The sequence below is a fragment of the Streptomyces sp. NPDC051020 genome, assembly GCF_040683105.1.
Classification (GTDB): Bacteria; Actinomycetota; Actinomycetes; order Streptomycetales; family Streptomycetaceae; genus Streptomyces.
Window position 1 is genome coordinate 1 of the sequence record NZ_JBFBCG010000030.1, and the last position, 91,844, is coordinate 91,844.

At 68.9% G+C, this 91,844-nt stretch carries 87 protein-coding genes, 1 tRNA gene, 4 pseudogenes and 1 riboswitch; of the genes and pseudogenes, 40 read left to right on the forward strand and 52 right to left on the reverse strand.

Annotated features, from left to right (window positions below; translation table 11 throughout):
- The 5 genes and pseudogenes from AB0N06_RS18055 to AB0N06_RS18075 all read left to right on the forward strand — a co-directional run.
- Positions 1-152: pseudogene (locus tag AB0N06_RS18055) on the forward strand (type I restriction endonuclease subunit M); the annotation flags it as partial.
- Between the two features lie 100 nt (positions 153-252).
- Entirely contained in the window at positions 253-1,095 is an 843-nt protein-coding gene (locus AB0N06_RS18060; RefSeq protein WP_366135664.1) for an IS5 family transposase, read from the forward strand.
- Positions 1,096-1,312: 217 nt separating this feature from the next.
- On the forward strand, positions 1,313-2,254 hold the full coding sequence (locus AB0N06_RS18065) for an ABC transporter ATP-binding protein (protein ID WP_366135665.1): 942 nt from the start codon (positions 1,313-1,315) through the stop codon (positions 2,252-2,254).
- Positions 2,251-3,609, forward strand: a complete 1,359-nt coding sequence (locus tag AB0N06_RS18070) for an ABC transporter permease (protein ID WP_366135666.1) — start codon at positions 2,251-2,253, stop codon at positions 3,607-3,609. The genes AB0N06_RS18065 and AB0N06_RS18070 overlap by 4 nt, the downstream gene beginning before the upstream one ends.
- A 3-nt stretch (positions 3,610-3,612) precedes the next feature.
- On the forward strand, positions 3,613-6,801 hold the full coding sequence (locus tag AB0N06_RS18075) for an alkaline phosphatase family protein (protein ID WP_366135667.1): 3,189 nt from the start codon (positions 3,613-3,615) through the stop codon (positions 6,799-6,801).
- A gap of 75 nt (positions 6,802-6,876) precedes the next feature.
- Here AB0N06_RS18075 and AB0N06_RS18080 read toward each other — a convergent pair.
- Positions 6,877-7,281 (reverse strand): annotated as a pseudogene (locus AB0N06_RS18080) (transposase); the annotation flags it as partial.
- 98 nt (positions 7,282-7,379) lie between these two features.
- Positions 7,380-7,913 carry a hypothetical protein gene (locus AB0N06_RS18085; protein WP_366135668.1) on the reverse strand — a complete coding sequence of 178 codons (534 nt, stop codon included), beginning with the start codon at positions 7,911-7,913 and terminating at the stop codon, positions 7,380-7,382.
- Positions 7,914-8,506: 593 nt separating this feature from the next.
- Between AB0N06_RS18085 and AB0N06_RS18090 the strand changes: the two genes are divergently transcribed.
- On the forward strand, positions 8,507-9,247 hold the full coding sequence (locus AB0N06_RS18090; RefSeq protein WP_366135669.1) for a hypothetical protein: 741 nt from the start codon (positions 8,507-8,509) through the stop codon (positions 9,245-9,247).
- Between the two features lie 132 nt (positions 9,248-9,379).
- Here AB0N06_RS18090 and AB0N06_RS18095 read toward each other — a convergent pair whose 3' ends face one another.
- From AB0N06_RS18095 to AB0N06_RS18115, 5 genes are all read right to left on the reverse strand, one after another.
- The gene (locus AB0N06_RS18095) at positions 9,380-10,282 is read right to left on the reverse strand and encodes a DUF998 domain-containing protein (protein ID WP_366135670.1); all 903 of its coding nucleotides are present in this window, start codon (positions 10,280-10,282) and stop codon (positions 9,380-9,382) included.
- Between the two features lie 29 nt (positions 10,283-10,311).
- The gene (locus AB0N06_RS18100; protein ID WP_366135671.1) at positions 10,312-11,523 is read right to left on the reverse strand and encodes a histidine kinase; all 1,212 of its coding nucleotides are present in this window, start codon (positions 11,521-11,523) and stop codon (positions 10,312-10,314) included.
- An 81-nt stretch (positions 11,524-11,604) separates the two neighbouring features.
- A complete protein-coding gene (locus AB0N06_RS18105) occupies positions 11,605-12,273 on the reverse strand; it encodes a response regulator transcription factor (RefSeq protein ID WP_366135672.1) in 669 nt (222 codons plus the stop codon).
- Positions 12,274-12,324: 51 nt separating this feature from the next.
- On the reverse strand, positions 12,325-13,032 hold the full coding sequence (locus AB0N06_RS18110; RefSeq protein WP_366135673.1) for a zf-HC2 domain-containing protein: 708 nt from the start codon (positions 13,030-13,032) through the stop codon (positions 12,325-12,327).
- Positions 13,029-13,538 carry a sigma-70 family RNA polymerase sigma factor gene (locus AB0N06_RS18115; RefSeq protein WP_366135674.1) on the reverse strand — a complete coding sequence of 170 codons (510 nt, stop codon included), beginning with the start codon at positions 13,536-13,538 and terminating at the stop codon, positions 13,029-13,031. Before AB0N06_RS18115 ends, AB0N06_RS18110 begins: the two co-directional genes overlap by 4 nt.
- A gap of 415 nt (positions 13,539-13,953) precedes the next feature.
- On the opposite strand from AB0N06_RS18115, the gene AB0N06_RS18120 reads away from it, so the two are divergent.
- Together AB0N06_RS18120 and AB0N06_RS18125 are read left to right on the forward strand one after the other, a co-directional pair.
- Entirely contained in the window at positions 13,954-14,649 is a 696-nt protein-coding gene (locus AB0N06_RS18120) for a hypothetical protein (RefSeq protein WP_366135675.1), read from the forward strand.
- Positions 14,650-14,881: 232 nt separating this feature from the next.
- Positions 14,882-16,144: a vanadium-dependent haloperoxidase gene (locus tag AB0N06_RS18125; protein WP_366135676.1), complete on the forward strand. Its 1,263-nt coding sequence runs from the start codon at positions 14,882-14,884 to the stop codon at positions 16,142-16,144.
- Between the two features lie 378 nt (positions 16,145-16,522).
- On the opposite strand, the gene AB0N06_RS18130 is transcribed toward AB0N06_RS18125, so the two are convergent.
- Entirely contained in the window at positions 16,523-17,902 is a 1,380-nt protein-coding gene (locus AB0N06_RS18130) for a YhgE/Pip family protein (protein ID WP_366135677.1), read from the reverse strand.
- Positions 17,903-18,168: 266 nt separating this feature from the next.
- Between AB0N06_RS18130 and AB0N06_RS18135 the strand changes: the two genes are divergently transcribed.
- The 3 genes from AB0N06_RS18135 to AB0N06_RS18145 all read left to right on the forward strand — a co-directional run bounded on the left by AB0N06_RS18135 (position 18,169) and on the right by AB0N06_RS18145 (position 24,151).
- Positions 18,169-18,825 carry a MerR family transcriptional regulator gene (locus tag AB0N06_RS18135; RefSeq protein ID WP_366135678.1) on the forward strand — a complete coding sequence of 219 codons (657 nt, stop codon included), beginning with the start codon at positions 18,169-18,171 and terminating at the stop codon, positions 18,823-18,825.
- 405 nt (positions 18,826-19,230) lie between these two features.
- Complete coding sequence (locus AB0N06_RS18140; protein ID WP_366135679.1) at positions 19,231-20,505, forward strand: cytochrome P450; 1,275 nt, start codon at positions 19,231-19,233, stop codon at positions 20,503-20,505.
- Between the two features lie 442 nt (positions 20,506-20,947).
- Positions 20,948-24,151, forward strand: coding sequence for a glycoside hydrolase N-terminal domain-containing protein (locus tag AB0N06_RS18145; protein WP_366135680.1), 3,204 nt, complete (start codon positions 20,948-20,950; stop codon positions 24,149-24,151).
- A gap of 273 nt (positions 24,152-24,424) precedes the next feature.
- On the opposite strand, the gene AB0N06_RS18150 is transcribed toward AB0N06_RS18145, so the two are convergent.
- Positions 24,425-25,186, reverse strand: coding sequence for a GNAT family N-acetyltransferase (locus AB0N06_RS18150; protein ID WP_366135681.1), 762 nt, complete (start codon positions 25,184-25,186; stop codon positions 24,425-24,427).
- A gap of 247 nt (positions 25,187-25,433) precedes the next feature.
- Between AB0N06_RS18150 and AB0N06_RS18155 the strand changes: the two genes are divergently transcribed.
- Positions 25,434-25,781, forward strand: coding sequence for a hypothetical protein (locus tag AB0N06_RS18155; RefSeq protein WP_366135682.1), 348 nt, complete (start codon positions 25,434-25,436; stop codon positions 25,779-25,781).
- Positions 25,782-25,922: 141 nt separating this feature from the next.
- Here the strand turns inward: AB0N06_RS18155 and AB0N06_RS18160 are convergent, their stop codons facing one another.
- The 6 genes from AB0N06_RS18160 to AB0N06_RS18185 all read right to left on the reverse strand — a co-directional run bounded on the left by AB0N06_RS18160 (position 25,923) and on the right by AB0N06_RS18185 (position 31,812).
- Positions 25,923-26,714, reverse strand: a complete 792-nt coding sequence (locus tag AB0N06_RS18160) for an ABC transporter permease (RefSeq protein ID WP_366135683.1) — start codon at positions 26,712-26,714, stop codon at positions 25,923-25,925.
- On the reverse strand, positions 26,711-27,718 hold the full coding sequence (locus AB0N06_RS18165) for an ATP-binding cassette domain-containing protein (RefSeq protein WP_366135684.1): 1,008 nt from the start codon (positions 27,716-27,718) through the stop codon (positions 26,711-26,713). Before AB0N06_RS18165 ends, AB0N06_RS18160 begins: the two co-directional genes overlap by 4 nt.
- A 66-nt stretch (positions 27,719-27,784) precedes the next feature.
- Positions 27,785-28,630 carry a DUF4097 family beta strand repeat-containing protein gene (locus AB0N06_RS18170; RefSeq protein ID WP_366135685.1) on the reverse strand — a complete coding sequence of 282 codons (846 nt, stop codon included), beginning with the start codon at positions 28,628-28,630 and terminating at the stop codon, positions 27,785-27,787.
- Positions 28,631-28,712: 82 nt separating this feature from the next.
- The gene (locus tag AB0N06_RS18175) at positions 28,713-29,243 is read right to left on the reverse strand and encodes a hypothetical protein (RefSeq protein WP_366135686.1); all 531 of its coding nucleotides are present in this window, start codon (positions 29,241-29,243) and stop codon (positions 28,713-28,715) included.
- A 491-nt stretch (positions 29,244-29,734) separates the two neighbouring features.
- Positions 29,735-30,313 (reverse strand): TetR family transcriptional regulator, encoded by a 579-nt coding sequence (locus tag AB0N06_RS18180; protein WP_366135687.1) that lies wholly within the window; start codon positions 30,311-30,313, stop codon positions 29,735-29,737.
- Positions 30,310-31,812, reverse strand: coding sequence for an MFS transporter (locus tag AB0N06_RS18185; RefSeq protein ID WP_366135688.1), 1,503 nt, complete (start codon positions 31,810-31,812; stop codon positions 30,310-30,312). The genes AB0N06_RS18180 and AB0N06_RS18185 overlap by 4 nt, the downstream gene beginning before the upstream one ends.
- 169 nt (positions 31,813-31,981) lie before the next feature.
- Between AB0N06_RS18185 and AB0N06_RS18190 the strand changes: the two genes are divergently transcribed.
- A complete protein-coding gene (locus tag AB0N06_RS18190; protein ID WP_266985198.1) occupies positions 31,982-32,284 on the forward strand; it encodes a hypothetical protein in 303 nt (100 codons plus the stop codon).
- Between the two features lie 100 nt (positions 32,285-32,384).
- Here AB0N06_RS18190 and AB0N06_RS18195 read toward each other — a convergent pair whose 3' ends face one another.
- The gene (locus tag AB0N06_RS18195; RefSeq protein WP_366135689.1) at positions 32,385-33,779 is read right to left on the reverse strand and encodes a DUF445 domain-containing protein; all 1,395 of its coding nucleotides are present in this window, start codon (positions 33,777-33,779) and stop codon (positions 32,385-32,387) included.
- Between the two features lie 152 nt (positions 33,780-33,931).
- Here AB0N06_RS18195 and AB0N06_RS18200 point away from each other — a divergent pair, with 152 nt between their 5' ends.
- Complete coding sequence (locus AB0N06_RS18200; RefSeq protein WP_366135690.1) at positions 33,932-34,753, forward strand: hypothetical protein; 822 nt, start codon at positions 33,932-33,934, stop codon at positions 34,751-34,753.
- Between the two features lie 53 nt (positions 34,754-34,806).
- Here the strand turns inward: AB0N06_RS18200 and AB0N06_RS18205 are convergent, their stop codons facing one another.
- The 4 genes from AB0N06_RS18205 to AB0N06_RS18220 form a co-directional block, all read right to left on the reverse strand.
- Positions 34,807-35,460, reverse strand: a complete 654-nt coding sequence (locus AB0N06_RS18205) for a DUF1707 domain-containing protein (protein ID WP_366135738.1) — start codon at positions 35,458-35,460, stop codon at positions 34,807-34,809.
- A gap of 205 nt (positions 35,461-35,665) precedes the next feature.
- A complete protein-coding gene (locus AB0N06_RS18210) occupies positions 35,666-36,652 on the reverse strand; it encodes an ABC transporter ATP-binding protein (RefSeq protein WP_366135691.1) in 987 nt (328 codons plus the stop codon).
- 24 nt (positions 36,653-36,676) lie between these two features.
- Positions 36,677-37,549, reverse strand: coding sequence for an ABC transporter permease (locus tag AB0N06_RS18215; RefSeq protein ID WP_366135692.1), 873 nt, complete (start codon positions 37,547-37,549; stop codon positions 36,677-36,679).
- Positions 37,542-38,342, reverse strand: coding sequence for an ABC-2 family transporter protein (locus AB0N06_RS18220; RefSeq protein ID WP_366135693.1), 801 nt, complete (start codon positions 38,340-38,342; stop codon positions 37,542-37,544). Before AB0N06_RS18220 ends, AB0N06_RS18215 begins: the two co-directional genes overlap by 8 nt.
- Before the next feature lie 213 nt (positions 38,343-38,555).
- On the opposite strand from AB0N06_RS18220, the gene AB0N06_RS18225 reads away from it, so the two are divergent.
- Positions 38,556-40,871, forward strand: a complete 2,316-nt coding sequence (locus AB0N06_RS18225; RefSeq protein ID WP_366135694.1) for a transglycosylase domain-containing protein — start codon at positions 38,556-38,558, stop codon at positions 40,869-40,871.
- A 175-nt stretch (positions 40,872-41,046) separates the two neighbouring features.
- Here AB0N06_RS18225 and AB0N06_RS18230 read toward each other — a convergent pair whose 3' ends face one another.
- From AB0N06_RS18230 to AB0N06_RS18240, 3 genes are all read right to left on the reverse strand, one after another.
- A complete protein-coding gene (locus AB0N06_RS18230; protein WP_358857714.1) occupies positions 41,047-41,367 on the reverse strand; it encodes a multidrug efflux SMR transporter in 321 nt (106 codons plus the stop codon).
- Between the two features lie 40 nt (positions 41,368-41,407).
- Positions 41,408-41,479: riboswitch (guanidine-III (ykkC-III) riboswitch) on the reverse strand.
- A gap of 59 nt (positions 41,480-41,538) precedes the next feature.
- Positions 41,539-41,877, reverse strand: a complete 339-nt coding sequence (locus AB0N06_RS18235; protein WP_030923137.1) for a co-chaperone GroES — start codon at positions 41,875-41,877, stop codon at positions 41,539-41,541.
- A gap of 54 nt (positions 41,878-41,931) precedes the next feature.
- Positions 41,932-42,249, reverse strand: coding sequence for a DUF3618 domain-containing protein (locus AB0N06_RS18240; RefSeq protein WP_366135695.1), 318 nt, complete (start codon positions 42,247-42,249; stop codon positions 41,932-41,934).
- Positions 42,250-42,376: 127 nt separating this feature from the next.
- On the opposite strand from AB0N06_RS18240, the gene bcp reads away from it, so the two are divergent.
- The 5 genes and pseudogenes from bcp (at position 42,377) to AB0N06_RS18265 (ending at position 44,884) form a co-directional block, all read left to right on the forward strand.
- Positions 42,377-42,844 carry a thioredoxin-dependent thiol peroxidase gene (gene bcp / locus AB0N06_RS18245; protein ID WP_366135696.1) on the forward strand — a complete coding sequence of 156 codons (468 nt, stop codon included), beginning with the start codon at positions 42,377-42,379 and terminating at the stop codon, positions 42,842-42,844.
- A gap of 117 nt (positions 42,845-42,961) precedes the next feature.
- Positions 42,962-43,129: pseudogene (locus AB0N06_RS18250) on the forward strand (MFS transporter); the annotation flags it as partial.
- A 304-nt stretch (positions 43,130-43,433) separates the two neighbouring features.
- Complete coding sequence (locus tag AB0N06_RS18255; RefSeq protein ID WP_366135697.1) at positions 43,434-44,090, forward strand: HNH endonuclease signature motif containing protein; 657 nt, start codon at positions 43,434-43,436, stop codon at positions 44,088-44,090.
- Positions 44,087-44,791: an HNH endonuclease signature motif containing protein gene (locus AB0N06_RS18260; RefSeq protein WP_366135698.1), complete on the forward strand. Its 705-nt coding sequence runs from the start codon at positions 44,087-44,089 to the stop codon at positions 44,789-44,791. Before AB0N06_RS18255 ends, AB0N06_RS18260 begins: the two co-directional genes overlap by 4 nt.
- A 10-nt stretch (positions 44,792-44,801) precedes the next feature.
- A tRNA-Leu gene (locus AB0N06_RS18265) sits at positions 44,802-44,884 on the forward strand.
- Positions 44,885-44,927: 43 nt separating this feature from the next.
- Here the strand turns inward: AB0N06_RS18265 and rdgB are convergent.
- The 4 genes from rdgB to AB0N06_RS18285 all read right to left on the reverse strand — a co-directional run bounded on the left by rdgB (position 44,928) and on the right by AB0N06_RS18285 (position 47,188).
- On the reverse strand, positions 44,928-45,530 hold the full coding sequence (gene rdgB, locus AB0N06_RS18270) for an RdgB/HAM1 family non-canonical purine NTP pyrophosphatase (RefSeq protein ID WP_366135699.1): 603 nt from the start codon (positions 45,528-45,530) through the stop codon (positions 44,928-44,930).
- Between the two features lie 34 nt (positions 45,531-45,564).
- On the reverse strand, positions 45,565-45,957 hold the full coding sequence (locus tag AB0N06_RS18275; protein ID WP_366135700.1) for a hypothetical protein: 393 nt from the start codon (positions 45,955-45,957) through the stop codon (positions 45,565-45,567).
- Positions 45,958-46,059: 102 nt separating this feature from the next.
- Positions 46,060-46,797 carry a ribonuclease PH gene (gene rph, locus AB0N06_RS18280; RefSeq protein ID WP_366135701.1) on the reverse strand — a complete coding sequence of 246 codons (738 nt, stop codon included), beginning with the start codon at positions 46,795-46,797 and terminating at the stop codon, positions 46,060-46,062.
- Between the two features lie 157 nt (positions 46,798-46,954).
- The gene (locus tag AB0N06_RS18285; RefSeq protein ID WP_142217368.1) at positions 46,955-47,188 is read right to left on the reverse strand and encodes a glucose PTS transporter subunit EIIB; all 234 of its coding nucleotides are present in this window, start codon (positions 47,186-47,188) and stop codon (positions 46,955-46,957) included.
- 221 nt (positions 47,189-47,409) lie between these two features.
- On the opposite strand from AB0N06_RS18285, the gene AB0N06_RS18290 reads away from it, so the two are divergent.
- Positions 47,410-48,720, forward strand: a complete 1,311-nt coding sequence (locus AB0N06_RS18290) for a PTS transporter subunit EIIC (protein ID WP_366135702.1) — start codon at positions 47,410-47,412, stop codon at positions 48,718-48,720.
- A gap of 79 nt (positions 48,721-48,799) precedes the next feature.
- On the opposite strand, the gene AB0N06_RS18295 is transcribed toward AB0N06_RS18290, so the two are convergent.
- Positions 48,800-49,552: an MBL fold metallo-hydrolase gene (locus AB0N06_RS18295; RefSeq protein ID WP_366135703.1), complete on the reverse strand. Its 753-nt coding sequence runs from the start codon at positions 49,550-49,552 to the stop codon at positions 48,800-48,802.
- A 190-nt stretch (positions 49,553-49,742) separates the two neighbouring features.
- Here AB0N06_RS18295 and AB0N06_RS18300 point away from each other — a divergent pair, with 190 nt between their 5' ends.
- Positions 49,743-50,225, forward strand: a complete 483-nt coding sequence (locus tag AB0N06_RS18300; protein WP_366135704.1) for a type II toxin-antitoxin system PemK/MazF family toxin — start codon at positions 49,743-49,745, stop codon at positions 50,223-50,225.
- Positions 50,226-50,451: 226 nt separating this feature from the next.
- Here the strand turns inward: AB0N06_RS18300 and AB0N06_RS18305 are convergent, their stop codons facing one another.
- The 7 genes from AB0N06_RS18305 to clpS all read right to left on the reverse strand — a co-directional run bounded on the left by AB0N06_RS18305 (position 50,452) and on the right by clpS (position 55,452).
- Positions 50,452-51,402, reverse strand: a complete 951-nt coding sequence (locus AB0N06_RS18305; RefSeq protein ID WP_358857703.1) for a cysteine synthase — start codon at positions 51,400-51,402, stop codon at positions 50,452-50,454.
- Positions 51,402-51,680 (reverse strand): MoaD/ThiS family protein, encoded by a 279-nt coding sequence (locus AB0N06_RS18310; RefSeq protein WP_358857702.1) that lies wholly within the window; start codon positions 51,678-51,680, stop codon positions 51,402-51,404. Before AB0N06_RS18310 ends, AB0N06_RS18305 begins: the two co-directional genes overlap by 1 nt.
- A gap of 95 nt (positions 51,681-51,775) precedes the next feature.
- Positions 51,776-51,901, reverse strand: a complete 126-nt coding sequence (locus AB0N06_RS18315) for a putative leader peptide (protein WP_366135705.1) — start codon at positions 51,899-51,901, stop codon at positions 51,776-51,778.
- Positions 51,902-52,046: 145 nt separating this feature from the next.
- Complete coding sequence (locus tag AB0N06_RS18320) at positions 52,047-52,478, reverse strand: M67 family metallopeptidase (RefSeq protein WP_358857700.1); 432 nt, start codon at positions 52,476-52,478, stop codon at positions 52,047-52,049.
- Positions 52,479-52,556: 78 nt separating this feature from the next.
- Positions 52,557-53,999, reverse strand: coding sequence for an amino acid permease (locus tag AB0N06_RS18325; protein WP_366135706.1), 1,443 nt, complete (start codon positions 53,997-53,999; stop codon positions 52,557-52,559).
- 523 nt (positions 54,000-54,522) lie between these two features.
- Positions 54,523-55,104, reverse strand: coding sequence for a DUF2017 domain-containing protein (locus tag AB0N06_RS18330; RefSeq protein ID WP_366135707.1), 582 nt, complete (start codon positions 55,102-55,104; stop codon positions 54,523-54,525).
- Positions 55,105-55,146: 42 nt separating this feature from the next.
- Entirely contained in the window at positions 55,147-55,452 is a 306-nt protein-coding gene (gene clpS, locus AB0N06_RS18335) for an ATP-dependent Clp protease adapter ClpS (protein WP_366135708.1), read from the reverse strand.
- Between the two features lie 86 nt (positions 55,453-55,538).
- Between clpS and AB0N06_RS18340 the strand changes: the two genes are divergently transcribed.
- Entirely contained in the window at positions 55,539-56,867 is a 1,329-nt protein-coding gene (locus AB0N06_RS18340; RefSeq protein WP_366135709.1) for a nicotinate phosphoribosyltransferase, read from the forward strand.
- A 158-nt stretch (positions 56,868-57,025) separates the two neighbouring features.
- The gene (locus AB0N06_RS18345) at positions 57,026-57,610 is read left to right on the forward strand and encodes an isochorismatase family protein (RefSeq protein ID WP_366135710.1); all 585 of its coding nucleotides are present in this window, start codon (positions 57,026-57,028) and stop codon (positions 57,608-57,610) included.
- Between the two features lie 109 nt (positions 57,611-57,719).
- On the opposite strand, the gene AB0N06_RS18350 is transcribed toward AB0N06_RS18345, so the two are convergent.
- The gene (locus AB0N06_RS18350; protein ID WP_366135711.1) at positions 57,720-58,052 is read right to left on the reverse strand and encodes a hypothetical protein; all 333 of its coding nucleotides are present in this window, start codon (positions 58,050-58,052) and stop codon (positions 57,720-57,722) included.
- Positions 58,053-58,176: 124 nt separating this feature from the next.
- Positions 58,177-60,576 (reverse strand): immune inhibitor A domain-containing protein, encoded by a 2,400-nt coding sequence (locus AB0N06_RS18355; RefSeq protein ID WP_366135712.1) that lies wholly within the window; start codon positions 60,574-60,576, stop codon positions 58,177-58,179.
- A 372-nt stretch (positions 60,577-60,948) separates the two neighbouring features.
- On the opposite strand from AB0N06_RS18355, the gene AB0N06_RS18360 reads away from it, so the two are divergent.
- A complete protein-coding gene (locus AB0N06_RS18360; protein ID WP_366135713.1) occupies positions 60,949-61,290 on the forward strand; it encodes a hypothetical protein in 342 nt (113 codons plus the stop codon).
- 45 nt (positions 61,291-61,335) lie between these two features.
- On the opposite strand, the gene AB0N06_RS18365 is transcribed toward AB0N06_RS18360, so the two are convergent.
- Positions 61,336-62,007, reverse strand: coding sequence for an RDD family protein (locus tag AB0N06_RS18365; protein WP_366135714.1), 672 nt, complete (start codon positions 62,005-62,007; stop codon positions 61,336-61,338).
- 137 nt (positions 62,008-62,144) lie between these two features.
- A complete protein-coding gene (locus AB0N06_RS18370; protein ID WP_366135715.1) occupies positions 62,145-63,716 on the reverse strand; it encodes an RDD family protein in 1,572 nt (523 codons plus the stop codon).
- A gap of 211 nt (positions 63,717-63,927) precedes the next feature.
- Between AB0N06_RS18370 and AB0N06_RS18375 the strand changes: the two genes are divergently transcribed.
- Complete coding sequence (locus AB0N06_RS18375) at positions 63,928-64,419, forward strand: SsgA family sporulation/cell division regulator (protein WP_366135716.1); 492 nt, start codon at positions 63,928-63,930, stop codon at positions 64,417-64,419.
- Between the two features lie 20 nt (positions 64,420-64,439).
- On the opposite strand, the gene AB0N06_RS18380 is transcribed toward AB0N06_RS18375, so the two are convergent.
- The gene (locus AB0N06_RS18380) at positions 64,440-65,807 is read right to left on the reverse strand and encodes an FAD-linked oxidase C-terminal domain-containing protein (protein WP_366135717.1); all 1,368 of its coding nucleotides are present in this window, start codon (positions 65,805-65,807) and stop codon (positions 64,440-64,442) included.
- A 97-nt stretch (positions 65,808-65,904) separates the two neighbouring features.
- On the opposite strand from AB0N06_RS18380, the gene AB0N06_RS18385 reads away from it, so the two are divergent.
- Positions 65,905-67,584 carry a tetratricopeptide repeat protein gene (locus AB0N06_RS18385; RefSeq protein ID WP_366135718.1) on the forward strand — a complete coding sequence of 560 codons (1,680 nt, stop codon included), beginning with the start codon at positions 65,905-65,907 and terminating at the stop codon, positions 67,582-67,584.
- A gap of 13 nt (positions 67,585-67,597) precedes the next feature.
- On the opposite strand, the gene hppD is transcribed toward AB0N06_RS18385, so the two are convergent.
- Positions 67,598-68,743: a 4-hydroxyphenylpyruvate dioxygenase gene (hppD, locus tag AB0N06_RS18390; RefSeq protein WP_366135719.1), complete on the reverse strand. Its 1,146-nt coding sequence runs from the start codon at positions 68,741-68,743 to the stop codon at positions 67,598-67,600.
- Positions 68,744-68,864: 121 nt separating this feature from the next.
- Here hppD and AB0N06_RS18395 point away from each other — a divergent pair, with 121 nt between their 5' ends.
- The 7 genes from AB0N06_RS18395 (at position 68,865) to AB0N06_RS18425 (ending at position 75,046) form a co-directional block, all read left to right on the forward strand.
- Complete coding sequence (locus tag AB0N06_RS18395; RefSeq protein WP_266985129.1) at positions 68,865-69,338, forward strand: Lrp/AsnC family transcriptional regulator; 474 nt, start codon at positions 68,865-68,867, stop codon at positions 69,336-69,338.
- A 15-nt stretch (positions 69,339-69,353) separates the two neighbouring features.
- A complete protein-coding gene (locus AB0N06_RS18400; protein ID WP_366135720.1) occupies positions 69,354-70,001 on the forward strand; it encodes an ABC transporter permease in 648 nt (215 codons plus the stop codon).
- Positions 69,994-71,250 (forward strand): betaine/proline/choline family ABC transporter ATP-binding protein, encoded by a 1,257-nt coding sequence (locus tag AB0N06_RS18405; RefSeq protein WP_366135721.1) that lies wholly within the window; start codon positions 69,994-69,996, stop codon positions 71,248-71,250. Before AB0N06_RS18400 ends, AB0N06_RS18405 begins: the two co-directional genes overlap by 8 nt.
- An 11-nt stretch (positions 71,251-71,261) precedes the next feature.
- Complete coding sequence (locus tag AB0N06_RS18410; protein WP_366135739.1) at positions 71,262-72,134, forward strand: ABC transporter permease; 873 nt, start codon at positions 71,262-71,264, stop codon at positions 72,132-72,134.
- A gap of 53 nt (positions 72,135-72,187) precedes the next feature.
- Positions 72,188-73,132, forward strand: a complete 945-nt coding sequence (locus AB0N06_RS18415) for a glycine betaine ABC transporter substrate-binding protein (protein ID WP_366135740.1) — start codon at positions 72,188-72,190, stop codon at positions 73,130-73,132.
- Between the two features lie 92 nt (positions 73,133-73,224).
- The gene (locus AB0N06_RS18420; RefSeq protein WP_366135722.1) at positions 73,225-73,833 is read left to right on the forward strand and encodes a helix-turn-helix domain-containing protein; all 609 of its coding nucleotides are present in this window, start codon (positions 73,225-73,227) and stop codon (positions 73,831-73,833) included.
- Positions 73,834-73,909: 76 nt separating this feature from the next.
- Positions 73,910-75,046, forward strand: a complete 1,137-nt coding sequence (locus tag AB0N06_RS18425; RefSeq protein WP_366135723.1) for an MFS transporter — start codon at positions 73,910-73,912, stop codon at positions 75,044-75,046.
- Positions 75,047-75,068: 22 nt separating this feature from the next.
- Here AB0N06_RS18425 and AB0N06_RS18430 read toward each other — a convergent pair whose 3' ends face one another.
- The 4 genes from AB0N06_RS18430 to AB0N06_RS18445 form a co-directional block, all read right to left on the reverse strand.
- A complete protein-coding gene (locus tag AB0N06_RS18430; RefSeq protein WP_366135724.1) occupies positions 75,069-75,857 on the reverse strand; it encodes a S16 family serine protease in 789 nt (262 codons plus the stop codon).
- A gap of 213 nt (positions 75,858-76,070) precedes the next feature.
- Positions 76,071-76,712, reverse strand: a complete 642-nt coding sequence (locus tag AB0N06_RS18435) for a helix-turn-helix domain-containing protein (RefSeq protein WP_366135725.1) — start codon at positions 76,710-76,712, stop codon at positions 76,071-76,073.
- A gap of 301 nt (positions 76,713-77,013) precedes the next feature.
- The gene (locus AB0N06_RS18440) at positions 77,014-77,937 is read right to left on the reverse strand and encodes an RNA polymerase sigma-70 factor (protein ID WP_366135726.1); all 924 of its coding nucleotides are present in this window, start codon (positions 77,935-77,937) and stop codon (positions 77,014-77,016) included.
- The gene (locus AB0N06_RS18445; RefSeq protein ID WP_366135727.1) at positions 77,934-78,860 is read right to left on the reverse strand and encodes an NAD(P)-dependent oxidoreductase; all 927 of its coding nucleotides are present in this window, start codon (positions 78,858-78,860) and stop codon (positions 77,934-77,936) included. Before AB0N06_RS18445 ends, AB0N06_RS18440 begins: the two co-directional genes overlap by 4 nt.
- 353 nt (positions 78,861-79,213) lie before the next feature.
- Here AB0N06_RS18445 and AB0N06_RS18450 point away from each other — a divergent pair, with 353 nt between their 5' ends.
- From AB0N06_RS18450 to AB0N06_RS18460, 3 genes are all read left to right on the forward strand, one after another.
- Complete coding sequence (locus AB0N06_RS18450) at positions 79,214-79,402, forward strand: hypothetical protein (RefSeq protein ID WP_366135728.1); 189 nt, start codon at positions 79,214-79,216, stop codon at positions 79,400-79,402.
- A gap of 265 nt (positions 79,403-79,667) precedes the next feature.
- Positions 79,668-80,204, forward strand: a complete 537-nt coding sequence (locus AB0N06_RS18455; RefSeq protein WP_366135729.1) for a YceI family protein — start codon at positions 79,668-79,670, stop codon at positions 80,202-80,204.
- A 416-nt stretch (positions 80,205-80,620) separates the two neighbouring features.
- Complete coding sequence (locus tag AB0N06_RS18460) at positions 80,621-81,448, forward strand: SDR family NAD(P)-dependent oxidoreductase (protein ID WP_366135730.1); 828 nt, start codon at positions 80,621-80,623, stop codon at positions 81,446-81,448.
- 76 nt (positions 81,449-81,524) lie between these two features.
- Here AB0N06_RS18460 and AB0N06_RS18465 read toward each other — a convergent pair whose 3' ends face one another.
- From AB0N06_RS18465 to AB0N06_RS18495, 7 genes are all read right to left on the reverse strand, one after another.
- On the reverse strand, positions 81,525-83,306 hold the full coding sequence (locus AB0N06_RS18465) for a DEAD/DEAH box helicase (protein ID WP_366135731.1): 1,782 nt from the start codon (positions 83,304-83,306) through the stop codon (positions 81,525-81,527).
- Between the two features lie 164 nt (positions 83,307-83,470).
- Positions 83,471-83,839 carry a type II toxin-antitoxin system death-on-curing family toxin gene (locus AB0N06_RS18470; protein ID WP_114244769.1) on the reverse strand — a complete coding sequence of 123 codons (369 nt, stop codon included), beginning with the start codon at positions 83,837-83,839 and terminating at the stop codon, positions 83,471-83,473.
- Positions 83,839-84,036 carry an Arc family DNA-binding protein gene (locus tag AB0N06_RS18475; protein ID WP_114249050.1) on the reverse strand — a complete coding sequence of 66 codons (198 nt, stop codon included), beginning with the start codon at positions 84,034-84,036 and terminating at the stop codon, positions 83,839-83,841. Before AB0N06_RS18475 ends, AB0N06_RS18470 begins: the two co-directional genes overlap by 1 nt.
- A gap of 32 nt (positions 84,037-84,068) precedes the next feature.
- Positions 84,069-85,532 carry an MFS transporter gene (locus AB0N06_RS18480; RefSeq protein WP_366135732.1) on the reverse strand — a complete coding sequence of 488 codons (1,464 nt, stop codon included), beginning with the start codon at positions 85,530-85,532 and terminating at the stop codon, positions 84,069-84,071.
- Positions 85,533-85,878: 346 nt separating this feature from the next.
- Positions 85,879-86,544, reverse strand: coding sequence for a hypothetical protein (locus AB0N06_RS18485; protein WP_366135733.1), 666 nt, complete (start codon positions 86,542-86,544; stop codon positions 85,879-85,881).
- Positions 86,545-86,580: 36 nt separating this feature from the next.
- Positions 86,581-88,917 carry a DUF6571 family protein gene (locus AB0N06_RS18490; RefSeq protein WP_366135734.1) on the reverse strand — a complete coding sequence of 779 codons (2,337 nt, stop codon included), beginning with the start codon at positions 88,915-88,917 and terminating at the stop codon, positions 86,581-86,583.
- A 20-nt stretch (positions 88,918-88,937) separates the two neighbouring features.
- Entirely contained in the window at positions 88,938-89,372 is a 435-nt protein-coding gene (locus AB0N06_RS18495) for a hypothetical protein (protein ID WP_366135735.1), read from the reverse strand.
- A gap of 401 nt (positions 89,373-89,773) precedes the next feature.
- Between AB0N06_RS18495 and AB0N06_RS18500 the strand changes: the two genes are divergently transcribed.
- From AB0N06_RS18500 to AB0N06_RS18510, 3 genes and pseudogenes are all read left to right on the forward strand, one after another.
- Positions 89,774-90,601: a hypothetical protein gene (locus tag AB0N06_RS18500; protein WP_366135736.1), complete on the forward strand. Its 828-nt coding sequence runs from the start codon at positions 89,774-89,776 to the stop codon at positions 90,599-90,601.
- A 12-nt stretch (positions 90,602-90,613) separates the two neighbouring features.
- Positions 90,614-91,234: a hypothetical protein gene (locus tag AB0N06_RS18505; protein ID WP_366135737.1), complete on the forward strand. Its 621-nt coding sequence runs from the start codon at positions 90,614-90,616 to the stop codon at positions 91,232-91,234.
- Positions 91,204-91,749 (forward strand): annotated as a pseudogene (locus AB0N06_RS18510) (reverse transcriptase N-terminal domain-containing protein); the annotation flags it as partial. The gene AB0N06_RS18505 and the pseudogene AB0N06_RS18510, both read left to right, overlap by 31 nt.
- Between the last annotated feature and the right edge of the window lie 95 nt (positions 91,750-91,844).

Sequence of the window (91,844 nt, forward strand, 5' to 3'; positions counted from 1 at the left end):
ATGCCGGGCACGCCGATATCCTGCGCGAGGGCCTCGACGGCCGGACCGGGTTGCGCGCCGAACACGAGAAGCAGATCGACGAGGAAGCCCGTGCAGCCTACTGCGCGAAGATCGAGCAGGCCGCCAGGTCGGCCGCACCAATCAAGGCTTAGAGGTCGCGCGGATAGGCCCGGTTGGGGAGGTCGGCAACAGAACGGGCACAGGTCCCGGTGATCATGGAGTTGCGACGCTCTGTGATCACTGGGGAGACCTGTGCCCGCGCTTCCATCTTGGCTGACCGAACCGCTCTGGGACCAATTCGCGGTCCTCCTGCCCGAGCGGCCGGAGTACCACCCGGACCATCCACTGGGCTGCCACCGCCGACGTATCAGCGATCGGATCATCTTCGACAAGATGCTGCAACTGCTGCGCTTCGGCTGTTCTTACGAGGCGATCGCCGACACAACCTGCTCGGCCACCACGATCCGCAGCCGCCGCGACGAATGGATACGACAGGGCGTCTTCGCCCGGCTCAAGCAGATCGCGCTCGACTCCTACGACCGGATCGTCGGTCTCGTCCTGGACCAGATCGTCGTAGACGGCTCCATCACCAAGGCTCCCGGAGGCGGCGAGGTGGCCGGGCGTTCCCCGGTCGACCGCGGCAAACAGGGCCTGAAACGCTCGGGCATGACGGACGGATACGGCATTCCACTGGATCGTGTCCTGGCCGGCGCCAACCGCCACGACTCCCCGCTGCTCGCCCCGACGCTGGACCGCTTGGACGACCTGGGTCCGTTGCCCGACGACGTCACCGTGCACCTGGACGTCGGCTACGACTCGGACAAGACCCGCACTCTGCTCAACGAACGCGGCCTGCACGGCCGCATCGCGCACAAAGGCGAGAAGGCGCCCATCCAGGCCAGCCAGCGCTGGCACGTCGAACGCACCCACGCCTGGCAGAACGCCTTCCACCGGCTCGCCCGCTGCTACGAGCGGCGCGCCACCGTCGTCGACGCCTTCTTCGACCTCACCGACGCGATCATCACCGTGCGCAGCCTGATCCGGCGGGCATGGATGACTCACCGCTGGGACGAACGCCCGAACCGCCGACCATGACCGCACCCCTATCCCCGCCACCTCTTACAGTCCCGTCGACGGCTGCATAGCGGGGGTTTCGTTCGCAGGGACGGGTCACGTCGCACTCCAAAGGCCGGAGTTCGTTTGCGTTAACGATAACAAGTTCACACGCGCGCCAATTTCTTTTCAACCGGCGTTCCCTGCCTGGGCTGTGTGTCGTCCCTACGGTCCGTGTGTCTTCGAAGGGAAAGGACTCATGGACGCACTACTCGCGGTCAAGGCTCGCGGGATGACGCAACGTTTCGGTGACGTCGTCGCACTCGACGGCATCGATCTGGATGTGGCGCAGGGTCAGATCCATGGCTTGGTCGGACCGAACGGTGCCGGCAAGACGACATTGCTCGGTCTCCTGCTGGGTCTGGCCGTTGCTGACAGCGGCCGCCTAGAGATCCTGGGTACGCCGGTCGGGCGGGGGCTCGCCGCTCCCGATGGTGTCGCCGGGTTCGTGGACGGGCCCGGTCTCTACCCCTCGCTCACCGCCCGGCAGAACCTCGCCGCGCTGGCGGCTCTGCGCGGTCTCGACGCGCGGTCGGCGGGGATCGACGACGTGCTCGAGCAGGTCGGGCTCACCGATGTCGCCGACGACCGGGCACGCGGCTTCTCCCTCGGGATGCGTCAGCGGCTCGGGCTCGCCGCGGCCCTGCTCACCAAGCCCCGGCTGCTCGTGCTCGACGAACCCTCCAACGGCCTCGACCCGGCCGGCAAAAGACACGTCCACGGTGTCCTCACCCGGCTCGCTTCGGACGGAACCAGCGTCGTGCTCTCCAGCCACCGCATGGACGACCTCGAAGCACTGTGCTCCGAGGTCACCATCCTCGCCACCGGACGGATCGTCTTCTCCGGTCCGCTGAGCAAGCTGGCCGCCGAGAACCGAGAACTCGACTACCGGCTGCGCACCTCCGACCCGCAGGCCGCCCGCCGACTGGCTGCCGACACGGCCGGGGTCCAGGTGGTCGACGACGCCGGCGCACGGCACGACGCCGAAGTGCTCGTCGTACGCGCGCTGGTGCCCGCTCTCGACGAACTGGTGGTGCGGCTCGTGGACGCGGGCATCGCGGTGCGCGAGCTCGCCCCCGTGGTGTCGCCGCTCGAAGCCGCGTTCCTCGCCCTCACCGAACAGCAGGAGGCCGGCCGATGACCGCGACCATCGCCGACAACACCGTTGCCAGCGCCCACCGCGTCCCGGTTCCGCGCGTCTACCGCTTCGAGCTGGTCAAGCTGGTCTCGCAAGGACGGATCCGCTTGCTGGTCCTCGCCTGCTGGATCGCGCCAGGGCTCTTCGTCGCCGCGGTGAGCCAGCAGAGCACGCTCCCCTCCGACACCCTCTTCGGCCGCTGGATGCTCGCCACGGGGTGGGCCGGACCGCTGGTGGTGCTCGGTTTCGCGGGCACCTGGGCGCTCCCGCTGCTGACCTCGGTGGTCGCCGGTGATGTGTTCGCCTGCGAGGACCGGCTCGGCACCTGGCGCCACCTGCTCGTGGCGGTCCGGTCGCCCCGGCGGATCTTCGCAGCGAAGGCACTGGCCAGCCTCACCGTCATCGGGCTGCTCGTGGCCGGGCTGGCCTGTTCCAGCGCGGTCGGCGGCGTGGTGGCGGTCGGCAACCAGCCGCTGGTCGGCCTCGACGGCCACCTGCTGACGCCGTCGGACGCCGCCGTCAAGGTCCTGCTCGCCTGGGTCTGCGTACTCGCCCCGACCCTGGCCCTCGCCGCGATCGGACTGCTCGGGTCCATCGCGCTGGGACGGTCCCCGATGGGGCTGCTGCTGCCCGCGCTCGTCGCGCTCGCGATGCAGCTCGCCCAGATGCTGCCGCTGCCCGTCGCCGTACGCCTGGCCCTGCCCGGCTACGCCTTCATCGCCTGGAACGGCCTGTTCACCAGCCCGGCACAGCTCGGCCCGCTCCTGATCGGCATTGTGGTCAGCCTGGTGTGGGCGGTGGCCGCCACAGCCCTGGCGTACGCGCTCTTCCTGCGGCGCGACTTCACCAACCTGACCTACGACGGCTCCGGGCGCCGCGCGATCACCACCGGACTCCTGCCGCTGGCCGGACTGACCGCCCTCACGGTCGGGGTCGTCGCCGTGGCGACACCCTCAATGGGCTCCGGAATCGAGCAGGACAAGGTCCAGCGGTCGGTCGCCACGGCGTTCGCGCACCTCTATCGCATGCAGACCCAGCAGCTCAACCGCCCCGACGTCACCGAAGAGCAGCTGAAGGTCACGGCGGCGTGCAACAAGGGCGGCGGCCATGCTGCCGCCCAGGGGCCGGGCAACGACTGGCGCTGCGTCGTCTCCTGGCATCTGCCCGGCGTCGAGGCCACAGGGTCAGCCATCTACCAGCTCGACGTCACCGCTGACGGGCGGTTCGTGGCCGATGGCGACGGACCGAAGGAAGTGAACGGCTACTTCCTGGTGCGGACCCCGACCGGGGACGCACCGAACCCGCTCTGGCAGTTCGACGGCAACGTCGAACTTCTTACCACCACCCCGAAGGGATAACCCATGCAGGTCACACGGCAGCGTCGGATCAACGAGAAGAAGCAGATCAGCCTTTTCGGTAGGCGCGTCGGCCGCCGGACCACCCTGGTAACGACGGGCATCGCTGTCGCCCTCGCCGTCACGGGCACCGCTGTTGCCCAGACGCACCAGTTCGGCACCGACCAGGTCGGCCAGGTCACCGCCAACGGCCAGGTCGTCTCCGCCGACCAGTACATCGACCCGATCGGTGAGCGCCTCGTCGTCAACAACGGCAAGATCATGTCGTCCTCGGTCAGCCCGGACGGCACCCACGTCGCGGCCTCGCTCGCCGACGGTGGAATGGCGCTGGCCATCGTGGACCTGAAGACCTGGAAGGTGCAGCAGCGCGTCGGCAACAACGCGTCGGCGGATCTGCGTATCAGCGGCAACGACGTGGGCCAGGAAGGCCCCACGTACTCGCCCGATGGCAAGCAGCTGTGGCTGGGCCAGGTCGGCGGCTACACCAGGTTCACCGTGAACCCGGACGGCACCCTCGCCAACCCGACGTCCGTCAAGATCCCGGCGGACGGGTCCAAGCAAGCACTGGCGAGTGCGGCGGTGTTCTCGGCCGACGGCTCCACCGTGTACTCCGCGGTCAACGGCCAGAACCGCGTGGTCGCCATCAACGCGGCGACCGGGGCCATCGAGCAGAGCTGGGCCGTGGGCAACGCCCCGCGCGGCATGGTCCAGGTCGGCAGCAAGCTCTACGTCAGCAACGAGGGCGGCCGCCCGGCGAAGCCCATGCCCGGCAGCCTGCTCGACCAGGTCAGCACGGTCACCGCGAGCGGTGAGTACCCGCCGAACCAAGTCGCTGTGAAGCTCAAGGACCACGATCCGTCGACCAAGTGGCTGGCGAGGAACCCGACCGGCTGGGTGACCTATCAGCTGGCCAAGCCCAAGGCGGTGGTGCAGTACTCGCTCACCTCGGCAGACGACTATCCGGGACGCGACCCCAAGGACTTCACCCTGCAGGGGTCGAACGACGGCAGCACCTGGACCGATCTGGACAAGCACACGGGGCAGCGCTTCAACTCGCGGTACCTCACCAAGAGCTACACCTTCACCAATACCACCGCGTACAGCTACTACCGGCTGAACGTCACTGCGAACTATGGCGAGCCCTTCCTGCAGCTCAGCGGCTGGGACATCAGCGACTCGACCGCCCCGGCCGAGCCCACGCAGAATTCCTACGGCACCGCGGTGCCGGCCGATCCGAACGCGGGCACCACTACCGGCACGGTCAGCGTGATCGACCTGGCGAACCCGACCGCCGCTCCCTCGAGCATCGACGTCGGTCTGCACCCGACCACCATGTACGCCAAGGAGGGGGCGGTGTTCGTCACCAACACCGCCACCAACGACGTGTCGGTCATCGACGCCGCCAAGGACAAGGTCGTGCAGACCATCGCGACGCAGCCGTGGCCTGAGGCGTCGGTGGGCTACCACCCCAACGCGGTGACGCTCACCGACGACGGTCACCTGCTGGTGACGCTCGGCGGCGCCAACGCGGTCGCCGTCTACCGGTACACGTCCCCGCAGGAGCCGGTCAGCTATGTCGGCCTGCTCCCGACGGACTACTTCCCCGCGGAGATCGCCACCGTCGGCAACGACGTGGTGGTCTCCAACACCCGCGGTATCGACGCCCTCCGCCCCAACAACCCCGCCGGACACAACTCCCACGACACCACCTCGAGCCTGCAGCGGTTCACGCTGCCGGACGACAGCGTCATCAAGAAGTCCTACACATCCAAGGTCTTCAGCCAGAACGGCTGGACCAAGAACTCGGTCAAGCTGGCCCAGGGCAAGGGCCTGGGCCGGACGCCGGTGCCGGTCCCGGTGAAGCTCGGCGACCCCTCGACGATCAAGCACGTCTTCCTGCTCATCAAGGAGAACCGGACCTACGACCAGGTCTTCGGTGACATGCCCCAGGGCAACGGCGACCCGAAGCTGGCGCAGTTCGGCGAGAACGTGACGCCGAACCAGCACGCGTTGGCCGAGCAGTTCGGGCTGTACGACAACACGTACGACATCGGCACGAACTCCGCCGAGGGTCACAACTGGATGATGCAGGCCGACGACCCGGAGTACACCGAGTCCATGGCCGGTCAGTACGTTCGCACCTACGACACCTACAACGACGCTCTCGGCCACCAGAAGTCCGGCTTCATCTTTACCGGTGCGCAGGCGGCGGGCAAGACCGTCAAGAACTTCGGTGAATACACGCTGCAGTCCAACAACAAGCCGTCCGGCGCGAGCTGGCAGAACTTGTACTGCGACACCAAGAACATGAAGGCGAACCCCGAGCAGGACACCGCCTACCCCATGCACTCGAACGTGGCGATCCCGTCGCTCGACGAGGTCACAGTGCACAGCTTCCCGGGGGGCGACCTCAATATCCCGGAAATCTACCGGTACGAGATCTGGAAGCGTGACTTCGAGAAGAACGGGCCGGCGAACCTGAACATGTTCTCGCTCCCCAACAACCACACCGGTGGCGCGCCGAGCGGAGCTGCTCAGGTCGCGGACAACGACCTCGCGGTCGGCAAGATGGTCGACACGATCTCGCACAGCAAGTACTGGAAGGACTCGGCGATCTTCGTTGTCGAGGACGACACCCAGGCCGGCATCGACCACGTCGACGGGCACCGTGGCCCGATCCAGATCATCAGCCCCTGGGCGCAGCACGGCAAGGTCGACAGCCGCTACTACACGCAGATCACGATGATCCGGACCATCGAGCAGATCCTCGGGATCCAGCCGATGAACCAGAGGGACAGCGCGGCCAGCCCGATGCGTGGGGCGTTCACCCAGAACCCGGACTTCACGCCGTTCACCGCGCTGCCCAACCGGGTCCCGCTGACCGATGGTCTGAAGACCCCGCCGTCCTGCGGCCTGGACACCCCGGCGGCGCAGAACCCCAAGGCAGAGGTCGTGCCGGCGGCGACGGTGCCGGCGGACAAGCAGGAGCTCGCGGCGAAGTGGGAGAACTGGAAGTCGAAGCAGCCGCTGACCGGGCCCAAGGCCAAGGTCGACTCCGTGAACCCCGCGCAGATGAACCACTTCACGTGGTACGAGACGCACGGGTGGAGCAAGCCGTACCCCGGCGAGAAGAAGATCTTCGAGCCGCAGGACGTGCCGGGCGCCTACATCCCGGCGCCGGACTCCGACGGCTGACGCAGGCGGATCGCGTCAAGAGCCCCTGAACGGCATGGCGCATTCTAGGGGGCGTGCAACACGTGGTCGTGTTGATCAGGCCGCGAGCAGTTCAGGCAGGCGCTCGGCTGGGGTTTCCCAGCCGAGCGTCAGGCTGCGCATGGTGATGATCGTGTCGGTGAGGTCGAAGAAGGCGTCGACGACGGTGGCGCGCCGCTCGTAGCAGCGGGCGAGCCGGTGGAAGGCGTTCTGCCAGGCGTGGGTGCGTTCGACGTGCCAGCGCTGGCTGGCCTGGACGGGCGCCTTCTCGCCTTTGTGCGCGATGCGGCCGTGCAGGCCGCATTCGTCGAGCAGAGTGCGGGTCTTGTCCGAGTCGTAGCCGACGTCCAGGTGCACGGTGACGTCGTCGGGCAACGGACCCAGGTCGTTCAGGCGGTCCAGGGTCGGGGCGAGCAGCGGGGGGTCGTGGCGGTTGGCGCCGGCCAGGACACGACCCAGTGGGAAAGGTTGCAGGTCGGCCTCGGTCCATACCGCGTACTTCTCCGCCGAACACCTGGCCTGGCTGCGCGAGTGGCGGACGCGGCAAAACCCCCGGGTGCCTACGCGCCGCACAGGCCCGCAGGGGAGTTCGGGCCGCAGAAGCTGTTGCCGGCGACGGAGAGGCTGTCGGTGGCGGGATTCAGCGTCATGGTGATCGGGCCAGTGGGAAACCAGTTGTCCCGACCACCGTTGCTGTCGGTCACCACGCCGGTGGCCGAGGTACCGTTTACAGCGGTCAGCCGGCCCGAGGCGTGATAGCCGTCGATGACGATGCCGCCGATCCCCTTGTCACAGGGTGGCGAGGCCTGATCGCAGGAGACGTAGACGCGCGCGCTGGCTTCGAACGAGCCATCCTTACTGATCGTGACCGACCTGCCGTGGCCAAGCCAATCCTCGACGAACGGAGAGAAGCCCGCCGGGCTCGGCTGGGAGTCCGCGGGCCCGGTGGCGGTGTGCGTGGGCGCCTTGGCCGCTGCGACCGATGCGCCGGCCGACGGCCCAGTGTATGCAGTTGCTGCTGCTAGCAGGATTCCCATCATCCCTGCGGCCACCGCTCGCGCTGTGCGGCGGCTCTCTCTCCGTATTTCCGTCATGACTACCTCCTGTCGGCCACGGCTCAATCGCCCCCGAACATGAGGTTGAATGGTGAAGATCCACTCCCTTCACCCTTGTCGGGAGCCCCAGGCTTCGCGACGGCTCCGGAGAAACCGCCCATTGGGCGGATGAAATCCAACGTACGGAGTACGCCAGAATGGGGCACGTGTTCGCACCCAAATGGGTGACGTGCGCCGTGCGTCAGCAGCCCGGGAATCGTCGTACATTCGCCATCCTGGCCTGGTGCGCCAACGACGTACCGGCACCCACGTCTGCAGCCACCCGCTGCGATGTGACGAAGTGCACCGGCGCCTTCCGGTTGCCGTCCTCGACCGGCCGGGCCGCCATCGGCTCCACCGACTTGCGCCGCCGCACAACAGCAGCCCGCGCAACCGAAGGGCGTTCCGTCGCGCCGAGTTGACGGACAACTGTTGTCTACGGTTTCCTGCACCCCCCAAAGACCGATGACCAGTTTGACGGCGCCTGTTGCCAGTGCGCACCGAAGGGGCGATTTCAGGCCACAACACAATGCCCCTTACGCTGCGACATGTCGGTCAGCAACGGTCGGCCGGAAACAACGAAGGGCGACACCATGACCTCAGAAGCCAACACACAGGGCACCATCGATGCCACAACTGCCTTGCTGCAGGCGGAACTTCCGCGCCTGGAAGAGCGCCAGCAGGCACTGGAGAAGGAACTCGCGACTGTCACCGAACGCCTGGAGTCGGTGCGCACCGCTCTGACTGCTCTGCAGGCGTTGTCCACCGCTCCCCCGGCACCGGCAACTGCGGTGGCCGACAGTGAGCCCAGCGCTGTCCCCGGTCCGTCGGCAAACGCTGACACCGTGACGGAGACGGAGAACGTCGCCGTTCCCAAGATTCCGCGGCAGGCGCAAGGGCGCACCGACTCTGCCGTCGAGGAAGCCCCGCAGGAGAAGGCAGCAGCCCCTGCACGCCGCACCCGGAAGGCGCCCGTCACCAAGGGCCGCAAGCAGGCGCCCGCCAAGCAGAAGAGCGAGCCGGTCAAGAAGGCCGTTGCTGCCAAGGCCGCCAAGCCCGCGAAGACCGTCAAGCCTTCGAAGGCCAGGGCGTCGAAGAAGGCTGCGCCCGCCGCACCGGCAGTCGACGACAGCGGCAGCCTCACCGAGATGGCCATGAAGGTCCTGGCCGCCTTCGGTGACACCCCCGTCCGTGCGCGTGACGTCACGAAGGCCCTGGGACGCGAGCTCACCCCCGGCAGCATCAACACCGTACGCAGCACACTCGACCGGCTTGTCGGCACCTCCCGCGCCCACCGCGCCGGCCGCGGCCTCTACCAGGCCCCCGGCAACTGACGCCTCCCTCCGGGAGGAGCCGCGCGCCCGCCCTCGTTACGGCCCGGAAGCCGTAACGGGGGCGAGGGGTGTTTCTCAGTGGGCAGTTCGTGTTTCACCGGACCGCGAACAAGTCGGCCACAGAGAGCCTCATCAGGCGCGGGTGGCCTGCGCGGCATGTCTTCTCGGCGGCGCATCCTGCATGCGAATCCCCTGGTGGAACAGGCCGCGGACACCGATGAACAGCGCCCACGCCAAGAGGGGGAACGCCGCTGCCCGCTCCATGCCTCCCATGCCGAGGCCGAGATAGCGCTGGGAGAGGAAGAGCCCGAAGGACGTGATCGCCGTCGCTCCCAGCAGACTGGTCACCCAGCGCAGCGGACCCGGCTCATCGTCCGCCAGACCGACTCCCGCCAGCACAAGGCCGATGTTGCCCATGGCCATGATGAGCAGCGCACCCAGGACATGCTGATTCTCGTGGACGTCCGCAGGCGCCAGCCCGGCCAACACGAATCCCACGCCGGCACAGGCCAACAAGCACCGGGCCACGATCGCGGTCGCACCTCTGCGCCAAAGAGCCCCGGCGAGGACGACACCGACGACGAGGAGCGCTCCCAGAACGACGAACGACGCGTTCATCAGGCCGTGTTCGGGCGAGCAGATATAGCGTGGTTCAGGTTCCGACTGCATGGCGCAGTGGGCATTGCCCAAGTCACTGATGTTGTTGTGTGCCCAACTGTAGGGTCTCGACCAGGAGGCCTCGACGACGATGTGCGTCCCGAAGAACTGCATGACGCCTACAGCCCACGCAAGACAGCCGATCCGGTGTCTCAATGCCCTTCCTCTTCCTTTCGATATCCGGACGGCGTGCGGCCCGGTGGATGGTCGTGTGCCGACGCCGGTACCGGGCGAGCGAGTCGCCCAGGCGGTTACGACGTGGCGCAGCGTGCCGCGCCCGACAAGAAGACAGCGCTGAGCATCACGACGAGAACACACACGCCTCCGGACAGCTCGGTAGACCGCTTCAAGCATGGTTTTTCTGAGCCCGGCAGACATCTGCCGTTCGGCAGATATCCGGCGACCGGTCAGTGGTCGGTGAGGGTCCCGGCAGGCGAAGGCACTGACAGCGTCCCCATGACCCGCCAGCCGTCGGCGGAAGGCCCGGCCGTAAGCGCCCCACCGAGGAACCTGAACCTTTCGTCCAGGCCGACCAGCCCCGTACCGCCACCCTTGCGGTCCGGGAGCAGCGGCTTGTCGCTACTCCCGTCGTTCGTGACAGAGACCTGCAGCACGGCCCCGCTCACCTGCTCGACGGTGACCGTGACCAGGTGGGCCGAGGCAGCATGGCGCCGGACGTTGGTCAAGGACTCCAGCACCAGGGCGTGCGCAGTCTCGTCGATCTCCCGAGGCAGTGCCCCGACCAGTTCTTCGTCAAGGTTCAGCTCGGTAGTGACCGAACCGGACTCAGCGAACCTGCGGACCAGGTCGGGAAGGTCCGCCAAGCCGTACACGCGGGTCGACGGCTGAGTCGGTTCCTGACCGTGCGCGTCCTCGCGCACATCCTCCGCCTCGCGCAGGCTCTGCAGAGTGCGGTCCATGGAGTCGAGCGCGCGGATGCCGGCCTCCTCCACCCGGGCCAGCATTGCCTGGTGCTGTTCCGGGTCATAGGCCGACTCCTGGGCAGCCTGCACCTCCAACACCATGCCCGTTATCTCGTGGGCGACGAAGTCGTGCAGGACTCTCGCCATGTGGAGTCGTTGCTCCCGGCGGGCCTGCAACACCGCCTGTTGCCGACGGCTGTCCGTGGACCGCAGGTAGCTGCCGACGCCGACAGCGCAAGCCACCGGTACCAGCGTGACGAGCACCATGATCACCGAACCTGCGGTCCCGGACTCCGGGTTGCGCAGGGTGAAACGCAGAGGCAGGGCAAGCGTGGTGAGGGTGGCCGCCAGCCCCGCGGGAAGCAGATGGCGAGGCTGCGACCGCCGGATGAGACGCCCGGTGAGGATCAGCAGCCCGCCGAATTCGAAGGGCATCCACAAGAGGGTCAGGCCCTGCTTGCCGATGTACGCGATGTCCACGAGGAGGGAGACCGCCATGACGACCAGCGCGGCCGTGTTCTCAGTGATCCTTCCCCACGGCCATCGGAGCAGCGGCACCGATACGGCAAGCAAGGCCGATGCGGCAAGGAGCAGCGCGACGGCCGGGCCGAGCAAGGCCGGCGATCCCAGGCAGACGACCGCCGCCCCGATGCCCAGGCTCCGCCGAAGTCCCGGTGCCGCGCTGCTCGTTGTCATGGCCGTCAGCCTACGCAGAGGCCTGGGCCGCGGCGGTCGTCGGCGTTCGACGCCGGGCCGGACCGCCTCGCGGGCCGTCCGTCATTTCGTTGCGTATCCCATCTCCCAGGCCCGCACGGCGATTCCGACCCTGTTCCGCACGCCGAGTTTCCGCTGAATGCTGGCGACATGCGTCTTCACCGTGCCCGGAGAAACGAACATCTCGGTCGCGATATCGGCGTTGGTCAGCCCTTCGGCAACCTTCCCGGCGACTTCGATCTCCCTCTTGGTGAGGGGACTGACGGGGGCCTCTCGCCCGGCTGTCGTGCCGGATCCGCGACCGGGGCCGGTGACGTGCCTGAGCAGCCGTACCGTGATGGAAGGGCTGATCAGGCTGTCACCGGCAACCGCTGCTCGCACGGCCTCCACGAGCAGCGCAGGTCCGGAGCGCTTGAGCAGGAAACCCGAAGCCCCGTAGCGCAGTGCCGGATACACATACTCGTCCAGATCGAAGGTCGTCACGATGACGACCCTGCCCTGGAACTCGGTTGCCGGGGCGAGCAGGTTGCGTGTGACTTCAAGTCCGTCCATACGCGGCATACGGACGTCCAGGAGAGCGACGTCAGGTCCCAGCCGCTTGGCCGTCTCCAGGGCATCCGCGCCGTCGGCAGCCTCGCCGACCACCTCGATGTCCGTCTGATTCTCGAGAATGCGCCGCATACCCCGGCGAACCATCTCCTGATCATCAGCGATGAGCACACGAATCGTCACCGTGCCATTCTTACAGGCGACGTGCTGTGAGAATCCGCTGAGATGAAGGGCTCACGAACCGTCCGCCGAGCGTGGTCGGGTCGTGGCGACCAGGCGTCCCGCATGGTCCATCACGGAGATGGATCCGATGTCGGGAAGGTGCAGGGCACTCGCTCCCGTCACGGCTGCGCGGCCGTTGGGAGTGATCGCCCAGGTGGCTGCCTGCTCCTTGCGTCCGTCCACCGACGAGACCTGGAGGGTGAAGGGTCCTGGTGCTCCTGCGGGCAGGTCGGCCAGAGTCACGCTCACCGCAGTGCCCCAGGGCTTGGCCGTGAGCGTGGCACGGCCGGAGACGGAGTACCCGGCGGCCGAGGTGAAGGCCGTGGCCGGGTCGGTCGAGTGCCGGAACGGCAGCATCGACCCCAGTCCGAGCCCGGCAACCACGATCAGAGCCGCCGCCAATGCCAGCCAGTGCCGACGAGCCCGGCGCCTGCGTGCGGCATCGGCGGCGCGGACCTGCTCCAGCAGACGGCCGAGCCCGGCCGACGAAGCCGGTGGCGCCGCATCGGTGTCGGCCTCGTGCGTGACCTGGGGGCGGGGCGCGGACATACCCGGGGTACGGCGGAGCAGTCCCGCCAGCGGGGCCGAGCGTGCGAGCTCGTCACGGCATTCCTGGCACGTGGGCAGGTGGGACTCCAGGACGCGGCGGTCGGTCTCGCTGAGACCGCCCAGCACATACGCGCCGATCAGCATGCGCACGTCATCGTGGTCGGTGCTCACCGTAGAACTCCCATTTCTTCAAAGGCTGCGCGCAGGTTGCGTACGGCGTAGTAGGCGCGGGACTTGACCGTTCCCTCCGGGATCGTGAGCCGTGACGCGGACTCGGCGACGGTCAGCCCCTCGAAGTACAGCGCCTGGATCACGTCACGGTGCTCGCTGGACAAGCGTTCCAACGCTGCGGTGATCACGTGCCCCTCCAGCGCAGCCTCCACATCATCGGCAGAAGGTACAGCCGCGAGTGCCTCGTTGTCGTAGAGCGGCTCCGGACGCCGCTGCTCAGCGCGCCAGCCGTCGGTGAGCACGTTGCGGGCAATCGTAAAGAGATAGGAGCGGATGGTGACGTGGCGCGGCTCGATCTTGTCGATGCGGCGCCACGCCCGCAGCAGCGTCTCCTGCACGACGTCCTCCGCCTGCTCAGAACTGCGCACATACCTGCGCACGAAGGAGAGCAGCACATCGTGGTGCTCGGTGTACAACGCAGTCATCAACTGCTCGTCGGGCGTCACGCTCGAAGTCCTCGTCTCGCAGGCTGGGGTCGCTTGGAGCATCGCCGGGCCCGGGCTGCAGGCGGTGGACAGTCCGCGCCCCGGGGAGGCGCCGAACCAGATCCGATCCATCCGACTCACTTCCATACCTGACCGCACCGGCTGCGCCGTCTTCGAGGACGGCTGCGACATGCGGTTCCTTCTGTCCTGAGGCACTGATCGTGTGCCCTTGCGGCTACGTATACGACGAGCTGGGGGTTTGAGTTCACTCCGCGGGCAGCGCGTCCGGCGCTTGAGTCGGGCGCGCATCCCGATGCCCTGCCCGGTTGGACCCGCCAAGCCGATGCCGGCGACCGGTCACCCTGCGGACTGAACCGGGTGCCGGAGGTGGTCGTACACGTGACCGCAAGCCTCCCAACACTCAGGAGAACACGTCATGAGGAAGAAGAAGCTCGGCTGGTCCCTCGGCGCGGGTGCGGCCGTGATCCTCGGCCTGGGCACCGCCGCCTCCGGGATGTTCAGCGCGAACGCCTCGAGCCTGGACACGTCCGCCTCCACCGCAACGCGCCCGGTCAAGGTGGAGGTCGTCGCGCCCCACCGTGGGGACAACGCGGGCGTGGAGGGCAAGGGCTGGTTCGTGGACCTGAAACTCTCCTTCCGGGGCAAGACCCTGGCCCAGACCGGCTTCAACGGGCCCCAGCTCACCGGCCCGGCCGCGCACAACAACATCGCCCCCTTCCCCGGCACGTTCTCCACCGGCCAGGACGACAAGATCCCTGGACTGGTCGTGCTGGACTCCACCACCAACAGCACCCTCCCCGGCTTCTCCGGGCCCGGCACCAACCTGGCCAACCTGTTCAACCTCTCCGGCGTCACCGACCGCACCCCGAACAAGACCGAACTGTGGGACACCTGGATCGTCGGCGCCCCCATCGCGGGGCAGAACGTCGACACCACCCTGACCGTGGCCGTCGTCGACGACCTCAACCACGACGGCATCTACAACGACGCACCCGGCGTCGTGAAGGACCTCAACGGCGACGGGAAGACCGACGCCAAGGACCTGGGTCTGATGGGCGTGGCCTCCAACATCGTCACCGTCCCCTTCCACATCAACGCCGACCCCGCCTGATCCCCGCCCGTTCAGGAGGGCGCCGCCGCTGAGCAGGTGAACGCCCGCGCGTGCGCCGCCGTGCGCGCCGGTGCTGATGAGACGGCAGGTTCCCGGGCCACGCCCCACGGTTTCGTCCGGGAACCTGCCGCGGCCCGTACAAGGTCCTCAATTCTTCGCGTCCCGTCGCACATGACTGCCAGACGGAGGGGCCGACACCCCGCCCCCCACCCCACCATGAGGAGCTACTCCCGTGAACTCCCCGAAGACCCGTGTGGCCCTGGTGGCCTCCACGGCACTGCTGGTCGCCTCCGGCGCAGCGCCGAGCGCCACCGCCGCCCCTGCGCCCGGGCACGGTCGCACCTCCGTGGCACTCGCCTGGTACGACACCACAGCTGACACGATCGCTACGGCTGCCTCATCACTCCCTCCGGTAACCAACAGCCGTACGTGGGCGATCAGTTGGATCGCGGCGGCGCGGGCCTTGCAACACGTGCCGTCCGGGGTCGACCGCAGGGACTACCAGGACGCGGCGCTGGCCGCCGCGGTGCACCGCACCCTGGTCGAGCTGGTGCCCACCCGTGCCCCGGAGCTGGATGCCGCCCTGCAGCAGACCCTGGATCAGACCCCCGACGGTCCGGCCGAGACCTTGGGCGTCGCAGCCGGCGAACGCCAGGCGCTGGAGGTCCTGCACGACCGCGAGGGAGACGGCCTCGATGCGGCTTCGGTGAACGCCCCCTTCACCGTGCCGCCGGCCGCGCCGGGCGTCTGGCGACCCACCCCGCCCGCGTTCGCCCCCGCCATCCAGAACGGCAGCCGGTTCGCCCGGCCCTTCCTACTGAAAAGCGCCGACCAGTTCCGACTGCACGCGCCTCCCGCTCTGACGTCCAAGCGGTACCGGACCGACCTGAAGGAGGTTCGTGACTTCGGAGAGCTGAACAGCACCGCACGCACCGCGCGGCAGACCGACACGGCCAACTTCTGGTTCGACTCCTCGCTTGCCCTGTGGACCAAACCCATTCGCGTCGCGCTCGCCGCCACCTCCCACCAGCCGCTGCTCAAGCAGGCCGAACTCGTCGCCCTGACCAACGCCACGCTGGTGGACACCCAGATCGCCACCTCCGACAGCAAGTACACCTACCCGCTGTGGCGCCCCGTCACCGCGATCCGAACCGGCGTCGGCGAGATCCCTGCCGACCCGTCATGGACCCCGCTGCACACCACCCCGGCGCATCCGGACTACCCCAGCGGCCACAACACCTACGCAGGCGCGACGGAAACCGTTCTCACCGCCCTCGTAGGACCGCGCACGACCCCGTTCACCCTGACCAGCGTCACCGCACCAGGCGTCGTCCGCACCTACACCGCATGGCACCAGCTCACGCTGGAGAACATGGACGCGCGGGTCTGGCTGGGCATCCACACCCGACTCGCGGACGAGGCCGGGGTCACACTGGGTACCGATGTCGCCAAGTACAGCCTGAACCACGCCCAGTCGCTGTTCCAGGAGCACTGAATCGGCCGGGCGAACACCGCCTCGGCCGTGCGCAAGCCCCTGCTACGCGGCCGCGGTCCGCGCGGACGGCTGCACGAGGCCGATCCCGTCATGGTGATGCAGCGTGCAGACACTCACGCCGGCCAGCTCGGCCACACGTCCCACGGTCAGATGCTCTTCCACGCTCCCCGACCATGCGGCATGACGCCACGTGAGGGTCAAGCGGCCCCGAAGGGCTCGGCGGTGGACGCCGTCATGCGGCGTCCACCGTCGAGCCCTGTCATGTGCGCCGCTTCGCCCGTCCCCACGGGGCGGCACCCTCAGGAGCCGCCTCCGCTCGGGGCGGGCTCCCGCTTGTCACGCGGCCTCCGGATGAAACCCCCGGAGGTCGCGTGCCGGTCAAACGGTCGGGGCAGGCTCGGGCTCCAGCACCTTGATCGGGGGTCGATGCAGGCCCCTGCGGTCGTAGAAGCGGGTCATGCCGAAGCCGAACAGCAGCGCTACCACGAAGCCCACGCCGATCATGGCCCAGCCACGGCCGAGCCCGGCCTCGGCCTGTGCCCCGAAGTAGAGGATGGACCTGACACCGTCGACCACCTGCCGGAAGGGCTCGAACTCGGCGAGGAAACGGTAGAAGTCCGGAAGTGCCTCCAACGGGATCGTGGCGCCCGCCGACGGAATGGCAAAGCCGACCAGCACCAGCATGGACACCAGCTGGCCGGGCATCCCGAAGACCGCGAGCAGAGCCAGCGCGGTGATGCCCATCGCGGTGGTGGCACAGGCCCCGTAGATCCACAGGAGCGCCAGGTGCGAGGCGTCGATGCCGACGATACCCACGGCCGCCACCAGTGCCAGGGCGGACGTCACCAGCGACAGGCCGGCCATGAGCCCGCACCCGACGGCGAAGTGACGCGTACGGCTGATGTGCTCCGCGGACTTCACACGGCGGAAGGGGCCGTAGTCGCTGGCCGCGTACCCCAGCATGGCGTCCAACTGGGTGTGGATCACATTGGCGCCCAGCATGCCGCCCAGGACGAGCACCAGGGTGTAGAAGAACGCGCTCAGCCCGAGTCCGCTGTGGGTGCCGATCTCATGGCCCTCCTGGACCGTCAACGTGATCGGGTCGGCGAGCAGCAGCCGCTCGGCCGTGCTCGGCTGCTCGGCCTTCACCGCATGGCCCGCCTTCGGCTTCGCGTGCCCGCTCGGCTCGGCCTTCGCCGCATGGGCTGCCTGCAGCTTCGCCTGCCGGCTCAGCTGCTTGCCCAGCTCGGTGGAGGTGGTGTGAGCCACCTCCCGGTTGATCTCGGAGGCCATGGAGGAGCCGAAGCTTCCCGAGGCGGGGTTGGTCAGCACCTGCAGGGTGGGGCGCTTCGGGTCCTGCTGGTGGGGGGCGGCCAGCGCGGCCACGGATGCCGAGAAGTTCTCGGGGATCACCAGGGCGCCGTACGCCTTGTCCTTCCCCAGCATCTCCTCGGCCTCGCTCCGGCTGACCTGCTTCCAGGCGACCTTGCCCTTCAGGTCCGGGGAGTGGGCGATCTTCGGGGTGATCTGATCACCCAGGTTGATCTGCTTCCCGCCCATGTTCATGCCCTTGTCGGCGTTCACCAGCGCGATCGGCAGATCGTGCATGGAGCCGGTCGGGTTGTTGTTCGCACCCAGGTACAGGAGCGAGAGCACGAAGGACAGCAGGCCGAGGATCAGCGCGGACGGGATCCACAGGCTCCGCCGGCGCAGCACCTTTCTTCCGGGTGCTTGACGACGATGCATCGGCTCAGACATGGCGCCTCCCCTCGAAAAGGGGCGCCATAGAGGCACTTTCATGACAAATGACTCTTGTATGACATGAGACCGGCAAATCTGCTCCAGATGCGATGTCGCGCCGCGGTGCGCGTAAGACGTGCGGCAGAAGACGGTCCAGCCCTCGGGCCAGTGAGCCCAGGCTGGATATCTTCACTATCCAACGACTAGATACTCACACTATCCAGTCCCGGCTGTCGAACTGTGAGGCGGCGATACTGGTCACAGCACGGAAAACGAGGGAGCGCATGAGGATCTCGGAACTGAGCCGACAGTCGGGGGTGCCGGTCGCGAGCATCAAGTACTACCTGCGGGAGGGGCTGATGCCCGCGGGCCGCGCGATGGGGGCCACCCTGGCGGAATACGGCGAGGAGCACGTTCAGCGCCTGCGGCTGATCCGGGCGCTGACAACGCTGGGCGGGTTGTCCATCGCCACTGCCCGTGAGGTGCTCGCCGAGATCGACCAGCGACATGATCCGCGCGACATGCTCGGCGTCATCCACTACGCCCTGCGCACCCCGGCCGATACCACCGGGGCGACCGGCGCCGAGGAGCTGACGGAGCGCGTCGACAGCCTCGTGGAGGCCATGGAGTGGGACGTATCGGAAGCCTCGCCCCACCGCCTCGCGCTGGCCGCGAGCCTGCGAGAGCTCAGCCGCCTCGGAGTGGACTTCGGCGTGGACGACCTCCTTCCGTACGCCAGGCTGGCCGCCGCCGTGGCGCGGCTGGACCTCGACCAGCTCGACGGCATCGAGGACCGGATGGCGCTCGCCGAGCGGGCCGCGATTCTCACCCTGCTCCTCGAACCGGTCCTCGCCCTGCTTCGGCGGCTCGCCCAGGAGGGCGAGTCACGTCGCCGAACAGCGGAGGCCGCCGCACCCCCCACCGCGCAGCCCGGAGCCTGAGCCCTCCCGCACCGGGGCGCCGTTGGATGGCTGCGGGCCCAGCCCGCAAGCACGCGCCTCATATCCACGCATGCGACTGATGCCCGGAATGTGATACATGCGGCATGTGTGGCAATGTGGCACATGAGCAGAGCTTCTTTGCTGAACCCTCGACTGGGAGGGTCCAGACAGGCGAGAGGAGTGCATCATGATCGCCAAGCTGCTCGGCAAGCTGTCCTTCACCCGCCACTACGGTGCGTACGGGGAACACGACTGGGGTGCGTAGGGCGACGACTGCGTCTGACCGCACTGCCGGCGGGAGCCCCCGGGCGCCCGCCGGCCCCGGCCACGCTGCCGACGATATCGGCCTGGACAGGTACGTGAGTCAGGGGCGATCTCATGGGCCGAATGAATGAGCCGCCGCGATTGCCTGAAGGCAGCTTCGCGGCCTGGAGCCGCGACCGGCTGGCACTGGCGCGCCGTGGCGCTGACGAGTGCGGGGACGTCTGGCAGCTGGAGCCGGGTGTCTACGTAGCCGCTGCGGCCGGGCCGTGTGAAGAAGTCCTGCACCGGGCGCAGGACTTCCCCAAGGTGCCCTCGCCTCTCTTCCCGCCGTTGAAGCGGTCGAGCGGAGCACGGACGCCCGAGGAGCGTGTGCACGCTCACGCCGCCCGCATGCGCGGACTACGCCCGCAGGCGGTTGCAGCCCGGATCGGTGAGATAGCGCCCGGGACCGCTCGATTTGTTGACCAGTGGCCCACGGGCCAGGACGTCGAGATTCTGCCCCCGGTCCGGCACGCCCTGGCAGAGATCGGCGTGCGCTACCTCTTCTCCGAAGACGCTCCCACCCTGCTGCCCTTTGCCTCACAGCTCTTCCTGGCCCGGGAGGTGCTCGTACGCCCCTCGCGCTGGGTATGGCCGCGTTGGGTCCCCACACCGGCACGGCGGTTCCGCACACGGCAGCAAGTCGCCTTCACCAACGCTTTGCGGCCCATCGTCCGCCGGCGCCGTTCATCGGGCCGGCTCGATGACGACGTGCTGGGAGAGATGCTCCGGCCCTCCTCCCACTACGGCCTCCTGCCGGAAGAGGCCATCCTCGACACTCTCCCCGGAATCACCATCGCCACCTTCGAGACACCTTCCCGGGCAGCCGGATGGATCCTGCTCCACCTGGCCCGGCACCCCCAGGCAGCGGACCGCGTCGCGGCCGAAGCCGCCTTGCTGCCCGCGGACCCGGCCGCGACGACCGGCACCCACCTCGACTGCCTGCGATACACCCAGGCACTGGTACGCGAAGTGCTCCGGCTGTATCCCCCGAGCTGGCTCCTGACCCGGCACACCACGCGACAGACTCAGCTCGCCGGCTACACCATCGACGCCGGGTCCACCGTTCTCGTCTGCCCCTACACCGCCCACCGCGACGCACGGGAACACTCCGAGCCGGAACAGTTCCAGCCCGAGCGCTGGCTCGATGATTCGGGCTCGCCGACGAAGCCCGGGGTCTTCCTCCCCTTCGGTACCGGGAAGCATGGCTGCGAGGGAGCCGCTCTGGCCATGGCGATGCTGACGCTCCTGACTGCGCAGACCGCCCGCTGCTACCACGTGAGCGAGCCGCCCGGACCGGAACCCAGCTACCAGCTCACCACCCTCGAAGGTCTCACACCTGTCGGCTTGCGTCTGCGTGCCACCTTGCGCAGCTGAGGGCAGCCCTGCTTTCAGTGACAGGACGCCTCCACCCGCGAACAGCGAACGTTGATCACGTTCAAGTGCCGTTCCGCACACGCACCTTCGGCGCCGGTCAGGCGAACCAGACCGAGCTGTGCCGATGGTTCGCCGGTGTCCTGCCGATCTTCGTGGGCCCGGAACGCCTGGCACGGCACCTCGCTGCGTTGTCTTCAGTCGCCCACGTACGTCCAGCACGAGGACGATCCTCCGCCTTGCGATGCACCGCACCGGACGCCCCGGGCTGATCCACGAAGATCGACAGGACAGGACCTAGGCCAGGGGCGGTCGGCAGAGACAGCGTCCCGCACTCTAGACATCCGATCTGTCGTCCGGTGAAATGGCCTCGCCCTCGGCATACGCCGATGCATTCCCCCCACTCCTCCATTAAAGAACCGATCAATGGGCCAGGAGATCTCTCGTGACCAATGAACCCCATCCGCAGAGACGAAGCATCCTCAAGTTCGGCGGTGCCCTCGCCCTCACGCCGCTGATCACTCAGCTGGCCGGGGGAATCCCTGTGGGGCAGGCCGTTGCCGCCGGGGTCGCCGCGTCGGCGTCCGTCCAGTGGCCGACCCTGTCGCGCAAGGCGCTGAAGTATGCGATCCCCGCCGTGGACTGGCAGTCGCAGGCCCTGCCGATCGGCAACGGCCGGCTGGGCGCCATGCTCTTCGCCAACCCCTCCGAGGAGCGTATCCAGTTCAACGAGCAGAGCCTCTGGGGTGGCGTCAACAACTACGACAACGCCCTCGCGGGCCAGCCGGACGGCGCTTTCGACACCGGCATGACCGGCTTCGGCTCGTACCGGAACTTCGGCAATGTCGCCGTCACCTTCGGTCGCCGTGTGAAGATCACGGCCCCGGGGGGACCGTACCGGACCTCCTCGACAGAGGGCGTCGACAAGACGTACGACGGTAACTCGAGCACCAAGTGGTGCATCGAGGCGCCCGGCTCGAAGGTGCAGTGGCAGGTCGAGCTTCCTGAACCCGTCGAGGTCGCGTCCTACCGTCTGACGAGTGCCAACGACGTGCCGCAACGCGACCCGCAGGAGTGGACGTTCTCCGGTTCCTCCGACGGCTCCACCTGGACCAGGCTGGACAGCCGCACTCTGGCGACGCCCTTCGAGAGCCGTTTCCAGACGAAGGAGTTCACCTGTGCCGACACCGCGGCCTACCGCTTCTACCGGTTCGACTTCGTTCCCCAAGCAGGAGTCAGCCACTTCCAGTTGAGCGAGATCGGTCTGTCCGGCGTCGACCTCGGCGGGGGCAGCTCGATGTACCTGTCGTCGCCCAGCGGGCACTCCGAGGGATCCGGTTCCGGAACCGGGTCCCGGGCCACGGACATCTCGAGTTCGGTGGACCGCGATCCGGCCACGGTCTGGCGGGTCGACGCCGTCGCGCCGGCGGTCGTCTGGCAGGCCGACCTGTCCACCACGACCGGCGTCACCTCGTACTCGCTGAGGGCGGCCCCGGACCGTCCGCAGGACGACCCCCGGCGATGGGCACTTGAGGCGTCGCAGGACGGGCAAGCCTGGGTGACCCTCGACACGCAGAACCCCGGCGCGCCGTTTGCCGGCCGTGGCGAGACCCGGACCTTCCGGATCACCAACAGCACGGCCTACCGCACCTACCGGCTCACGTTCACCCCCGGAGAGTCGTCCACCGGCTTCCAGATCGGGGAGGTCGTGCTGGAAGGCAAGGGGTTCGACACGCGCATGCAGTCCACGTTCGTCGACTACCAGCGCGCCCTGAACTTCTTCGAGGGTGTCCATGTCACCCGTTTCGGCGCGCCGGGGCGACGCGTCCTGCGGGAGGCCTTCGCCAGCCGGTCCGCGGACGTCATGGTCTTCCGGTACACGTCGGAAAGCGACCGGGGACTCTCCGGAGCGATCTCGCTGACGTCCGGACAGGATCAGGCCCCGACGACCGTCGACGCCGACGCCCGACGGATCGCCTTCAGCGGTGTCATGGGCAACGGCCTCAAGCACGCGTGCACCGTGCAAGTCGTACACACCGACGGCGACTTCAGGGCCAACGAGTCGGAGCTCCGGTTCAGCGGCTGCACGACCCTGACCCTGCTCCTCGACGCCCGCACCGACTACAAGCTCGACGCCGCCGCCGGGTGGCGCGGAGCCGATCCGGAGGCGGCCGTCGCCGCGGCGCTCGGCAAGGCGGCCGCCCGGTCCTACGACGAGATGCGCGACGAGCACACCGCCGAGATACGCGCCCTCATGAACCGCGTCTCCGTCGCCTGGGGCACCTCCGACGACGCCGTCGTCGCCCTGCCGACCAACGCCCGGCTGGCGCGCTACGCGGCGGGCGGGGAGGACCCGACCCTTGAGCAGACGATGTTCGATTTCAGCCGATACCTGCTGATCGGTTCCTCGCGCCCGAAGGGTCTGCCCGCCAACCTCCAGGGTCTGTGGAACGACAGCAACTCGCCGGCGTGGGCCTCCGACTACCACACCAACATCAATGTCCAGATGAACTACTGGGGAGCCGAGACGACGAACCTGCCGGAGTGCCACGAGGCACTCGTCGGGTTCATCAAGCAGGTGGCGGTGCCCAGCCGCGTGGCGACCCGCAACGCCTTCGGCAAGGACACCCGCGGCTGGACCGCCCGCACCAGCCAGAGCATCTTCGGCGGCAACGCATGGGAGTGGAACACCGTCGCGAGCGCCTGGTACGCGCAGCATCTGTACGAGCACTGGGCGTTCACCCAGGACCTGGTCTACCTCCGCACCATCGCCTACCCGATGATCAAGGAGATCTGCGAGTTCTGGGAGGACCGTCTCAAGGAGCGCGAGGACGGACTCCTCGTCTCGCCGGACGGCTGGTCCCCCGAGCACGGGCCGCGCGAAGACGGCGTCATGTACGACCAGCAGATCATCTGGGACCTGTTCCAGAACTACCTCGACTGCGAGGCGGCGCTCGAGGCGGATGCCGGCTACCGGGCCAAGGTCGTGGACATGCAGGCGCGCCTCGCGCCGAACAAGATCGGCAAGTGGGGTCAGCTGCAGGAGTGGCAGAAGGACATCGACGACCCCAACGACATCCACCGCCACACCTCGCACCTCTTCGCGGTCTACCCGGGCCGCCAAATCACCCCGAAGACGGCCCGCTTCGCGGCCGCCGCCCTCGTCTCGCTCAAGGCACGGTGCGGCGAGAAGGAAGGTGTTCCGTTCACGGCCGGGACGGTGTCGGGCGACAGTCGTCGCTCGTGGACCTGGCCCTGGCGGGCGGCCCTCTTCGCCCGCCTCGGTGACGGGCACCGCGCCCAGATCATGCTGCGCGGACTGCTGACCTACAACACGCTGCCCAACATGTTCTGCAACCACCCGCCCTTCCAGATGGACGGCAACTTCGGCATCTCGGGCGCCGTGGCGGAGATGCTCCTGCAGAGCCACGACGGCGTCATCCACCTGCTGCCCGCCCTGCCGGACGCATGGAAGGCCAAGGGTTCCTTCACCGGGCTCCGCGCCCGCGGCGGCTACGAGGTCAGCTGTGAGTGGCGCGACGGGAAGGTCACGTCCTACAGGATCGTGGCGGACCGGGCGCGGAACCAGGGGAACGTCACCGTGCGGGTGAACGGCGTCGACACGAAGGTGAAGCCGATCAAGCCCTGACGCCGGCCGTCCGCCGGCCGAAGCAGCGCGGCACGGGTCGTCGGCACAGCCGGTCTCATCACCGGCTGTGCCGACCGGTATCAGAACACGCCACCTCCAGGGCAGTTGCCGGGCAACGGCAACAGGAGCGCGGTGGTCGGCGGGGAAAGCCCGGCCGACTCCCGTCGGAGCCGTGACTGCTTCACTGTCCTTCCTCGACCAACCCTTCGTGAACTTCCGGGACTTCGAGTTCGCGAAACCTCACCCGACGGCGGACGCCGTCCGAAGCCGCCCTCAGCAGCGTTCGAAGCAGTGCGACTGCCCGATGACCGAGAAGCCGCGGCGCTCGTACCAATGGCGTGGCCAGTCGTCCGCGTTTGCGAGCAGGAACCGCGTACCGCAGCCCGCGTCGGTGGCCATGCGCAGGGCCGTGGTCAGGACCGCGTCGGCGTGACCGCGGCCGAGGTGGGTCTCGGAGGTCAACAGGTCCTCGATCTGGGCGATGCCGGCTGCCGGGTCCAGATAGAGATCCGCCCACGAGGCGATCTCACCTTCGTCCGTGCGGGCCGCTATGAAGTGCACGGCGTCGGCGCCACGACGGCGGGTCTCGCGGCGGTCGACGAGGTGGCGTACGACCGCGTCGTCGGCGTCCGGGAGGAAGCCGCGCCAGCGCCGGGTGAGCGGCTCACGGATCGCGTCGAGGTCCACCTCCTCCGCGTGACCGCCGGCCGGCACCGGGCCCGTGTGTGCCATGACCAGCTCGATGGTGTGGGTGTATCCGGCGCGGATCAGCGGCTCCGCACACGCCTTCCCCGTCTCGTCGTCGAGGACGAAGACCAGTCGGAACGGCAGATGCCCCAACGCCTCGTCCGCGATGCCGGGCAGCGCCTCGGGGGCGACAGGCCCGTCGATGACGACCTGGTTGTTCGCGTGCGAGTGCGCGAAGGCGTCGTCGAGGGCGGCGAATCCGCCCGGGAGACCGATGGTCTGCGCGGCCTGACGGCGGGCGAAGGCCGAGAGGAAGGCGTTGATTCGTTGCAGTTCTGGGCGTGGCATGGGGCGAGCCTAGGAGGCCGCGGACCGTGGGCGCCTTCGCATTTCCGACCTCACCTCGGGGGATCCAGGACCTCGTACGGGCTCACCAAGTGGGAGGTCCGACGACGTGATCCACATGGGCGTCGGCAAACCGATTCAGCAGCCCACTTCTGAGTGACTGAACCTCTTCTTTCCCTCACAGGCACAGGTCAGCAGAGCACGCTGGTGCGGTACGCGTTCCCCCCGCACCGCCCAAGGAGTGCCCTTCATGCGTCTTCGTACCACCGTGGCTGCCACCCTCGGCGCACTCGCACTCATCGTGACTCTGCCGACCTCGGCCGACGCGGGCTCCGGAGACTTCCTCTACCGGTTCACCGGGCTCGACGGCACCCCGCAGTACACCGGCCTGACCGACCCGGCGAGCCGGGAGTGCATCACGCTGCCCGAGGTGGCCGACCCTGGCTCGTCGAACCCCGCCAACTCTCCCCGGAACTACACCGACTCCACCGCCACCGTCTTCACCGGCCCCGACTGCGAGGGCGTCTTCTTCACCCTTCGGCCCTTCGGCGGTCACGCCTCCGAGCGGCTGAAGCTCCGTTCTGTCGTGTTCAGCTGATCCTGATTCCGACACTGATCGTCCGATCACGTTCCCGGTTCCGGACGCCCCGGCCCGAGTCGCCTCGCGCTCGCGCCGGGGCGGCGTACGCCGACGTGGTGTCGGAGTACGCCGCCCTGGAGCGGGACGAGTTGCTGCCCCCTACTTCGGGTCGCGGTTGAACACCGACTTGGACCAGACGTAGCCGAGCACGGCCAGCCCCAGGCACCAGACCACGGCCAGCCACCCGTTGTTGCCGATCTCGGTGCCGAGCAGCAGCCCGCGCAGGGTCTCGATGGCCGGGGTGAACGGCTGGTACTCGGCGATCGGCTGGAACCAGCCGGGCATGGCGTCGACCGGGACGAAGGTGCTGGAGATGAGCGGCAGGAAGATCAGCGGCATCGCGTTGTTGCTGGCGGCTTCGGCGTTCGGGCTGATCAGGCCCATGCCGACCGCGATCCAGGTGAGCGCCGTGGCGAAGAGCACGAGCAGTCCGAACGCTGCGAGCCACTCCAGGGCGGTGGCGTCCGTGGACCTGAAGCCGATGGCCACGGCGACGGCGCCGACGAGGACCACGCTGATGATGGACTGCAGGACGCTGCCGACGACGTGTCCGATGAGCACGGAGCCGCGGTGGATCGCCATGGTGCGGAAGCGGGCGATGATGCCCTCGGTCATGTCGTTGGAGACGGAGACCGCGGTGCTGATCGTGGTGCTGCCGATGGTCATCAGCAGGAGGCCCGGCACGAGATACGCGATGTACTCGGAGCGGTCGGCGCCGCCGCCGCCGATGCCCGCGCTCATGGTGTCACCGAAGATGTAGACGAAGAGCAGCAGCAGCATGATCGGCGTGAGCAGCAGGTTCAGGGTGAGGGACGGGTAGCGCCGCGCGTGCAGGAGGTTGCGGCGCAGCATCGTCGACGAGTCGCGGACGGCGAGGGAGAGGGAGCTCATCGGACATCCTCCGTGGTCTTGCTGAGCTGGGCTGGCACGTTGCTGCTGGTCAGAGCGAAGAACACATCGTCGAGGTCGGGGGTGTGCACGGTCAGTTCGTCCGCCTCGATGCCGGCCGAGTCCAGCCAGTCGAGGATGGAGCGCAGCTCGCGCTGGCTGCCGTCGCTCGGGATCTGCAACGACAGTGCCGCGTCGTCCCGGGTGGCGTCGCGCAGGGCGGAGGCGGCCGACTGGTACGCCGCCGGATCGGAGAACCGGATCCGGACGTGCCCGCCGGGGATCAGCCGCTTCAGCTCGTCGGCGCTCCCCTCGGCGACGATCTTGCCGCCGTTCAGTACCGCGATGCGGTCGGCGAGTTCGTCGGCCTCCTCCAGGTACTGGGTGGTGAGGAAGACGGTGACGCCGCCGGAGACGAGCTCGCGGATGATCTGCCACATGTTGTGGCGGGCGCGCGGGTCCAGGCCGGTGGTCGGCTCGTCGAGGAAGATGATCCGCGGGTCGCCGACCAGGGTCATGGCGATGTCGAGGCGTCGCTTCATCCCGCCGGAGTAGGTGGAGGCGGGCTTCTTTGCGGCCTCGGTGAGGTCGAACCGCTCCAGCAGCTCGGCGGCGACCCGCCGTCCCTCGCGCTTGGACAGGTGGTGCAGGTCCGCCATGAGGAGCATGTTCTCCTCGCCGGTGATCAGCCCGTCGACGGCGGAGAACTGCCCGGTGACGCCGATCGCGGCCCGCACGGCCTGCGGGTCGGTGGCAAGGTCGTGGCCCGCCACCTGGGCCAGGCCGCCGTCGGCCGCGATGAGCGTGGACAGGATCTTCACGGCGGTGGTCTTGCCGGCGCCGTTCGGGCCGAGCAGCGCGAACACGGTCCCGGCCGGGACGACGAGGTCGATGCCGTCGAGGACGGTCTTGTCGCCGTACGACTTGCGCAGATCGGCGGTGGCGATGGCGACGGGCGGCTGCTGGCCGTTGCCCTGGCTGGATGTGGGCATGACAGAAGAAGGCATGGAGCCCTCCCATTCGAAGGCGTGGTGAGTGGTGAAGTGGCCTTGACTGTACGGAGATGGGGCGGGTCAGGCCCGGGCGCGGCGGATGTCGATGTTGCCGTAGCGGGTGCGGGCCTCGACCTCGACGGTCTCCTCGGCCTTGTCCGGGCTCTCGGACGCGGCGAGCGCGTTGCGCACCTGCCCGTTGCCCGAGCTGGCGTCGAGCCAGGCGGCCGTGCCCTCGCGGACGCCGACATCGATGGCGCCGTAGGAGGTCTCCAACTGGACGGTGCCACGGGCCACATCGCCCACGCGCAGGGTGCCGTGCGCGGTGGTCGCGGTGACGGAGCTCTCGGCTCGCTGGATGTCGATGTCACCGTTGGCTCCGCTCACCCGCAGCTCGCCGATCGCGGCGCCGACGGTCGTGGAGCCGTGCGAGTTCTTCAGGACGGCCGAGCCGTCCACGACACCGACGCGCAGGCTGCCGGAACTGGTGGTGATCTCGGCCAGGCCCTCGACCCGGTCCACAGTGATCGAGCCGTGCGACGCGGTCAGCTGCAGCGGGCCCGTCGCATCCAGGCGGACGTCACCCGACGACGTCTTCACGCGGACCTCGCCGAGCCGGCCCTCGCCGAGCACCTGGGTCCAGGAACCGGTCGTGTCGACGCGCGAGCCGGTGGGCAGTTCGACCGTCACGTCGACGCTGCCGGTGGGCCCGACGAGGTAGCGCCCCTTGGGTGTCCTGATGGTCAGCACGCCGCTCGCGTAGGTGACCTCGGTCTGCTCGGCGACCCGCACGTCCTTGTCCTTCTTCGGGTCGCGGGGCCGCACCTCGACGACTGTGTCGAGGCGGTCGCTCGCGGAGAACTGGATGGAACCGGCGGCCACGTTGGCGGTGACCGAGATCGGCTGGGGAGTGTCGAAAGAAGGCATGGCTGTCCCGTCCTCTTGGGTCTTCGTGGCGTCCCTGCTGGTGGGACGTGGTGTGGGTGAAGTGGGGGCGGGCGGGGCGCGGCTAGCGCACCCAGCCCGTGAAGCTCTGTCCGACGGTGCGGGTGGTGCGGGTCTTCTCCGTCGTACGTGACTGGGTGCCGCCGTCGACCGCGGCCGACACGGCTCGCACCAGCCACGCGTTGACCGACAGCCCCTCGCGGCTCGCGGCCTCCTCGGCGCGCGCCTTCAGGTGAGCGGGCAGGCGCAGATTGACGCGGGCGGTGCCGCCTTCGTCGCCGTCGGCGGGTGCCGGGGCCGGGGCCTTGAGCGGCTCGGCGGGCCCGCTCCTGTCCTCGTACGCCTCATCGCCCGCCGGCCGCGTCACCACGAAGTCGGGGTCGAGCCCGCGCAGTCGTACGTCGACCGACCCGGGGGCGAGTTCACGGGTGATCTCGTCCATCGCAGCGGAGAGCACATTGAGCATCGTCAGGCGGGTCGCCGACTCCAGGGGAGCGGTGAGCCGCTCGGCCAGCTCGCGGGCTTCTTCGCCGCCGGCTTCGGCGGCCACCGCGAGTTCGCGGCGGAGGTTGTCGACATAGGGCGTGAGGTCCATGACGTCATAGTGGCACCACTATGGCGCCATGCGCAAGCCCGTAAGGGGAGCGATGATCGGCCGGTATTCATCCGTCGGCTCTGACCTGCGGAAACGCGTCGACATCGAGTTGCATCAATGCGGCACCACGTGGAGCCTTGACCTCCCTGGTGCATCTAGTGGCACCACGTGATGCCACTAGGCGCCAGGCCTGACGCCACACGCGCCCAGGACCGAGACCCCGTGCCGCAGCGGGCGAAAGGCGTCATGTCCGAGCCGATGCGAGACCGGCCATGCAGGCCAGGGTCCGGCTGACCGGATGCCGCCGTCATACGGCTTTCCGATGCTCCACCCCGGCAGCTTCGGGCATTCCGTCCGGCGCATGGGCCGGCGACAGGAGCGCCGACGGCGGCGGTGCACTCCGCGCACGTAGTTCGTCCGGCCCGTCCGGGTGCCCGTCGCGTCCCACGCGCCGGCGACCACGCACACCGCACCCGCGGATCGTGCCGCCCTCAGCCCGTGATCAGAGTCTGGAGCGCGGGCGCGTACAGGTCCGCAAGGTGTTCGGGGGTGGCCAGTGCACCCGCGCCCTCGCGGTGCAGGCTCAGGGTGGCACCGAGGCCGAGGAGGTGACCGGCGATCAGTTCGGCGCGCAGGGCGCGCTCGTGGCCGGGGAGGCGGGCGGTCAGCGCCTCGGTGACCTGTTCGTGGAAGCGGTCGCGCAGCAGCGAGCGTTCGTCCTGGTTGCCGAGGGAGAACACGACGCGCAGGAGCGGGTCCGTCTGCTGTTCGCGGCGGCGGCGCACGAGCGTGATCACCATGTGGCGGCCGAGCTCGCCCAGCGGGGCGTCGAAGAGCTCCTCGGCGGCCGGGCCGAAGTCGGCGACCGTGTTGAAGAGTTCTTCCTTGCGGCCGAAGTGCTTGACCACCAGGGAGGGGCTGACTCCCGCGTCGGCGGCGATCTTGCGGATGGTCACATCCGCGTACGGGCGCTGGGTGAACGCCCGCCGGGCCGCCCGCAGAATCGCGTCCCGGCCCGTGCCGGGGTCTATGGGGGCCGGAGCCGGAGCGGTGGCCTGGCTGCCGGTCATGCGCCCTCCTCGATCGTGATCGTCCGCGCACCGCCCTTGCGGTCGTCGCGGCTCTCTCCGACCGTACCCGCCCCGGCCGTACGCCTGCCGGGCAGGAACAGTGTCACCGCCAGCGCGAGCAGCGCCGCGCCCGCCGCGATCAGGAAGACCAGCTGATACGCGTGGAGCGTCGGAGCCGTCCGGCCGCCCACCCGGAACGTGAGGTTGGCCAGGACGGCGGCCACCGTCGCGCTGCAGAACGCCTGCCCGATCGATCTCATCAGCGTGTTGAGACCGTTGGCCGCGCCCGTCTCGCCCGGCGGGACCCCGCGCATCACCAGCGCGGGCAGCGCCGAGTACGCGATGGCCGTGCCCGACGAGACGACCGTCGCGCCGGCGATGATCAGCCACAGGCTGTGGCTGGTGAAGTACCGCACCACGTAGCCGACGGCGATGATCCCGGCCGCCAGCGTCAGACTGGCCTTCGGCCCGTACGCCGCGGAGATCCGTGCCGAGACCGGCGAGAGCGCCACCATCGACACGCCGCCCGGCAGCAGGCACAGTCCGCTGACGACGAGCGAGGCGCCGAGCCCGTAGCCGGTCGCCTTCGGCTCCTGCACCATCTGCGCGGTGACCAGCGAGTTCGCGTAGAAGGCGAAGCCGATCAGCAGAGCCGCGACGTTGGTCAGCAGGACGGCCGGGCGGGCCGAGACCCGCAGGTCGACCATGGGCGTCGTCACGCGGAGCTCGTACGCGCCCCAGAGCAGCGCCACCACGACGGCGGCGACGAGCAGTCCGACCGTGCGGGTCGACGTCCAGCCCCAGTCGGCGCCCTGTGTCACCGCGAGCAGCAGACAGACCAGGGCGGCGGACAGCCCGAGCGCGCCGACGGCGTCGAAACGGCCGCGCGAGCGCAACGGGGACTCGGGTACGCAGCAGAGCACCAGCACGATGTCGATGAGGCCGATCACCCCCGACACCCAGAACATGGTGTGCCAGTCGAAGTGCTCGACGACGAGCGCGGCGACCGGCAGCCCGACGGCCGCACCGATGCCCAGCGTCGAACTCATCAGGGCGACCGCGGAGAGGACACGCTCGGGCGGGAGTTCGTCGCGCAGGATGCTGATGCCCAGCGGTACGACGGCGAGCGCGGCGCCCTGGAGGGCACGGCCGGTGATCAGTACGCCGATGTGGGAGCTGACCGCGCACAGCACCGAACCAATGACCAGCACCGCGAGCGAGGCGACGAGCACCCGCCGCTTGCCGTACATGTCGCCGACCCGGCCCAGCACGGGCGTGAAGACGGCGCCGGTGAGAAGAGTGACGGTGACCAGCCAGCTCGCGGCGGCCGGGGTCGCGCCGGTGAGGGCCGGGATGTGTGGCAGAAGCGGGACGACGATCGTCTGCATGATCGCGACCACGACCCCGCAGAAGGCGAGGACGCCCACGGCGAAACGGGGGTGGTGCGGGGTCGGGGTCCGGGCGGCTGCCCCGTCGGGGGCAGATGTGTCCGCGGGCATGCGATCTCCGTGGGGTGCTCGGCGGTGGCGGTGGGCGCCAGGGGTGCACAGACGTTCACCTCCTAGGGTAAACGCTTGTGCACCCCCTGGGGAGCCGGGTGTCCGCCAACCGCGTTAGCCTCGAAAGCCACAGCAAGAGCCACGACACGAGAAGGCGAAGGTGGCGGCGATGGCAAAGGTTCCTACAGCGGCAGTGGCGGCGAGCGGACTCGTCGGCGGGTACGCGGTCGCGCGGTGGACCAAGAAGCGGCCGCTCGGCGGGGTCGCGCTCGCCGCAGCGGGCACGGTCGCCGCGTACGAGTGGAACCGGCAGGCCGGACCGCGTGCGGCCACCGCACTGACCACGGCGTACGTCGCCGCGTTCGCCGGATCGCACCCGCTGGCCAAGAAGCTCGGCGCCTGGCCCGCCGTCTTCACCGTGGCGGGCACGGTCGCCGCCGCGTCGTGGGCGGTCACCCGCCGCGCTGCCTGAGCGCGCTCCCTCGAATGCGCGCCGGACCCCCGGCCCTGAACCGGTGGGTCCGGTCACCGCGGGTGCCTCTGCTCACACCCCGCGTCGCCGCGCCTGGTGACTACGCGCCGAACGCCTGCGACACCGTGTAGATCAGCAGGCCCGCCAGGGCGCCCACCACCGTGCCGTTGATCCGGATGAACTGCAGGTCACGGCCGATGTGTGCCTCGATCTTCTTCGACGTCTGGTCCGCGTCCCAGCTCGCGACCGTGTCACTGATCAGCGAGGTGATCTCCCTGCGGTACCTCGTGACGACATACACCGCCGCGTCCTCCAGCCAGCCCTCCAGCTTCGCCTGCATCCGCCCGTCCGTCGCCAGCCGCGCACCGAACGTCAACAGTGAGGCGCGCGCCCGCAGCCGCAGCTCGCTCTGCTCGTCCTCCGCCGCCGCGATGATCATCATGCGTACCGAAGCCCAGGCCGACGAGATGACGTCCTGGACCTCGGCGCGCCCCAGGATCTCCGTCTTCAGCCGCTCCACCCGCGCCCGGGTGTCCGAATCGGTCTGGAGGTCGGCCGCGAAGTCCGTCAGGAACGTGTCGATCGAGGCGCGCGCCGGATGCCCCGGCATGTCCCGCATCTCCGTCACGAAACGCAGCAGCTCCTTGTAGACCCGCTCCCCCACCCGCTTGTCGACGAACCGCGGCGTCCACCCCGGCGCCCCGCCCTGCACCGCGTCCATCACGGAGTCGGCGTGCAGCACCAGCCAGTCGTGCGCCCGCAGACAGATCAGGTCCACGACCCGGCGGTGGCCGCCATCGGCGACGATCTTCTCCAGCATCTTCCCGAGGCCGGGGCCGACCTCCGCCGCGTTCGCCCGCCGGGTGATCGCCTCACTCACCACGGCCTGCACGTCCGAGTCGCGCAGGACCGTCAGCGCGCCGCGCAGCGCGGTCGCCAGCTCGGCGGTGACCCGGTCGGCGTGGGCCGGCTCCGCCAGCCAGGCCCCGAGCCGACCGCCGATGCCCAGCGCCTGGATCCGGCCGCGCACCACATCGCCCGCCAGGAAATTCTCCCCGACGAAGGAACCCAGAGAGGCCCCGAGCTGATCCTTCTTGGTGGGGATGATGGCGGTGTGCGGGATCGGCAGGCCGAGCGGACGCTTGAACAGCGCCGTAACGGCGAACCAGTCGGCCAGCGCACCCACCATCCCCGCCTCGGCGGCCGCGGCGACGAAGCCCGGCCAGCCGCCCACGCCCGCGTTCTTCGCCCAGGTGGCGAGGACATACACGAGCGCGACGAGCAGAAGGAGGCCGGTGGCCGTGGTCTTCATACGGCGCACACCACGCCGCTTCTCCTCGTCCGCGGCCGTGTACGCGAAGGAGGCGAGAGGGGCGGGGCGTGCGGGAGCGGAGGCTGCGGTGCCGGAGCTCCCGTCCGCGCCGCCACGTGCCTGCGCGCGCTCGACCGGTCCGCCGCCCGGCTCGCCCGACCTGGTCCGTTCGATCCGTTCCATCCGCTCCACCCGTCCGCGTCCGCGTACGCATCGCCCCCGGCGCCCCGTACGCATTGTCCCTACCTGACGTACTCCCGGGCCGCATGCCGAGTTCCCGGCACTGTGCCCCATCATGAGCCCAGCCCCCATCACCACGAGGAGACACCCCACCCATGCCCAGGCGCCAGGGAACCGCCCTGCTCATCGCCCTCGTGGCGGGCACCGCCGCGCTTGCCGCCTTCACGGCGTACGCCGGGTCCGCGCTGTTCTCCGGTGCCGGGTCGCAACGGGTCGGCGCGCAACCGGCGGCCCGTCCGTCCGCCGCGCCCGCCCACTCCACCGGCGTCTGGGTCACCACCTGGGCCGGGGCGCCCGTAGCCGGGGTGGCGGACCCGTACCCCGGACACAACCTCCCCCGGCGCACCATCCGTAACGTCGTCCACACCAGCATCGGCGGCGACGCGGCCCGCATCACCCTCTCCAACCTCTTCGGTACGCGTCCCCTGCTCGTCGACCGGGCCACGGTGAACACCCGTCCCGTCTCCTTCCGCGGCGCCCCCTCCGTCACCGTCCCCGCAGGCGGACAGGTCGTCAGCGACCCGGTCGTCGTCCCCGTCGACGCCTACTCCGATCTCGTGGTCACCCTCCGCACGCCCACCGCCGAGGGACTGAAGGCCATGACGGAACGCGCCCACGCGCGCGGGCTGCGGGTCGTCGGGGCAACCCTGATGCCGTACGAGGGGTATCCCAGCTGGACACCCGCGCAGGACGCCGTACGGATGCGGGTCAACGAGCTGATCCGGGCGGGCGGCGTCTTCGACGAGGTCGTCGACTTCGACCGGGCGGCGCGCGACCCGTACCGCCCCGGCCGGCTCCGCCCGGCGTACGACTGCGGCGACCATCTGCATCTCGACGACGCCGGATATCTGCAGCTGGGCCAGCAGGTGGACCTGCGGAGCCTGCATCAGGAGGCTCCGGCGTCCGACCAGCTCTGAGAGCCTGTCGGGGCGGGCGGTGCGTCCGCCGCGACCTCAAGCTCCGGACGGACTCATTCGCCCCCGGGCCCCTTCTTCAACTGCCGGGCACGCTCCCTGTCCGCCTTCCTCTGCTTGAGCACCACACCGACCCCGCCCATCAACGCGAGCCCGGTGATCCGCACCCGCGGCGAACCCGGCGAGGGGGTGCCCTCGCCCGTCGCCCGGTCGCCGAAGCCGCCCAAGATGCCGATGCCGCTGACCTTGACATTCAGCTCCGGCGGGACCGTCACCTGCATCCCACCCATGATCGTGAAGCAGCGGATGACGACCTCGCGGTCCTCGAAACGGGCCTCACGCAGATCGATCTCGCCGCCGCCCCACATCGTGAACGCGGTGAACTTCCGGCCCACCGTCCACCTACCCTTGCGCCGGAACCCGCCCCAGAGGGCGAACGCACCCGTCGACGTGGCAGGACCGCCGATGCGTTCCGCCCAGTCGATGCCCGCCGAACCCGCGCGTGCGGGCGCCCCGCCCGCACCCACCGGCGCCACCGACCCGCCCGGCGCCGGAAGATCGCGGACGAGCAGCTCCAACTCCCCACGCGTACGAGCCTTGTAGGCCGCGTCGAGCCGCTGCTCGAACTCCTGCATCTGCAGGCGGCCCTCGGCCACCGCGTCGCGCAGGACCTCGGCAACACGCTCACGCTCGGCATCAGAAGCACGCATGTCCGGAAGTTCGCTCGTCATACCGCGCAGCCTATAAAACCCGCCCGCTCACGTCACCGATCCACCGCACCCCGTCTCCCATGCGCTGCGGATCCACCGCACCCCGTCTCCCACGTGCTTCGGAATCCGACGCGCTTCGGATCCCCACGCGCCTCGGATCCAGTGCCCCTCCCGGCAAACTCTGCCCCGTCGCACACACTGCCGGTCACGGCACTCGCGCTTCGGCCGACGCGTACATCTTCGCGATCACGGCCTCGATGTCCGGCTCCCGCACCGAAAGATCCACCAGCGGATACTCCGCGGCGATCCGCGCCACCAGCGGAGCCGCCGAACCCGACGCCGGAAAGGCAAGCCACTGCCTCGGCCCCTCCACCTTCACCGTACGCACCGAAGGCTCCGACTCCAGGCGGATCGGCGGGAGTTCACGCTCCAGGTCCACAACCAGCGTGCGCTCGCTCTCGCCGACCTCATGCAGCCCGGCGAGCGCACCGTCGTACATCAGACGGCCGTGGTCGATCACCATCACCCGCCGGCAGAGCTGCTCGATGTCCGTCAGATCGTGCGTGGTGAGCAGCACCGTCGTACCCCGCTCGGCATTCAAGTCCCTAAGAAATCCACGAACCTTGGCCTTGGAGACCACATCCAGACCGATCGTCGGCTCGTCCAGATACAGCACCTCCGGATCGTGCAGCAGCGCCGCCGCGATGTCGCCGCGCATCCGCTGCCCGAGCGACAGCTGCCGCACCGGCACATCCAACAGCGCGCCCAGATCCAGAAGTTCGACACAGCGGTCCAGGTTCTCCCGGAACCGGGCGTCGGGGACCCGGTACATCCGGTGCACCAGCCGGTACGAGTCGCGCAGCGGCAGGTCCCACCAGAGTGTGGTGCGCTGGCCGAAGACCACACCGATCCGGTGCGCCAGCCTCGTACGCTCCCTGGAAGGGTCGATGCCCGCGACCCGCAGCCGCCCGCCGCTCGGGGTGAGGATGCCCGTCAGCATCTTGATGGTGGTCGACTTGCCCGCGCCGTTCGGACCGATGTAACCGACCATCTCGCCGCGCTCCACCCGGAAGCCGATCCCGTCGACCGCGCGGACCTCGCGCCGCTCACTGCGCAGGAAACCCGTCCTGCGGCGCACCTCGAAGACCTTCTCGACACCGTCGAGCTCGATGAAACCCGTACCCGTAGCCATGCCCCGTCCTCGCTCCGCTCGTCCTCAGTTCCCCGTGCTCCGGTACGAGCGCAGCCCCGCCCGCCACGCCGCCCCCGCGAGCACCCAGCACACCCCCGCCACCACCGGCGGCAGGAACGCCACCCACTCCGGCAGCCCCAGCGGGTACTCCCGGCCCAGCACATACAGCGCGGGCAGCCAGTTCACGAAGGCCAGCGGCACCACGAACGTCACCCCGCGCACCAGTTCCTTCGCGAAGACCGTCGGCGGATACTGCAACAGCGTGTTCCCGCCGTACGTGAAGGAGTTCTGCACCTCCGCCGCGTCCTGCGCGAAGAACTGGAACGCCGCCCCGCCCACAAAGACCGCGCCGAAGACCGCCGCCCCGCTCAGCAGCATCAGCGGGATCATCACCACCTTCAGCGGCGTCCACGCGATGTCCAGCACCGCCAGCCCGTAACCGAGCACCAGCAGCCCCTGCGTGATCCGCCCCAGCCTGCGCAGTGCGAACCGGTCCGCCGCCACCTGGGCCAGCACCGGAACCGGGCGCACCAGCAGCGTGTCCAGCGTGCCGTCCCGGACCCGGCGGCCCAACCGGTCCATCGACCCCAGCACCAGATCGGCCAGCCCGAACGCGGTGCCCGAAGCCCCGTACAGCAGGGCGATCTCCGGCAGCGTGTAGCCACCCAACTCGTCGACATGCGCGAACATCAGCAGGATCGCGACGAAGTCGAAGCCTGTCGCCGCGAAGTTCCCGAACGCCGTCATGGCGAACGAGGCACGGTACGCCATCGTCGACCGCAGCCACATCGCGACGATCAGCCCGTACGCACGAACCCCTTCGACCAGCCTCGACCGCTCGACGAACACCACACCGGGAACCTCGACGGCCCTCGAGACCTCGGTGACCTCAGCCACCCTGAACCACCACCCTCCGCGTCGCCACCGACTGCACCAACCGCCCCGCCAGCAACAACGCCAACGCCCAGCCGCCCTGGAAAGCGAACGCCTCCACCAGCCCCCAACCCGTGTGCTTCCCGAGGAACACATCGGCCGGCACCTGGAGCAGCGCCGACCACGGCAACGCCCGCGCCACCTCGCCCAACACCCCCGGGAACAACGTCAGCGGAAGCAGCAGCCCCGAGAAGAACAGCCCCGCCAGGAACGCGATCTGCGCCGCACCCGCCCCGTCCATCAGCCAGAACGCGGAGAGCGCCACCAGATAACGCAGAGCGAAACTGACCACGACCCCGAGCGTCACCGAAACCAGGAACGCCGGCCAGACCCCCGGCGAGCCGGGCAGAGCCAGCGGGAACGCCAACGCCCCCAGCACCATCGGCACGACGCCACGCGCCAGCAACTGGAACGCCGCCCGCCCCAAGTCACCGGCCAACCACCACAGTTGAAGATCAACCGGCCGGTAGAGGTCGACCGCCACATCGCCGGTACGGATCCGCTCGACCAACTCGTCCTCGAAACCGCCACCCATCATCGCGGAGGTCGCCAGCAGCGCCTGCCCCAGCCACACATACGTCAGCGCCTGGGACAGGTCGTATCCACCGAGGTGCGGACGCTCGTCCCACAGCGCCGTATAGGTGTACGCCAGGATGAAACCGAAGACGGTGTTGGTGAACACCCCCGCCGCCGTCGCGATCCGGTAGGTGGCATGGCGCCGGAACCCGCCCGCCGCAACCACCGCGTACAACCGCATCCCCATCACCCCCGCGCTCGTTCACACTCGTGCGCCCAACCGCGTTGGACACCAAAGCGCACGACCCTAGTGCAGCGGGAACAGCCACCGCGACCGCTTTTCGGCGGCCGATCCGGGAGCGATCGCAGGTCGGCACGGGGTCGATCCAGGACGTGGACCGACCGAAAAGGGCACTATGGGGGAATTGACCGCAGCCGAGGAGTCTCCACCGACATGAGCGACGAGCCACAGCAGCAGAGCGGGGGGCCCGACAACGGGAACCGGGCCCCGAGGGACCCCTCTGCCGGCACCGGCGCCCCCGCAGGCCCAGCCGCCCCCGGCGGGAAGAAAAACAGAAGCAGAAACCGCCCCGGACGCACCGGCTGGCGCCGGGCCGTCCCCACCTGGCGGATGACGCTCGCCACGCTCCTCATCATCGCCCTGGTCCTGATCGGCGGATTCATCGCCGGATACCAGCTCGTCGGCATCCCGCCCGCCAACCCCACCGCCACCGCGCAGTCCAACGTCTACCTCTACAAGGACGGCAGCTTCATCGCCCGCGACGGCGAGATCAACCGGCAGAACATCCAGCTCGCCCAGGTCCCCCTCACAGTCCAGCACGCCGTCCTCGCCGCCGAGGACCGGAACTTCTACTCCGAACGCGCCGTCGACATCAAGGCAATGGCCCGCGCCGGCTGGAACACCCTCACCGGCAAGGGGAAGCAGGGCGGCTCCACCATCACCCAGCAGTTCGTGAAGAACTACTACCTCGGCCAGGAACAGACCCTCCTGCGCAAGGCCAAGGAGTTCTTCATCGCCATCAAGCTCAACCGCGAAGTGAGCAAGAACCAGATCTTCGAGGGCTACCTCAACACCAGCTACTTCGGCCGCAACGCCTACGGCATCCAGGCCGCGGCCCAGGCGTACTACGGCAAGGACATCGGCCACATCACCACCGCCGAAGGCGCTTACCTCGCCTCCCTGCTCAACGCCCCCAGCGCATACGACGTCGTCGTCCACCCCGAGAACAAGGCCGCGGCCGTGGCCCGCTGGAACTACGTACTCGACGGCATGGTCAAGGAGAACTGGCTCAGCGCATCCGAACGCGCCACCATGCGGTTCCCCGCGCCCAACAAGGTGAAGGCCTCCACCGGACTCTCCGGACAGCGCGGCTACATCGTCCAGGCCGTCAAGGACTACCTCACCATCCACAAGATCATCGACGAGGACACGCTCGCCACCGGCGGCTACCGCATCACCACCACACTGGAGAAGAAGAAACAGAACGCCCTGGTCAAAGCCGTCAACGACCACGTGATGTCGATGACGAGCACGGAGCGCCCGGCCGACCGCAACGTCCGCGTCGGCGGCGCCTCCATCGACCCCTCGAACGGCCGGGTCGTCGCCATGTACGGCGGCATCGACTACACCAAGCAGTACGTCAACAACGCCACCCGCCGCGACTACCAGGTCGGCTCCACCTTCAAGCCGTTCGTCTTCACCTCCGCCGTCGCCAACCGGTCCACCACCCAGCACGGCCGGCGCATCACCCCCAACACCCTCTACGACGGCACCAACCGACGCATGGTGCGGGGCCCGAACGGACCCACCGGATACGCCCCCGCCAACGAGGACGACATCAGCTACGGACCCATCACCGTCGGAGCCGCCACCGACAAGTCCGTCAACGCCGTCTACGCGCAGATGGCCGAGGACGTCGGCCCCGGCAACGTCAAAGACACCGCCATCGCCCTCGGCATCCCCAAGAACACCCCCGACCTCACCGCCTCGCCGTCCATCGCACTCGGCACCGCCACCGCCAGCGTCCTCGACATGACCCAGGCGTACGCGACACTCGCCAACCACGGCAGGCACGGCACCTACACCCTCGTCGACAAGATCGGCAAGGACGCCGAGGAACTCGCACTCCCCGGCCGTCACACCGAGCAGACCGTCAGCCGCGAAGCCGCCGACACCACCACCTCGATCCTGCAGAGCGTCGTCGAAAACGGATCGGGAACGGCCGCCCAGGGCGCCGGCCGCCCCGCCGCCGGCAAGACCGGCACCGCCGAGGAGGACAAGGCCGCCTGGTTCGCCGGCTACACCCCGGACCTCGCGACCGTCATCGCCGTCATGGGCCAGGACCCCGACACCGGCGTACAGAAACCGCTCTACGGAGCACTCGGCCTGTCCCGCGTCAACGGCGGCGGCACCCCCGCCCAGATCTGGGCCCAGTACACCGGCGCCGCACTCAGCGGCAGCAGCATCGAAGAATTCGCCCTCGAACTCGAAAAAGGCGCCGGCGAACCCGCCCTGCCCACCGGCGAAGGCACCGGCCCCACCCACACCGGAACCCCGGCCGAGACACCGTCCGCCCCACCACCGAGCAGCCCGCCCAGCAGCCCCGCCGGCAGCGGCCCCGCCACCACGGCACCGCCCGGCGGCCCCCCGGACGGCGACAGCGCGGACATCCTCGGCAACGACAACGGCGGCATCGAAGAACTCTTCCCCCAGGGCACCGACGGCGCCCACCCGCCGCCGAACGAGTGACCTACCGGGCTCAGAGGAGCTAACAAAATGGGAGTCCGATCAGCTCGCGGCGTCTGGTGCGTGCGATCGCAAGGCGCCGGAAGGTCCTCGTAGCGGCGCTACTAGGGCGTTTCGGCAACGCAGCGAGCGTGCGTGCCAGACGCCGCGAGCCGGGCGCCCATTCTGTTAGCTCCTCTCAGTGCCCCGACGTCGCCTTCAGCCCCACCACAGCCACCAGCAACAGAGACACAAAGAAAATCCGGGCAGCGGTCACCGGCTCATTCAGCACCACCATGCCGAGCACCGCCGCCCCCGCCGCACCGATACCGACCCACACGCCGTACGCCGTACCGATCGGCAACGACTTCGCCGCCTGCGCCAACAGCACCATGCTGGCCACGATCCCGAACCCGGTGAACACACTCGGCCACAACCGAGTGAACCCATCCGTGTACTTCATCCCGATCGACCAGGCCACTTCCAGCAAACCGGCAACAACCAGCAGAACCCACGCCACGACGGCACCTCCGAACACCACAGACACACGGACAATCACAGGTGCGTCGTCTTTGCGGAAACCCGGTACGGCGCGTCTCGTCGGGGTCCCACCAACATAGCAAAGCGCATGCAAAAGGCCTGGTGACCCTCGTCACCAGGCCTCACGCCACACATCTCGCAGACAACAGAGCTACAGATACAGCCCGGTCGAATCCACCGAACCCTCGAACCGGTCCGCCGCCACCGCATGCAGATCCCGCTCCCGCATCAGCACGTACGCCACACCCCGCACCTCGACCTCGGCACGGTCCTCCGGGTCATACAGCACCCGGTCGCCCGGCTCCACCGTCCGCACATTCTGGCCGACCGCAACCACCACAGCCCAGGCCAGCCGGCGCCCCACCGCAGCAGTCGCCGGAATCAGAATGCCGCCGCCCGAACGCCGCTCGCCCTCTGGCGTATCGGACCGGACCAGCACGCGGTCATGCAGCATACGAATGGGCAGCTTGTCGTCGGTGTTCTCGCTCACGCCCCGAAACCTACCTGCCCGCAGCCGTCCCGCACGCCCCCGGGGTCAGCCTTCTCAGCGCTTCTTGCGCCGCACCGACACCAGCAGCCCCACCACACCGACCACCAGCAGCGCCGCCGGAACCACCCGCTCCAGACGCGGCGTGCCGTCCTCCGACACAAACTGCGCCTTCACGTCCGACACCGTCCGATTCACCGCGACGAACGCCCGCCCGGCCGTCCGGTCCACGGCCTCGGCAGCCTTGGCCTTCGCATCACCGATGATCGTCTTCGGGTGCATCCGCACCCCGATCTCATCGAGCACCACCGCAAGCTGCTCACGCCTGCTGATGATGTCCGCCTCGATCTGCGCAGGGGTCCTGGCATCCGACACTGCGCCGCCTCCGTGGTCCTCGTCCGGTAAACCTTCGTCGCCAGTCTGTCAGCTCAGCCGCCCGCACACCCGACGGCACCCCTATTACGCTCGGTCCCGTACACCCCACACGCCCCTGAGGAGAACCATGAGCGAGCGACTCCAGCCCGGCGACACCGCCCCCGCCTTCACCCTCCCCGACGCCGACGGCAACGACATCTCGCTCGCCGACCACAAGGGACGCAAAGTCATCGTCTACTTCTACCCGGCCGCCCTCACCCCCGGCTGCACCAAGCAGGCCTGCGACTTCACCGACAACCTGGAACTCCTGGCCGGCGCCGGATACGACGTCATCGGCGTCTCCCCCGACAAGCCCGAGAAGCTCGCCAAGTTCCGCGAGAAGGAAAACCTCAAGGTCACGCTCGTCGGCGACCCCTCCAAGGAGACCCTCGAGGCGTACGGCGCGTACGGCGAGAAGAACTCCTACGGCAAAACGGTGACGGGCGTCATCCGCTCCACCGTCGTCGTCGACGAAGAAGGCAAGGTCGAGCGCGCCCTCTACAACGTCAGGGCCACCGGCCACGTCGCCAAGATCATCAAGGACCTCGGCATCTGACCCACGCGCCGCCACGCCCTGTGGCGGGCGTCGCATTTTCACACCCCACCGGTTTGCGACCGCCATGACCGCGCAGAAGCCTTTCCCGGAACACCCCATCGGGGAAAGGACCCGGTCATGGCGGCCTCCGACCTTCAGCAGGTGGCCGACCCCGAAGCGGTCAAACGCCACCCCACCCTCTTCCGCGCCATACGGAAACGGAAGAACCCCAGGCTGCGCCGGTCCGACATCACCGTCACCGACGACCTGGCAGTCAAGCGGGCAGTGAAGGCGGCCTCCCTCGGCACGCGATGGTTGCGGCCCTGGTCGGCGTGATCGCGGTGGCCTGCATGAAGGAGACGGCCCAGCAACCGCTGGACGGCTCGCCGCCGTCGGTGGGGACCGAGGCGAAGGCGGCGGGACTGTGCGCGGCACAGGCTCCCGAGCCGAAGTTCTGATCCCGGACCCCGTCCCCGCGAACGGCCCGTGCCGCTTCAGCCCAACTGGTATGGACCATTCCGCATCTCGCCGCATATCGGACGTGACCATCCGATAAACGGTTCGTTGTTCCGTACGAGGCCGCGAACGTGCGGTCGGGAACGGAGGGAACATGCCAGTAAGCCCCTACACGCGCGAGCGCCTCACAGAGGCCGTCTCGTCATCACGGACGCTGTCCGAGGCACTGACCAAACTCGGGGTCGACCCGAAGAGCTCGACGCGGCGCTACGTCCACGAGCGCATGAAGAAGATGGGAATAGCCACCGGACACTTCGAGCGCGAGGGCGCTCGCTGGACGAGGGAAGTCCTTGAGCCTGTGGTCAACGCGTCAACGAGCGTGCACGAGGTGCTGCGGCGCCTCGGCCTCGAAGCGGTAGGTGGTCACCACACCAACATCAGTCGCCGCATCAAGGCGTACGGCATCGACACGTCGCACTTCGCTCCGCCGTCCAGAGCTGGGAAGAAGAAGCTTCGCCGCACGCCCCAGGAACTATTGGTCGAGAACCTCGCACCAGACGCCCGCCGAGTGCCCAGCGCTCGCCTCAAAATCGCCATGGCGTCACTGGGCGTTGCGCAACGGTGCGCTCTTTGCGGAACGGAACCGGTTTGGCGGGGCAGACCACTCCCGCTCGAGGTGGACCACATCAACGGCTCGTGGCGCGACAACCGGATGGAGAATCTCAGGCTCCTATGCCCCAACTGCCATTCAGCGACCGATACATATCGCGGTCGCGCCAAGGGGCGCCGAGCAGGACGCGGCCGCCGATGAGCCAGAGGCACCAGTACACACGCGAGCGGTTGATCGAGGCGGCGGAGCAGTGCTCGGACGTCGACGAGGCCATAGCCTTCTTCGGCACGCGCCCTTACGGGCAACTGCGCCGATACCTTCTCCGGCGGTTCGCCCACTTCGGCATCGACGTCTCCCACTTCCGCCGCTGCGGTTCCAGTACCGCCGGAACACGCCCTTCAGCAAGCACGCTGCGCGAGGCTGTAGCCGCCTCCTGCACCATTGCCGAGCTGCTGCGCATGCTTGACCGCCCGGACAACGGGCACCAACGCGGCCTTTTGCGCCAGTGGATCAGCGATGAAGGTCTTACGACCTCGCACTTCCTGGGCCAGGCGCACCAGCGCGGCAAGCCAGGCACGACGCCCGTCAAGCCTCCGGAAGAAATACTGGTGAAGCACGACGGCAAGCGTCGTGCAACGACAATGTTGATACGCCGAGCCCTATGCGAGGTCGGCCTGCCCGAGCGGTGCGAAGAGTGCGGTACCGGTCCGCTCTGGCATGGGAATCCGATGACGTTGGAGATCGACCACATCAACGGTGACTGGAGCGACGACCGCGTCGAGAATCTACGACTGCTGTGTCCGAACTGCCACGCCATCACTGATACCTGGTGCCGAGGCGGCAGACGCCGCAGCCCGGTGACGAACCCTCTCTCACACACGGGGCCCAGGCCGATACCATGATGGATGGCTGGCGGCCGTGTCGGAAGGGTAGACGATCGGCGCTTAGAACGCCGTGGGAGAAATCCCGTGTGGGTTCGAATCCCACCGGCCGCACAGAGCAATGGGCCGCCTCGACAGGGCGGCCCATTGCGGCGGGTCACCCCAGCAACTCCCGCACCACCGGCACCAGCGCCCGGAACGCCTTCCCCCGGTGGCTGATCGCGTTCTTCTCGGCCGGGGTCAGTTCCGCGCAGGTCCGGGTCATGCCCTCCGGCTGCAGGATCGGGTCGTAGCCGAAGCCGTTCGTGCCGGCCGGGGTGTGGCGGAGGGTGCCCAGGAGACGGCCCTCGACCACGCGTTCCGTGCCGTCCGGGAGGGCGAGGGCCGCCGCGCAGGCGAAGTGGGCGGCGCGGTGGGCGTCGTCGATGTCGGAGAGCTGGGCCAGCAGCAGGTCCAGGTTGGCGCGGTCGTTGCCGTGGGTGCCGGCCCAGCGGGCCGAGAAGATGCCGGGGGCACCGCCGAGTACGTCGACGCAGAGGCCGGAATCGTCGGCGATCGCGGGGTGGCCGGTGGCCTGGGCCAGGGCGTGGGCCTTGAGGAGGGCGTTCTCGGCGAAGGTGACGCCGGTCTCCTTGACGTCGGGGACCTCGGGGTACGCGTCCGCGCCGACGAGTTCGTGGGTGAGCCCCGCGTCGGCGAGGATCGCGTGGAGTTCGGTGATTTTCCCGGCGTTGCGGGTGGCAAGGATCAGGCGGGTCATGTGCCGATTATCGCGGGGTGCCGGGTGACGTCCGCTATGAGGTGCAGACGTTGCCGATCTCCTTGGCGGCGTCGGTGACCGGGGTGATGTCCGGGGTGGCGTCGCCCTTGTCGATGGCGTCGCGGACGTTCTTGACGCCGGTCCGGAGGTCGTCGACGGCCTTGGAGAGGTCGGCGTTGTCCGTCTTGTCGCCGAGGTTGCCGAGTTCCTTGTCTATCGCGTCGAGGGCCTCGGATGCCTGGGTGGGGTCGTTCGATGCGTTGGAGACGGCCTGTTGGAGGTTGTCGACGCTGGTGGCTATGGCGTCGGCGGTACGGACGCAGTCGAGGGCCTTGTCGACGGCGCCGCAGCCGGCCGCGGCGGTGAGGGTGAGAGCGGTCAGGGTCAGCGCGACGGTGATGCGGCGGTGGCGGGTGGCCTTGGCCATGGTGCGGTTCCTCCCCGGGTGCGGATACGCGGACGGACGCACGGTTCGACCCGTGCGTCCGTACTCGTGACGACGCCCTGCGGGGCGTACTTGGTTGCTTCTTTACTCGCCAAGCGTGCGGGCGAGGGCCGCCTGCTGGATGGCGCGGAGGTCGACGCAGCCGCTGGCGGCGAGGTCGAGGAGCGCGTTCAGTTCCTTGCGGTCGAAGGGCTCGGCCTCGGCGGTGCCCTGGACCTCGACGAAGCGGCCGTCGCCGGTGCAGACGACGTTCATGTCGGTCTCGGCGCGGACGTCCTCCTCGTAGCAGAGGTCGAGGAGCGGTGTGCCGCCGACAATGCCGACGCTGACGGCGGAGACGGTGCCGGTCAGCGGCTTGCGGCCGTGCTTGATGAGCTTCTTGCCCTGGGCCCAGGTGATGGCGTCGGCGAGGGCGACGTACGCACCGGTGATGGCGGCGGTGCGGGTGCCGCCGTCGGCCTGGAGGACGTCGCAGTCGAGGACGACGGTGTTCTCACCGAGTGCCTTGTAGTCGATCACGGCGCGCAGGGACCGGCCGATGAGGCGGCTGATCTCGTGGGTGCGGCCACCGATCTTGCCGCGTACGGCTTCGCGGTCGCCGCGGGTGTTGGTGGAGCGGGGCAGCATGGAGTATTCGGCGGTGACCCAGCCTTCGCCGCTGCCCTTGCGCCAGCGCGGGACGCCTTCGGTGAAGGAGGCGGTGCAGAAGACCTTGGTGTCGCCGAAGGAGATGAGGACTGAGCCCTCGGCGTGCTTGCTCCATCCGCGTTCGATGGTGATGGGGCGGAGCTCTTCGGGGGTGCGGCCGTCGATACGAGACATGGCGTCGAGCCTATCGGCTGGGCCGTGGGCGCCGGCCGGGGTGTGCGCGGGGCCGGGTGGGGGTGCAGAGCGGGGCTGGTGGGGGTCTGCCGCAGGCCCCGTTCTGGTGGGATCGGGGCCTGAGGGCGCGGAGCCGGGCCGGCTCCGCGAGTGGTCGTCACATCATGTCTTCGATGTCGGCGGCGATGGGGTCGGCGTCGGTGCCGATGACGACCTGGATCGCGGTGCCCATCTTGACGACGCCGTGGGCCCCGGCGGCCTTGAGCGCGGCTTCGTCGACCTTGCTCGGGTCGACGACCTCGGTGCGGAGGCGGGTGATGCAGCCTTCGATTTCTTCGATGTTGTCGATCCCGCCGAGCCCGGCGACGATCTTCTCAGCCTTGCTGGCCATGTGGTTCTCCCTGGTTCTTCACGCACGGCGCCGACCCACCATGGGTCCGTTTCGTCAAGGTAACGCACGATTGGCCCAACTTCACGAGCGATCAACCTGATCATCACTCATGATGACGATCATGGGTGCTCTGTCCTCCGGGCGGGTGACGAACCGCACCGCAACTGGTCTGTGCCACTTTGCGACGACCGCCGGACGTGGCCTGTTCGGGGAGGATGCCGATGAGCTCGAGCAGCGCCACAGCACCACGGAAGATGTGGTGGCACGGCTTCTTCCAGGGCCTCCAGAAGATGGGGCGCAGCCTCCAGCTTCCGATCGCGGTGCTGCCGGCGGCCGGCATTCTCAACCGGCTCGGCCAGCCGGACGTGTTCGGCGACGAGGGTCTCGGCTGGAACGACGTCGCGAAGGTCTTCGCCGCTGCCGGTGGGGCGCTCCTCGACTCCGGTCTCGGACTGCCCTTGCTGTTCTGCGTCGGCGTCGCGATCGGCATGGCGAAGAAGTCGGACGGTTCGACGGCGCTCGCGGCGGTGACCGGCTTCCTCGTCTACTACGCGGTGCTGCACGCCTTCCCGGTGGACTGCCCGCCGGGTTCCACTTTCACCGCGGGCGGCACCTGGTTCGGCACCTGTGTCACCGGCAACGCGAAGGTGACGGTCGCCCAGTACCAGAACCCCGGGGTGTTCGGCGGCATCGTGATGGGGCTGATGTCGGCGTGGTTCTGGCAGCGGTACCACCGGGTCAAGCTGGTCGACTGGCTGGGCTTCTTCAACGGCCGCCGTCTCGTGCCGATCATCATGGCGTTCGTCGGTCTGGCCTTCGCCGCCCTGTGCGCCTGGTTGTGGGCGCCGATCGGTGACGGTCTGACCGGTTTCTCCAAGTGGCTGGTGGACCTGAACTGGCTGGGCTCCGGCATTTTCGGTGTTGCCAACCGCGCACTGCTGGTCGTGGGCCTGCACCAGTTCCTGAACACGTTCGTCTGGTTCCAGTTCGGCGACTTCATCAAACCGGACGGGACGGTCGTGCACGGTGACATCAACCGGTTCCTGGCGGGCGATCCGACGGCCGGGCAGTTCACCACGGGCTTCTTCCCGATCATGATGTTCGCGCTCCCGGCTGCGGCGCTGGCGATCTACCACTGCGCCAAGCCGCATCGCCGGAAGGCGGTCGGCGGCATGATGCTCTCGGTCGGTCTGACGTCGTTCGTGACGGGTATCACCGAGCCGATCGAGTACTCGTTCCTCTTCGTCGCCCCCCTTCTGTATGTGATCCACGCGGTGCTCACCGGTGTCTCGATGGCGGTGAGCTGGGGGCTCGGGGTGAAGGACGGCTTCAGTTTCTCGGCGGGTCTGATCGACTACGTCATCAACTGGAGCCTGGCCACGAAGCCCTGGTTGATCATTCCGATCGGCTTCTGCTTCGCAGTGGTGTATTACGTGATCTTCCGGTTCGCCATCACCCGGTTCAACCTTCAGACCCCCGGGCGCGAGCCCGACGAACTGGAGGCACAGATCGAGAAAGACCTGGTGAAGTAGGTCTTCGGCCGACGACGAAGCCCCTCCACCTTCCGGGCGGAAGGTGGAGGGGCTTCGTCACTAAGGGCTGTCCGCGGCACTAGATCTCGTAGACCGCGCCCGGCACCGCCAGCTCCGCCGGTCCGTGGTAGACCGTGCGGGCGTCGGCCAGGTTGCGGTCCGCGTCCGTCCACGGCGGGATGTGGGTGAGGACGAGCCGTCCCACCTTCGCGCGTGCGGCGATCTCGCCTGCTTCGCGGCCGTTGAGGTGGAGGTCCGGGATGTCTTCCTTGCCGTAGACGAACGATGCTTCGCAGAGGAACAGGTCGGCGCCCTCCGCGAGTTCGTCCAGCGCCTCGCAGGTGCCGGTGTCGCCGGAGTACGTGAGGGTGCGGCCGCCGTGCTCGATGCGGATACCGAAGGCGTCGATGGGGTGACAGACCTTCTCCGTACGGACCGAGAAGGGGCCGATGTCGAACGTGCCGGGCTTCAGCGTGTGGAAGTCGAAGACCTCGCCCATGGACCGGTCGGACGGGGTGTCGGCGTGGGCGGTGGTCAGTCGCTGTTCGGTGCCGTCGGGGCCGTAGACCGGGATGGACGCGGGACGTCCGCCGTCGTGCCGGTAGTAGCGGACGACGAAGTACGCGCACATGTCAATGCAGTGATCGACATGGAGATGGCTGAGGAAGATGGCGTCGAGGTCATAGAGACCGACATGGCGCTGCAGCTCGCCGAGGGCGCCGTTGCCCATGTCGAGGAGCAGCCTGAAGCCGTCGGCCTCTACGAGGTAGCTCGAACATGCCGAACCCGTGGACGGGAACGAGCCGGAGCAGCCGACGACGGTGAGCTTCATGGAGCGTGAACCTCCGAGACGTGGGAACGGGGAGGGTTCGTGCGATTTGTTGAGCGTAAGGCGCGAAACACCTGGTCGCTCCTCTGAGGCCTGCCGTTGTGGGCGAACTCACCTGCTCTGTCACCGGTTCGATGGAAGCGGGTGCGGGGTGCGGGGAGCGGGCCGACAGGGGCGCCGGTACCGTCGGGGCATGGACATGTCCTGGTGGCCGGCTCTGGCCGTGGTCGTACTGCTCGCTCTCATTGCCGCGATTGCCGACGGGCGGGGGCGGCTCGGGCGGGGGCCTCGGCGCCCTGGTGGTGGGCGTCCCGCGCAACAGACGCGTCCGCCGGGCAGGCGGGAAGGGCCGCGGGGCGGGCCGGAGCGGGCGCCGCGACCGGGTGAGATCTGGTGGGCGGAGGTTCCGTATGAGGACGGGCCCGGGGCGAAGGACCGGCCGTGTCTGGTGCTGTCGGTGCGGGGCGGCGCGGCACTCGTCGCGAAGATCACCAGCAAGCATCACGAGGAGCGGCCCGGGGTGATCGCGCTGCCGCCGGGTTCGGTGGGGGATGCGCAGGGGCGCGCGAGTTTCCTGGAGACGGACGAGCTGCGGGATGTGGCGGTGCGGGGGTTCCGGCGGCGGGTGGGGACGGTGGACCCGGCGGTGTGGGAGCGGGTGCGCGGGATCGGCTGACGGTCGGAAAAGTCCTCGGCCGCCGGACGGGCTGGAATTCCAGCGGGTCAGGCGGCCGAGGGCGGGACGGCGTACGGTGACCGGTCCCGGCAAGTTTTGCGGGTCACGGCACTGGGGCGTGTTTCGAAAGCCCCGTCTGCCGGGCGGTGTCTGGCACGCACGCTCGCCGCGTTGTCGGGCTCGCCCCGATACAGCACGACGCTACTTTCGAAACACGCCCTGGGTGTTACGCCCAGAGCTGGCCGTGCAGCGTTTCGATGGCCGCTTCCGTCGTGGGGGCCGTGTAGACGCCCGTCGACAGGTACTTCCAGCCGCCGTCGGCGACGACGAAGACGATGTCGGCCGGCTCCCCCGCCTTGACCGCCTTGGTGCCGACTCCGATCGCCGCGTGGAGTGCGGCGCCGGTGGAGACGCCCGCGAAGATGCCCTCCTGCTGGAGGAGTTCGCGGGTGCGGGTGACGGCGTCGGCGGAGCCGACGGAGAAGCGGGTGGTGAGGACCGAGGCGTCGTAGAGCTCGGGGACGAAGCCCTCGTCGAGGTTGCGGAGCCCGTAGACGAGGTCGTCGTAGCGCGGCTCGGCGGCGACGATCTTGATGTCGGGCTTCTGTTCGCGCAGGTATCGGCCCACTCCCATGAGCGTGCCCGTGGTGCCGAGGCCCGCCACGAAGTGGGTGATGGAGGGCAGGTCGGCGAAGATTTCGGGACCGGTGGTGGCGTAGTGGGCGCCCGCGTTGTCCGGGTTGCCGTACTGGTAGAGCATCACCCAGTCCGGGTGCTCGGCGGCCAGTTCCTTGGCGACGCGGACGGCTGTGTTGGAGCCGCCGGCCGCCGGGGAGGAGATGATCTCGGCGCCCCACATGGCGAGCAGGTCGCGCCGTTCCTGCGAGGTGTTCTCCGGCATGACGCAGACGATGCGGTAGCCCTTGAGCTTGGCCGCCATGGCGAGCGAGATGCCGGTGTTGCCGCTGGTGGGTTCCAGGATGGTGCAGCCGGGGGTCAACCGGCCGTCCTTCTCGGCCTGTTCGACCATGTGGAGCGCGGGGCGGTCCTTGATCGAGCCGGTGGGGTTGCGGTCCTCCAGCTTGGCCCAGATGCGGACGTCGTCCGACGGTGACAGCCGCGGGAGGCGGACGAGCGGGGTGTTGCCCACCGCGGCGAGCGGGCTGTCGTACCGCATCAGTTCATGCCGCCGGCGACGGCCGGAAGGATGGTGACGCTGTCGCCGTCGCTGAGCTTGGTGGAGATTCCGTCAAGGAAGCGGACGTCCTCGTCGTTGAGGTAGACGTTCACGAAGCGACGGAGCTGGTCGCCGTCGACGATGCGCTCACGGATGCCGTTGTAGCGGCTGTCGAGGTCCGTGAAGAGGTCGGCGAGGGTCTCTCCGGTGCCGTCGACGGCCTTGGCGCCGTCGGTGTAGGTGCGGAGGATGGTCGGGATGCGGACCTCGATGGCCATGGCGTGGGCTCCTGTCGAAAGCGGAGTGGTGGCGCGCGGCTCTGCCCCCGCGCGAGGGTGATGTGTCTGGACGCTGCTCGGGGCCGCGGCCCGGCTCAGGCCTTGCGGCCGGCGGGCAGGCGGCGCGTACAGATCGCGCTGGAGAGCCTGCACAGGTCGACGTGCAGGCGTGCGACGAGCAGCATGCCCGGCGTCTTGTCGCTCACGTCATGGAGAACCATGGGCTCATCGTATCGATTCCCGGTCCGAAATCCGGCATGTGATCTCACCTGGTGGATGGAGAGTGTCCGGCTGGTGGACGGTCGGGGGGTGGGGTGGGGAGCCGCGGCGGGCCGGGGACGGGGATTCGCCCCGGCCCGCTGGAGGTCAGGCGGGTTCGTACGCCTCGACGACCTTGACGTCCTCCTCGGTGATCACGCCGTCCACGATGCGGTACGAGCGGAACTGGAAGGGGCCCGCGTCGTCGGCGTCGGCGGTGGAGACGAGCACGTAGTGGGCGCCGGGCTCATTGGCGTACGTGATGTCGGTGCGCGAGGGGTACGCCTCGGTCGCCGTGTGCGAGTGGTAGACGATCACCGGCTCCTCGTCGCGGTCGTCCATCTCGCGGTAGAGCTTCAGCAGGTCCGCGGAGTCGAACTCGTAGAACGTGGGCGAGCGGGCGGCGTTGAGCATGGGGATGAAGCGTTCGGCGCGGCCGGTTCCGGCCGGGCCCGCGACCACGCCGCACGCCTCGTCGGGGTGGTCCGCGCGGGAGTGCGCGACGATCTGGTCGTACAGCTCCTGGGTGATGGTCAGCATGGCGCCAGGATAAGCAAAGGACCCCCGCGTACCGAGGAGTGGTACGCGGGGGTCCGTATGCCGGACGGCTGGGTCGGGTCAGCGCTTGGCGAAGGCCGCGCCCTGGGGGTTACGGGCCTTGAGGACCAGGTACGAGACGCCGAGGATCAGGGCCCAGAGCGGGGCGCAGTACAGCGAGATCCTGGCGTCCTTGTCGATGCCCATCATCACGATCACCATGCCGATGAAGGCGAGGGCGAAGACGCTGGTGTACGGGGCGCCGGGGGCCCGGAAGGCGGACTGCGGGAGCACTCCGCGGTCGGCCAGGCGGCGGTAGCGGATCTGGCAGACGAGGATCATGATCCAGGCCCACATGCCGGAGATGGTGGCGAAGGAGACGACGTAGGTGAAGGCGTCCCCGGGCCACTGGTAGTTGATCCAGACGCCGACGAGCATGAGGGCGGCGGAGAAGGTGGTGCCGACGAGCGGGGTGCCGCTCTTGGTCAGCCGGGTGAAGAACGTCGGGCCCTGTCCGTTGAGCGCGAGGTCGCGCAGCATGCGGCCGGTGGAGTACATGCCGGAGTTGCAGGAGGAGAGGGCCGCGGTCAGGACGACGAAGTTGACGATGCCTGCGCCGATGCCCAGACCCATCTTCTGGAAGGCGGCGACGAACGGCGAGATGCCGGGCTGGAATTCCGTCCACGGGACGACGGCGAGGATCATGATGAGGGCGCCGACGTAGAAGACGGCGATGCGCCACGGCACGGTGTTGATGGCCTTGGGCAGGACGGTCTTCGGGTCCTTGGACTCACCTGCGGTGACGCCGACGAGTTCGACGGCGAGGAAGGCGAACATCACGATCTGCAGGGTCATCAAGGTGCCCTTGATGCCGTGCGGGAAGAACCCGCCGTCGGCCCACAGGTGGGTGACGGACGCGCTGTCGCCGGCGTCGGAGAAGCCGAGGGTGAGAATTCCGGCACAGATGAGGATCATGCCGACGATGGCGGTGACCTTGACCATCGAGAACCAGAATTCGAGTTCCCCGAAGAGCTTCACGGAGATCAGGTTCACGCCGTACAGGATGATCGTGAAGATCAGTGCGGACACCCATGGGGGAATGTCGAACCAGAATGTCATGTACTGGGCTGCCGCGGTGACTTCGGTGATTCCGGTGACGACCCAGAACAGCCAGTAGGTCCAGCCGGTGACAAAGCCTGCGAAGGGGCCGACGAATTCGCGGGCGTATTCCGAGAATGAGCCCGAGACCGGGCGGTACATGAGGAGTTCGCCCAGGGCCCGCATGATGAAGAAGATCACCAGGCCTGCGATGGCATAGGCCAGGATGAGGCTCGGTCCCGCCTTGGCGATGGCCTTGCCCGCGCCGAGGAAGAGGCCGGTTCCGATGGCCCCGCCGATCGCGATCATCTGGATCTGGCGGGCGCCGAGGGCGCGCTGGTAGCCCTCGCCCGAGGTGGTGGCATCTGCGGCTTCCGCGGCCTGCTGCGAGCCGCCTTGTCCCTTGTCGACCTGCGCCGATGTCATGTGTTGCGCCTTTCTCCACGCTGATCCGCGCCTGACGGCTGCGGATCAGGTCCTGATCCCCCCGGATATGGATGGAGTGCGACCGGCGGTCCGCCGGTGGTAAGCGCCCCCGGGAACAGGGATGGCGTCCCCGGGTGGTCGTGAAGATTTATCACGGAGCCACCAGTGGTCCACCGGACATTGTGTGGTGGACACCACAGGAAAAAGCGGACAAACGTTCCCGGTCGCCATAAAAAAGGCCATTCAGGTGATGGGATCGTTATGTGAATTTGAGTGTCCGTTGAGCGAACACCTCGACTCGGCCCCAAAGGGAGGTAAAAACCGATCAAGGAAAGGCGGGTGAGTCGCGGCGCCCGGCACGGTGCATCACCGCGGGGCGACCCTGGGGCACCGGAGCATGGCACGGCGGAGCCGTACGGGCGTTTCGGCAACGCCGGGAGTGGCGCCTCCCCCGTTCGGGGGAAGCCGGGCGCGTGGGAAAGTGCCGGGCGTCGCGGCCCCGGCCCTGATCCGCCGGACGCCCCTACGGCATCAGGGTCTCGACGAGCGTCTCCTGGAGCGCGCCCAGCCAGAGGTAGGCCATGACCATCGGCTTGCGCGGGTCGCTGTCGGGCAGCCGGTAGAGGGAGCCCTCACCGCCCTCGTCCTCGTCGGAGACCTCCAGGCGGGTGCCGATGGTGAGGCGGAGGTCGTTGAGGGCGCCGAGCCAGTTGCGGCATTCGTCGGCGCTGAGCGTGAGGACGGCACCTTCCGCGCCGGACGGGAGCGCGTCGAGGGTGCGTACGACGGTGAGCGCGTCGTTGCGCTTGCGGGTGCGCAGGTCGTTCTCGGTGAAGCGGCGGAACTCGGCGGACGCGGCGCGCAGTTCGCTGTCCTCGTCGCCGTACGCCTCCGGGAAGAGGCGGGCCAGGGCCGGGTCGGTCGGCGGCTCACTGGGCCCTTCGGCGAACAGGGCGGCGAGCGGGTCCTCACCGTCGGCCGGTTCGTCGCCGGGTCCGATCAGTTCCAGCAGCTGGACGGCGAGGGAGCGCAGGATCGCGATCTCCACCTCGTCGAGCGCGACGGCCGCGCCGCCGCCGGGGGTGGCCTCGAAGTGGCCGGCCATGGGTTATCTCCGATGGTGGGTCGGGCGGGGCAGAGGTGGAGGCTAGTTGCGGTCCTGCGTCAGGGTGGCCCAGAGCCCGTAACCGTGCATGGCCTGGACGTCGCGCTCCATCTCCTCGCGGCTGCCGCTGGAGACGACGGCGCGGCCCTTCTGGTGGACGTCGAGCATCAGCTTGTGGGCCTTGTCCTTGGGGTAGCCGAAGTAGGCCTGGAAGACATAGGTCACATAGCTCATGAGGTTGACCGGGTCGTTGTGGACCAGGGTCACCCAGGGCACGTCGGGCTCGGGGACGACAAGGTTCTCCTCGGCCGCTTCGGGGCGCTCGATCTCTACAGGGGCGACACTCACCTACCCCATGCTGCCACCCGGGAGGGAGCATCGCACAAACGGCTTAGATCTCGTCACTCTGACGACATAGAGGTAGCATCCCAGCCATGAACTCTGCGGACCTTGGGCGACGGGTCGGTGTGCCGTCGACAGCGCTCTTCACCGACCAGTACGAGCTCACGATGGTGCAGGCGGCACTGAAGGCGGGCACCGCCGACCGGCACTCGGTCTTCGAGGCGTTCACCCGCCGACTGCCCGAGGGGCGGCGCTACGGCGTCGTCGCGGGCATCGGGCGCGTCCTGGACGCAGTGGAGAACTTCCACTTCGACGACGAGATACTCACCTTCCTGCGCGACCAGAACATCGTCGACGGGCCGACGCTCGCCTGGCTGGCGGACTACCGCTTCAGCGGCGACATCTGGGGCTACCCGGAGGGCGAGGTGTACTTCCCGGGCTCGCCGATCCTGCGGGTCGAGGGCTCCTTCGCCGAATGCGTGCTGCTGGAGACGGTGATCCTGTCGATCCTCAATCACGACTCGGCGGTCGCCGCGGCGGCGTCCCGGATGTCGGCGGCGGCGGGCGGGCGCAGGCTGATCGAGATGGGTGCACGACGCACCCATGAACTGTCCGCGGTGGCGTCGGCGCGGGCCGCGTACATCGGCGGCTTCGACGCGACGTCCGATCTGGCGGCCGGGTTCCGCTACCACATCCCGACGGTCGGGACGAGCGCGCACGCGTTCACGCTGCTGCACGACAGCGAGCGCGACGCGTTCCGGGCGCAGGTCGACTCGCTGGGCCGGAAGACGACGCTGCTGGTCGACACGTACGACGTCGCCGAGGCGGTCCGTTCGGCGGTCGAGTTCGCCGGGACCGGGCTGGGGGCCGTCCGGATCGACTCCGGGGACCTGCTGCTCCTCGCGCACCGGGTGCGGCAGCAGCTGGACGCGCTGGGCGCCACCGAGACGAAGATCGTGGTGACGTCGGACCTGGACGAATACGCGATCGCGTCGCTGGCCGTGGCCCCGGTCGACGCGTACGGCGTGGGCACGCAGCTGGTCACCGGCAGCGGGCAGCCGACCTGCTCCATGGTCTACAAACTGGTCGCCCGGGCGAGCTCCGCCGATCCCGCGGAACCGCTGCGGCCTGTTGCGAAGAAGTCGCTGGGGGCGAAGTCCTCGATGGGCGGTCGCAAGTGGGCCGCGCGACGGCTGGACGAGAACGGAGTGGCCGAGGCCGAGGTGGTCGGCACCGGTCCGGTGCCCGACGGGCTGGCCGACCGACAACTGCTGGTCGAGCTGGTCAGGGGTGGTGAGGTGATCGCGCGCGAGTCGCTGGACGCGGCGCGGGAGCGGCATATAGCGGCGCGGCGGGGGCTGCCGATGTCGGCGATCCAGCTGTCCAAGGGCGAGGCGGTGATTCCGACGGAGTTCGTGTGAACGTGCCTCGGCAGGGAAGGCGACGGTCACTGCGCACACCCCCTCCCGCAAGGCGGTCTTTGTCTCTAGGCTCGATTGAGACCGCCCCCCATGTGCCGGCCGGTCTTACCGTTCCGCTCTTCTCCCCCGCTTCTCTCCCCCATCGAAGGACACCCGCCATGCACCGCGCGTTGATCGTCGTGGACGTTCAGAACGACTTCTGCGAGGGCGGCAGCCTCGCGGTGACGGGGGGCGCGGATGTCGCCGCCGCCATCACCGACCTGATCGGTGAGGCCCAGGCCGGATACCGCCATGTGGTCGCCACCCGTGACCACCATGTCGACCCGGGCAGCCATTTCTCCGCACAGCCCGACTTCGAGCACTCCTGGCCTGCGCACTGTGTCGCCGGCACGGAGGGGGTGGGCTTCCACCCCAATTTCGCCCCGGCGGTCGCTTCCGGCGCGATCGACGCGGTGTTCGACAAGGGGGCGTACGCGGCGGCGTACAGCGGCTTCGAGGGGGTCGACGAGAACGGGGTGGGGCTCGCGCAGTGGCTGCGGGACCGGAGGGTCACCGAGGTCGACGTCGTCGGCATCGCCACGGATCACTGTGTGCGGGCGACGGCGCTGGATGCGGTCCGGGAAGGGTTCGCGACGCATGTGCTGCTGGACCTGACCGCGGGGGTCGCCGCCGCGAGCACGGGGCGGGCGCTGGAGCAGCTCCGGGAGGCCGGAGTGGAGCTCTCCGGCAAGCCGGTGGTGTAGGGCGGCGAGAGGTGGTTGCCGGGGTCGCCCGGCGGCCGCGTTGTCCGGCCCGGATCTTGTTCTCAAGCGCCGGACGGGCTCGACGTGGCAGGGCGGGACGCAAGCGCCCTCAGGGCTGGTGGACCGGTACCGGTGGGCGCAGGAGTGCCCGGATGGGGTGCCAGAGTTCCTGGGCGTTCGCCGGTCTCGCTCGCCAGAGCAGGCCGTCCGGGTGGTGCAGCACCGCCGTGATCTCGTCGGGCGTGGGCGGTTCCGCGTTGCCGCGGAGGTAGACCGCCCGGAGGCCCACATTGCGCAGGCGGGTCAGTGCGCGGGCCCGGTTCGCCGCGTGCACCAGCACCCGGACCGGCGTTCCCGGGTCCGTCCCGTCCGCCGGGCCGTTCAGGGTGATCGCGACCACCACACTGCCGTTCGGCAACTTGCTGAATCCTCCGCCTGCCATGCCCTGCACTCCCCCGTGAGACATCGCGTCAATAAGAATCAGAATAAGAGGCACCTAAACACGATTGGCCGCCGCCCGCTAGAGGGCGACGGCCGATCATGCTTTGACCTGCGGTGATGCGGAACTACTTGTGCGAGGCGCCAACCTTGACCGTGATCGTCGAGCCGCTGAGCGGCTCGCTGACGATCGTGATCCGGGTGTTGGTGTCAGCGACCTGCACGCTTCCGGTCTCGTTCTCCGGGTACCAGTAGGTGCCCTTGTGGTCGTCGAAGACCGGGACGCCCGGCTGGGCCTTGATCTTGGTCGCCACGTCGGCCTTGTGCAGCGTGAAGGCGTCGGTCGGCCGCCAGCTGAACGGGGCGTCGAAGGGCTGGATCTTGTTGCGGATGACGGTGCCGTCGGCCCACTTCAGCGGCTTGGCGTGCGCGTCGATCGGCAGGATCAGGCCCTGGCCCGGGTGGGTGGAGACGTTGTTGTCCTTCTGGGACTGGTCCCAGAGCCAGATCAGCAGACCGTTCTGGTACGGGTAGTGCTCGACCCAGTCCGGACGGGTGTTGGAGAAGCCGAAGTTGTACGGGCCGACCCTGAGGGTCTTGTCGTACGAGACGTACTGGCGGTTCTCCGCGATGTAGTACTGCGGGTAGTCCTTCGTGAACGACGCACCGACCCGGGAGAAGCCCTTGGGGGTCCAGCCGTTGTCGTCGCCTTCGGCGTTGTCCGAGAAGAGCACGGCACCGTCGGCGTTGACCGCGATGGTGTCGGCCGCGAAGCCCACGCCGCCCGCGCCGCCGTCGGTGGTGTAGCGGAAGCGGATGTCGATCTTCTTGCCCGCGTAGGCGTCCAGCGAGTACGACAGCTTCTGGTACGTGCCGGAGACGGCGGTCAGCGCCGGCTTGTCGCTGGCGTCACGCGGGATCGCCTTGCCGTCGGCGGTGCCGTCGATCGCGGTCCAGCTGGCGCCACCGTTCTCCGAGACCTCGGTGTAAAGGTAGTCGTAGTCCTTCTCGATGTCCCACCAGCCCGAAAGGTCCAGGGAAGCCTTGGACTTGCCGGTCAGGTCGACCGAGCGGGACAGGGTGTTGTTCAGGTCGTCACCCATGTCGCTCCACCACTGCTTGGCGCCCTCCGCGGGCGTCGTGACAGGAGTGGTGACGGCCTTGTCCGGCAGCGAGACGACGAGCGCCTGCTTGTCCTTGGTGTTGTACTCCGAGACGCCCAGCTTGTGGACCGAGTTCGTCGCGGCCTTGGCCGAGGCGTAGTTGAGCCAGCCCAGCTGCAGCTTGTCCCAGGCGGTCATGTCGCCGGGCATGTCACCGATCTGGTTCTTGCCGGTGCCGAGCCAGGAGCCGGCCGACATCAGGGACCAGAAGCCGACCGAGTTCTCGGCGCGGTTGGTGGTGTCGTAGAGGTCCGGCAGACCGAGGTCGTGACCGTACTCGTGGGCGAAGACACCCAGGCCGCCGTTCTCGGGCTGCGCGGTGTAGTCGCCGACCCACATGCCGGTGTCACCGATCTCGGTGCCGCCGGCCTTGTTCTCGGCCGGGCCGGTCGCACCGACGTTGGTGCCGTACGCGTACCAGCGGTGTGCCCAGATGGCGTTCTTGCCCTCGACGCCGCCGCCCGCGGACTCGTCCTCACCCGCGTGCACGACCTGGAAGTGGTCGATGTAGCCGTCGGGCTCGTTGAAGTTGCCGTCGTTGTCGTAGTCGTAGCGGTCCCACTGGTCGTACTGCGCCAGGTCCGCCTTGATCTGCTCCGGCGTGCGGCCCTTGGCCTTCTGGTCGGCGGCCCAGGCGTTCACGCCGTCCCTGACCATGTCCCAGGCGTTGGCACAGTTGGACGAACCGCAGTAGTTGGAACCGTAACGGGCCTCGTTGTACGGGACCTTGACCCAGTCGGAGACATTGCCGTCGACCGAGTAGCGTCCGGAGGACGTCTTCTCGTAGTACGTCTTCAGCGAGTCCTTGCCGGCGCCCTCACCGAAGTAGAGGTCCTGGAAGTGGGCCTGGTTGTAGTCGGCCTGCCAGGCGGTGCTGTTGTCCTTCGCCGGGTCCGGCTTGGCTATCTTGTTGTGCAGCGGTCCGGGCGTGCCGCCGTACTTCTTGACGGGCGGCTTGGGGCCGTCGCCGTCCGGGTCGAACATGGTCGTGTCGTCGACCTTGTCGCCGAACTCCACCAGGATCGTGAAGATCTTGTCCGTCTTGTCGCGGCCAAGCTCGACGTACTTCTTGTCGTCGAGCTTGACGACCTTGGAGCCGTTGCGCGTCGACACCTTCTTGTCGCCGGACACGACCTGCTCCAGGGCGGCCTGACGCTGTGCGTCCTGCTGCTCGCTGAAGGGGCCCTTCAGGTTGTGGGCGTTGCCCTCGGCCGACGCCGGGTCACGGCGGTCGATGCTGGACGCGCCGACGTCTGACGCCTTGTCATTCGCCTGTGCGGTGGCGAAGGTCGACGCCGTGGCAGCGGTGGCGGCCATGGCCACGACAACCGCCGCGGCGCGGAGCGTCCGTCTCTTAGTGGTCACTTGATGCAGTCCTCCCCGGCGCCCGCGGCTGCGGCCTGGGAGTGATGAGGAGGCCGCGCGCGGATACGCGTCACAAGTGACGCCATTCGACCGGAGTTACACGAGAAAAGACAGACCTTGACTTGAACAGGCCAAGTGCATTATGCGGGAGTGCGGTTCCGTTATGCGGACGTTCACCGAACGGGCGACCGGCGCGCCAATGCTCCCCCTTTGACGCACTGGATGACTCAGTGCGCCCCCTATGCATCGGCACCGTGGGTTAGGTCACGCTTACTAAAGGTTCCGCCAGGGCATCCACCGTCGTAGAGTCGGTTGACAGTGCGACCGCGTTGAGAGACTGCCCCTTCCGATGTCCCGAGGACGGATACCGCCATGCCGCGTCCCACTGCTGCACAGCTCTCCTACGGATCGGTCACCGTCGTCTTCTCGACGCTCGCCATGCTCCTGCTGTCCCGCACAAGTTCGGGCATCGGCATCGCCGTCATCGGCACGGCGGCGCTGGCGCTCGGCCTGCTGGTGGCCGTCACCGTACCCCAGCCGCTGTGGATGAAAACAAGGAATGCGGCGAAGACAGCAAAGACGGCGACCGCGGTTCGCACGAACCACGGCACCGTCGGCGCGGCCGAGGCCATCGAGCTCGACGACGTCCAGCCGGCCAGGATCCCGGCCGCCCGCGCCGCCGATCGGGTGGGCGAGCACTCCCTGCGCCACTGACGACCTCGCCGCGTGCCGCTCGGGCGGACCGTCTGCGGACATCGGCTATGGAGTCGAGACCACCACCGTCTTGGCCGCCTTGTCCTGCAGCCCCTGCCGGTAGGGCTTGTCCGTGAACATCAGCACGATGTTGATCAGCCACCACAGGCACGGGCAGCACAGCAGCGCCGGCAGCCACAGCACCACGGCCCGCAGGAACGCGGTACTGGTGTCCGGCACCCGGCCGTCATTGAGCATCGCGACCCGCAGATTCAGCAGTCGCTTGCCGATGGTGCGGCCGTCCTTGTGCGTGAAGTACGTGTCGTACGCCACGTAGGCCACGAGCCCGATCAGCGACCAGAGCAGCTGACGAGCGCTGTAGGTCTGGTTGAAGGCGTTACTGAAGTTGTCGTAGTTGCTGTTGGCGTTGTTCGACGACACCTCGACCGGGCCGCCGAACGGCAGCGAGATCAGATACAGCGGGATCGAGACGATCAGGAAGTCGATCAGCCGGGCCAGGATCCGCTTGCCGGGCTCGCCGAGCGGCGGCATGCCCGCCAGCGGGTCCGGGCCGCCGTACGGGCCACCGCCGTAGGCCCCGGGCTCATACGGCGGCGGAGGAGGCGGCGGAGCGCTGTCGTAGGGCGAACCCGACGACGGCGGCTGCGGCTCCTGCGGCTTCTTGAGGAACGGGTCGTCCTCGGGAGGCTGGCCGGACGTCGGCTGATCGTTGCTCATGGGGGCAGTGCACCCCGGCCCACGGGTGCCCGCAACGGCTCAGGTGCGTTCGGGGGAACGGGGCACGGAGCGGCCACCGCTCACCCGATGAGCCGTCAGCCGCGCGGGTCGCCCGCGCGGCGTCGCCGTGCTCGTCCTCAGCCCGCCACGAAGGTGTGTGCCGCCTTGTCGTGCCAGCACTGCCGCCACGGGCGGTCGAACAGGCACCACAGGACATTGACCACACCGACGACCAGCAGACCGAGCACGCCGTAGACCAGCCAGCGGCGGAGCGCGGCACCGAAGGCGGGGGTCCCGTGGGACTCGATGTCCCGTACCTCCAGACCGCAGAGTTTCTTGCCGAGCGTACGACCCCACTTCGCGGTCGGCAGGACCTCCAGCAGCACGCCGAGCACCAGGAACGCACCGAGCACCCCGCCGAAAAGCCCGGCCGTGGTGGAGTCCACCAGCCAGACGGTGACCGTCCGGCCGGACAGCTTCGCCGCGTCGATCTTGTCTCCGATGTGGTCCATCGCTTGCGAGACGAGCGGGAAGCCGATCGCGCCGACGAGCGAGCCCAGCACGACCGTGTCGACGAGCCGGGCGGCGAATCGCTTGCCGAGCCCGGCGGGGCGGGCGGCCGCCTGCGCCTGTGCGAGCTGCTGGAAGTGGTCGTTGACCGGGGGCTTCCAGGGCACGACAGGGCCGTCCGGCTGAGCCGCCTGCGCACTGACACGCTGCTGGGACGGCACGGCCTGCTGGGGCTGCCTGGGCCCGAGTTGCTGCTGTTGCGAGGGCTGGGGCTGCGGATGCGCGGCCGACTGGTGGGCCTGCTGCGACCAGGAGGCGGCGCCGCCGCCGGGGCCCGGGGTGAGCGGATTGGCCGGGGCGGGTGCCGGTGCGGGCGCGGGCGCGGCGGCCTGGGCGGGCGCGAGGGCTGGGGCAGGTGCTGCTTCGGAGGGCTGGGGGGCGCTGGTGCCGGGGGGAACCGCGCGGATCGCCATCGTCCCGTCGGCCGGTTCCTGTTCCGCGTGGCGGGGACGGGGCGACCGGCCCCCCTGTCCCGCGGGGCGGATCACGACCGTACCGTCGGCGGGCGGACGCCCCGCCTCACCGCTGCCGCCTCCGGGCTCGGCCGGGCGGTCGGCCCGGATCGCGACCGTTCGCTCGGGGACCTGGCTGTTGCCGCCCCGCATGCCCGGCAGCGCACTGCCCGTGGAGTCCTGCGGCGCGGGCAGGCGCGGGTCCGCGGGGGCCCGGTCGGCGGGGGCCTCGTTTCCCGGTGCCCGGTCCGCAGGGACCTGGCCCGCCGCTCCGGCCCCGCCCGGCTGCCCCGTACCGCCTGTGCCGCCCCAGGACACCCGCCGGTCGTGTTCCCCGCCCAAGCCGGTCTGCCGGGAGGCGTCGGCCTGCCAGACGGACGACGGTTCGGGTCGGTTGCTGTCTTTCGGCTCCTCGTCGAGGAAGACCGGACCGGTTTCGTCCACCGGCGCGTAGGTCGGGCCGGACGCCTGGGCGGGCATCGGTGCCGAAGGCTGCGGCTGCGGTTCGGGCGTTGCCCCTTCGGAGGGCGTCACGGCCGCGGGTTCGCCCTGCTGGGGCGCAGGACGGCTCGTACCGGGAACCCACGAAGTGCCGTTCCAGTACCGGACATATCCGGGAATGGACGGGTCGGGGTAATACCCCTCGCGGGGCCTGTCGTCACCGGGTGCCGGGGTTGGGGCGCTCATCACCGTGGTCCCGTATCTCTTCGAAGCCTCAAGTCAACGGACCACATCTATCAGACAGCCGCGTACCCCCGGGCCGGTCCCGGCGTTTGGTGCACCTTCCGGTCAGGGTGAAGTTCTTTGCGGAAGTCGCGTCATAGGCGGCGGGGAAGGCGCTCTCTCCACGTGCGGGCCGGTCAGGGGACCGGTCCACAGGCACCGAAAGGACGCACTCATGCAGACCGTCGTGGAACGCGAGCTGGAACTCAAGCTGGTCCTGTCGCCGGAGCGGAGCATCCCCGTCGCGGCCCGGCTGACGTACCGCACGGAGGATCCGTACGCCGTGCACGTCACCTTTCACATCGGCTCCGACTTCCCGGTGCACTGGACGTTCGCCCGCGATCTGCTGGTCGAGGGCGTGTTCCGGCCGTGCGGGCAGGGGGACGTGCGGATCTGGCCGGCCGAGACCGAGCGGCGCAACGTCCTCTGCGTGGCGCTGCGCTCGCCCGAAGGCGATGCGCTGCTGGAGGTGTCGGCCGCGGACGTGGCCGCGTGGGTGGAGCGGACGCTGCGGCTGGTGCCGCCCGGCACCGAGACCGAGCGGCTCGGCATCGACGCCGCTCTCGCCGAGCTGCTCGCGCCGTTGCCGGCCGACGACCTGTGGCTGTGCGACCCGTGGCTGAGCGACCCGTGGCCGTCGGACGAGTCGACGGACGGCGAGGTCTGATGCGCGGTCCGTCGGCGGCGTCAGAAGACCTTGCCGGGGTTGAGCAGCCCCAGCGGGTCGAACGCCGCCTTGATGCCCCGGTGCATCTCGACGCTCACCTCGCCGAGTTCGCGGGCCAGCCATTCCTTTTTCAGGACGCCGACGCCGTGTTCGCCGGTGATGGTGCCGCCGAGTTCGAGGCCCAGGGCCATGATCTCGTCGAAGGATTCGCGGGCCCGGCGCGACTCGTCGGCGTCGGTGTGGTCGAAGCAGACGACGGGGTGGGTGTTGCCGTCGCCCGCGTGGGCGCAGACGCCGATGGTGAGGTCGTACTTCTGTGCGATGGCCGCCGTCCCCTCGATCATGGCGCCGAGCCTGGAGCGGGGTACGCACACGTCGTCGATCATCGTGGCCGACGTGACGGCCTCGAGGGCGGTCAGGGACATCCGTCGGGCCTGGAGGAGGAGTTCGGACTCGGCGGCGTCGGCCGCGGGGACCACTTCGGTGGCACCGGCGGTGGTGCAGAGTTCGGCGACGGCGGCGAGGTCGGCAGTGGGGTCCGGGGTGTCGAAGGCGGCGAGGAGCAGCGCTTCGGTGGAGTCGGGGAGACCCATGTGGGCCATCGTGTTGACGGCTTGGACCGTTGTACGGTCCATCAGTTCGAGGAGTGACGGAGTGTGGCCGCGCTCCATGATCCGGCAGACGGCGTCGCAGGCGGCTGTCGCGGACGGGAATTCGGCGGCGAGGACGAGCTGCTGCGGCGGCTGCGGCTTCAGGGCGAGCACGGCGCGGACGACGATGCCGAGGCTGCCCTCGGAGCCGACGAAGAGCCGGGTGAGGTCGTACCCGGCGACGCCCTTCGCTGTCCGGCGGCCGGTCGTCAGGAGGCGCCCGTCGGCGAGGACGACCTCGAGGCCGAGTACGTACTCGGCGGTGACGCCGTACTTCACGCAGCACAGCCCGCCGGACGCGGTGCCGATGTTGCCGCCGATGGTGCACATTTCCCAGCTGGACGGGTCCGGCGGGTAGTGCAGGCCGTGTTCGTTGACCGCGCGGGACAGCACGGCGTTGATGACGCCCGGTTCGACGACGGCGATCCGGTCGACCGGGTCGATCTCCAGGATCCGGTCCATCTTCACCAGGGACAGCACGATGCAGCCGTCGGAGGCGTTGGCCGCGCCCGACAGGCCGGTACGGGCACCCTGCGGGACGACCGGCACACGCAGCGCGGTCGCCGTGCGCATGACGTGCTGGACCTGCTCGACCGTGCGCGGCAGCACCACCACGGCCGGAGCGCCCGCGTCGCAGAAGCTCGCCATGTCGTGGGCGTACGAGGCCGTGACGTCCGGATCGGTGATCAGGGCCTCGGCAGGAAGGCCCGCGCGCAGTCGTTCGAGAAGATCGTCCATGATCCAAGCGTGACACCCGGGGCCAATGGTGTGAACCCGTCTGCGGCAGCAGACGCACAACACGGTGCGATCGTCATACTGACGCAGAGTGATCGGCATGGATGTCATGCCGCAGCAGCCTCCGGAGTCCCTCAAGTCGGATCACGCGCCCCCCTCGTCCGATCCGTACGACTGCCCACCGCAGACGTCGTCGCCCCCCGGCTCCGAGCCGCCGCCCGCCCCGGACCCCGCGGCGCCGGCCGACCTCCCGCCGGTCTCGTTGCACACGACGCTGCGCCGGGCCGCGGTCGGTGCGGTGGCGGCTGCCGTGCTGGTCACGGGTGCGGTCGTGTCCGTACCGGACGAGGAAAAGGACGCCGCGCCACCGCCCGTGCCGGGACCGGTCATGCGCGCCCTGACGGCGACGAACGCGGGCGCCCCCGCCTCCCTCGCCGATCTGACGGCGCTGATCGGGGACCGGCAGAGCTGGGTGGGCACCCATCCGTCCGACGCGCGGTCGTGGGCGGTGCTCGGATCGGCGTACGTGGAGTGGGGGCGGCGTTCCGCGGACGCGGCGTACTACGGGCGGGCGGAGCAGGCGCTGAGGCGCTCGCTGGACGTACAACCGGGTGACCGGGGGAACACGGCGGCCTGGGTGGGGCTGGCAGCGCTCGCCAACGCGCGGCACGACTTCGTGACGGCGGAGAAGTGGGGCGAGACGGTACGGGCGCGGCGGCCGAAGGACTGGACGGCGTACCCGGTCCTGATCGACGCGTACAACGGGCTCGGCCAGTACGCGGCGGCGGGCCGGGCGGTGGAGAAGTTCACGGCGCTCCGCTCGGGCGTACCGGCGCTCTCATGGACGGCGCAGATGTACCGGAACGCGGGCCGGCGCGAGGACGCCCGCGCGGTCGCGCAGGACGCGGCGAACCGGGCCACCACCCCTGCCGAGAAGACGGACTGCCTGTTCCGGCTGGGCGAACTGGCCTGGGAGCGGGGCGAGTCCGAGGAGGCGGTGGCGCAGTACAGCGCGGCCCTGCGGACGGACCGCGCCCACCCTCCGTCGCTCGCCGGCCGGGCGCGGGCGCTGGCGGCCCTGGGCCGTACGCACGAGGCGCAGCGCGACTACCGGGCAGCGCTGTCCCGGCTCCCGAGCCCCGCATACATGCTGGAACTCGGTGAGTTGTACGAGTCGCTGGGGCTGGACGTCGAATCCCGGGGCCAGTACACGAAGCTCCGCAGAACCCTGACCCAGGAGAGCGGCCACGGGGTCGACGAGTCCCTCCTCCTCGGCCGCTTCGAGGCCGACCACGGTGATGTGTCGCGGGCGGTGGAGCTGCTGCGGGCGGAGTGGGGCCGACAGCACCACAGCGCGGCAGTGGCGGACGCACTGGGCTGGGCGCTGTACAGATCGGGCGACTCGCAGAGTGCGCTGGCATACGCGCAACAGGCGGTGGACACGGGTGCTGGGTCGGCCCGGTACGCGTACCACCTGGGCGTGATCGAACAGAGGCTGGGGAACCTCGGCCCGGCCCGCCGCCACCTGGAGGAGGCGCTGCGCACGAACCCCCACTTCAGCCCTCTGGACGCCCCATCGGCCCAGCAGGCCCTGGACCAGCTGGGCGGCACCCCGGCGGGCCACCCGCAGGAGGTGACCCCGGAACCTCCTCAGCAGTCCCCGGAACCGTCCGAGGCCCCGCCCGCGCAGCAGGGCACCCTGGCGGTGGCGGAGACGGACGTGGCGGGGAGCGCGGGAGACGGGGCCTCCGGAACCGTCAAAGACCCCGCCGTCACGTAGGAGCCACCTGGGCTCAGAGGTTGCCGCGCTTCTCCTGCTCGCGCTCGATCGCCTCGAACAGGGCCTTGAAGTTGCCCTTTCCGAAGCCCATCGAGCCGTGGCGTTCGATCATCTCGAAGAAGACCGTCGGGCGGTCCTGGACCGGCTTGGTGAAGATCTGCAGCAGGTATCCGTCCTCGTCGCGGTCGACGAGGATCTTCAGCTCGCGCAGCGTCTCGACCGGTACGCGGGTCTCGCCCGCCCATTCGCCGAGGGTGTCGTAGTACGAGTCGGGGGTGTCCAGGAACTGGACGCCGGCCGCACGCATCGCGCGGACCGACGCGACGATGTCGTTGGTGGCGAGGGCGATGTGCTGGACGCCCGCGCCGCCGTAGAACTCCAGGTACTCGTCGATCTGCGACTTCTTCTTCGCGATCGCCGGTTCGTTGATCGGGAACTTCACCTTCAGGGTGCCGTCGGCGACGACTTTCGACATGAGGGCGGAGTACTCGGTGGCGATGTCGTCGCCCACGAACTCCTTCATGTTGGTGAAGCCCATGACCTTGTTGTAGAAGCCGACCCACTCGTTCATCCGGCCCAGTTCCACATTGCCGACGCAATGGTCGATGGCCTGGAAGGTGCGCTTGGCGGGCGGTTCGACGATCGGGGCCGCGGCCACGAAGCCAGGGAGGTACGGGCCGTCGTAGCCGGAGCGCTCGACGAGGGTGTGGCGGGTCTGGCCGTACGTGGCGATCGCGGCGAGCACCACCGTGCCGTGCTCGTCCTTGACCTCGTGCGGCTCGGTGAGACCCAGGGCGCCGTGCTCGACGGCGTACGCGTATGCCGCCCGTGCGTCGGGGACCTCGATGGCCAGGTCGACCACGCCGTCGCCGTGCTCCGCGACATGGTCGGCCAGGAAGCGGCCGTGGTCGGTGGATGCCTTGATGACGGAGGTGAGGACAAGGCGTGCCGAACCGTTGGTCAGCACGTAACTGGCGGTCTCGCGGCTGCCGTTCTCCGGTCCGGAGTAGGCGACGAGCTTCATGCCGAAGGCGGTCGAGTAGTAGTGCGCGGCCTGCTTGGCATTGCCCACGGCGAAGACGACCGCGTCCATTCCCTTGACCGGGAAGGGGTCGGCCTGCCGGGCGGTGTCAGGGGTGTTGTACAGCGTCTCAGTCATAAAGGAAGGCTCTCCCCGCATCGCAAGGTGCGCAATAGTTCGCGTTTTCGCTGAGCAGTCTGTACACAGGTCTGCTGAGATGGGCGGACTATCTGTACATGGTGACCATGGAGGGACCCGTATGGCGATCGATCATCTGGACGGGCGGCTCATCGTGCTGCTTGCGCGCGAGCCCAGGATCGGGGTGCTGGAAGCGTCGCGTCGGCTCGGGGTGGCCCGCGGCACCGCGCAGGCGCGCCTCGACCGGCTTCAGTCGAATGGAGTCATCCGTGGATTCGGCCCCGATGTCGACCCGGCGGCCCTCGGCTACCCCGTCACCGCCTTCGCCACCCTGGAGATCAAACAGGGCCAAGGCGCCGATGTGCGGGCCCATTTGGACGGCGTTCCGGAAGTTCTGGAGCTGCACACCACCACCGGGCACGGCGACATGCTGTGCCGGCTCGTCGCCCGGTCCAACGCCGACCTTCAGCGGGTGATCGACCGGGTTGTCGGTTTTGATGGCATTGTCCGGGCCTCCACCGCGATCGTCATGGAGAACCCGGTGCCTCTGCGCATCATCCCGCTCGTCGAGCAGGCCGCGGAGGACAGCGACTGAGCCGAGGAGTGACGTGTGAGCTTCTGGGAGTATCTGGGCAATCAGCACCAGCAGCTGCTCACCGACGCGTACCAGCACGTCAGCGCCGTGTTCCAGTGCATGGTCATCGCCACCGCGCTCGGCATCCTGATCGGGCTCGCCACCTATCGCAGCAGCTGGGGCGGTTCGCTGGCCATCACCTCCACGGCTGTCATCCTCACCATCCCGTCCCTCGCCGCGATCGGTCTGCTGATCCCGCTGGTCGGTCTCGGCGTCCCGCCCACCGTGATCACTCTGACGATGTACGGGCTCCTGCCCGTCGTCCGCAACTCCATCGTCGGGCTGCGCGGCGTCGACCCGTCCGTCGTCGACGCGGCGAAGGGCATCGGGATGTCACGGATCGCCAGGCTCTGCAGGGTCGAACTGCCGCTCGCCTGGCCGCCGATCCTCACCGGCATCCGCGTCTCCACGCAGATGCTGATGGGGATCGCCGCCATTGCCGCGTATGCCTCCGGACCCGGACTCGGCAACGAGATCTTCCGCGGCATCGCCTCACTGGGCAGCGCCAACGCGCTCAATCAGGTCCTCGCCGGCACGCTCGGCATCGTCGTCCTCGCTCTGCTCTTCGACGCCGCGTACGTCCTGCTCGGGCGGCTGACCATTTCCAGGGGGATCCGTGCCTGAGACCGACACCGGGGCAGCCGGGACGCCCACCGCCACCTCCGGTGCCACCATCCAGCTGGAGGATCTGACCAAGCTCTACCCGGGCAATCCGAGCCCGGCCGTGGACAACGTCTCGATGGACATCAAGGCCGGTGAGACGGTGATCTTCGTCGGGCCGTCCGGCTGCGGGAAGTCCACCACCCTGAAGATGATCAACCGGCTGATCGAACCGACGTCCGGCCGGATCAGGATCAACGACGAGGATGTCACCCGCATCGACCCGGTGAAGCTGCGTCGCAAGGTCGGGTACGCGATCCAGTCGTCCGGGCTGTTCCCGCACATGACGGTCGCCGAGAACATCGCCCTCGTACCGAAGATGGCCGGCTGGTCGAAGTCGAAGGTGAAGGACCGGGTCGAGGAGATGCTCGATCTGGTCGGTCTCGACCCGAGGGAGTTCCACGGGCGCTATCCGCGGCAGCTGTCCGGCGGACAGCAGCAGCGGGTGGGCGTGGCGCGGGCGCTGGCTGCCGACCCGCCGGTGCTGCTGATGGACGAGCCGTTCGGCGCCGTCGACCCGATCACCCGCGACCACCTCCAGGACGAGCTGATCCGACTGCAGCACGAGCTGCACAAGACGATCGTGTTCGTCACCCACGACTTCGACGAGGCGATCAAGCTGGGCGACCGGATCGCCGTGCTGCGGGAGCGATCGCACATCGCGCAGTTCGACACCCCGGAGGCGATCCTCACCAACCCGGCGGACGATTTCGTCTCCGGATTCGTCGGCGCGGGCGCGGCGCTGAAGCGGCTCAATCTGACCCGCGTACGGGATGTGGGGATCGCCCCGTTCCCCACGGTGACGGTCGACGACCCGCTCCAGTCGATCTTCAACAAGCTGCGCAGCAGCTCGCACAACGAGCTCCTGATGCTGGACCGCAGGAACCGCCCGTACAAGTGGCTGAGGCGCGGCGACCTGATGCGGGCCCGGGGCTCGCTGGCGCGCGCCGGGCAACTGGTCCACGACACGGTGACCCTGGACGCCACACTGCACGACGCGCTGGAGGCCGTACTGCTCGACAGCAGCGGACGGGTGGCGGCGACGGGGCGGCGCGGCGAGTTCATCGGGGTCGTCGACATGGAGACCCTGATGAACTCCGTACATGAGCTCCTGGAGGCCGACCGGCTCACCGCCATCGAGCACCAGCACGATCTGGAGGAGCTGCGCGCCCATCAGACCGAGCAGGAGCTGGAGGGAGGTGCGGGCGCATGAATCCCCCTGACATGAGTCCCCACCGGTCGGTGCCGCCGGGGCCCGGGGAACGCCCGTCGCCGTCCCGGCTGCCGGGCGAGCACGACGCCCAGGACGTCCTCCGCGACGAGGGGGAGGAACCCGCGCCGCCGCCCGCCGCGCCGCGGCGCCGGATCACCTGGCGCAAGCTGGTGCTGATGCCGGCCGCCCTGGCGGTCGTCCTCGCCCTCACCTATCTGTGGATCACCAACGTCCACCTCGACTCGATCGCCAAGAACGCGCTGGCCGGCGGCAATGTGCAGCTGCGCTGGTGGCAGCACGTCAAGCTGACCGCGATCTCCACCTTCTGGGTGCTGATCATCGCCATTCCGCTCGGGATCGCGCTGACCCGGCGCAGGCTGCGGCGGGGCGCCCCGCTGGTCACGGCCCTCGCCAACGTCGGCCAGGCGACCCCGGCGATCGGCCTGCTGGCACTGCTGGTGATCTGGCTGGGCATCGGCCCGTCGACCGCGATCATCGGCATGGTGATCTACGCGGTGCTGCCGGTGTTCTCCAACACCGTGGCCGGTCTCAGGGCGATCGAGCCGAATCTGGTCGAGGCCTCGCGAGGCATCGGCATGTCGGCGATGGGGACGCTCACGAAGGTCGAACTGCCGCTCGCCGTCCCGCTGATCCTGGCGGGGGTACGGACGGCGCTGGTCCTCAATGTCGGCACGGCGACGCTGGCGACGTTCGTCGGCGGCGGCGGGCTGGGGGACCTGATCACGTCGGGCATCCAGACGCAGCGGATGCCGGTGCTGGTGCTCGGTTCCGTGCTGACGGTGGTGCTGGCGCTGCTGGTGGACTGGCTGGCCTCCCTGGTCGAGGTGGCGTTGACGCCGCGCGGTCTGGAGCTGGGGGCGTGAGCGCGGGGAAGGCGGCGGCACGGGGGCTCAGGGCGGCCGGTCTCCTCGGGACCCTGGTGCTGCTCGGGGCGACGCTCGCCGGGTGCGGGCTGAAGAGCGGTTCGCCGATGGTGGACAACGTGGTGCCGGGTTCGGTCGGCCGCGGGCGGCCGCTGGACGGTGCCTCGCTGACCGTCACTTCGAAGAACTTCAGCGAGAACATCATCCTCGGCCAGATGATCGGCCTGGTGTTCAAGGCAGCCGGTGCCGAGGTCCTCGACCGGACGAACCTGCCGGGTTCGATCAGTGCGCGCGAGGCCATCGTCAAGGGCAGCGCCGACGCGATGTACGAGTACACGGGCACCGCCTGGATCACCTACCTCGGCCATGCGAAACCGATCGCCAGCCCGCTGAAGCAGTGGGAGGCGGTCCGGGACGAGGACCGCAAGAACGGGGTGACCTGGCTGCCGCAGTCCACCCTCGACAACACCTACGCGCTGGCGATCAGCAAGAAGAACAACGCGGAGCACCACCTGAGGACGCTCTCCGATGTCGCCGCTCTGTCGAAGATGGACCCGGCGGCGGTGACGCTCTGCGTGGAGAACGAGTTCGCCTCGCGCGACGACGGGCTGCCGGGGATGGAGAAGGCCTACGGGATGTCGATCCCGGCCTCCAACATCAGGAAGATGGACGCCGGGATCATCTACACCCAGGTCTCGAAGTCCAACTCCTGTCTGCTGGGCGAGGTGTACACCACGGACGGACGGATCAAGGCGATGGATCTCGACGTCCTCGTGGACGACAAGCATTTCTTCCCCAACTACAACGCCGCGCCCGTCATCCACACCGCGACCTTCGACAAGTACCCGGTGATCGCCGAGCTGTTGGACCCGGTCAGCAGGCGGCTGACGACCGAGGTCGCGCGGCAGTTGAACGCGAAGGTGGATGTGGACGGGGAGGATCCGCACACGGTGGCGAAGGACTGGCTGATCGCGGAGGGGTTCATCAAGAAGGGGTAGCGGGCAGCCGGGGCCCGACGCCTCCCGGAGTTACAAAGAAGGTGTTGCAAAGAAGCGTTGCAAAGAGACCTTTGCACGCCTACAGTCGAGACATGGCAGCGAATGAAGCCGACGGCGAGAAGCCGCTGGACCCGAACATCCACTTCGTCGACGTCCGCACTCTGCGCGTGCTGGCCCACCCCCTCCGGATCCGTCTGCTCCAGGCCCTGCGGGAGTTCGGCCCCGCGACCGCGTCGAAACTCGGCGACCGGCTCGGCGAGTCCAGCGGCGCCACCAGCTACCACTTGCGGCAACTGGCCGCGCACGGCTTCGTCGAGGACGACCCCACGCTCGGCAAGGGACGCGAACGGTGGTGGCGGACCGTGCACATGGGCACCCGCTTCGACCGCATCGAGGACTTCATCCGCGACCCCGACCCGGAGGTGCGCGGCGCCATCGGAGTCGTCATGCACGAGATCGCCACCACGCACACCCAGGAGCTCAACACCTGGCTCGGCACCATGCACGAATGGCCCGAGGAGTGGCTGCGCGGCTGGGACGTCAGCGACTTCAAGGTGCGGCTCACCCCGGAGCTCTCACTGGAGCTGGCCGAGAAGATCCACGACCTGATCGACAGCTACCGCGACCGGGTCCCCGAAGACACCGAGGGTTCGGCCGTCGTCCGCACCCATCTGCACATCTTCCCGCGCCGCACCGACTGAGAGGAATCCACCATGCACCCCGACACGCACCTGACGCTGCAGCGGCTCCGCAGCACCGAACTGCACCGGCAGGCCGATGAGTTCCGCATGGCACGTACGGTGCGGGCGCCGCGCCGCAGCCTGCGTACACAGCTGGGCTGGGGACTGGTCGAGCTGGGCCTGCGCGTCCTGCCGGACCGGCACGCCCTCTCCACGTCCTCCCCTCGCGCGGTTTAGCCATGGCCGGGGGAACCGCAAGCCGCTCGCCGCGCTTCTCGCGGCCAACTTCATATCCACCGCGGGCACTTCGCTCACCCTGATCGGGGTCCCGTGGTTCGTCCTGCAGACCACGGGCAGCGCCGGCCGGGCCGGCGTCGTCGCCTTCTGCGCCACACTGACGGTCATCATCTCCGCGGTCATCGGCGGGCCCGTCATCGACCGGATCGGACGGCGCAGGATCTCCATCGCCACCGACACCGTCTGCGCACTCGCCATCGCCACCATTCCACTGCTCCACTACGCCGGGGCGCTCGAATTCTGGATGCTCTGCGCCCTGATGGCTCTGAACGGACTCGTCCACACCCCTGGCAACACCGCGCGTTATGTCCTGCTGCCGGACCTCGCCGAACACGCCGGGACCACGGTCACCCGCGCCGCCAGCCTCTTCGACGCCGCCTCGCGCGGCGCCAGGATGACCGGCGCGGCACTGGCCGGGGTGCTGATCGCGCTCGTCGGCGCGGAGACCGTGCTGCTGCTGGACGCAGCGACCTTCGGCGCGTCCGCGCTGCTCATCGCGGCAGGCGTGCGAGGGGTACGGGCGGCCGAGCCGCGAAAGGCGGCGGCACCGGCCTCACTGCGCACGTACAGCCATGAACTGCGCGAGGGATACGCCTACTTGTTCTCCAACCGGCTGCTGCTGGCCGTCGTGGTGATGGTGCTCTTCATGAACGGCGTCGATCAGGGCTGGAGCGACGTACTGCTCCCGGTGCACGCCGAGCGCGAACTGGGTGGAGCACCCCAACTCGGCCTGCTCACCGCACTCTTCGGGGCAGGCGGGCTGCTGGCGGGGCTGCTCGTGGAGAGCATCGGGGCGGACAGTGCGCTCCTGGCGCTGGGTGCGGTCTACGCGCTGGCGACGGTGAGCCCGATGATCTTCCCGGTATGGCGCACGATGGACGACCGGCCGCCCGTGGAGGAGCGTCCGGAGGCGAAGGCCGACGCCGCCCGCCTCTAGGACGTGTCCGGCTCGCCCTGCGTCAGCAGCTCGGAACCTTGGCCCCCTTGTCCAGGGCCGTGAGCGAGGACACCGCGCTCTTCAGTGTGGTGACCGGGATCAGCTTGAGCCCCTTGGGAAGTTCGGCGCCCGCCGCCTTGCACTCGGCCTTCGGTACGAGGAAGACAGTGGCGCCGTCGCGCCGGGCGGCCTGGGTCTTCATCGACACGCCACCGACCGCGCCGACCGTGCCGTCCGCCTCGATCGTGCCCGTGCCGGCAACGGTGCGGCCACCGGTGAGATCCCCGCCGGAACCGTTGCCGTTGAGCTTGTCGACGATGCCGAGCGCGAAGAAGAGACCGGCACTGGGCCCGCCCACATCGGCGAGGTGCAGGGTCACGTCCACCGATCCGGGCGCCTTGCCGAGGTACCCCAGGGCCGCGTCCACGGCGGAGTTCTGCGACTTCTTCATGTCCTCGAGGTTGTGCTTCTCGATCTCCTTCTCGGAGCCGCCGGTCGGGTAGACCGATTCGCGGGGCAGGATCGCCCGGTCGGTCCGGAACCAGCCGTCGATCACGTCGCCGATGCCGACGTCGGCGGTCGGCCCGGTCGCGACGATGGTCGTCATCCGCAGCTGACCGCTGGTGGGGTGGGTCGGCGCGCCCTTGATGCTGATCACGGGCGTGCCCCGGACGTCCCCGAGTACGTTCGCGGTCGTGCCCGGCTGCGCCACGGTGAACGGCAACGGCGCGAGGGCGGCGACGCCGAAGAGGGCGGCTACGGGCAGGGCGCACAGGGCGAGGGCGCGGGGGCGCGAGAGACGAGTGAGCACCCTCCCAATCTAACCTGGCCGGGTTCATCCGCCCGGCCGGTCCGGGGAGGGGCGGGCCCACCCGCCCGGCCGGTGGCCCACCCGCCCGGCCGGTTCGCCCTCGGGCTCCGGACGGGTTCGGCAGGCCGCCCCGGAGCACGGACACAGCCCGCCCGAACATGATCCGGCCCGTCCGGCGGCGGGGGACGAAGCGGCCACCGGACGACCGCGGTACTACCGCAACGCGTCCGCGACCTCGCGCGCCGCGTCGACGACCCGCGGGCCGACCCGCTCCGGTATCGCGTCCGCCAGCATCACCACCCCCACGCTGCCCTCCACCCCGGTGACCCCGATCAGGGCCGCCGCCGCGCCGCTCGCGCCCGCTTCCAGCTCACCGTGCGTGAGCGTGAACGCGGGCTCGGGCACCGGCTTCGCCCGCGCAGCCAGGATCGCCCGGCCCGCGGCGCCCTTGTCGAGCGGATGACGGAAGCCGGCCCGGTAGGCCACGTGATAGTCGGTCCAGGTCGGTTCGACGACGGCAACCGCCAGCGCATCGCTGCCGTCGACCAGCGTCAGGTGGGCGGTGGCTCCGATGTCCTCGGCCAGGGACCGCAGCGCGGGCAGCGCAGCCTCCCGTACCAGCGGGTGCACCTGGCGGCCCAGGCGCAGCACGCCGAGTCCCACCCTGGCCCTGCCGCCCAAGTCGCGGCGCACCAGGGCGTGTTGCTCCAGCGTGGCCAGCAGCCGGTAGACGACGGTCCGGTTGACGCCGAGTTTGTTGGACAACTCGGTGACGGTCAGCCCGTGGTCGGTGTCGGCGAGCAGCTTGAGGACACGCAGTCCCCGGTCGAGCGTCTGGGAGGTCTCCGCGGTCACGACGCCCTCTCCTCTTCGGTGAGTGGCGGCACCCTCACGAAGGTTGCGTCGCCGGTCCCAGCGGCGACGCACAGAGAGGCCGCCGGCGGCCAAGGCACCGGCTGCGCTCCGCGGCGGCGCTGCCACGGGGCGTTCACTTTTCGGGGACAGTAGCGAGCCAGTCCGCTCAGCGGAAGACCTCGTTCAGAATCCGGGCACATACGGAAGAGCGGCTGCGCCGCAGAAGCGTAAGCGCCGGTCAGCGCGGCGCCGGCCGGATCCGGAAGATCTACGCGCGTTCACGTCGACCGACGCCAGGCGGTCAGTCCGCGGACCGGCGGGCCTGGTACGTCTCGCGCAGGACCGACCAGGCGTCCGCCACCGGACCCACGTGCCCGAGCTTGTCGGGGTTGAGCACCGTGCGGATGGTCTGGATCTGTCCGTCGAGGACGTCGAGCGTCCAGGTGTTGATGACCCTGCCGTCCCGGTCGCGGAAAATCGCACCCGGCTGGCCGTTCACCTCATGCGGCTCCACAACGCCGCCGATCCGGGCGAACGGCGCGACGAGCGCGGCGAGCAGCCGGGCCACCTTCTCGGCGCCGATGACGCCCGTGCCCCACAGCGGGGCCTTGCCGCCGCTGTCGCCGACCATCTGCACGTCGGCGGCGAGGAGTTCGCGCAGCCCGTCGACGTCCCCTTCCCGGAAGGCCTCGAAGAACCGCTCGGTGAGTGCCTCACGTTCCTTCCGGTCGGCCTCGAACCGGGCGCGCCCTGCGTCCATGTGGCGGCGGGCGCGCACCGCGAGCTGACGGCACGCCGCCTCCGAACGCCCCACCGCCGACGCGACCTCCGGGTACCCGAACCCGAACACCTCCCGCAGCACGAACACCGCACGCTCCAGCGGGCTGAGCCGCTCCAGCAGCAACAGCGCCGCCATCGACACCGAGTCGGCCAGCTCCGCGGAGCGCTCCGGATCCTCGTAGGGATCGGTCAGCAGCGGCTCGGGGAACCACGCCCCGACGTACTCCTCCCGCCGCACCCGGGCCGAGCGCAGCACGTCGACCGACACCCGGGTCACCACAGCCGACAGGAATGCCCTGGCCGAGACCGGCTGCGTAGGCGAGCCCTCGTAGCGCAGCCAGGTCTCCTGGACCGCGTCCTCGGCCTCGCTCACGCTGCCCAGGATCCGGTAGGCGATCGAGAACAGCAGCGGCCGCAGTTCCTCGAACTCCTCTGCCCGGGTCACGCCAGGTCCTGCTTGAAGCCCTGCCGCCACGACGGGTAGCGCAGCTGCCACCCGAGCTCCCGCTTGGCCTTGGCATTGGAGAAGCCGCGCCCCTCGGTCATCATCACCACGGCCACCTCCCCGGCCAGCAGCCGGGCCAGCCAGATCGGGACCCGCATCGGCCGCTTCGCCCCCGCACACGCCGCCAGGAACGGCAGCCACTCGGCGGCCGGGGCCGGCTCGTCGTCGACGATGTTGAACACGCCCCTCGCCTTCTGCTCCACGGCCAGGACGGTGGCGCTCGCCGCGTCGTCGAGATGCACCCACGAGCTGTAGCCGGTGGCGCGCCCCACCAGTGGGAACTGCCGCTTCCGGATCAACTCGACCTGGTCGTCGGTGGCGCCCGGCCCGTAGAGCCCGCCGTAGCGCAGGACCGCGCCGCCGGCTCCCACGACCCTCTCCTCGAGGTGGCGGATCGCCGCCATGCCGGGGGCCGCGGACGTACCTGCCATCAGGTCCAGCGGGTCCTCCTCGGTCTTCACCCAGCCGCCCTCACGGATGCCGTTGCAGTTCGCATACCCCTGCGCGACGACGTGGGACACGCCGGTCGCCTGAGCGGCGGAAAGCAGGTGGTCCGTCCCCTCGTTACGCAGCCGGTTGGTGGTGGCGAACCAGCGGTCCATGTGCTTCATGTCGGGCTTGCCCGCGATGGCGGTCATCTGATGCACGATCGTGTCCGGCTGCGCCTGGGCCACCGCCTCGCCGACCGATGCCGCGTCCAGGCCGTCCATGACGACGCCGTCCGCGCCCAGCCGCTGCAGCAGGCCCAGCTTGGTCGCGGTCGTCGTCGTCGCCGTCACCTGGTGCCCCCGCGCCACCAGCTGCGGCACCAGCCGCCGCCCGAGAACACCGGTCCCCCCTGCCACGAATACCCGCATGATCATCACCTTTCTGACCAGAACCTGTCTGTGGAAACCGAGACGAGACAACCCGCCCGCCTGTGACACGAGAGGCAATCCCGCGATCGGCACCGTGCGGTGGGCCGGTGGACCTGCAACACCCCGCGCCCGCCGGTTGGCGGCCGGCACCAGGGACGGGTTTTCCAGGTCCGGCCGGTGAGTGGCCGGGCCCGCCGATGTGCCCATGTCTCCGTCGCCCGTGGTGAACACCGCCGGGGCCGTAGCGTCAAAGGCCCCGGCGGCGGCGTGTGCCGGGCTTCGCCGCGGGCGAGGTGGTGGCTGGTTCGCACCCCCCGCCCGCGGTGCGGAGCTGGTGACGATCCGCGCCGGCCGGATCGATGACTATGCCGTCTGCGCCGTCCAGGACCGGAGCTTCTCTGAACCACTCCCTGTACCACGACCGCTACCGGCGCACCCGGGACGGCTGGAAGTTCACCGAACGCCGCTACGAGGTCAGGTACTTCGACACCTCCCCGCTGGCGGGCTCGGCACCCCACCCAGCGCCCGGGTCCGTCCGCGAGTCGTGACCGTCGCGGCACTAGTGCCGCGACCGGCAAGGTTTGCCCGTCAAGGAGCGGCGGCCGGTGCGTGTGATCGCAAGGCAGCCGGAAGCCCTTGGATGGGGCCTCCCCTGCTCGAACGAAGCTGAGAGCTTGGGGAAGGAGCTACCTGGGCTTTTGGCCAACGCCGCGAGCGCGCGTGCCGGCCGCCGCGACGGGGCAACCCTTGCCGGTCGCGGCACTAGAGATCAACTACCCGTTTTCCCACCAGGAGCGACCCAGCATGTCAACCATGACCACACTCAGCGAGCTGACCGGCGACTACGTGCTCGACACCACCCGTACGCGGGTCGGCTTCGTCGCCCGGCACGCGATGGCCACCAGGGTGCGTGGCCAGTTCGATGAATTCGAGGGCAGTGCGCACTTCGACGGCGACGACCCGTCGAAGTCCAGTGTCCGGCTCACCATCCAGGCGAAGAGCATCAAGACCCGCGACCAGCGGCGTGACGACCACCTGCGCGGCACGTTCCCGGACACGGACCACCACCCCACCCTCGTCTTCACCTCGACCACGGTGCGACAGCTCACCGACACCGGCTTCAGGGTCACCGGTGACCTGGCCATCCGCGGTGTGACCAAGCCGGTCACCGTGGACTTCGAGCTGACCGGCGCCGAGAACGACCCACGGGGCGGCACTCGGGTCAATTTCAAGGGCGGCGTCACGATCGACCGCAACCACTGGGGCGTGAACTGGAATGCCGCGACCAGACTTCTGGTCAGCGCGAAGGTGACGCTTGAGCTCGACATCACCGCGATCCGGCGGACCTGACACCTCCTCTGCGGGGCCGGAGGGTACGCCCACGCTCTGGTGGTTGGCCGGAAGGGTGGAGGTCATGAGGATCACCGCAGCCGGGACCTGCCGAAGTTCGGATCTTCATGGCCCAGGCGCTGGAACCCGTCAGGAGTGGGGCCGAAGGAGACGTCGGGGTTCGTGGTGGGCGGGGCGACCCGGGACGGGCGACGCCGAGAGCCTGCGCCGCGGCGCGAAGGGGGAGACGCGCGTCACATTCGTCCACGTCACAGCTCGCCGGGCTGTCTCGTCCCAAAGGCATATCCGCCCACAACCGTAAGGGAGTTGCACCGCTCCCTGGACGAGGCTGCCCGTCGGCCACCCAGTCCCAGGATCGACCCCCGCCTCGTCCCTCACGGCTGTAACCGTCACCGCAGAAAGAATGGAAGGACATCATGAGCAAGGTCTGGTTCGTCACCGGTTCGTCCCGCGGCCTGGGCCGCAACTTCGTCGAGGCCGCCCTGTCCCGCGGCGACAAGGTGGCGGCGACCGCCCGGAACCCCGAACACCTTGATGAGCTGGTCGCCGCCTATGGCGAGGCGGTGCTCCCGCTTGAGCTGGACGTGACCGACAAGGCCGCCGTCCACGACAGCGTGAAGCGGGCCAAGGAGCACTTCGGCCGCCTCGACGTCATCGTGAACAACGCGGGCTACGGCCTGTCCGGCGCTGTGGAGGAGCTGTCCGAGCAGGAATTGCGGGACCAGCTGGAGACCAACCTGTTCGGCCCGGTGCGGGTCGTCCAGGCCGCGCTGCCCCACCTGCGCGAGCAGGGCGGAGGGCACATCATTCAGATCTCCTCGGTCGCCGGCGTCTCCGGATTTCCGCTCGGCGGCGGATACTGCGCCTCCAAGTGGGCCCTGGAAGGCCTGAGCGAATCCCTCGCCCAGGAGGTCGCCGGTTTCGGCATCAAGGTGACCCTGGTCGAGCCCGGCTCGTATGCCACCGACGGGCTCGCCTCCGCCGTCCACGCCCCGGCCGACCCGCTCTACGACGGTCTCCGCGAGAGCTTCGCCGCGTTCGCGAAGACGCTCGACTTCGGCGACCCGGCTGCCGCAGGCCGGGCACTCCTCAAGATCGTCGACTCCGAGAACCCGCCCCTGCGCGTGTTCTTCGGCACCCAGGGCAACCAGATCGTCCAGCAGGTCTACACCGACCGGCTCAAGACCTGGGCCGACTGGCAGGACCTCTCGCTGGAGGCTCACGGACAAACCCCGGCGGCCTGACCCGGCGACCGGACGACGCCGGCCCGGCACGAGGACCTCTGTCCCCGTACCGGGCCGGCACCTGACACGAGCGGACTCACCTCATCCGGGTGGCCCACTCCTGCACCTTCTTGATCCGCTGCTGGATCTGCCCCGCCGTCGCCTCAGCGCTCGGCGGCCCTCCACAGACCCGCCGCAGCTCGGTGTGGATCACCCCGTGCGGCTTGCCGCTCTGGTGCGTGTACGCCGACACCATCGTGTTGAGCTGCTTGCGCAGCCCCAGCAGCTGCTTGTGCGTGACCACCGGCCGGGCCTCCGCCGGCTTCTCCAGCAGATCGGCCTCCCCGGCCGGCTTCTGCCTGCTGTGCGCGATCTGCCGGGTCTGCCGCTTCTGCAGCAGCAACTGCACCTGGTCGGGTTCGAGCAGCCCGGGAATCCCCAGATAGTCCTGCTCCTCCTCGCTGCCCGGGTGCGCCTGCATGCCGAACTCGGCGCCGTCGTACAGCACCCGGTCGAAGACCGCGTCGGACTCCAGCGCCTCGAACGGCAGCTGGTCCTCGGTCTCCTCGTCCTCCAGGCGTTCCGCGTCGGCGAGGAGCTTGTCCTCCTCGGAGAACGGGTTCTCCTCGTCGCTGCCCTTCTTGGGCTTGTCGAGGACGTGGTCCCGCTCGACCTCCATCTCGTTGGCGAAGTCGAGGAGCATCGGGATGGTCGGCACGAAGACGGAAGCGGTCTCGCCGCGCCTGCGCGAGCGCACGAAGCGCCCGACGGCCTGGGCGAAGAAGAGCGGGGTCGAGATGGTGGTGGCGTACACACCGACCGCGAGACGCGGCACGTCGACGCCCTCCGACACCATCCGGACCGCGACCATCCACCGCGAGTCGTCCTCGCTGAACTTGTCGATCTTCTTCGACGCGGCCTTCTCGTCGGAGAGGACCACGGTCGCCTTCTCGCCGGTGACCTTCTTGAGGATCTTGGCGTACTCGCGCGCGGACTCCTGGTCGGTGGCGATCACGAGCCCGCCGGCATCCGGAATGCCCTTGCGCACTTCGGTCAGCCGCTTGTCGGCGGCGGCCAGCACATTGGGGATCCAGTCCCCGGTCGGCGACAGCGCGGTCCGCCACGCCTGGCCGATGGCGTCCTTGGTCATCGGCTCGCCGAGCCGCGCGGCGATCTCGTCCCCGGCCTTGGTGCGCCAGCGCATGTTGCCGCTGTAGCTGAGGAAGATCACGGGGCGGACGACGCCGTCGGCGAGCGCGTTCCCGTAGCCGTAGGTGTAGTCGGCGGAGGAGCGCCGGATGCCGTCGTTGCCCTCCTCGTACACGACGAACGGGATCGGGTTGGTGTCGGACCGGAACGGCGTACCGGTGAGCGCGAGCCGCCGGGTCGCCGGGTCGAACGCCTCCTGACACGCCTCGCCCCAGGACTTCGAGTCACCGGCGTGGTGGATCTCGTCCAGGATCACGAGGGTCTTGCGCTGCTCGCACCGGTTGCGGTGCAGCATCGGCCGGACGCCGACGCCCGCGTAGGTGACCGCGACGCCGTCGTACTCCCTGCTCAGCGGACCGGCGCTGTACTCGGGGTCGAGCTTGATGCCTATCCGGGCCGCGGCCTCGGCCCACTGCTTCTTCAGATGCTCGGTCGGCGCGACGACGGTGACCTGCTGCACGACGTGGTGGTGCAGCAGCCATGACGCGAGGGTCAGCGCGAAGGTGGTCTTCCCCGCGCCGGGGGTGGCGACCGCGAGGAAGTCGCGCGGCTGCTCCTGGATGTACTTCTCCATGGCGCCCTGCTGCCAGGCTCGCAGCTTGCCGGCCGTGCCCCAGGGGGCGCGGCCGGGGAAGGCGGGTGAGAGGTGGTGGGAGGCGGTAGTAGTCACGGTCTCCGGTTCGGGGCTCTCGGGTACGTGGGGCGCTGTCCGTACGGGCCGGGAGGGGCTCGTACGCGATACGACAACCGGGCCACCTTACCGGGGGGCCGACCGGAACCCTGTATGGACGAGCGGTGGTTCGGGCCCGCTGAGACCCTCTTCACAGGTCGGTCCTACGCGGCGAATCCGGGAAGCCGTTCCGCGATCCTGGGCATGTCGAGGGCCCCCTGGCACACGTCCAGCACGAACTTCTCGGCCTCGTCGACATCGAAATCCGCACTCAGCCGGTGCCCATTGATGTGCAGGAAGACCCAGGTGGCATACCAGGCGATGCGCTTGTTGCCATCGACGAGCGCGTGGTTGCGCGCGAGGGACTCCATGAGTGCTGCGGCCTTCTGCCACACGTCCGGATAGGCGTCCTGGCCGAAGACGCTCGCCTGCGGGCGGGCGAGTGCCGAATCGAGCAGCCCGTAGTCGCGCACCTCGGCAGCTCCGAGGCGCTCGGCGAGGTTGAGCAGCTCGGGAAGTGTCAGGTACTTCATCAGGCGAGCCTCCGATTGAGCTCCTCACTCACCTTCAGCACGTGGTCCGCCGCCTCGTTGAAGAGGCGCGAGTGTTCATTTATGGCGGTGATCACCGCGTCGTGCGCGAAGGACTGCATGCTCCGCCCTTCCGACTCGGCACGCGCGCGCAGTGCGTCCAGCTCTTCTTCGGTGAACCGCAGATTCAGACCAGCCATGCACGGATGGTACCGCGCGGTACCACACGGTGCTAAGGCTTTGTCCGAACCCTCGTAGCCACCCACGCCCCCACCAGCGCCACCCCCGCCATCGGCAGGAAGACCACTGCGAACGCCCCCGGATGGGACCCAGAAGCACCCGCCCCCACCGCCTCGTGCACAGCCCCCACCGCGCCGCCGCCGAGCGCCGCGAAGGCCGCCCCGCCCGCGGCCAGCAGCAGCACGTTCGACAGCCCGTCGGAGATCTGGAGAGCGGCCGAGTTCGCCCCCGCCTCCTCCGGCGCCGACAGCTTCAGCAACAGCACGCTCGTCGAAGCGAGCACCATGCCCATGCCGAAGCACCCGAAGGCCCAGGCCACGGCGACGGTCCAGACCGGCACCGAGTCGATCAGCACGGACGGCGCGGCCGCGATCGCCGCGGCGACCAGCACCATGCCGCCCACCATCAACCGCTCCCGGTACGGCTCCAGGCGCGGCCGGGCCTGTACGTACGAGCCGAGCGCCCAGGTCCCGCCCCCGGCCGCGAGCGACAGCCCGGCCAGCGTGGGGCTCAGCCCGCGCTGGGTCACCAGCATCAGCGGTACGAACGACTCGGCGGCGATGAACGACCCGGCCGCGACCCCGCGCAGCAGCACCACCGAGGGCAGCCCGCGCGCCGCCCGGCCCGTGCCCGGGGGCAGCAGTCCGCGCACGGCGGGGACGAGCAGCCCGAACCCGACGACCGCCGGAAGCAGCGCGAACCAGTTCCGCTCCTGCCCGGCGTACTGGAGCAGCCCCGCCCCCAGCGAGATCCCGAGCGCGAGAAGGATGCGGCGCCGGTCGTACGGCTCGACGGGCGCCGTCGGATCGGCCGGCCCCGAAGCCCGGCGCCGGATCGCGGGCAGCGCGAGCGCCAGCGGGAACACCACGAGCACGGGGATGCCGATGAAGACCCACCGCCACCCCAGGTGCTCGGTCACGCTCCCGGCGGCGAGCGGCCCGACGACGGACGGGATCACCCAGCTCGCCGCGAACGCGGCCATGATCGACGGCCGCAGATGCTCCGGATACGCCCGGCTGATCACCACGTACAACGCCACGATCACCAGCCCGCCGCCGAGCCCCTGCACGGCCCGCCCGGCGATGAACATCCACATGCTGCCCGCCGTCCCCGACAGCAGCAGACCGGCCCCGAAGGCACCGATCCCGGTGGCGAGCGGCGCCAGCGGCCCGCGCCGGTCCGCCCACTGCCCGGAGAGCACCATGGCGAAGAGGCTGGTCGTGAAGTACGCGGAGAAAGCGAACGCGTACAACGGAATGCCATGCAGCTCACGGGCGGCGACCGGCATCGCGGTCCCCACGGCGGTCGCCTCGAAGGCGATCAGGAACACGACGGAGACGATGCCGATGCTGAGCGCCCGATAGGTCCGGCCGAGCACCCCTTCGGACTCGGCGACGACGGAAGCGTCCACAGCACGGGGCGAGACATCGGCGTCACGCGGTTCGAGGGCAGCCATGAGCCCAAGAGTAAGGGGCAAGATCCGCTCTCGGCCCTGTCGTGAGGCGGTCGTCCACTCCTCCCTTGGTCGTAGGACCGGGCGCCGGGCATGAACTCGGTATGGCAGTCGCATTGCGGCGCGGCCCGCACCGTTGGGCCCACCTCGCGTGGCCCCTACGGTCGGACCACAAGGACGAACACCCGGCCGTGTGCCCGAGAGGCTCAGGGGCTCGACTGCAACTCGAGTTCCACCGGGTCGAATTCGGTCATGGTCTCCAGCGGTTCCGGCCGGTCGGGCGGAAGACCGAAGCGGAAACGGCCGCCCCCACCGTGCGGGCGGCCGTTTCGCTGTGCCAGGTGCCGGTTCACACCGGGTCCAGGGAGGGTTTCGCCTTCAGCCCTCCGTCGTTCTCGCAGCCCAGTTCCTTCGCCATGGCCAGGGCGAAGGAGTGGGCGACGGTCGCATAGGCGTCCTTCAGCGCCTTGGGATCGCCCTCGGGTTCCGTGGGCATGCCGCCACGCTCGACGCCGATGTCGATATGGGCCGGGCCGGAACCGGGCACCTTTCCGCTGCGGCAGGCGAACCGGAGGAACGCGCCGTCCGGCGCGGCCAGCGCCCGCTCCCCCATGTCCAGCACGCTGAACTTCGCCGCCGGATCGTCCACGGGTGCGCTGCTGAACAGCTGCCAGGTGATACGGAGCTCGTCCCGGGCCGTGTACACGCGGCAGACCTCCCCATCACCGTTGACGGAGGACGTGAACCCCTCAGTCAGCTCCTTCGCGGCATGGGCGACCGTGGACGTCTCGCCCGACGCCTCGAACCGCGAGGAACCGGTGATCGTCTTCAGCGCCTCGGCCGCGCCGGGGGACACGGCGGAACCACCGCAGAGAGCGCCGGCTGCCACCGTCGCGTCCGGCTCCTTCACGGCCCCGTCGCCCCCTCCCGAGCAGCCTGCGGCCCCGAGGAGCAGGGAGCCGGTCAGGGCCGCCCCGAGAAGGCCCGTACGCCGGGTCCTACGACTGATCACCATCTGCTCCTTCTGTCTTCATCGGCCCTCCCACCGGGCTCAGCCGGTCTCCGGGTCGTTGCCCTGCTGGTTCTCGCGGTCGTTGCCCGTCGCGTAGCCGATCCTCATGGACTCCTTCAGGTCCTGTCCGAACTCGCTGTCTGAGGTCACGCCGTGCTGTCGCATGAACTCCTCCATCGGGGACTCGGCCAGACTCTCGCCAGAAGAGTAGATCTTGGTCTTCTCCTCCCGGGTGAGTTCTTCGACCTTCTCCTTGTGCTCGTCCACGGAGTTGTCGGAGATGTCGCCGACCACCTGGCCGATGACCTGTTCGAGGGCACCAGCGGCCGTGTCGGTAGCCAGCGGAATGAGGACCGCCGCCGTGCCCACGGCCGCGGTCGCGGGCAGGAAGGCGACGCCCGCGGCCACACCGGCCACGGCACCGAATTCGACCCACCCCGCCCGCTTGGCCACCGCCTTCTCGTAGTCCTCGTGGGTCTTGAGGTTCGTGGCCTCGACCTGGTCGGCCCGGGACTGATCGAGCATGCCCTGCACCTCGGAACCCGTGTGCACGGTCGTCCTGGCCGCGCCGGTGTCGATCTGCCCGTCGGCGCCCACCTGGCCTTCCAGCACGCTGCGGGTATAGACCTGCTCCGCCGCCGACACCGTCGCGTAGGCGTCCGGGTGCTGGCCCAGGGTGCTGAGGAAGCCCCGGACGACGCTCCGGCCGTTCTCGTCCTGGGTGTCCGCGAAGTCGATGTGGCCGTCAGGGTTCTTGCCCGGCGCGAAGGGGCTGTTGGCGTCGTTCTTCTCCAGCGCCCAGTTGATGTCGTCGATGTAGCCGGCGCCCATGGTGCCCAGGCTGTCGGCCATCGCCTCGTGCTCCTTGAGCAGGCCGGCGTCCGCTCCGTACTTCTCCATGACCTGCTGCATGACCGCGGCGTTGTCCGCGTCCCGCACCACGCCCGCGTCCGGGTCCCCGGCCGGGTAGCCGAGGGTCGCGGCCTCCAGGGCGTGACCCAAGGCGTCGGGCATCTGGTCGAGCGATGCCTTGAGCTCGTTCTGGTCAAGGGAGTTGACGTCCGGGAAGGACTCCCACTTCTCGTTCCCGAAGAAGTCGAGGTAGTTGTCGATCCCCTTGCCGAGGTCGGCCTTGGCACCGTGGTTGACCGTGCCGTCCTCGTTGTACGCGGTCGGCTCGTCGGTGAAGAACTTCTTCGCCGCCTCCGGGCTGTTGCCGAGCGCCTCCAGCATGGCGGTGGCCGGGTCGTAGCCCGCCCCATTCACACCGGATGGGTTGAACGGGTTCTTGAACGGACTGTTCACCACCTTGTTGTCGGCGAACATGTACGGGTCCTTCTGGTGCAGCTGCGCCACGTGCTCGGCAATCGGGTTGAGAAACTTTGCGTCGTAGTTCCCGTACCGCATGATCCCGCCGAGCAGCTGATAGCCGAACGGCCCGTTGTAGTCGTGCTTCGCGAGCGGGATGCGTTCCGTGCCCATCTTGCGCAGCTCGGGCCCCCACTTCTCGGTGAACTCCTTGTCGTGGGAAGCCGTGGCCAGGTTGAGGCCCAGGTTCTTCTGGAGTTCCTGGACGTCCTTGAGCCGCTGCTTGTCTTCCTTGCCGTACTCATACGTGTCCGTGGAGAGCTGTCCGAAGAACTGCAGCGACTTCTCCGGGCCGAGCTTCTCGTAGAAGGACTTCGAGAACTCCACGGAATTGCTGTTGTCTTTCAGCAGTTCGTTGAGGGCCTGGAGTTCGGTGTGCGTGATGTCGCGGCCCTTGGCGGCCAGTGCGGCGGCCCGGTGGGCCTCCTCCTGGTCCATCTTCGTGTACTTGGGGGCGGTGAAGTCCTTGCGGTCGGTGACGTTGGCTTCGAGGGAGTTCTTGAAGGAGACATCGGTGTCGTTGCAGTTGTCGACGATCAGGTCGATCTTCTTCTGCCAGGCGGAGATGTTCTCCCTCTGCCGCCGCAACAGATCGGGGTAGTCGGGGTCGTGGGCCCGCTGGACGGGAGGGATGTCCTCGACCGGATGGCGGGCGCTGACCTTGCCCGCGCCGTCCACCTTGATCCCGGCCGCGGGTCCTTCGTGGTCCCGGATGTTGATCAGGTCGTCCATGGCCTTCTTGATGGCCGCGTGCCCCTCTTCGAGGATCATCTTCACGCCCTTGGCCTCGGCTGCGGCGTCCGCGAACTCCTTGGCCGTCTTGGTGACGAACGCCTTGGTGACGCCCGCGTTGAGGCCCTCCCAGTCTGCCTTGTCCGACTTGACCTTCATCCCGTTGGCCGCGTCGTCGGCGAGCTTGTCCAGGTCGCTCGCCATCTTGTCCCAGTCGTCGACCGCGGCCTTCAGTTTCCCCACCGGTGCATCGACTATGTCCTCGTACTTCAGCATGTGCGCACTTCCCCCGACCCCTACTGCATGTATTCTGTGAGCTTGGAGATCGGTGCCAGATCCCCCTCGACCTTCGCTTCGTCCTTCGCATGCTGGGCCTTGGTGTAATCCAGGTGATTCGAAATGTGCGCGAGGGAATCCAGCAGCGTCTTCAGATGGGTCTGCCAGAAGTCGTGCACCTTGAGCACCGCCGAACCGCTCGCGAAGTTGCCGTTGGTCAGCGCGATCGCCGCATCGAACGTGGCGGGACGGGCACGGTCCCCCTCCCTCGACAACCGAGTCCGCAGGTCGCAGGCGTCGTTTCCGATGGCGCCGAGGGAGTCCCGGTTGACCACCAGGTCGGGGGCGCCACCCCCGCCCCCGCCGCCCTCCGCCGGGACGCTGTTGATCTGCATGGCACTCCGCCGCTTGGCCGCCGCGTCACGAAGCTCCGCCCATTCCTCATCGAACGACACGAACTCCCCTAAAATTCGCCCCTGTTGGCCACCTGTCCGAAGAACGCGGCCACCGCCCCGGTCACCATATCGGCTCCTTCTTCATCGGCGCCGAGCGAGCAGGAGCTGACACCTTGCCCGGGACCGACTTCGGGGAAGAGGAAGGGAACGACTAATAACTCACGAACCGCCCTCTGAGTGGGCGTTTGCATAGAGTTCTTCCGGTATGCGGGTTTTGACCGTGCCCCATTTTGAGCGCCTTCACCCGGGTAGCAGTCTTATGTTCTCCTCTGGGTCACGCACTCGGCTGTCCGTATCGTGCGCTTCCACACCCGGAAACCCGTCTGATTTGAAAATGCCACGGAACCGCCTGACTTTCAGTGGAACCGATCCCTCCGGCATGCCCATGATCACGCTGTGCCGTGAGCGAGCGCAAGCCGTACCCCAGCGACTTGTCCGACGCCCGGTGGGCCCTGATCGAGCCGACACTGACGGCCTGGCGAAAGGCCGTCGACGACGCTGACAAGAACTTCTTCGCTGCCGTCCAGAAGGGCACGATCACCGCCTCCGCGTTCGCCGCCGCGGTCGGCGGGACCATGGGCGGCTCCTGGAAACTGTTCAAGTACCTGAAGCAGGGCAAGGACATGACCGCGCCCGGCACGTTCCTCCCCACCTTCATCAACAACCGCATGGCCGGGGCCGCGCCCGGAAGCCTGTTGAGCAAGATTCCTCCCGGTATGGTCAACGCCATCACCGGGTCCGACGAAGCAGCCATGTTCGGCGGGTACATGCGGAACGGCACCTTCTTCATGCCGTCGGCGGCGGAGGCCAACCTCGTCAAGGTCGCGCAGAACGGCGGCCTCGCGAACGCCGCGAAGGCCGCCGGATGGATCCGGGGCGCGGGTGTCGTCGGCGGTGTCGCGGCGACCGCCTACGGCGTGGCGAACCTGGCCACGTACGACGCGGACATGATCAAGGCCAATCCCTCGAAGTTCGCCACCGACCTCAGCGGAACGGCGTTCAGCGCTTCGATGACCGCGCTGACCGTGGCGCCCAACCCGGTCACGGCCGGCCTGGCCATCGGCACAGGCGTGGTGTACGCCGGCTGCCTGATCCGGGACAACCACGAGGCCATCGGCGACGGAATCGAGAAGGCCGGGGATTGGATCGGCGACAAGGCCTCGGACATCGGGGACGGTATCGCCGGCGGGGCGAAGAAGCTGGGCAGCGCCCTCAACCCGTTCGACTAGCGAGGGAAAAACATGCACAGCCCGTTCACGCTCGCTTACTGGAAGGAGAAACAGCCGGCCGGGCGCACGAAGTTCGGCTGGCAAGGCACTTCTCCTGAGTTCGGCGACATCCGGGTGGTATACCCGGCGGGTCGGGACGTGCCGAACACGATCGTCACGGATGTGCGCGGTGGTCTGATCCCCACAGCCACGTTCGAGACGCGTGGCGCGCACACGGACGTCGTATCGATGCCGACCTTGAACCGCGCGACGCTCCGGGTGGGCGACGGGCTCGTGCGGATGAGCCGGAACCGGTGGGCACCGACGCACCGGGGGCGCTCCCTGCACATGACGTATCTGGGCGACGCGTACAGGCTCACGGCGATCGACCGCCGGGCGTACAAGCTGTCCCGGCAGCCCGACGCCGAGGACCCCGGTGTCGTCATCACGGTGCGGCAGTCGGGCCGCGGAAGCGGCAGGAAAGTAACCGTGCAGGCGGCAGGCCGGGTCCTGCCCGCCGACGTCTCCCTCGCGGCTCTCTTCTCCGGAGTGGACCGGTCCGTGCTCACGCGGCGCGGCGCCGTACGGGCGGACCCGAGGGCGACGCAGAATTCTGGGCCGGTATCGATTGGCGCTCAGAAGAAGCATCCGTAAAGCGGCTGCGCCAGAGGATCTACAGGGCCGCACGGAACGGCGACATGAAGCGGGTCCGCAACCTGCAAAAGCTCATGCTGCGATCCAGGGCGAACAGCTTGACAAGTGTTCGCCGGGTGGCACAGCAGAGCACCGGAAAGAAGACGGCGGGTATCGATGGGGTCGTCGCGCTGACTCCGAAGGATCGGGGTGCTCTGGCGAGGAAGACTCTCGCTGAACCGGATATCCCGGCAAAGCCCGTCAAGCGTGTGTACATCCCGAAGGCAAATGGGAAGACCCGACCGTTGGGCATTCCTGTCATACGCGACCTTGCAAACCAGGCGAGGGTGAAGAACGCTCTAGAGCCGGAATGGGAAGCGCGGTTCGACGGTCGAACCTACGGGTTCCGGCCGGGGCGCGGATGCGCTGACGCGATCGGGGCTATCTTTCAGATAGCCTGCCAGAAGACCGCAAAGCGGCTGTGGGTTCTCGACGCGGACCTGTCGGCGGCCTTCGACCGCATCAGCCACAGCCACTGAGGTTCCCCCGCTATGCGGGTGGTACTGACTAGCTGGTCAGAGCGGGTTGATGTGGTTTCAGGTTCACTGGTTCGGCCGCTGCCTGGTTGGCG

What these genes read in the sequence shown, in the direction of transcription:
- AB0N06_RS18065 (WP_366135665.1), top strand. Translation starts at nt 1,313, where the DNA reads ATGGACGCACTACTCGCGGTCAAGGCTCGCGGGATGACGCAACGTTTC.
- AB0N06_RS18070 (WP_366135666.1), top strand. Translation starts at nt 2,251, where the DNA reads ATGACCGCGACCATCGCCGACAACACCGTTGCCAGCGCCCACCGCGTC.
- AB0N06_RS18075 (WP_366135667.1), top strand. Translation starts at nt 3,613, where the DNA reads ATGCAGGTCACACGGCAGCGTCGGATCAACGAGAAGAAGCAGATCAGC.
- AB0N06_RS18085 (WP_366135668.1), bottom strand. Translation starts at nt 7,913, where the DNA reads ATGACGGAAATACGGAGAGAGAGCCGCCGCACAGCGCGAGCGGTGGCC.
- AB0N06_RS18090 (WP_366135669.1), top strand. Translation starts at nt 8,507, where the DNA reads ATGACCTCAGAAGCCAACACACAGGGCACCATCGATGCCACAACTGCC.
- AB0N06_RS18095 (WP_366135670.1), bottom strand. Translation starts at nt 10,282, where the DNA reads ATGTCTGCCGGGCTCAGAAAAACCATGCTTGAAGCGGTCTACCGAGCT.
- AB0N06_RS18100 (WP_366135671.1), bottom strand. Translation starts at nt 11,523, where the DNA reads ATGACAACGAGCAGCGCGGCACCGGGACTTCGGCGGAGCCTGGGCATC.
- AB0N06_RS18120 (WP_366135675.1), top strand. Translation starts at nt 13,954, where the DNA reads ATGAGGAAGAAGAAGCTCGGCTGGTCCCTCGGCGCGGGTGCGGCCGTG.
- AB0N06_RS18130 (WP_366135677.1), bottom strand. Translation starts at nt 17,902, where the DNA reads ATGTCTGAGCCGATGCATCGTCGTCAAGCACCCGGAAGAAAGGTGCTG.
- AB0N06_RS18135 (WP_366135678.1), top strand. Translation starts at nt 18,169, where the DNA reads ATGAGGATCTCGGAACTGAGCCGACAGTCGGGGGTGCCGGTCGCGAGC.
- AB0N06_RS18150 (WP_366135681.1), bottom strand. Translation starts at nt 25,186, where the DNA reads ATGCCACGCCCAGAACTGCAACGAATCAACGCCTTCCTCTCGGCCTTC.
- AB0N06_RS18155 (WP_366135682.1), top strand. Translation starts at nt 25,434, where the DNA reads ATGCGTCTTCGTACCACCGTGGCTGCCACCCTCGGCGCACTCGCACTC.
- AB0N06_RS18160 (WP_366135683.1), bottom strand. Translation starts at nt 26,714, where the DNA reads ATGAGCTCCCTCTCCCTCGCCGTCCGCGACTCGTCGACGATGCTGCGC.
- AB0N06_RS18165 (WP_366135684.1), bottom strand. Translation starts at nt 27,718, where the DNA reads ATGCCTTCTTCTGTCATGCCCACATCCAGCCAGGGCAACGGCCAGCAG.
- AB0N06_RS18170 (WP_366135685.1), bottom strand. Translation starts at nt 28,630, where the DNA reads ATGCCTTCTTTCGACACTCCCCAGCCGATCTCGGTCACCGCCAACGTG.
- AB0N06_RS18175 (WP_366135686.1), bottom strand. Translation starts at nt 29,243, where the DNA reads ATGGACCTCACGCCCTATGTCGACAACCTCCGCCGCGAACTCGCGGTG.
- AB0N06_RS18180 (WP_366135687.1), bottom strand. Translation starts at nt 30,313, where the DNA reads ATGACCGGCAGCCAGGCCACCGCTCCGGCTCCGGCCCCCATAGACCCC.
- AB0N06_RS18185 (WP_366135688.1), bottom strand. Translation starts at nt 31,812, where the DNA reads ATGCCCGCGGACACATCTGCCCCCGACGGGGCAGCCGCCCGGACCCCG.
- AB0N06_RS18190 (WP_266985198.1), top strand. Translation starts at nt 31,982, where the DNA reads ATGGCAAAGGTTCCTACAGCGGCAGTGGCGGCGAGCGGACTCGTCGGC.
- AB0N06_RS18195 (WP_366135689.1), bottom strand. Translation starts at nt 33,779, where the DNA reads ATGGAACGGATCGAACGGACCAGGTCGGGCGAGCCGGGCGGCGGACCG.
- AB0N06_RS18200 (WP_366135690.1), top strand. Translation starts at nt 33,932, where the DNA reads ATGCCCAGGCGCCAGGGAACCGCCCTGCTCATCGCCCTCGTGGCGGGC.
- AB0N06_RS18205 (WP_366135738.1), bottom strand. Translation starts at nt 35,460, where the DNA reads ATGCGTGCTTCTGATGCCGAGCGTGAGCGTGTTGCCGAGGTCCTGCGC.
- AB0N06_RS18210 (WP_366135691.1), bottom strand. Translation starts at nt 36,652, where the DNA reads ATGGCTACGGGTACGGGTTTCATCGAGCTCGACGGTGTCGAGAAGGTC.
- AB0N06_RS18220 (WP_366135693.1), bottom strand. Translation starts at nt 38,342, where the DNA reads ATGCGGTTGTACGCGGTGGTTGCGGCGGGCGGGTTCCGGCGCCATGCC.
- AB0N06_RS18225 (WP_366135694.1), top strand. Translation starts at nt 38,556, where the DNA reads ATGAGCGACGAGCCACAGCAGCAGAGCGGGGGGCCCGACAACGGGAAC.
- bcp (WP_366135696.1), top strand. Translation starts at nt 42,377, where the DNA reads ATGAGCGAGCGACTCCAGCCCGGCGACACCGCCCCCGCCTTCACCCTC.
- AB0N06_RS18255 (WP_366135697.1), top strand. Translation starts at nt 43,434, where the DNA reads ATGCCAGTAAGCCCCTACACGCGCGAGCGCCTCACAGAGGCCGTCTCG.
- AB0N06_RS18260 (WP_366135698.1), top strand. Translation starts at nt 44,087, where the DNA reads ATGAGCCAGAGGCACCAGTACACACGCGAGCGGTTGATCGAGGCGGCG.
- rdgB (WP_366135699.1), bottom strand. Translation starts at nt 45,530, where the DNA reads ATGACCCGCCTGATCCTTGCCACCCGCAACGCCGGGAAAATCACCGAA.
- AB0N06_RS18275 (WP_366135700.1), bottom strand. Translation starts at nt 45,957, where the DNA reads ATGGCCAAGGCCACCCGCCACCGCCGCATCACCGTCGCGCTGACCCTG.
- rph (WP_366135701.1), bottom strand. Translation starts at nt 46,797, where the DNA reads ATGTCTCGTATCGACGGCCGCACCCCCGAAGAGCTCCGCCCCATCACC.
- AB0N06_RS18285 (WP_142217368.1), bottom strand. Translation starts at nt 47,188, where the DNA reads ATGGCCAGCAAGGCTGAGAAGATCGTCGCCGGGCTCGGCGGGATCGAC.
- AB0N06_RS18290 (WP_366135702.1), top strand. Translation starts at nt 47,410, where the DNA reads ATGAGCTCGAGCAGCGCCACAGCACCACGGAAGATGTGGTGGCACGGC.
- AB0N06_RS18295 (WP_366135703.1), bottom strand. Translation starts at nt 49,552, where the DNA reads ATGAAGCTCACCGTCGTCGGCTGCTCCGGCTCGTTCCCGTCCACGGGT.
- AB0N06_RS18300 (WP_366135704.1), top strand. Translation starts at nt 49,743, where the DNA reads ATGGACATGTCCTGGTGGCCGGCTCTGGCCGTGGTCGTACTGCTCGCT.
- AB0N06_RS18305 (WP_358857703.1), bottom strand. Translation starts at nt 51,402, where the DNA reads ATGCGGTACGACAGCCCGCTCGCCGCGGTGGGCAACACCCCGCTCGTC.
- AB0N06_RS18310 (WP_358857702.1), bottom strand. Translation starts at nt 51,680, where the DNA reads ATGGCCATCGAGGTCCGCATCCCGACCATCCTCCGCACCTACACCGAC.
- AB0N06_RS18315 (WP_366135705.1), bottom strand. Translation starts at nt 51,901, where the DNA reads ATGGTTCTCCATGACGTGAGCGACAAGACGCCGGGCATGCTGCTCGTC.
- AB0N06_RS18320 (WP_358857700.1), bottom strand. Translation starts at nt 52,478, where the DNA reads ATGCTGACCATCACCCAGGAGCTGTACGACCAGATCGTCGCGCACTCC.
- AB0N06_RS18325 (WP_366135706.1), bottom strand. Translation starts at nt 53,999, where the DNA reads ATGACATCGGCGCAGGTCGACAAGGGACAAGGCGGCTCGCAGCAGGCC.
- AB0N06_RS18330 (WP_366135707.1), bottom strand. Translation starts at nt 55,104, where the DNA reads ATGGCCGGCCACTTCGAGGCCACCCCCGGCGGCGGCGCGGCCGTCGCG.
- AB0N06_RS18340 (WP_366135709.1), top strand. Translation starts at nt 55,539, where the DNA reads ATGAACTCTGCGGACCTTGGGCGACGGGTCGGTGTGCCGTCGACAGCG.
- AB0N06_RS18345 (WP_366135710.1), top strand. Translation starts at nt 57,026, where the DNA reads ATGCACCGCGCGTTGATCGTCGTGGACGTTCAGAACGACTTCTGCGAG.
- AB0N06_RS18350 (WP_366135711.1), bottom strand. Translation starts at nt 58,052, where the DNA reads ATGGCAGGCGGAGGATTCAGCAAGTTGCCGAACGGCAGTGTGGTGGTC.
- AB0N06_RS18360 (WP_366135713.1), top strand. Translation starts at nt 60,949, where the DNA reads ATGCCGCGTCCCACTGCTGCACAGCTCTCCTACGGATCGGTCACCGTC.
- AB0N06_RS18365 (WP_366135714.1), bottom strand. Translation starts at nt 62,007, where the DNA reads ATGAGCAACGATCAGCCGACGTCCGGCCAGCCTCCCGAGGACGACCCG.
- AB0N06_RS18370 (WP_366135715.1), bottom strand. Translation starts at nt 63,716, where the DNA reads ATGAGCGCCCCAACCCCGGCACCCGGTGACGACAGGCCCCGCGAGGGG.
- AB0N06_RS18375 (WP_366135716.1), top strand. Translation starts at nt 63,928, where the DNA reads ATGCAGACCGTCGTGGAACGCGAGCTGGAACTCAAGCTGGTCCTGTCG.
- AB0N06_RS18380 (WP_366135717.1), bottom strand. Translation starts at nt 65,807, where the DNA reads ATGGACGATCTTCTCGAACGACTGCGCGCGGGCCTTCCTGCCGAGGCC.
- AB0N06_RS18385 (WP_366135718.1), top strand. Translation starts at nt 65,905, where the DNA reads ATGGATGTCATGCCGCAGCAGCCTCCGGAGTCCCTCAAGTCGGATCAC.
- hppD (WP_366135719.1), bottom strand. Translation starts at nt 68,743, where the DNA reads ATGACTGAGACGCTGTACAACACCCCTGACACCGCCCGGCAGGCCGAC.
- AB0N06_RS18395 (WP_266985129.1), top strand. Translation starts at nt 68,865, where the DNA reads ATGGCGATCGATCATCTGGACGGGCGGCTCATCGTGCTGCTTGCGCGC.
- AB0N06_RS18410 (WP_366135739.1), top strand. Translation starts at nt 71,262, where the DNA reads ATGAGTCCCCACCGGTCGGTGCCGCCGGGGCCCGGGGAACGCCCGTCG.
- AB0N06_RS18420 (WP_366135722.1), top strand. Translation starts at nt 73,225, where the DNA reads ATGGCAGCGAATGAAGCCGACGGCGAGAAGCCGCTGGACCCGAACATC.
- AB0N06_RS18425 (WP_366135723.1), top strand. Translation starts at nt 73,910, where the DNA reads ATGAGTTCCGCATGGCACGTACGGTGCGGGCGCCGCGCCGCAGCCTGC.
- AB0N06_RS18445 (WP_366135727.1), bottom strand. Translation starts at nt 78,860, where the DNA reads ATGATCATGCGGGTATTCGTGGCAGGGGGGACCGGTGTTCTCGGGCGG.
- AB0N06_RS18450 (WP_366135728.1), top strand. Translation starts at nt 79,214, where the DNA reads ATGACTATGCCGTCTGCGCCGTCCAGGACCGGAGCTTCTCTGAACCAC.
- AB0N06_RS18455 (WP_366135729.1), top strand. Translation starts at nt 79,668, where the DNA reads ATGACCACACTCAGCGAGCTGACCGGCGACTACGTGCTCGACACCACC.
- AB0N06_RS18460 (WP_366135730.1), top strand. Translation starts at nt 80,621, where the DNA reads ATGAGCAAGGTCTGGTTCGTCACCGGTTCGTCCCGCGGCCTGGGCCGC.
- AB0N06_RS18470 (WP_114244769.1), bottom strand. Translation starts at nt 83,839, where the DNA reads ATGAAGTACCTGACACTTCCCGAGCTGCTCAACCTCGCCGAGCGCCTC.
- AB0N06_RS18475 (WP_114249050.1), bottom strand. Translation starts at nt 84,036, where the DNA reads ATGGCTGGTCTGAATCTGCGGTTCACCGAAGAAGAGCTGGACGCACTG.
- AB0N06_RS18480 (WP_366135732.1), bottom strand. Translation starts at nt 85,532, where the DNA reads ATGGCTGCCCTCGAACCGCGTGACGCCGATGTCTCGCCCCGTGCTGTG.
- AB0N06_RS18485 (WP_366135733.1), bottom strand. Translation starts at nt 86,544, where the DNA reads ATGGTGATCAGTCGTAGGACCCGGCGTACGGGCCTTCTCGGGGCGGCC.
- AB0N06_RS18490 (WP_366135734.1), bottom strand. Translation starts at nt 88,917, where the DNA reads ATGCTGAAGTACGAGGACATAGTCGATGCACCGGTGGGGAAACTGAAG.
- AB0N06_RS18505 (WP_366135737.1), top strand. Translation starts at nt 90,614, where the DNA reads ATGCACAGCCCGTTCACGCTCGCTTACTGGAAGGAGAAACAGCCGGCC.